At 54.6% G+C, this 115343-nt stretch carries 91 protein-coding genes and 20 pseudogenes (1 of these 111 running past the window's edge); 51 read left to right on the top strand and 60 right to left on the bottom strand.

Going from position 1 to position 115343, the window contains the following annotated elements; all coding sequences use genetic code 11:
* Positions 1-794 precede the first annotated feature (794 nt).
* Positions 795-4196 carry an Eco57I restriction-modification methylase domain-containing protein gene (locus tag EIK79_RS00270; protein ID WP_221621635.1) on the top strand — a complete coding sequence of 1134 codons (3402 nt, stop codon included), beginning with the start codon at positions 795-797 and terminating at the stop codon, positions 4194-4196.
* Positions 4197-4487: 291 nt separating this feature from the next.
* On the opposite strand, the gene EIK79_RS00275 is transcribed toward EIK79_RS00270, so the two are convergent.
* The 8 genes from EIK79_RS00275 to EIK79_RS00310 all read right to left on the bottom strand — a co-directional run bounded on the left by EIK79_RS00275 (position 4488) and on the right by EIK79_RS00310 (position 16511).
* Positions 4488-5714 carry an orc1/cdc6 family replication initiation protein gene (locus EIK79_RS00275; protein WP_124953166.1) on the bottom strand — a complete coding sequence of 409 codons (1227 nt, stop codon included), beginning with the start codon at positions 5712-5714 and terminating at the stop codon, positions 4488-4490.
* Positions 5715-6144: 430 nt separating this feature from the next.
* On the bottom strand, positions 6145-9528 hold the full coding sequence (locus EIK79_RS00280; protein WP_124953167.1) for a DUF5817 domain-containing protein: 3384 nt from the start codon (positions 9526-9528) through the stop codon (positions 6145-6147).
* 567 nt (positions 9529-10095) lie between these two features.
* Positions 10096-10320, bottom strand: coding sequence for a hypothetical protein (locus tag EIK79_RS00285; RefSeq protein WP_124953168.1), 225 nt, complete (start codon positions 10318-10320; stop codon positions 10096-10098).
* A gap of 294 nt (positions 10321-10614) precedes the next feature.
* Complete coding sequence (locus EIK79_RS00290; protein ID WP_233737801.1) at positions 10615-10899, bottom strand: DUF5615 family PIN-like protein; 285 nt, start codon at positions 10897-10899, stop codon at positions 10615-10617.
* A 400-nt stretch (positions 10900-11299) separates the two neighbouring features.
* Positions 11300-13012: a SulP family inorganic anion transporter gene (locus EIK79_RS00295; RefSeq protein ID WP_124953169.1), complete on the bottom strand. Its 1713-nt coding sequence runs from the start codon at positions 13010-13012 to the stop codon at positions 11300-11302.
* A 1320-nt stretch (positions 13013-14332) separates the two neighbouring features.
* A complete protein-coding gene (locus tag EIK79_RS00300; protein WP_124953170.1) occupies positions 14333-14788 on the bottom strand; it encodes a hypothetical protein in 456 nt (151 codons plus the stop codon).
* Positions 14785-15564 (bottom strand): ABC transporter permease subunit, encoded by a 780-nt coding sequence (locus EIK79_RS00305; RefSeq protein ID WP_124953171.1) that lies wholly within the window; start codon positions 15562-15564, stop codon positions 14785-14787. The genes EIK79_RS00300 and EIK79_RS00305 overlap by 4 nt, the downstream gene beginning before the upstream one ends.
* A complete protein-coding gene (locus EIK79_RS00310; protein ID WP_124953172.1) occupies positions 15561-16511 on the bottom strand; it encodes an ABC transporter ATP-binding protein in 951 nt (316 codons plus the stop codon). The genes EIK79_RS00305 and EIK79_RS00310 overlap by 4 nt, the downstream gene beginning before the upstream one ends.
* A 267-nt stretch (positions 16512-16778) precedes the next feature.
* On the opposite strand from EIK79_RS00310, the gene EIK79_RS00315 reads away from it, so the two are divergent.
* Positions 16779-16967, top strand: coding sequence for a hypothetical protein (locus tag EIK79_RS00315; RefSeq protein ID WP_124953173.1), 189 nt, complete (start codon positions 16779-16781; stop codon positions 16965-16967).
* 103 nt (positions 16968-17070) lie between these two features.
* On the opposite strand, the gene EIK79_RS00320 is transcribed toward EIK79_RS00315, so the two are convergent.
* Together EIK79_RS00320 and EIK79_RS18575 are read right to left on the bottom strand one after the other, a co-directional pair.
* Entirely contained in the window at positions 17071-17349 is a 279-nt protein-coding gene (locus tag EIK79_RS00320; RefSeq protein ID WP_233737807.1) for a serine integrase family protein, read from the bottom strand.
* Positions 17318-17461, bottom strand: a complete 144-nt coding sequence (locus EIK79_RS18575) for a hypothetical protein (RefSeq protein WP_233737809.1) — start codon at positions 17459-17461, stop codon at positions 17318-17320. The genes EIK79_RS00320 and EIK79_RS18575 overlap by 32 nt, the downstream gene beginning before the upstream one ends.
* Positions 17462-18058: 597 nt before the next feature.
* Here EIK79_RS18575 and EIK79_RS00325 point away from each other — a divergent pair.
* On the top strand, positions 18059-20098 hold the full coding sequence (locus EIK79_RS00325) for a cation:proton antiporter (protein ID WP_124953174.1): 2040 nt from the start codon (positions 18059-18061) through the stop codon (positions 20096-20098).
* 1034 nt (positions 20099-21132) lie between these two features.
* Here EIK79_RS00325 and EIK79_RS00330 read toward each other — a convergent pair.
* Complete coding sequence (locus EIK79_RS00330) at positions 21133-21381, bottom strand: hypothetical protein (RefSeq protein ID WP_124953175.1); 249 nt, start codon at positions 21379-21381, stop codon at positions 21133-21135.
* An 830-nt stretch (positions 21382-22211) separates the two neighbouring features.
* Between EIK79_RS00330 and EIK79_RS00335 the strand changes: the two genes are divergently transcribed.
* From EIK79_RS00335 to EIK79_RS18580, 3 genes and pseudogenes are all read left to right on the top strand, one after another.
* The gene (locus EIK79_RS00335; protein WP_124953176.1) at positions 22212-22403 is read left to right on the top strand and encodes a hypothetical protein; all 192 of its coding nucleotides are present in this window, start codon (positions 22212-22214) and stop codon (positions 22401-22403) included.
* Positions 22400-23248 (top strand): BKACE family enzyme, encoded by an 849-nt coding sequence (locus tag EIK79_RS00340; protein WP_124953177.1) that lies wholly within the window; start codon positions 22400-22402, stop codon positions 23246-23248. The genes EIK79_RS00335 and EIK79_RS00340 overlap by 4 nt, the downstream gene beginning before the upstream one ends.
* Positions 23249-23262: 14 nt before the next feature.
* Positions 23263-23449 (top strand): annotated as a pseudogene (locus EIK79_RS18580) (thioredoxin reductase); the annotation flags it as partial.
* 30 nt (positions 23450-23479) lie between these two features.
* Here the strand turns inward: EIK79_RS18580 and EIK79_RS00345 are convergent.
* Positions 23480-23821, bottom strand: coding sequence for a winged helix-turn-helix transcriptional regulator (locus EIK79_RS00345; protein WP_124953178.1), 342 nt, complete (start codon positions 23819-23821; stop codon positions 23480-23482).
* 142 nt (positions 23822-23963) lie between these two features.
* Between EIK79_RS00345 and EIK79_RS00350 the strand changes: the two genes are divergently transcribed.
* The 5 genes from EIK79_RS00350 (at position 23964) to EIK79_RS00370 (ending at position 34190) form a co-directional block, all read left to right on the top strand.
* Entirely contained in the window at positions 23964-24602 is a 639-nt protein-coding gene (locus EIK79_RS00350) for an alpha/beta hydrolase (RefSeq protein ID WP_124953179.1), read from the top strand.
* 1305 nt (positions 24603-25907) lie between these two features.
* Positions 25908-27755: a glucosamine inositolphosphorylceramide transferase family protein gene (locus EIK79_RS00355; protein ID WP_124953180.1), complete on the top strand. Its 1848-nt coding sequence runs from the start codon at positions 25908-25910 to the stop codon at positions 27753-27755.
* Between the two features lie 397 nt (positions 27756-28152).
* Complete coding sequence (locus tag EIK79_RS00360; RefSeq protein ID WP_124953181.1) at positions 28153-30762, top strand: succinylglutamate desuccinylase/aspartoacylase domain-containing protein; 2610 nt, start codon at positions 28153-28155, stop codon at positions 30760-30762.
* 612 nt (positions 30763-31374) lie between these two features.
* The gene (locus tag EIK79_RS00365; protein ID WP_124953182.1) at positions 31375-32994 is read left to right on the top strand and encodes a hypothetical protein; all 1620 of its coding nucleotides are present in this window, start codon (positions 31375-31377) and stop codon (positions 32992-32994) included.
* On the top strand, positions 32991-34190 hold the full coding sequence (locus tag EIK79_RS00370) for a hypothetical protein (RefSeq protein ID WP_124953183.1): 1200 nt from the start codon (positions 32991-32993) through the stop codon (positions 34188-34190). Before EIK79_RS00365 ends, EIK79_RS00370 begins: the two co-directional genes overlap by 4 nt.
* A gap of 1456 nt (positions 34191-35646) precedes the next feature.
* Here the strand turns inward: EIK79_RS00370 and EIK79_RS00375 are convergent.
* The 3 genes and pseudogenes from EIK79_RS00375 to EIK79_RS00385 all read right to left on the bottom strand — a co-directional run bounded on the left by EIK79_RS00375 (position 35647) and on the right by EIK79_RS00385 (position 39314).
* The gene (locus tag EIK79_RS00375) at positions 35647-37323 is read right to left on the bottom strand and encodes a transposase (RefSeq protein ID WP_124953184.1); all 1677 of its coding nucleotides are present in this window, start codon (positions 37321-37323) and stop codon (positions 35647-35649) included.
* Positions 37324-37405: 82 nt separating this feature from the next.
* On the bottom strand, positions 37406-38308 hold the full coding sequence (locus tag EIK79_RS00380; protein WP_124953185.1) for a cation diffusion facilitator family transporter: 903 nt from the start codon (positions 38306-38308) through the stop codon (positions 37406-37408).
* Positions 38266-39314 (bottom strand): annotated as a pseudogene (locus tag EIK79_RS00385) (IS630 family transposase). The gene EIK79_RS00380 and the pseudogene EIK79_RS00385 overlap by 43 nt, the downstream one beginning before the upstream one ends.
* A 59-nt stretch (positions 39315-39373) precedes the next feature.
* On the opposite strand from EIK79_RS00385, the gene EIK79_RS00390 reads away from it, so the two are divergent.
* Positions 39374-40942 carry a transposase gene (locus tag EIK79_RS00390; RefSeq protein WP_124953186.1) on the top strand — a complete coding sequence of 523 codons (1569 nt, stop codon included), beginning with the start codon at positions 39374-39376 and terminating at the stop codon, positions 40940-40942.
* A 383-nt stretch (positions 40943-41325) separates the two neighbouring features.
* On the opposite strand, the pseudogene EIK79_RS00395 reads toward EIK79_RS00390, so the two are convergent.
* Positions 41326-41547, bottom strand: a pseudogene (locus tag EIK79_RS00395) (recombinase family protein); the annotation flags it as partial.
* Between the two features lie 267 nt (positions 41548-41814).
* Here EIK79_RS00395 and EIK79_RS00400 point away from each other — a divergent pair.
* The 4 genes and pseudogenes from EIK79_RS00400 to EIK79_RS00425 all read left to right on the top strand — a co-directional run.
* On the top strand, positions 41815-42372 hold the full coding sequence (locus tag EIK79_RS00400; RefSeq protein ID WP_124953187.1) for an HD domain-containing protein: 558 nt from the start codon (positions 41815-41817) through the stop codon (positions 42370-42372).
* Positions 42373-42675: 303 nt separating this feature from the next.
* Positions 42676-43482: a hypothetical protein gene (locus tag EIK79_RS18585; RefSeq protein ID WP_233737812.1), complete on the top strand. Its 807-nt coding sequence runs from the start codon at positions 42676-42678 to the stop codon at positions 43480-43482.
* 128 nt (positions 43483-43610) lie between these two features.
* Positions 43611-44441 (top strand): annotated as a pseudogene (locus EIK79_RS00420) (type IV toxin-antitoxin system AbiEi family antitoxin domain-containing protein).
* Between the two features lie 5 nt (positions 44442-44446).
* A pseudogene (locus EIK79_RS00425) lies at positions 44447-44692 on the top strand (nucleotidyl transferase AbiEii/AbiGii toxin family protein); the annotation flags it as partial.
* 289 nt (positions 44693-44981) lie between these two features.
* Here EIK79_RS00425 and EIK79_RS00430 read toward each other — a convergent pair.
* From EIK79_RS00430 to EIK79_RS17815, 4 genes are all read right to left on the bottom strand, one after another.
* A complete protein-coding gene (locus EIK79_RS00430) occupies positions 44982-45860 on the bottom strand; it encodes a class I SAM-dependent methyltransferase (RefSeq protein WP_124953188.1) in 879 nt (292 codons plus the stop codon).
* 7 nt (positions 45861-45867) lie between these two features.
* Positions 45868-46239, bottom strand: coding sequence for a hypothetical protein (locus EIK79_RS00435; RefSeq protein WP_124953189.1), 372 nt, complete (start codon positions 46237-46239; stop codon positions 45868-45870).
* Positions 46240-46301: 62 nt separating this feature from the next.
* Positions 46302-46562: a DUF411 domain-containing protein gene (locus EIK79_RS18590; protein ID WP_233737813.1), complete on the bottom strand. Its 261-nt coding sequence runs from the start codon at positions 46560-46562 to the stop codon at positions 46302-46304.
* A gap of 96 nt (positions 46563-46658) precedes the next feature.
* Positions 46659-47150: an alpha/beta fold hydrolase gene (locus tag EIK79_RS17815; protein ID WP_233737814.1), complete on the bottom strand. Its 492-nt coding sequence runs from the start codon at positions 47148-47150 to the stop codon at positions 46659-46661.
* 294 nt (positions 47151-47444) lie between these two features.
* Between EIK79_RS17815 and EIK79_RS00445 the strand changes: the two genes are divergently transcribed.
* Positions 47445-48017: a hypothetical protein gene (locus tag EIK79_RS00445; RefSeq protein ID WP_148094116.1), complete on the top strand. Its 573-nt coding sequence runs from the start codon at positions 47445-47447 to the stop codon at positions 48015-48017.
* A 115-nt stretch (positions 48018-48132) separates the two neighbouring features.
* Positions 48133-48695 (top strand): annotated as a pseudogene (locus EIK79_RS19140) (DUF2891 family protein).
* Between the two features lie 374 nt (positions 48696-49069).
* On the opposite strand, the pseudogene EIK79_RS00455 reads toward EIK79_RS19140, so the two are convergent.
* Positions 49070-49209, bottom strand: a pseudogene (locus EIK79_RS00455) (AsnC family protein); the annotation flags it as partial.
* Between the two features lie 132 nt (positions 49210-49341).
* Between EIK79_RS00455 and EIK79_RS00460 the strand changes: the two are divergent.
* Together EIK79_RS00460 and EIK79_RS00465 are read left to right on the top strand one after the other, a co-directional pair.
* Positions 49342-49539, top strand: a complete 198-nt coding sequence (locus tag EIK79_RS00460) for a heavy-metal-associated domain-containing protein (protein WP_124953191.1) — start codon at positions 49342-49344, stop codon at positions 49537-49539.
* Positions 49540-49625: 86 nt separating this feature from the next.
* The gene (locus tag EIK79_RS00465) at positions 49626-51875 is read left to right on the top strand and encodes a heavy metal translocating P-type ATPase (RefSeq protein ID WP_124953192.1); all 2250 of its coding nucleotides are present in this window, start codon (positions 49626-49628) and stop codon (positions 51873-51875) included.
* 933 nt (positions 51876-52808) lie between these two features.
* Here EIK79_RS00465 and EIK79_RS18595 read toward each other — a convergent pair.
* The 7 genes and pseudogenes from EIK79_RS18595 to EIK79_RS19150 all read right to left on the bottom strand — a co-directional run.
* Positions 52809-53024 carry a Rossmann-fold NAD(P)-binding domain-containing protein gene (locus EIK79_RS18595; protein WP_233737815.1) on the bottom strand — a complete coding sequence of 72 codons (216 nt, stop codon included), beginning with the start codon at positions 53022-53024 and terminating at the stop codon, positions 52809-52811.
* Between the two features lie 95 nt (positions 53025-53119).
* Complete coding sequence (locus tag EIK79_RS18600; RefSeq protein ID WP_233737816.1) at positions 53120-53431, bottom strand: NAD(P)H-binding protein; 312 nt, start codon at positions 53429-53431, stop codon at positions 53120-53122.
* A gap of 11 nt (positions 53432-53442) precedes the next feature.
* Positions 53443-54531 (bottom strand): SDR family oxidoreductase, encoded by a 1089-nt coding sequence (locus EIK79_RS00475; RefSeq protein WP_221621637.1) that lies wholly within the window; start codon positions 54529-54531, stop codon positions 53443-53445.
* Between the two features lie 32 nt (positions 54532-54563).
* The gene (locus tag EIK79_RS00480; protein ID WP_221621638.1) at positions 54564-55946 is read right to left on the bottom strand and encodes a vitamin K epoxide reductase family protein; all 1383 of its coding nucleotides are present in this window, start codon (positions 55944-55946) and stop codon (positions 54564-54566) included.
* On the bottom strand, positions 55943-57865 hold the full coding sequence (locus EIK79_RS00485; protein WP_124953194.1) for a glycoside hydrolase family 15 protein: 1923 nt from the start codon (positions 57863-57865) through the stop codon (positions 55943-55945). The genes EIK79_RS00480 and EIK79_RS00485 overlap by 4 nt, the downstream gene beginning before the upstream one ends.
* A gap of 112 nt (positions 57866-57977) precedes the next feature.
* Positions 57978-58331: a four-helix bundle copper-binding protein gene (locus EIK79_RS18605; RefSeq protein ID WP_124953195.1), complete on the bottom strand. Its 354-nt coding sequence runs from the start codon at positions 58329-58331 to the stop codon at positions 57978-57980.
* A gap of 568 nt (positions 58332-58899) precedes the next feature.
* A pseudogene (locus tag EIK79_RS19150) lies at positions 58900-59049 on the bottom strand (permease); the annotation flags it as partial.
* A 169-nt stretch (positions 59050-59218) separates the two neighbouring features.
* On the opposite strand from EIK79_RS19150, the gene EIK79_RS00505 reads away from it, so the two are divergent.
* From EIK79_RS00505 to EIK79_RS00515, 3 genes and pseudogenes are all read left to right on the top strand, one after another.
* Positions 59219-59488 carry a DUF302 domain-containing protein gene (locus EIK79_RS00505; RefSeq protein ID WP_124953196.1) on the top strand — a complete coding sequence of 90 codons (270 nt, stop codon included), beginning with the start codon at positions 59219-59221 and terminating at the stop codon, positions 59486-59488.
* Positions 59485-60915, top strand: coding sequence for a multicopper oxidase family protein (locus EIK79_RS00510; protein ID WP_124953197.1), 1431 nt, complete (start codon positions 59485-59487; stop codon positions 60913-60915). The genes EIK79_RS00505 and EIK79_RS00510 overlap by 4 nt, the downstream gene beginning before the upstream one ends.
* Before the next feature lie 189 nt (positions 60916-61104).
* Positions 61105-61596, top strand: a pseudogene (locus EIK79_RS00515) (recombinase family protein); the annotation flags it as partial.
* A gap of 787 nt (positions 61597-62383) precedes the next feature.
* Here EIK79_RS00515 and EIK79_RS00520 read toward each other — a convergent pair.
* Positions 62384-63184: a hypothetical protein gene (locus EIK79_RS00520; protein ID WP_124953198.1), complete on the bottom strand. Its 801-nt coding sequence runs from the start codon at positions 63182-63184 to the stop codon at positions 62384-62386.
* A 1197-nt stretch (positions 63185-64381) separates the two neighbouring features.
* On the opposite strand from EIK79_RS00520, the gene EIK79_RS00525 reads away from it, so the two are divergent.
* Together EIK79_RS00525 and EIK79_RS00530 are read left to right on the top strand one after the other, a co-directional pair.
* Entirely contained in the window at positions 64382-64756 is a 375-nt protein-coding gene (locus tag EIK79_RS00525; RefSeq protein WP_233737817.1) for a helix-turn-helix domain-containing protein, read from the top strand.
* Positions 64757-64973: 217 nt separating this feature from the next.
* Positions 64974-65420 (top strand): class I SAM-dependent methyltransferase, encoded by a 447-nt coding sequence (locus tag EIK79_RS00530; RefSeq protein WP_124953199.1) that lies wholly within the window; start codon positions 64974-64976, stop codon positions 65418-65420.
* A gap of 398 nt (positions 65421-65818) precedes the next feature.
* On the opposite strand, the gene EIK79_RS00540 is transcribed toward EIK79_RS00530, so the two are convergent.
* Complete coding sequence (locus tag EIK79_RS00540) at positions 65819-66169, bottom strand: DUF411 domain-containing protein (protein ID WP_185715454.1); 351 nt, start codon at positions 66167-66169, stop codon at positions 65819-65821.
* A 2282-nt stretch (positions 66170-68451) separates the two neighbouring features.
* On the opposite strand from EIK79_RS00540, the gene EIK79_RS00550 reads away from it, so the two are divergent.
* Entirely contained in the window at positions 68452-69777 is a 1326-nt protein-coding gene (locus EIK79_RS00550) for a permease (protein ID WP_124953203.1), read from the top strand.
* A gap of 194 nt (positions 69778-69971) precedes the next feature.
* Here EIK79_RS00550 and EIK79_RS00555 read toward each other — a convergent pair whose 3' ends face one another.
* Positions 69972-70169 carry a heavy-metal-associated domain-containing protein gene (locus EIK79_RS00555; protein WP_124953204.1) on the bottom strand — a complete coding sequence of 66 codons (198 nt, stop codon included), beginning with the start codon at positions 70167-70169 and terminating at the stop codon, positions 69972-69974.
* Between the two features lie 128 nt (positions 70170-70297).
* Between EIK79_RS00555 and EIK79_RS00560 the strand changes: the two genes are divergently transcribed.
* Both EIK79_RS00560 and EIK79_RS00565 read left to right on the top strand, forming a co-directional pair.
* A complete protein-coding gene (locus tag EIK79_RS00560) occupies positions 70298-70894 on the top strand; it encodes an AsnC family transcriptional regulator (protein ID WP_124953205.1) in 597 nt (198 codons plus the stop codon).
* Between the two features lie 102 nt (positions 70895-70996).
* On the top strand, positions 70997-73627 hold the full coding sequence (locus EIK79_RS00565; protein WP_124953206.1) for a heavy metal translocating P-type ATPase: 2631 nt from the start codon (positions 70997-70999) through the stop codon (positions 73625-73627).
* Positions 73628-73888: 261 nt separating this feature from the next.
* Here the strand turns inward: EIK79_RS00565 and EIK79_RS00570 are convergent, their stop codons facing one another.
* On the bottom strand, positions 73889-74644 hold the full coding sequence (locus tag EIK79_RS00570; RefSeq protein ID WP_124953207.1) for a DUF4396 domain-containing protein: 756 nt from the start codon (positions 74642-74644) through the stop codon (positions 73889-73891).
* A gap of 24 nt (positions 74645-74668) precedes the next feature.
* The gene (locus tag EIK79_RS00575; protein WP_124953208.1) at positions 74669-74974 is read right to left on the bottom strand and encodes a hypothetical protein; all 306 of its coding nucleotides are present in this window, start codon (positions 74972-74974) and stop codon (positions 74669-74671) included.
* 94 nt (positions 74975-75068) lie between these two features.
* Here EIK79_RS00575 and EIK79_RS18610 point away from each other — a divergent pair.
* The 3 genes and pseudogenes from EIK79_RS18610 to EIK79_RS00590 all read left to right on the top strand — a co-directional run bounded on the left by EIK79_RS18610 (position 75069) and on the right by EIK79_RS00590 (position 76432).
* Positions 75069-75422 (top strand): annotated as a pseudogene (locus EIK79_RS18610) (four-helix bundle copper-binding protein).
* Positions 75423-75908: 486 nt separating this feature from the next.
* Entirely contained in the window at positions 75909-76163 is a 255-nt protein-coding gene (locus EIK79_RS00585) for an ArsR family transcriptional regulator (RefSeq protein WP_233737818.1), read from the top strand.
* Positions 76163-76432, top strand: a complete 270-nt coding sequence (locus EIK79_RS00590; protein WP_124953210.1) for a DUF7521 family protein — start codon at positions 76163-76165, stop codon at positions 76430-76432. Before EIK79_RS00585 ends, EIK79_RS00590 begins: the two co-directional genes overlap by 1 nt.
* A gap of 60 nt (positions 76433-76492) precedes the next feature.
* On the opposite strand, the gene EIK79_RS00595 is transcribed toward EIK79_RS00590, so the two are convergent.
* From EIK79_RS00595 to EIK79_RS00615, 8 genes are all read right to left on the bottom strand, one after another.
* The gene (locus tag EIK79_RS00595) at positions 76493-76846 is read right to left on the bottom strand and encodes a DUF7475 family protein (RefSeq protein ID WP_124953211.1); all 354 of its coding nucleotides are present in this window, start codon (positions 76844-76846) and stop codon (positions 76493-76495) included.
* Between the two features lie 2 nt (positions 76847-76848).
* Positions 76849-77760: a cupredoxin domain-containing protein gene (locus EIK79_RS00600; RefSeq protein WP_124953212.1), complete on the bottom strand. Its 912-nt coding sequence runs from the start codon at positions 77758-77760 to the stop codon at positions 76849-76851.
* 168 nt (positions 77761-77928) lie between these two features.
* Positions 77929-78063: a hypothetical protein gene (locus tag EIK79_RS18875; RefSeq protein WP_267900506.1), complete on the bottom strand. Its 135-nt coding sequence runs from the start codon at positions 78061-78063 to the stop codon at positions 77929-77931.
* Positions 78064-78151: 88 nt separating this feature from the next.
* Positions 78152-78397 (bottom strand): hypothetical protein, encoded by a 246-nt coding sequence (locus EIK79_RS00605; protein ID WP_124953213.1) that lies wholly within the window; start codon positions 78395-78397, stop codon positions 78152-78154.
* A complete protein-coding gene (locus EIK79_RS17735) occupies positions 78394-78612 on the bottom strand; it encodes a hypothetical protein (protein ID WP_185715457.1) in 219 nt (72 codons plus the stop codon). The genes EIK79_RS00605 and EIK79_RS17735 overlap by 4 nt, the downstream gene beginning before the upstream one ends.
* Complete coding sequence (locus EIK79_RS17830) at positions 78612-78785, bottom strand: hypothetical protein (protein ID WP_185715458.1); 174 nt, start codon at positions 78783-78785, stop codon at positions 78612-78614. The genes EIK79_RS17735 and EIK79_RS17830 overlap by 1 nt, the downstream gene beginning before the upstream one ends.
* A 242-nt stretch (positions 78786-79027) precedes the next feature.
* A complete protein-coding gene (locus EIK79_RS00610; protein ID WP_124953214.1) occupies positions 79028-80431 on the bottom strand; it encodes a permease in 1404 nt (467 codons plus the stop codon).
* A gap of 107 nt (positions 80432-80538) precedes the next feature.
* A complete protein-coding gene (locus EIK79_RS00615) occupies positions 80539-81198 on the bottom strand; it encodes an amino acid permease (protein ID WP_124953215.1) in 660 nt (219 codons plus the stop codon).
* Position 81199: 1 nt separating this feature from the next.
* On the opposite strand from EIK79_RS00615, the gene EIK79_RS00620 reads away from it, so the two are divergent.
* A complete protein-coding gene (locus EIK79_RS00620; protein ID WP_221621639.1) occupies positions 81200-81493 on the top strand; it encodes a hypothetical protein in 294 nt (97 codons plus the stop codon).
* Positions 81494-82325: 832 nt separating this feature from the next.
* Entirely contained in the window at positions 82326-82619 is a 294-nt protein-coding gene (locus tag EIK79_RS00625) for a transposase (RefSeq protein WP_233737821.1), read from the top strand.
* Positions 82620-83005: 386 nt separating this feature from the next.
* On the opposite strand, the gene EIK79_RS00630 is transcribed toward EIK79_RS00625, so the two are convergent.
* From EIK79_RS00630 to EIK79_RS00640, 3 genes and pseudogenes are all read right to left on the bottom strand, one after another.
* Positions 83006-83977, bottom strand: coding sequence for a sulfite exporter TauE/SafE family protein (locus EIK79_RS00630; RefSeq protein WP_221621640.1), 972 nt, complete (start codon positions 83975-83977; stop codon positions 83006-83008).
* A 580-nt stretch (positions 83978-84557) separates the two neighbouring features.
* Positions 84558-84704: pseudogene (locus EIK79_RS19155) on the bottom strand (class I SAM-dependent methyltransferase); the annotation flags it as partial.
* Between the two features lie 925 nt (positions 84705-85629).
* Positions 85630-86595: a hypothetical protein gene (locus EIK79_RS00640; protein WP_124953219.1), complete on the bottom strand. Its 966-nt coding sequence runs from the start codon at positions 86593-86595 to the stop codon at positions 85630-85632.
* Positions 86596-87499: 904 nt separating this feature from the next.
* On the opposite strand from EIK79_RS00640, the gene EIK79_RS00645 reads away from it, so the two are divergent.
* Positions 87500-87694: a hypothetical protein gene (locus EIK79_RS00645; protein WP_124953220.1), complete on the top strand. Its 195-nt coding sequence runs from the start codon at positions 87500-87502 to the stop codon at positions 87692-87694.
* Between the two features lie 2 nt (positions 87695-87696).
* On the opposite strand, the gene EIK79_RS00650 is transcribed toward EIK79_RS00645, so the two are convergent.
* On the bottom strand, positions 87697-87909 hold the full coding sequence (locus tag EIK79_RS00650) for a hypothetical protein (RefSeq protein WP_124953221.1): 213 nt from the start codon (positions 87907-87909) through the stop codon (positions 87697-87699).
* A gap of 78 nt (positions 87910-87987) precedes the next feature.
* The gene (locus EIK79_RS00655; RefSeq protein WP_233737823.1) at positions 87988-89112 is read right to left on the bottom strand and encodes an MFS transporter; all 1125 of its coding nucleotides are present in this window, start codon (positions 89110-89112) and stop codon (positions 87988-87990) included.
* 249 nt (positions 89113-89361) lie between these two features.
* On the opposite strand from EIK79_RS00655, the pseudogene EIK79_RS19395 reads away from it, so the two are divergent.
* The 8 genes and pseudogenes from EIK79_RS19395 to EIK79_RS18630 form a co-directional block, all read left to right on the top strand.
* Positions 89362-89901: pseudogene (locus tag EIK79_RS19395) on the top strand (DUF7351 domain-containing protein); the annotation flags it as partial.
* Positions 89807-90436, top strand: coding sequence for a helix-turn-helix domain-containing protein (locus EIK79_RS00660; protein WP_449405133.1), 630 nt, complete (start codon positions 89807-89809; stop codon positions 90434-90436). The pseudogene EIK79_RS19395 and the gene EIK79_RS00660, both read left to right, overlap by 95 nt.
* Positions 90437-90533: 97 nt before the next feature.
* Positions 90534-91298, top strand: a complete 765-nt coding sequence (locus EIK79_RS00665; protein ID WP_124953224.1) for an SDR family oxidoreductase — start codon at positions 90534-90536, stop codon at positions 91296-91298.
* A 126-nt stretch (positions 91299-91424) separates the two neighbouring features.
* On the top strand, positions 91425-92375 hold the full coding sequence (locus tag EIK79_RS00670) for an NADP-dependent oxidoreductase (RefSeq protein WP_124953225.1): 951 nt from the start codon (positions 91425-91427) through the stop codon (positions 92373-92375).
* A 437-nt stretch (positions 92376-92812) separates the two neighbouring features.
* Positions 92813-93070, top strand: a pseudogene (locus EIK79_RS19160) (SDR family NAD(P)-dependent oxidoreductase); the annotation flags it as partial.
* An 82-nt stretch (positions 93071-93152) separates the two neighbouring features.
* Positions 93153-93320 (top strand): SDR family oxidoreductase, encoded by a 168-nt coding sequence (locus EIK79_RS18620; RefSeq protein ID WP_233737825.1) that lies wholly within the window; start codon positions 93153-93155, stop codon positions 93318-93320.
* A 50-nt stretch (positions 93321-93370) separates the two neighbouring features.
* Positions 93371-93535: pseudogene (locus EIK79_RS18625) on the top strand (cyclophilin-like fold protein); the annotation flags it as partial.
* Positions 93536-93538: 3 nt separating this feature from the next.
* Positions 93539-93688: pseudogene (locus EIK79_RS18630) on the top strand (IMP dehydrogenase); the annotation flags it as partial.
* On the opposite strand, the gene EIK79_RS19165 reads toward EIK79_RS18630, so the two are convergent.
* Together EIK79_RS19165 and EIK79_RS18370 are read right to left on the bottom strand one after the other, a co-directional pair.
* Entirely contained in the window at positions 93661-93903 is a 243-nt protein-coding gene (locus tag EIK79_RS19165; protein WP_368276510.1) for a hypothetical protein, read from the bottom strand. The pseudogene EIK79_RS18630 and the gene EIK79_RS19165 sit on opposite strands and share 28 nt — an antisense overlap.
* Entirely contained in the window at positions 93794-94138 is a 345-nt protein-coding gene (locus EIK79_RS18370; RefSeq protein WP_124953226.1) for an SDR family NAD(P)-dependent oxidoreductase, read from the bottom strand. The genes EIK79_RS19165 and EIK79_RS18370 overlap by 110 nt, the downstream gene beginning before the upstream one ends.
* Before the next feature lie 457 nt (positions 94139-94595).
* On the opposite strand from EIK79_RS18370, the gene EIK79_RS00700 reads away from it, so the two are divergent.
* The 4 genes and pseudogenes from EIK79_RS00700 to EIK79_RS00715 all read left to right on the top strand — a co-directional run bounded on the left by EIK79_RS00700 (position 94596) and on the right by EIK79_RS00715 (position 98340).
* The gene (locus EIK79_RS00700; protein ID WP_124953227.1) at positions 94596-94997 is read left to right on the top strand and encodes a (R)-mandelonitrile lyase; all 402 of its coding nucleotides are present in this window, start codon (positions 94596-94598) and stop codon (positions 94995-94997) included.
* Positions 94998-95656: 659 nt separating this feature from the next.
* A pseudogene (locus EIK79_RS00705) lies at positions 95657-96021 on the top strand (Fe-Mn family superoxide dismutase).
* Positions 96022-96178: 157 nt separating this feature from the next.
* Positions 96179-97270 (top strand): VPS10 domain-containing protein, encoded by a 1092-nt coding sequence (locus EIK79_RS00710; protein WP_221621642.1) that lies wholly within the window; start codon positions 96179-96181, stop codon positions 97268-97270.
* 74 nt (positions 97271-97344) lie between these two features.
* A complete protein-coding gene (locus EIK79_RS00715; protein ID WP_124953228.1) occupies positions 97345-98340 on the top strand; it encodes a WD40/YVTN/BNR-like repeat-containing protein in 996 nt (331 codons plus the stop codon).
* Positions 98341-98876: 536 nt separating this feature from the next.
* On the opposite strand, the gene EIK79_RS00720 is transcribed toward EIK79_RS00715, so the two are convergent.
* Both EIK79_RS00720 and EIK79_RS00725 read right to left on the bottom strand, forming a co-directional pair.
* Positions 98877-99389, bottom strand: coding sequence for an MBL fold metallo-hydrolase (locus EIK79_RS00720; RefSeq protein WP_124953229.1), 513 nt, complete (start codon positions 99387-99389; stop codon positions 98877-98879).
* Between the two features lie 196 nt (positions 99390-99585).
* Positions 99586-99906, bottom strand: a complete 321-nt coding sequence (locus EIK79_RS00725; protein WP_233737828.1) for a cupin domain-containing protein — start codon at positions 99904-99906, stop codon at positions 99586-99588.
* 331 nt (positions 99907-100237) lie between these two features.
* On the opposite strand from EIK79_RS00725, the gene EIK79_RS00730 reads away from it, so the two are divergent.
* A complete protein-coding gene (locus EIK79_RS00730; protein WP_124953230.1) occupies positions 100238-101914 on the top strand; it encodes a glycoside hydrolase family 2 protein in 1677 nt (558 codons plus the stop codon).
* A gap of 98 nt (positions 101915-102012) precedes the next feature.
* Here the strand turns inward: EIK79_RS00730 and EIK79_RS00735 are convergent, their stop codons facing one another.
* From EIK79_RS00735 to EIK79_RS00765, 8 genes and pseudogenes are all read right to left on the bottom strand, one after another.
* Positions 102013-102420, bottom strand: coding sequence for a hypothetical protein (locus EIK79_RS00735; protein WP_185715460.1), 408 nt, complete (start codon positions 102418-102420; stop codon positions 102013-102015).
* On the bottom strand, positions 102389-102583 hold the full coding sequence (locus tag EIK79_RS00740) for a hypothetical protein (protein ID WP_124953231.1): 195 nt from the start codon (positions 102581-102583) through the stop codon (positions 102389-102391). Before EIK79_RS00740 ends, EIK79_RS00735 begins: the two co-directional genes overlap by 32 nt.
* A 618-nt stretch (positions 102584-103201) precedes the next feature.
* Positions 103202-103408 (bottom strand): hypothetical protein, encoded by a 207-nt coding sequence (locus EIK79_RS00745; RefSeq protein WP_124953232.1) that lies wholly within the window; start codon positions 103406-103408, stop codon positions 103202-103204.
* Positions 103409-105292: 1884 nt separating this feature from the next.
* Entirely contained in the window at positions 105293-107740 is a 2448-nt protein-coding gene (locus EIK79_RS00750) for a glycoside hydrolase family 3 protein (RefSeq protein ID WP_124953233.1), read from the bottom strand.
* 848 nt (positions 107741-108588) lie between these two features.
* Positions 108589-108695, bottom strand: a pseudogene (locus EIK79_RS19355) (IS6 family transposase); the annotation flags it as partial.
* Positions 108696-108827: 132 nt separating this feature from the next.
* On the bottom strand, positions 108828-109685 hold the full coding sequence (cysC, locus tag EIK79_RS00760; protein ID WP_185715462.1) for an adenylyl-sulfate kinase: 858 nt from the start codon (positions 109683-109685) through the stop codon (positions 108828-108830).
* Positions 109685-109810, bottom strand: coding sequence for a hypothetical protein (locus EIK79_RS18885; protein ID WP_267900508.1), 126 nt, complete (start codon positions 109808-109810; stop codon positions 109685-109687). The genes cysC and EIK79_RS18885 overlap by 1 nt, the downstream gene beginning before the upstream one ends.
* Before the next feature lie 405 nt (positions 109811-110215).
* Complete coding sequence (locus EIK79_RS00765; protein WP_368276499.1) at positions 110216-111196, bottom strand: hypothetical protein; 981 nt, start codon at positions 111194-111196, stop codon at positions 110216-110218.
* A 471-nt stretch (positions 111197-111667) separates the two neighbouring features.
* Between EIK79_RS00765 and EIK79_RS00770 the strand changes: the two genes are divergently transcribed.
* Both EIK79_RS00770 and EIK79_RS00775 read left to right on the top strand, forming a co-directional pair.
* Positions 111668-112423: a YqcI/YcgG family protein gene (locus EIK79_RS00770; protein ID WP_124953235.1), complete on the top strand. Its 756-nt coding sequence runs from the start codon at positions 111668-111670 to the stop codon at positions 112421-112423.
* Positions 112424-112590: 167 nt separating this feature from the next.
* Positions 112591-113184, top strand: a complete 594-nt coding sequence (locus EIK79_RS00775; RefSeq protein ID WP_124953236.1) for a hypothetical protein — start codon at positions 112591-112593, stop codon at positions 113182-113184.
* A 58-nt stretch (positions 113185-113242) separates the two neighbouring features.
* Here the strand turns inward: EIK79_RS00775 and EIK79_RS00780 are convergent.
* A pseudogene (locus EIK79_RS00780) lies at positions 113243-113317 on the bottom strand (recombinase family protein); the annotation flags it as partial.
* A complete protein-coding gene (locus tag EIK79_RS17850) occupies positions 113318-113530 on the bottom strand; it encodes a hypothetical protein (RefSeq protein WP_185715466.1) in 213 nt (70 codons plus the stop codon).
* A gap of 724 nt (positions 113531-114254) precedes the next feature.
* Here EIK79_RS17850 and EIK79_RS00790 point away from each other — a divergent pair.
* Positions 114255-114491: pseudogene (locus tag EIK79_RS00790) on the top strand (transposase); the annotation flags it as partial.
* A 463-nt stretch (positions 114492-114954) separates the two neighbouring features.
* Positions 114955-115343 (top strand): annotated as a pseudogene (locus EIK79_RS00795) (RNA-guided endonuclease InsQ/TnpB family protein) (it continues 1021 nt past the right edge of the window).

A 115343-nucleotide genomic window follows, 5' to 3' on the forward strand; every position in this document is an offset into this window, starting at 1 on the left:
GTTACAGCAGGACCCTAGACGGGTTGAAGGAGTCATCGGCTAGTCGATCGACTCCACGAAGACGGGTTACAGCAGGACCCTAGACGGGTTGAAGGTCCGTCTGGCTGGCAAACAATTGATGTCTATGATCCGGTTACAGCAGGACCCTAGACGGGTTGAAGGGCAAACTCGACTGCATAGGACAGCCCGACTCATCGTGGTTACAGCAGGACCCTAGACGGGTTGAAGCCGACAGAACAACACCACCCGCCGGACGGTGTCTCGGGAGTTACAGCAGGCCAATTAGGCCGTGCTGCCTCACAGCTAGTTGATTAGGTAGAGGAGGTAATAGGCATCGTTTCTAATCATGAAATGAAAAGAACACTTTCAGCAGCCCGTGAGCGACTGGAAGCGGACATGTACACGGTTCCTCAACGAAACACCTTGGAAGACAGCTTATCGTCGATTCAAGCGGAGGACTACAGTTGGATGTCGAACCCAGACAACGAGATCCAAAACTCACCAGAATGGCAAACAATTATTCAAATGTCGAAAAAGGGATGAACAAGTCCGGAGAAAGTGAAGTAAAGGCAGTACCAAATACCAAAATAATGACTAATACTACGAACTACCCAAGGATGTTGGACGCTATGCAGCAGAGAAATGAAACCGACGGTTATGGCTATGAGTACTTGGTCAACGCTGGGTACTTTGAAGATCCTACGTCGGACACAGTAACATACGACTCGGACCGCGAGATCAAGTATCGATTTAGTATCGAAGGGTCCGTGCGGATTGCGTACTTCGAATTCCCGATGGCAGATGTGCCACAGGACACGCCGAAGAAGATTACTCAGGAGTTGAAGCGGAGAACCCGTTTGCAGTACTTCTGGTTCTTCGACCCAGAAACCCACCGGGTTCACGTATTCCGTGCGTCCCGTGGGAATTTCCAGTTCATCTATAACCCCAATATTCACACAGGTACGACAGAGGAAAGCAAGCTCGATAAACTGGAACAAGTCTCCAAAGACATCAACGCCCTCTTTGACTACAAAGATGTCGTTGATCGCTTTTACCGGGAACTATGGGACCACCGCTCTGATCTCGCGAGTGCCCTTACCACTGAGAGCGGATACACGCTCAGCAAGCGAGAAGAGCTCCTATCTGCTCAGCGAATTATCGATCGCCTGACTTTCCTCTATTTCCTCGTTGAACGTGGTGTCGTTATCCCGGTGAATGACGCCAAGGAGATGGTACCGGGCAAAACGGATCACGTGTTCAATACGCTCGTGAACGAGCACGATGACTTCTGGATGCTTCTTCAAACCGTCTTTTTCGACCGGCTAAACTCCCGAGACGCCGATGACGTCAAATTCACCGGGGCTTACTGGCTCCACATCCCATACCTGAACGGAGGACTCTTCCAGTCGGCGGATCTCACTACGACGGACGGAACTATCGTCTCCGAGGACGAGGAACTCGTCGTTGAGGACTTTGACTGGGAAGCACTAATCAGCGAACTTAACGAGTACAACTGGCTTCTAGACGGCCTGGAGAGAACAGACGAAGACGAAGTAGACACTGTCGGAAACCTCACCCCGACCGTCTTGGGGTACATCTACGAAAAGTTCGTCATTTCGGTGAGTAAAGTCGGCGACGACATCCGGCTTAGTGATTTAGATGCTTCCGAACGAAACGACCTGCTTTCCGAAGGCAACAGTGAGGTCGGTGCGTACTACACTGGCGAAGACATAACCGATTTCAAGGCTCGCCGTGCATTGTGGGAAGGCCTACTGGAGAAGATCGACGAAGAGGAAGCTCCCATAGCCCTAAGTCCCGATGATCTGTACAAGCCTGGTGAGGATCAAATTGAAGCTATCGAATCCGATCAGAAAGGAGGATTTGATGTCCTTTACGAGGAGTACGAAGCATCTTCGGAAGTCTTGGAGTACCTTGATTCGAAGCTACAGGAGTTGAGAATCTGTGACCCTGCAGTCGGGAGCGGTTCATTCGCCCTTGCAGTAGCGAACACACTGTTCGAATGGCGATCGATGTGCCGGCCAGACACCGATGAGTACGTACTCCGTCGGCAGATCATCGCCCAGAACATCTTTGGTGTAGATATTCTGGAAGGAGCAACAGAAATCTGTAAACTGCGGCTGTGGCTGTGGCTGATCAGCGCAACCCCAGTAGATACGACCGAAGGTGCTCCTGTAGACGAACGTGATGAGATCCCGCCTCTACCGGACATCACGTTCAATATCCGAACTGGAAACAGCCTCCTCGGGTTTACCGAAACCGCTGTTGCGACTGGTCAGCAGCACACTTTGGGTTTTTCGACGATGAAGGACCAATTGCGACAGTATGGGGAGGATGTTCATGACTACAGAGAATCCACCGACTCCAAGAAAGAGGCGAAGCGTGAACTCGAACATCGGAACGACGATCTGAAAGAGGACCTCAACGAGTGGTACGCAAAAACTCAAAGCGATTCGAACAACAATCGTCTCACGATTGCTGATCACGTCGATAACGTTAGTGCAGCGTGGGAGAGTCTGACTGCGACTCCGCAATCCTCGACAACGCTCAGCGTCAAAATCTCGGACGGAATACCCGAATCGGTTGATGAGTATTTAGAAAATCAAGGATTTACCACCTACAAATACAAGGCACGGCTGGACCAGCCAACACTCGATAAGCACGGTGTCGAGAAGATCTTCGATCGGATCCGAGAACACTTCTCGGATCCTGACGATTGGAGTGTCCTCATCGAACGAGAGTACGCCGGACAGGACTTCCGAGAAGACAAACTCAACGCATGCCATTGGCCACTGGAATTCCCACTCGTGTTCATGAAAAACGGTGGGTTCGATGTCGTCATCAGCAACCCTCCTTACGGGGCGTCCCTCAGTCCGGAAGAAGAGCCGTTGTTGAAAAGCGAGAGTAACTATGAGTGTCAAGGGACAAATGACTCTTGTGAGTGGTTCTATGAGCGGGCACTTGATCTTGTTCACGACCAAGGAGTCGTCTCTTACATCGTCAATAAGAGCATAGCCTTCTACAGCTCGTGGGCCGACATCCGGGAACGGCTGCTAGCTGAAACCGAATTCAAGCACATCCTCGACGTTGGACTGGGATTCGTCGGGGTAAATCTCGAAACCATCGCGATGATCAACACTCTCAGTAATGACGGTCAATCAACTGTTCCGACAGTCCACCGAAGCAAGGATCTTCGGAGTACAACTGCAAACCAACCAACACATCTTGGTTGGGTTGACCAAGCGGTCATGATGGACTCGAAGACCATCATTTTCCGACCAATAGCTGACGATCAGAGCGATGTCTTAGAATGCCTCCGCTCTCATGACCGCCGTCTTGGTGACGTGATGTCTACTGAGAGTACAACGAGGCAGTTGTACATCCCAGACAGCAAAAAGAAAAGGCTTGACGACGGGGATGACCAGTACATCAACAAGAACCCGTGGGTGCAAGAATTCTATCTGAAAGAAATATGTCATAAAGACCTCAGTGACTACCGCGACTCCGTTGCCGAATACGCAGTTCCCCGCGTGATGCTGAAAGTGCTCCGGGGGACCCGACTCCGAGCGTGGATTGACGCAGCTGGTGAAGTCGTGGGTACAGAGAAGCTCGTTAATGTGCCACTCGAAGAGAGTAGTCCAGAAGAGATCGCGTTCGTGTACGCGGCGCTGAACCATCCCTGTGTGTCCTACTACCTCCAGAAAGCGATTTTCTCCGAAACAACAGAAAGTGCACGAGTGATGGACGGGCAGTACTCGAAGCCGATCCCCATCCCAGAGGTTTCCTCGACTATCGAAACACCGGTAGCACAGCTTGCATGGGCGCTCACGCTGGCCAAGCAGATGAACCACGACTCCAACCGAGACCTGTCGGATCAGGTATCGACCCTCCAGTCCGGTCTGAATGCAATCCTCAGTGCCCTGTATTTAGATGTACAACCAGAGACGGTCAGCCGATGGTGCGCAACTGTGGGCAAAGAAAGAAAAGAGACCGCATCGGTTCAGGAGTTGTTCAGTGAGTTCTACACCGAGCGGTTCGCTACTCGGAACGGAAGTCCGGAACGGTACTGGGACGACATTGAGGCAGTAGTGGACGCAGCCACGGAGACAGTCTCACAGTGGGATGTTCAACAAATCTCGGACTCACACGAGATGGAGGTTGTTACAGGAGTCCTATAGTCCTATACCTGTTATTGAGATATCCTTAAGTCTCACATTCGTCGTGTATATTCATAGACGGAGAAACAGGAGCTTCACATGCAAGAGTGGTGTGTAGCCAGAATCAGCTGGATAGTTTGACGGCGCCGCTTGGAGAGAAACCCTTGTCTACTATAGACATGAAGGCCTCACATCTATAATACACACCACTGTTACAAGTGAAGCTGCTCAGGGTACACACCACCGTTGCAAGTGAAGCTACGTCTTCACCCTGTTATCAATACCTTCACTTGCAACGGTGGTGTGTGGCCATCAAGAAACGTCATTCTTCACAGCGAGTCTCTCGATTCGCTGAATTGCTTCATCTACACGAAGAACATCAGCCATAGCATCAATTGCACTGGTAAACGGCACGTTCAGTTCGTAGCTATAGTAGTTTCCCCGTGATCCACTCCGATTTTCAGATGCTGAGAGAATTCCGAGCATACGTAGTTCGGAAAGGTGATTGTGCATCGATCGCTGCGCAAGTGAGTCGGTTCCTGCCCGTTCACAGAGATCTGTGTAGTCGTCATACAGCTCACGGGACCGGCATGGAGTTTCGTCTTTTGCTGCTTTCGAGACGACTGCCAACAAGGCGAGGCGGCCGTGCGTTGTGAGTTCCCGCATTCCCTCTTCAATGCGTTCTTGTTCTAACTTCGCTCGCGCCCGTTCGACGTGAGATTCTTCGATCTGGTCAGCGTTGTTATTCTCAGCGAGCTCTCCCGCTAAGCGCAGAAGATCGAGCGCCTGTCGAGCACTTCCACTATCTCTCGCAGCAAGTGCAGAACAATACTTCAATACTCCTTGACCCACAGCACCTTCTGCGATAGCAATGTCAGCACGTGTTTGCAGAATACTTTCCAATTCAGTGGCGTCATACGGTGAAAACTGAAGTTCTCGCTCACACAGGGTATCCTGTGCCCGTGGATCCAACTGCTCTCGAAATTTAAAGTCGTTACTAATACCGATCATGCCGACCTTTGTTTGATCGAGGTAATCGTTTGCTCGTGCTCGTGGAAGTTCGTAGAGTAAGTCATCTCGGCTCCCGATCGAGTCGATTTCGTCGAGGACAACAAGAATAGTTCCACCAAGAGTCTCAAGCTCGCGGTAGAGCTTTTTGAAAACGGTTTGCTGGGGATATCCAGTAGAACTGATTTCCCCGCCTGTCGGCCGCAGTTTATTGACAAGCTCGACAGCAACCTGGTAGGAGGAATTGAGCGATTTGCAGTTGACCGAGATAACGGACAAATCAACATCGTCGTATTCTTTGACATCTCTTTGAAGAAGGGTAAGAAGATACTCTGTGACAGCAGTTTTTCCGACACCAGGGTGACCGTAGATAAAAATATTGTTCGGTTCCCATCCGTCCATCACGGGTTGGAGAGCAGTCATATATTCCTCGATTTCAGCATCTCGTTCTTCGATCTGTTCAGGATGATAGGATTCACCAAGAACATCTTTATTTCGAAAGATGTTTTGCTTCCGTGTGAAGCGGGGCATGCCTCAGTCATCTTATCCATCCCTTATAAAACCACCCATACATCTGTTTCAAGTGAACCAACAGTCACACACCACTGTTGCAAGTGAAGCCGCATCTAGGTAAGGGACGAGTAGGGCTGTAAATTCCATAATTAATATTAAGAATAATACAGAAAGTGTCAATGCTTTAGTTGAAACGGTGGTGTGTTACCCTACTAGCTTACTGTAGTAGTGTTCACTTGCAACAGTGGTGTGTGACTGTTGGTTCACTAAAACCCTAGTGAAGAATATTTAATATAATATAAAAATACTATAATAAAATATAAATCAAAATGATGTGTAGAACACACTCCATCGTCCCCAATTTACGTATAGACCTCAACGTTGCTTTGTCGCTGTACCAATATAAGATAGTAAAATAGTTATCGATAAATTAACTAAATATATCGGGTCATACCAGAAGTTGTGACTGGGTCGTCTCTGGCTCGGTGCCAAGTTGAGTTATGAGTTCATACGGTCCATCGATCCACTCACCCGGTCCCCGAAGTGAAACCCTTCCCTCGTAGCCGAACAGCCAGTCGATCGTGTCGATCCACGGCCGGAGCCACGGCCACCGCTCGACGGCTGGCTGGAGATCCGGCGGCCAGCCCATGAGTCCCTCATTTATTGCCGCCTCACCAAAGGCGTCATCGAGGAGGTCGCGTGCGTCCAACAGGTCATACACGACATCTCGAGTGTTGTGCGTCGACTCTCCCCCCTCACCGTCAGGAAGGTGTAACGGTTTCAGCGCGTCTGAATCCCCACGCTCGTCACGGAACGGCAGTGTCAACCGGTAATATGTTGCTTTTCCGACGCCCCGGTCATCGATGGCTACTAGGCCGATCGCTGCCAGATCATCCCGGTGATTCCGAATCGATTGCGTCGAAACGCTCGCTCGCTCGGCTAATTCACCGGTTGTGAGCGGGGCACTCGCCGTCAAGAGTGTATGCACGATCTTCGACCGAGCACTCTTCCGCCCGGCATCATCACCATCCATGTCGAGATTCGGAAGCACCGTCGCCGGATCAAGTGTACTCAACGCGAATCGCACCTCATCCAGAGTGATCTCCCGATCGAAATCACGGGCTGTCGCTAACCCAGCTAATGCCTCAGCAGTGTTGAACACACTGTCGGTGAACGCCGCCAACAACGCCGCTGCCGACCGAGTCAGCCGGAGATCTTTCAGCTCACACATCCGGGTCGCAGCCGCCTCGACAGTTGCTTTGCGGGTCGCCTGGCCGATCTGTAACTCCACGAGAAACGGCGTGTAGTTTTGCGCTTCGTCTTGTAGTTCGAGCTCGCCAGCTGCTTCCAGATCGGTTAAATCAGCGGCCATTCGATCGATGCCCGGGCCTCGGAGGACCCAGTTGCCAAAGCACTCCCCGGTCGGATCGACACCGTCGACGTTCGGACAGCCAAGCGAGTCTGCCCGGAGGTCATCGTCTTCCTCGTAGAGGATGCGATGAGCGGGATACCCACCGTATCGGCTGACGATAGCGATGTGTTTCGCCAGCGTTTGGTGATAGATGTGCCGACGCTTGTGCTCACTGTAGCGGTAGTCCGGAAACGTCCACTCTTGGGTCACCTCCCACCCCAGTAGTTCGTAAATCCGCATCACGGTCCCAGCAAAACCATGAGCACGCTGGCACACCGACCGAGCGAGTGAGCCATCGAAACCTTCCTCAGTCTGGATCTGGGGCACGTCCTCGATGATCCCGACATACTCCTCGGTGAGTTCTTCACGGTAATCAGTGCCGTTGGCACTTCGATCTGGGAGACAGCCCAGTTGGTGGATGTTCCGTAACGCTGCCGTCGAGACACCAGTGTCGAGCAGTTTCCCAAGCTCCTCGCCGTCCGCACCATCAAGATCGGCAGCGGTGAGGATCGTATTCCGAAGCAGCGGGCTCAGTAAGCCAGCACAAACCCGCGTCATTGTATACGCAGCCACCGGCGACGGTTGGAGGGAGACCACGACCTCTTTCCGATTCTCATCGTATCCAACCCAGCAGTCACGGGGCTGTTCACGGGTGGGGGCCGGCTCATCAGCCAAGGCAATGTCAGGACCAGCATCTTCACCGGTACAAGACGCGACAATCGCGTGTTGCTGGGCCGGCGGCAACCAGAAACACCGCGACGTGGGAGCTGAACCGTCCATAGCGGTCGCGGGGGCGGTGCCGGCAGCGGTGCTGTCAGCGGAGGCAGCCGATCCGGGGTCCCCCTTCCGTGCTCGCGCTGAACACACGGTCTTGTTGGGGGGTTTTGGGGGGTCAGTCACATCGGCTTCAGTCGCGTTTTCGGAAGTCGGCTCTGCGTCCGGAACCGTCGCATACTCGTCCAAGCGGGCTTGTGCCAGCCGTTCTTTGGCGCGGAGAGCGAGCAGTTCCTCGCCCGCTGGGAGGAGTTGGACGAACGCATCAGCGTTCAGTTGGTCGACACTCACGAGCTTCAATTCACGCAGGCGATCGACTCGTTTTTGCATCCCATTGGCTGTAACGTCGAACGTCGGATCATCCCGGAGCGCCGCGAACTGGCGGCGATTCGACGGAGTCGCCGCGAGCGCATCGAGGACGTCATAGTAGGCGTGCTCGACCCCAAGCTCATCGAGCGCACATGCTGCTACCTCCTCCGGTGTGCCTGGTAACTGATTCGTATTGAGATGGTACGAATCTGGGGCGTCAGTCAGACAGCGTTCTGGCAGTTCCTCATTGTGCTGCGTAGCGAGCTTTTTCGGGAGGATCCGTCCGGCGCACTCGATTCGGATATCGAACGCCATACTCAGATCTGTCAGGAACCGTAGGAAGGTCTCGCGTTGGTTGCGCTGGTAGTCCGCGAAAAACGCGTGTGAGAGGCGGATCGTCACCTGTGGAACAACGTCACACGCTACAAACAACGCGACTGCGCCAGTGATGATGTCCGCACGGGTCGTCTGGCCGATCGCTGTCATCCCACCGAGCTGGCGCGTGAGTCGAACGATCGCCGTCCACTTCTCCTCTGTCGGCTTGTGTTTGAGCGCGTCGAGAAGGTACTCAGCGTAGGCAGGGTGCTCTGCGGTAGCGGGGGCCGTCACACCGGCTTGGGTGAGTGTCGCCCACGCCTCGCGGTAGGTAGCTCCACGAAGCGTGTCGAGCGCGTCACGAAGTCGAGCGACGAGATCACCCGTCTGCCACAGCTGTTTCCACAGCTTCGTCGGCGCGATCGGTGGACCGTCGAGCCGAACATCAGTCGTTTCAGGCAACGTTTCCGGCGTCGTAAGTGTGATCCCTGTCCCGGCTGGCAGGCTCGGATCTGCCTGTTCGGTAAATGGCGTCAGATCGGTGTCGGTGCTCGGTGTCTCGGCCGTCGAGACGCTCTCGTTGACCCAGTCGTTGAGTTCCTGCTCTCGCCGGTCGAGATATGCCTTGGCTTGCTCCTCGTACAGCGATTCTTGGCGATCGAGGTAGTCCTCGGCTGCCGTCTTGAACCGTGTGTCCTGTTCGTTGAGGTATGCCTCGGCGCGCTCTTGGGCGATGTGATCGTAGCGCGCAAGATACTCGTTGGCTTGCTCTTCGAGTACCGCATAGTCGTCCACCGCTTCATAGCGATCTTCGTACCCCGCCTGCTGTGCGAGCAGTCGTGAGCGAACCTCACAGACGACATCTCTATCGTTGTGCTGAAAGCGCGGCCGGAGCTTTTCAACAGTGTGGGTGGTGCTACACAGCGGGCAGTGGGCCGTCTCTCGGTGGTGGCGGTCTCCGATGATCCACAGCGATTCACAGACCGAACAGCCAACGATCGCAAAGCGGGCCGGAGTGGTCATAGGTGTCCTCCGACCGAACTCGGCGGTACATGGATTATCCGTGAGGTCTGATCGACCGGGGACAGTTCTGCTGGCTCCGGCTTGTCACCAGGGACCGAGCTGTCCGTGCTCTCGGCCCTTTCTGGAGCATCGCCCGCCATGCTGCCCATTACCATTCCTCGCCAGCGGTCGCTACTTGCACGGTGACTATGTGCCGTGTGGTCATCTATCACTGCGCCGGTCGTTAGATGGGCATTCCTTGTTACTGTGGTCATATACCGCGCTGCTGGCGCGCCGACCCACTCTCAGAGCCACTCAGACGGTTAATAACTGGGTTGTAACATGAGTGACAGCGATAGATGTCACTGACTAAACCCAAGCCCTTAAGCCGTCGGAGCAAGAAACCACAGGTACAGCGTTTGGACCACCGAGGGTATTGGGTGTGCCACCACCCTTCGAACCTCGGCGGCCTTTCCTGCGGCCCCTTGACGATGAGTTCCTTCTGTGTGTTTCCGCCTAGCTTTCCTATCCGGAGGGTTATAAAACACAGGGACCGTCCGCTGTGCGTCTGACGATTTTTCCAACCGGTCATTGTGTGTCGTTGACAGGCCAGATCGAATTATTCTGATAACTGCTCCACAGGTTGACAGCATCACCCATGTCGAGAGGACTTCCTTCTGTTGAGACGAACACGATGCTCTCTGGGGTGAAGATGTTGAGTCGCACGTGCCCGGCTCGAACATCTTCACGCCACCGGCCTTCAGCAAAGCCAGCGGCTCGGCAGGCATCGAGGACATCTTCGGGGTCGGTCATACACATCCTCCGCCATCCGTGGAATGGTCAGCTACTGCCGCCTTGAACTCTTCGGGAGATAGTTCCTTGAGGGTCGTCGCAAGCTGCGATCCGCTCCCGCCGGTCGTGATCGTCTCATCGCCGTAACACCCGTGATATAGTCCGGTTTTCCAACAATCTCCGACACGAGAGCGCGTACGGACAGCTGAAAGCAGGTGTTCAGAGCACGATGATGCTCGTCGTGCGTGCCGCGCTCGCCATAGTATCATACCTAAACTTTATGAATAAAAATAACCATCTCGGTGAGGTCCGCGTTCATGTTGGCGACACAGCGCACAGCGGTGGCGATCTCGCCGGATCAGGCGTTGCACCGCAGGCGAAGATACCGGGATTATCGGTCAGATCCAGACCGGGATCAGTGCCACGAAAGTCGGAATCCTCACTGAGACCAACACGGTTCCCCTCACGGGTATAATCAAGAATAGTATCGTCCTCCGATCCAAGGTCGACCGCGCTGCCGACAGCCGTCACGTCGTATCCCTCCCCACGCAAGGCCGTGACGAACGCGGGCGGGATGTGTTCGTCAGCAACGAGTCTCACGTCTGTTTCTGTGTTGTCTCGCGCTGTTCGCACTCTCGGGGCTACGAAAGACGCGCAGCTCTCCGGGGGGTATGGTTTGTCGCTGTCTGATTTCACGGATCTCGTCGGGGTGGTCGTAGTAATGAAATCTCACCCATACAGATGCAATCGTACTGTCCATCTTTCACCGCCTCACGCAGGTTCTGTAGCCCTTCCCGGTCGCCGTCGGAGCCAGATCCCCGCTCAGAGTAGATGTCGATGTCGTCGATCCCTGCGTCTTCGAGCCGTTCCCGGTTACAGCAGGACCCTAGACGGGTTGAAGGAGTGGCGCGAATCGTTAGGTGCGAGGTCTCAAGTGGATCCAGCAGCAGATCAACTACTCAGTGAAGTAATTGAAATGGCGAAGCAAGTTACTCACTTGTTACTCTGTCCTATTTTCGTTTTGCCATCCCTCGATGACCGTTATTACACGCTCGTTGAGGGCTGTCTCGCAGAGCGGATGATCGGGACGTGCTGCAGTGAGAACATCTCGAACAGTACCGTCTGCTTCGGCGAGTCGGAAATCGATATCGCGCATTGCGAGGTCCTCATAGAGGGTCAACAACATATCAGCGGCAGTCAAATCTACCGTTGGCGACGATCGGAGGTCGAAGACGACGAGATCGATAGGTGACGGATGATCGTTGATTTTGGCGATGAGATCGCTTCGTACAGTTGGCACATTGGCAAAGAACAGTTCAGCATTGACGCGATAAACGAGAACACCTGAGATCCTGCTATTCGACGGACGGCGTGACAGATCACTAAACGCATCAGAATCAGGAACCCGTCCCAATTCAGCCGTGTGTGGATATGTGGCGCGTCCGACAACCGCGAGCAGCGATACGAGAACACCGATGAAGAGACCATAGAGGATACCGAAGACGAGAACACCGCCGAGTGCAGCGATGGCCGTAGTAAATTCGAGTATGTCGACGCGATAGAGACGCTGAAGTGCCGACACGTCGATGAGATCAGTTACTGCGACGATTACAATGGCTGCTAATATTGTTTTGGGGAGATTCGTAAACACCTCCGTCAGAAACACCAGCACCACAACAAGAATGACTGCGACGATACCATTTGTGAGTGGAGTTCTTGCGCCGACAGCATCGTTTAACGCCGACCGAGACATACTCCCACCAACGGTGAACCCCTGCCCGAGACCTGCGGCGATGTTCATCACGCCAGTTGCCAGCAACTCTTGATTTGCGTCCGCTCGATAGCGATTTCGCTGTGCAAACGTTTCGACAGCCCCCATTCCTTCGACGTATGACAGCAAGAATAGAGCGAGTGCAACGGGGAGCAATCGTAGTACGAGGGACGGAGCGAGCGGTGGAACTACTGGTGATGGAAGTCCACTCGGAATCGGACCGACAACACCGACACCGCGGCTTCCGAGGTTCACCATAGGAACAAAAACAATGGAAAGTAGGACAACGACGATCGCGGTAGGAACACGGGGAAGATATCGTTTTCCGAGCAAGAGGAGGACAATCCCACCAACACCAACGGCCGCCGTGAGAGGATGAATAGAGGTGAGATGGGTTAGTACAAACCAAAGGCGTTCATAGAACGGTCCAGTGGCTCCCGTGATGCCAACCAATGCTTCCAACTGTGTCGAGATAATGAACAACGCTGCGCCCGTCGAGAATCCGGTCAAAACCGATTCCGAGATAAAGTTCACGACGAAGCCGAGACGAAAGAGCCACGCCACGATTGCGATCCCACCGACGAGCAGCGTCGTCAGAGCGATGAGTGCGGCATAGCGAGATGGCGAAGCACTTGCTGTGATGCCGCCGATCTGTGTGGCGAGGAGGATTGCGAGTGCGGAGGTTGGACCGTAGATAACTTGCCTCGACGTTCCAACGAAGAGATAGGTAGAGACGGCGAAGAAACTCGCGTAGAGACCGGTTTCGGCAGGGAGCCCGGCGAGCGATGCGTATGCCATCCCTTCTGGGATGATTACAGCAGCGACTGTGATTCCGGCAAGCAAATCTGGCCGTAACCATGAACGGTCGTATCGTCGTATCCAATTGCTAATTGGGAGATAGGTACTGGTTGATTCGTTCTGGTGTGAGGGTTTGGGTCCCATTGCGAGGCGGTATCAGTATATTCACGCCGACACCTTGCAAGCAGTAGTTAGATCCCTTCAGTCCATACGGTCTGTGAAATCGGATCTTTTGGATAATTCAATAGATCACCGTAATTTTCAAACGAGTGTATAGAGAGCGCCAGCGAGTATACCCGCTATCGTGGTAACACCCCCGTTGCCACCTAGTACATAACTTGTAAGAGAACTTCCAAGGATAAACGCAAGAATAAGCGAGAGAACGTACCTCTCCCTATGTTTGTTCAAAAGCACGTTAATTTGTCTCCCGCAGTGAGTAAGTCGACGCTGCCACATTATCCGGTTAGCGTTACCGCTCGTCACAGCTAAAGATTTTGCTAGTATGAAGCGAATGTCGGTTTCTTCGCGTGGTAGATATGAGACGGGTTTTGTCGTATTCCAAACCAACCATCCAGATATCTCGAGACACGGCACTACTAGCAGTCCATCCGACGAGATTGAGCAGATACACACGGTCACGCGGTTCGTTCGGTGGTATCGTCGCCGGCAAGAGATCGAGAACGGCTACAAGAAAGTCAAGAGGTTCATGGCCGACATCACCTCGGAACGATTCGGGCTCCGGTTTTTCTATTTCGCGTTCGCGTGCCTGTTGTACTCTAAACAAATCTATCTATTCTGGACTACCAATCCGAATATCGAATCGCAAGTCGGTATCAACAAAGTAGTGAATATTTCTGGGACCCAAAGATGGAAAATAACTGAATGTTATATAGATAGTGGCACAGTCGTTACAAGTCAACGTACAATCTCTAGTGAGGAGCTTCTAAATCAGAGACAAATCACGCCAAGGGGTGTCCTCGACTGTAACGTCAATTGGGGATGTGTGTTGTCGACTGCTGGTGCCTACGCGGGGACTATGCAAGTGGTAGATGGCTTGTCCCTGCGTGCGCTAGCTGTGTTGGCACGATTCTGGGTTCTGCTGGGCTCACCATCTCGTGTGACGGGGAGCTTTTCGAAGGTGGATGTTCACTGACGAACACTCGTTGTCCCATTCTTCGACAAGATTATCAGCTACACTTTCTGAAGGGCCTTCGATTTTTTCATGGACATCTGCCGAGACTACCTTTGCTGCTTTCCGTGAAATTCTCAGCACAACGCTCCCACGACGTGAACATTGGACTTCTCGTCTGGCCTGCAAATCTTCTCTACTCAACGTTTTTATTCGTTACGGTTTCTAATGTCATTTTTATATTTCACATCCACTCACGAATTGGTAAGTGGAGTGCTGCCAGATTGAACCTCTCGACTAAGTGTCTAATTCAGGAAAATGATAGATATATCTTATTAACTACTATCTTCAAGGATGAGAAATCCAGCAAGTGTTCCGAGACCGATTGCACCGAGGAGCGGTCCCAATCGAAGCATGACCGTCCCAAAGGATGGCGCTGGTACATCCCAAGTTAAATAAACACCATATATTTTTCCATTTTTCCGAACGTATCTCTCGTTCGTCTCTGCCGTCTCCGAGACGAGTGTCGCCCACGACGTTGGAGCATCATCTATCGGGACAGCAGCACTATTGGGCCCGTTGTTGTTCGCCTTGTCGAATAGCTGCTGGGCGTCCGTCGAGAGATTCCGATACGCTACCGTTGGTGTCTCCTCATTCAGGTTACCGTCCGGTTGGTGATAGACACTTGTCTCAAGCTGTGGTCCATAATCAGGAACCGGTGAGATAAGTCCGATCGTGAACAGTGGGACGGCGATAACCACCGCGAGCACAGCGAGGTGACGCCGGTTCATGCCAGATCACTCCGTTCGAACAGCAGATACGCAAGACCGAGTGGGATGAGCAACCACCCAGCCACAATGACTCCCCCGAACCATGGTTCCAGATAGAATGGTGCTGCATTCCCGAGTTCGAGCGTCTGTGCATCCAGATAGAAGTATTTCGGGTTGAACCGGGTGATAAGGCGAAACCAGTTCGGGATCCCCGCATCGGGAGGAAGCATGAACGACTCGATAACATTGCGAACCATATCCCACGCGAACGCGAACACGATCGCCAGTACGATCGCGCCCCACATCGCCACTGTCGTAGAGCGGCTCGCTGCTGAAAGCGCGAGCGCGACTGCGACGAACACCACGCCAGGCACCAGCAATCGTCCAATCAGGCCGACATACGCCGTCACTGAGGGTGACGCGGCCAGCATGACGTAGTGAGGACTCACCACGACGAAACCGATGACCACTGTGACGACGACAACAGCTACTCGGCCGAGGAATTTCCCAAGAACCACGTCGCGCCGGGTATGGGGCGCTCCAAGCAGGAACTTCAGACTCCCTGATTCGCGCTCCCCAGCGATCGATTTGTAGCCCAATAACGTGCCAATCACGACGACAGCGTTGGCCGTCGACTGGTACAGGTCGAATGCCGTGGTTGTTGTCAACGGTGTCATCGTGAACTCGTAGTAGGTGTAGAACGCCAGAAACGCTGTGAATATCCCCACAACAGCTACCAAGGTAAGCGACCGGATCGCGTCTTGGAAGTCCTTTTTTGCGACCAGCAGGATACTCATTGGGTAAGCACCTCACCGGGCCGATCGTGATCGGATGTATCAGTCTCATCGTCCGTGTACGTGAGAAACAGCTCTTCGAGTGAGGTTTCCGTCAGCTCGAAATCCTCGACCGTCGCTCCTGCTGTTTCCAGTTCCCGGAGCACCGTCATTTTCGCAGCATCAGCACACTGTACCGTCACCGTCGTGTCGGTTGCACTCACTGAAGAGACGTCGGCCAGCGCGCGGACGGCTGCGAGTGCTGCGTCTGGTAGCTGCTCGACTGCAGCTGTGAGGGTCGTTTCGGCTTCGATTGCGTTCCGAAGCCCGTCGACGGTGTCCTCGGCAACGAGTGACCCGTTCTGGAGAATTCCGACCTCGTCACAGACAGCTTCGACCTGTCCGAGAATGTGACTCGAAAAGAACACCGTCGCACCCCGATCTGCTTCAGCGCGAACGATTTCGCGCATTTCGTGGGCGCCTTCCGGATCGAGTCCTGTCGAGGGTTCATCAAGAATCAACAGGTCGGGCTGGCCGACGAGGGCAGTCCCCAGAATGAGTCGCTGGGTCATCCCTCGCGAATAGCCCCCGACCTGTCGGTCGATCGCGTCACCGATGCCAACACGCTCAGCGATCGCCTCCGGATCGTCGGCTGCGCCGGTCGAGTCAATCATGAACTCCAAATGGTGGCGGCCAGTGAGCCGATCGTACAGATCAAATCCTTGGGGAAGCACCCCCGTGCGTTCGCGCACCGCAAGGGTCTCCTCTTGTGCATCGTGGCCGAGCACGGAAATCTGGCCCTCTGTCGGTCGAATATAATCGAGCAAACAGTTGATGACAGTCGACTTGCCCGCACCGTTCGGCCCTAAAAAACCAAAGATGGACCCTTCCTCTACAACGAGATCAAGATCAGCAACAGCAGTCACGTCGCCGTACTGCTTCGTCACTCCTCTCAGTTCAATTGCAGTCATCCATCCAGTTGTCCTGATGGCACTCTATTAAAAGGTCAGGACTGTTTTCGCCATATCTCGTCAGTATATGGCTGTACACCGCTAATTTAGCCCTCTCTGAGCGGTGTGAATTGATGGTATACCGTGGCAGCCCGCTGAGCTCCCCAATTCGGGCCTGTGAATCGAGATATACCCATCGGTATACTGCGAGTGTAGGGGGGTATACTGTGATATACCATACTCCAGTACGTCGATGCAGATATATTCTGTCGTGAATAGAGTTGCTGTATGGATGAGAGACCGGTGTCGCTGCTCACGAAAACCCAGCGACAACGGCTTCAAAACGAGTTCGCGGATGTTGACACCGATGCGAAACAGCGTGATCAGCGGTTGATCCGACAGCGAGTCCAAGCCGGAGTACTCGATTTTCGGCTGCTCGCCACCTATCCCGATAGGCAGTACTCTCTCACTCGGTGAACACGCTCTCCAGTCGAAAACTCTGTGAGTGACGAGCAACGGATCCACGGATGGCCTCGGTCTCGACCGCCCCTCCGACCGTGCAACAGCCTCAAAGAAAGAGCTACTGGGCAGTGTATCGCTTGCTGTTCTCCGCGATCGTCCGCACCGTCGAGCGTGCAATCCTAAGCAACCGGGCGAGTTGCCGCTTGCTTGCCTCTTTATCGAGCACCACGACCGCTTTCTCGTAGTTGTCGTTCAGTGTAAGATACCCTTCGGATCCAACATCGAAGCCAAACGGTGGCCGACCGTGCCATTTGCCCTGCTCGCGCGCTGCAGTAATCTCTTCGCGGACGTTCTCACGTTTGATCTCAGCCTCCAACTCGGCAAACGTCGTAGCCACCGTCAAGAACGCGCGTGTGTAGGTATACAGAGTCGTTGGGATCGAGCGCAATCCTCATGTCGAGGATGTGCAGCCCGACGCCGTGCTCGTCAACGATCCGCTCGACCGTCACGGAGAAATCCCGTACTGACCTCCGAGGCGATCGGTAGCGTACTCGCTGGTGACCTGGCGCTGGCGAGAAACTATACCTTCCCACCATGTGAATAAGTCGTGTTACAGGACTCTCCGACATCCACTGAGGGATCATTGCATCAGATATTCTGTACAGAGACGCTCGATAGCTGTGCAACGTGTCAAGCGGTTTCTCAGAATCCTTTGATCTGTTCGCCACGATTATCAGGGGAAAGTAGTGTGAATTCCTCGCGGACTGACGGCGAGGGATGTCCGCGTACATCGTCCTCTCTGTAATTACTCGCACACCGGCTGTCAACAAGTCCGCTAGAACTCTGTACTTATCGAGAAGAATTCACGCCCCTCTATCGCTAAAAAATATAACTATATAACATGAAATTTTGGCCGTCATCCCTAAACTCATAGAGATCGAAAACAATCGATAAATGCTTACCAGCCGGACGACGAATCACGACGCAACGATGCTTGAATCCGTTTCTGGGTCGCCAATGGTGAAATCGTCTGCACGATATTAGCGGCTCGCCCTCACAATTTAACAACAGAATAAGATAATATATTTATAATCTAATTATCATATATGTCATTTAGTTTTCCTATAGAAAATCCGATCCTCATCTTCGGGCTTGCGATGCTGATCTTTCTCACGGCTCCGCTCCTCTTAGAGCGGTACAGACTTCCCGGGATCATCGGGATCATCGTGGCTGGGGCCGCGCTCGGCCCGAACGGTTTTGGGATCCTCCAGCGCGGTGAGACGTTCACCCTATTGGGTGAAGTCGGGCTGGTATACCTAATGTTCGTTGCTGGACTGGAGATCAACCTGAACCAGTTCATCGAGTATAAGGATCGGAGCCTCGTTTTCGGATTGCTCTCGTTCATCATCCCACAGACAGCCGGAACACTCGCCGGGAGCTACGTGCTGGACCTGACGTTAGAAGCGGCGCTGTTGTTCGCCGCGATCTTCTCCTCGCACACGCTCTTGGCGTACCCGGTGGTCAACCGCCTCGGGATCGCCAAAAACGAGGCGATAACGTCGACGATCGGGGGAACGATCCTGACCGATACGCTGGCGCTGCTGGTGCTCGCAATCGTGATAGCCTCCGTCGGTGGTACGCTCGATGCGACGTTCTGGCTCCGGTTGACCGTTGGACTCGCGGCCTTTTTCGTCGGTGTATGGCTGATCGTGCCTCGGGTAGGGCGGTGGTTCTTCCGATCGGTTGACCAAGAGAGCTACTTCGAGTTCCTCTTCGTGATGACTATCTTGTTCACCAGTGCGTTCCTCGCGGAAGCGATTGGGGTCAAACACATCATCGGTGCCTTCCTCGCTGGACTCGCGCTGAATCAGCTCATCCCCGAAACCGGAATCTTAATGAACCGCATCGAGTTCGTCGGCAACGCCCTATTCATCCCCTTTTTCCTCCTCTCGGTCGGAATGCTCGTGGACGTCTGGGTTCTCCTCGAAGGGATTGAAACGATCCTCATCGCGGGGTCACTGCTCGTACTCGTCGTGGTGACGAAATCGGCCGCCGCTTGGATGACCGGCCGGATCTACCGATACGACAACACCGAAATCCTCGGCATGTTTGGTCTCTCGGTCGGCCAAGCCGCTGCTGCGCTCGCTATCGTACTCATCGGGTTCGATGCTGGGGTCCCCGGGTTCGACCGGAACATGATCAACGGCGTTGTCGTCATGATCTTGGTGGTAAGCCTTATCAGTCCCATGCTCGTCGAACGGGCTGGTCAGGGGATCCGGCGGGCTAGCGAGCAAGAACCGTACGATCCTGTTGGTGCGGCCCAGCGAATCATCATCCCGTTTTCGAAGCGATCACAGCACAAAGAAGCACTGCTCGACTTCGCACTCCTCCTCAGGGGTACCCAATCCGACGAACCGTTGTATACGCTGTCGGTCGTTCCCCCCGGCGAGGAAGTCGATGCCGAAGTGGCGGAGGTCGAGGAGACACTCGAAGTTACGGAGGAGTACGCCTCAGGGGCCGAGGTGCCGGTCGAATCGAGGGTTCAGGTGGATCACAATCCCGCATCGGGGATCATCCGTGCCGTTCTCGAAAACCGGATCACGACGCTCGTAATCGGGTGGGACGGCGCAGAATCTCGCCAACGAAGTATCTTCGGCTCGATCATCGATCAGGTGCTCCACCGGACCGACCAGGTCGTCTTCGTCTCTCACGTCCGAGAGCCGGTGAGCACGACACGACGGTTGGTCGTGATTCTGCCACCGGGAATCGACCACAACGATGGATTCTACGAGGCCGTCCACCAGATCAAGGTGCTTTCCGAACACACTGGCGCGTCGATTCGCGGACTTGTTGTCGAGGGCAATGCCGATCAGTTCGAACGGCTCTTCACGCTGGTCGAACTGGACGTGCCCCTGCAGTTCGAGCGGATCGACGGCTGGAAACCGCTATTAGAGATTCTCAGTGACGCTATTCGCCCAAACGATCTGCTCGTTTGCGTGAGTGCCCGTCGAGGGACGATCGGCTGGCACGAGGAACTACAGACACTCCCGAAGAACATCTCGACACTGATCGAGGGAAACTTCGTCATCGTGTATCCCGCAACCGTGGATCGGACCGACGATCGGCAGTTCCTTCGATTCACATGAATGATGAATCGGGCCGACACACTTGTGATCGTTCCACGTCTGTCCTTCGGTTGTCGTATATTCATCGCCCAGATAATCGTGCTCTTCGGCGGTCAGAGCGGATGTTGACATCCTTCCCAACATAGTCGTGAGATGACTCCGACATCATATCGTAACACCGATGATATTGTAGTCTTTATGAAGGTATGGAGGATTTACCATTAGAGGTAAGAGAGATAACGTCTCTTTGAATACGTACGGGGGGCTATTCCTTCCCACGCTGTCGATTGCGATCGACACTACCGAGCACCGCATGGTGACATCCGACAGCGACGGGTTCGGAACTGGCTCAGGATATAGATCGCACGCACTTTGAGATACGACGATACGATGCAGCTCCAACCGTTCAGGTCCTGTTCTGTCGCGAGTTGGGGAAGTCGGCTGCAGAATCAAAGGCTCTCACTGATGCTGTTTTCATGGCTAGCCGTATCACTGCTTCGTCAGCCTCTATGAGGCTTAAATATAGTCGTCCAGCGGTTTTTGGCCATGCATGTTTGCGTCTATCATTCGGGCTTGTTTGGCATCAGTAGAATCCATGATCTAACCTTTGTCACGGGAGATAGCTATTGTTCAACACCTACTGTCGCCCACGTCTGTAGCAACGCTTGACGACCTGTTTAGCATATGGCGTGAACTCCGTCACAAAGGTGGCCTGCTCCTCCTGAGAACGCGTGCGGAGCTCACAGGTAAGTCTGAAACCACAGTCCATGAACCCTCCCCACACCGGCGAACAGATGATCGAATCCTCGGCTCTCCGTCTACATTCGGTTTGAGCGCATCAACTGGATCTTCAGTGGCACTACTGTTCGGTCCCTCAGCGTGGAATTCGTTCATCGTCTCGAATTCATGTCGTACTACATTGATAACAGCAGTGTCTATTTCCGATGGCGTCACCGTAGCCTTGCTGCTGTGCAGCGCCAATTGTTGACCAAGTTTGATAAAGTGGTGACCGATGAGTTTCATGAGCCGCTGGACCACCCGAGTCAACTCACCTTCTAACTGTCGTTACGTTTCCCCTCACGATAGCCAATTACCCCTGCCTCTGCCGCCGTTTTGAAGATTCTCACGGCAGCGACGAGGACTCTGATCAGAAGAATTCCTGCACCAATCCAAATCAGAATCCCTGAAGGCTCAATTTCCCCGAGAAAGGGGATTTCAGGAGTAATTCCCCCGAGAAGAATGAGAACCAAACTAATCCAGAACGCTTCATTTCGTTGGGAGAGGGCTATGAGCGTTGCCATCATATTATTGGATACGTTATTGTAAGAATAAGAATTTTCCTCTGGTGAACGTGCACGTTGTCCGCAGCAGCCGATATGAGAAGTATGTATCATCGGACATCTGAATAAGGAACTACGAACTCCGCAACCTACAGCTGACAGCCCATTAGACGGTCGGACGCGTTCAACCCACTCGTGCCGAAGTACTGGCAGTAGGACGCGATTCCACAGGCCCAATTGTCGTCTTCGATGTATACGAGAAGACGATGGTCGCTCACTTCTCCACGATTCTCTTCACAGCAGAAGCAATACAGTGATGGTGATTCACTTTCTGTGTATACACAGCTGTGTAAGGTCTCAGCAATCGTCACAGTCGTTGCTCCTCACAGTATTCAACCGGATCGGCATGCCTTTGCGATCTGATTACTACCCACCGATAGCGTCCTTGAACCAACTTTACGATTAAGACAGTTCTGATTGTGAGGCTGGTTGAGTAGTTCTCTGTTGGCATACAACGCATGAGTGCCTTCGCTGTTCTATTGACGAATGGGTGTCCCGAACATCGTCGTCGATCGTGCCTTGCGGTCGGGTCGTCCACGTATCGTTTCCCCTTTCGTGGTAGGCGTGGCCAGGGCTGTGCTGGAGACAACACATTACAGGCCAAGGAGGCCTCCATCGAGAAGTTGATCGACCCAGTACTCAACCGAGCCGGGGTGGATGGGAGACGCCGTGTTCTGGGTCTGTCCCGCGTCGAATATGGTTTCCCGGACGCTGGCGTGATCACGTGACGCGGGGGTAACTCCCGGACGAGGATACCGCCAAACCGTTATTCAGCTCCTCCGAAAAGGACACTCATGACCTGTCCGTATCTGGAGTACCGGGGCGAGTCGGGCGGAAAGCAATTCGATCACGAACGGGCGTACTGTAGCGCCGCTGAGCGGTTCGTTCAGCCAATGCGAGCAGACATCTGCAACGACCGCTACGACCTCAACCACGAGGAACACTGCGAGATCTACCGTGAGCACACCGGAGAGGTAGAATCGTGAGCTACGAGGACTACCTCGCCGGCGACCCGCTGATCGTCACGGCTGCACTGACCGGTGGTGTCCACGGAAAGGAGGCGAATCCGAATCTCCCGGAGATGCCAGAAGAGATCGGCCGAGCTGCCGCGGCAGTGGAGAAAGCTGGAGCCGCCGTAGTTCACCTCCACGCGCGCCAACCCAACGGTGAGCGCAGCTTCGCTGCTGAACGGTTTCAGGAGATCGACGACGCCGTGCGCCAGCACGCCGCCGACGTGATTATCCAGCACTCGACAGGAGGGACGGGCGCCCCCGATGAGGACCGACACCTCCCCCTGCGCACTGATCCACCGCCGGAAATGGCGTCATTGGACATGGGTCCACTCAACCGGTACGACCGCTTGACCAGCGAGAACACGCGTGGCATGGTTGATGCACTCCATGAGGAGATGCGTGACAACGGGATCAAACCGGAAATGGAAGTGTTCAACGACGGTCACCTCAACGAGGTTCACGGCCTCCTAAAGCGGCGTGAGCTCGCCCACCCGGTGTACGCCACACTCATTTTCGGTGGCGGTACACTCACGCGGCCTCGACCGCGAAACCTGCTGAACGCCATTTCCAATCTCCCTGACGGTACGCTTTTCAACACACTCGCGTTCGGCCGTCATCAGCTACCGCTGACAACGATGGGTATCTTGCTAGGTGGACACATCCGTGTCGGCCTAGAGGACAACGTCTACTATCGCAAAGGAGAGCTTGCGGTGAGCAACGCGCAGTTGGTCGAACGAGTCGTTCGCATAGCCAGCGAACTCGGGCGGGAGGTTGCGACTCCTGATCAAGCACGTGACATCCTCAATCTCCAGTCCTGATAGCGATTCATCGAGACCTCGTTGACGTTAACGTGACAGTGGAGATGCGTATTGAAAACACCTACGCGACGGGGACGACGGTGCGCACCAAGGAACAACAGGCCGCATCTCCACCATGACGGCCAGCTGCTGCGCTCAACATCCTCACCAAGAAGGAGGGTGAGCACTTCCACGATTTCGACCCCTGCGGACGCTGAGTGACCGCAGGTCACTCCGGCAGGTGGCTTCGAATTATAGGTGCTTGTCAGCCCAGTTTTCGAGTTCGTTAAATACGGGACACAACGACGCCCCGCTCTCGGTGAGCGAGTAGTAGGTGGCGATCGGTTTATCCTCGACACGTCGATTCACGAGCCCTGCCTCTTCGAGATCGTCGAGTACGCGCGAAAGCGTTCGAGAGCTGGCATCCGTCGATCGCTTGAGTTCGTTAAAGCGCTTCTCCTCCGCGTCGACGAGATCGTGGAGGACGAGAAGACGCCACTCAGAACCAATCTCGTTTACGGCTTCGACGACCGAACACGCGTTCGGGTTCTGGTCCTCGGAGGATCGCTCAGTCTGTGAGTCTATCGATGACATCGGTGTTATCTACTATCATCTATGTTGCCGAGGATACATATAAGTTCCGTATCGAAGTAAGTAACGTAATGAAATCAGATATCCAAGAAAAATCGAAGACGACTTCCCGAAATAAATGCTTCCAGCACCATTGTGAGCTAAGATGACCGGTCCACACCAAGATCAGCCCCTCGTGACGGCAGGCGCTCCCCTCGACGCGGCTGAGGCTGCGCTCGTCCTCGTCCACAGACGAGGAGCGACCGCCCAGAGTATCGTCCAGATGGCCGACGAGTTCCATAAGCATGGGGTCGCGTATCTCGCGCCTCAGGCAGCTCGGTACACATGGTATCCGAACGCGTTCACCGCACCAGTCGAATCGAACGAACCCGGTCGATCCTCGGGATTACAAGCCATCGACGACGCCGTGACCGAGGCCAATGACGCAGGGATCCCGACCGAGCGGGTTATGATCTTGGGGTTCTCTCAGGGTGCGTGTCTGGCCAGCGAGTACGTCGCGCGCAATCCCCGACGGTATGGCGGGCTTGCGGTGCTCAGCGGTGGTCTCATCGGTGAATCCGTCGATCCCAGCGACTACGAGGGCGACCTCGACGGGACGCCTGTATTCCTCGGGTGTAGCGATGTCGATCCACACATTCCCGAGGAACGGGTCAACGAGTCGACAGAGATATTCGAGCAGTCGAACGCCGACACGACCAAGCGCCTCTACGAGGGCATGGGGCACGGCATCAACCAAGACGAGATCGACTACGTCTCAGGGATGGTCGCCAGTCTCGTGGAGTAAGAAGACCACTATCTGCCTTGATCTGGTATCCCGCTGTCCTTCAGGAAAAAATCCACTCGCTGCTGCATCCTCTGTCATCGCATCTATACCCTCGGGTTTGTAGATAGAGATAGGAACGTGGATATCGGACTTATCTAACACAGCGTTCGAGACAACTGACTACAGCAGATCTCGGAAAATCGGATGACCTCTTCCGACCCTAACTCAGTGATATCCGAATCCGTAAGCTCAAAACCTTCAGCAATATTATTTTTCAAGGAGGGAATATTACATTCTTTCGGGCGATTGTCGTTCATGCAGGCCGACAAGTACAGTTTCCAGTAGCCGGGTCAGCCACTCAACGGCCGTACTCTCGTCCAAGAGGTGACCGATACAGTCTCGTTCTTCATTTGACTTTAATTGGTATGGTAAATCGAAGGACTGTAGCGGGATTGATGAATTGTTCTAGTCAGATGGCCCTGCATCCGTTCTAGATTAACTTGGGAACAGTCGAAGAACGCTAGCCGTTAGCGGCGTGGGAACTAATGCAGAGGTGAATGGAGCCCCCACCGGATTCGGTGACGGAAAAGTGACTGACTAAGACGTTCCCAAATACCCCGTTGCGCGAGATTAGCGCGCTCACTCGGTATCGCCGTACGAGCGCGGTCCTGTTTTCGTGAGCTCCGAGAAACTTCTCTGGAAATTAGAGGTGAGCTATTGGCACATATAGGTGCCTGGCCGGAGGTGGAAATTTTCGAGAATCTTATTGGGATGGAATTTCATGACTCTAACCCAGCAGATATTGAAATCACTCCCGACTCTCCAGATTCGACATAGATTCTGAATATATTTGTTATATTTATAATATTATACAAGAAGTGATGTCAGATATAGATTAAAAGAATTCTGTTGAATCACTAGACGGCAGCGGGATAGGTCGCTACATCAGAGGAACTGAAGCGGGGGACTGCAAGAGTCCAGGACGCAAATCCCCGTTCCATTGGTGACGTTGTGTCTGTTGCTCAAAGCGTTACTGGCGATTCACCACGACTCTCACTTGGGCGGGGTAATCACACTCCCAGCCTTCCTCCTTCTTCATCACGCCAATCGAAAATCAAAGAAATATGCACTCATAATCACTTGATCTTCAATCGATAATGATATACAGTGTAGATAGACTAAAAACGGCAGTTTAATATAATGTTACTACGAATACCAATTCTAAGAATGAAATTAGATTATCATGATGGACTGTGTTTTGGTAGCTGTCAACTGGGGCTATGGTCGAATGGCCACTTGTTAACAGTTAAATATTAATTTAATATAATGACTGATCAATTCACTCAATCGTCTATTGGGAGACGCTCCATCCTCAAAACCATCGGAACGACAGGTATACTAGCTGGAGTCGGTGGAGTTGAGGCAAGCACGAGTTCTACTAGCACCCAGCGCACTGATTCGTTGAGTGCAGTCAATGCTTCGGCACGGTCACTCACGGTCGATGATCCGTGGCAGACCTACGAACTCACAGGCCAGTACAGTTCGCCGGTCGTTATCGCCATGCCGCTGTCGTACACTGGTCCAGATCCATGCCACATCCGGCTACAGAACGTTTCCAGTGAACACTTCGACGCTCGTGTCGAAGAGTGGCGGTATCTAAACGGCGTTCATTACGAAGAAACTGTTGGCAGTTTAGCAATAGAGCCCGGAGAGTACAGCCTTGACGGTGGGAGCGCTGTCGAGGTGGGGCGTACTGTTGCCAATCACACGTGGTCGACGGTGTCGTTCGATCAGACGTTTGCGACACCACCACTCGTGTTCTGTCAGGCCGAAACCGTCCAAGGGCCCCAGCCAATGATCACCCGCGTCTCTGACGTTTCGACCGACGGATTTGCCGTGAGAGTGCAGGAAGAAGAAGCAATCGGGGGCTATCACCGCACCGAGTCGCTCGGTTACGTCGCTATCGAACCCGGTAGTGGCACTCTCAACGGGATGACGTTCGAGGCAGGACGGATGGATCTCGAAGAGCAGTGGCGCCAGTTGTCCTTCGACAACACGTACACGAACCCTGTCTTCCTCGCCGGGATGCAGTCGTTCAATGGCCCGAATACTGCCAGTCTCCGCCACCGAAATCTCTCGACGACCGGTGTTGAGGTGATCGTCCAAGAAGAGCAGAGTCAGGACGATGAGATAAGCCACGTGACCGAGCAGGTGGGCTATCTGGTGCTTGAAGCGACCCCCGATGCGGAGTCACCGCACCAGGGTGAGACGATCCCGACCATTCCACACGCGCCGAGCGGAGTGACCCCTCCGACGGGACGCAACTTCCGGCCGTCGGCTGCAACGCCCGTGTTGCGTGGAAGCGATGTGACCGACTATGGTGCGGTGGACTACGTGGCTGACCCGTTCCTGTTCGTTGAGGACGGCACGTGGCACATGTTCTTCGAAATCCTCAACGCGAGTCGGGATGATGACGCGCCGATCGGCCACGCCACCAGCCAGGACGGGATAGACTGGACGTACGATCAGGTCGTGATGGCAAACCGGTACCACCAGTCGTTCCCGTTGACGTGGAAACACCGCGGGAGCTACTACATGACGATCTCGTATGGCAAGCGCGTAGAGCTGTACAAGTCTCGTCAATTCCCAACCAGTTGGCGCTACATCGGCAACGCGATCGACGTCGATTATTACTGTCACGATCCGACGTTCATTCGATACAATGGGCGGTGGTGGCTATTCACCGACCGTGGCAGTCGGAACGTAATGGTGTATCATTCCACAGATCTCGAACGCGAGGGGTGGACGCCACACGAGCAGAATCCTGTCGTTACTGATCGATTGCAGGCAGGCCGACAGGGTGGCCGACCGATCGTCGTTGACGGTCAGTTGTTCCTCTACTTCCAGGACTGCGTCGACAACTACGGCGACGCCATCCGGTGTTATGAGGTGACCGAACTGTCCCCGTCTACGTACGCCGATCAAGAGGTTGCTGGCTCACCTGTGCTCCACGAATTCGGTACCGGGTGGGCGAACAACGGGATGCACACGTTCGATCCGTGGTGGCGCGGCCCGGAGAAGGGCTGGCGCTGTGCGGTTGATGGCGTCCGTGCACAGGAATCGACCGAGGATCTGTGGACAATCGGTATTGTCGATATCCCTCCCACTGGATAGTCTCATCGAGTAGTTCGGGACGCCATACGCGGGGATCATTCGTATACTGGTGACCAACGTCGATGTCTTCCGCTTCGATAGGCCGAAGTATCGCTCTCGTTGGCGACAGTGGACGTAGCAGCCGTCTCCATCTCGCTCAGTGAGTGAAAACGCTGCTGGGGGAGTGAGGATGGGGTCATTCAATACGCGATGTCCTAACTGCTGATTGGTCTGTCGTAGTATTAATGTATATTATATAGTATGAAAACAACATACTGATATAGAATAGTTTCAAAAATGTTGTAGTACATGAGTGTAGGATGCTGTGATACGTGTGGGATCAAAGAGCGCCATCGGTCTCATTCTAGCTTGGATATTTCATTACCCCCAGCGTCTCTCGATACAGGGGTCTTATAGCATGTCGGAGTGGACGCAGCCGTATCCGATCGAGCGACGGTCGATTATCAAGGCTATCGCGGGGAGCGTCGCTACCGGGCTCGGTGCAGGTGAGGCACGCGCCGACTCCACGGGAACACAGCGCACTCGCACGTTGATGGACGGCACCGACCAGGAGACGGCTCTCTACATCAACGACTCCGGGATCGACGGCATGACAACGTTCGTCATCGGAGGAATGCACGGCAATGAGGAGGCGGGCTACCTCGCGGGCGGTGACATCAAAAACTGGGTCCCGTCGGCTGGCACTCTGCTCGTGCTTCCCCGGGCAAACATCGTCGGGGTCAGGGATGGGACGAGAGGCGGACCAACCGGCGATCTGAACCGGCAGTTTCCGCTCGAAGAGCACCCGACCACCGACCTGGCGCGAGAGATATGGAACAGCATCACCGAGTACGATCCGGATCTCCTCATCGATCTGCACGAGTCGGTGGGACGGTACATCGACGGTAGACTCGGCCAGTCGATCGGCTACTCTCCGCTCCGCAACCTCCGCGGTGCAGCTCAGGTGTCGATCGACGCCATCAACGAATCGATCGATACCCAGAAGAACCACTTCCACCCGCGCTTTCTGCCGAGTCCCGCAGAACCCCCCGACGGCGTGCTCGTCCAACGGACAGCCTTCGAGTTAGGAATTCCGACGTACATCATCGAAACCTATGATGGTCTCACCCTCTCTGCGCGCGTGCGATGGCAGAAGTCCCTCGTCAAGCGGCTGCTGGACCTTCGAGGGGCTGAATACGATGCTGACGATCCACGCCACGTGCTTGCTATTGAGGGGTCAGGTACCTTGACGAGTTACACTATCGACGTGAGTGGGTCGATCGAAGCGACGGACACTATCGACACCAACGACACAGTCACAGAGACCCACACCGACGGTACCGTGAGTACCAGCATCGACTACTACCACTACACTGGCCGGATTACCGCCTTCAATATGACTGACGGCACGTTTGACGACATTACGGTGTACATCGACGGGGTGGAGAAAACCATTACCGAACTCACGCCAGAGGCCACGAGTGAGTTGCGGATCACCGGGACAGGTCCCGAGGTAGCGTACCAACTTAGTGTCGACGAACCGTTCACCGCGACGGCCTCGATGGAGGACAACGATCGTGTCTTCGGGGACCGGGCCTACGGCGTCGTCACAACCGGGACGGACATCTACGAGTACACCCGCGCCGTCGATCGTTTCGACGTGACGGCGGGTGATGCCGACGACCTCACCCTCGAAGTCGACGGCGACCCAGTAACAGTCGACGACCTCGATGAGAACCCGACGCACGATCTCTGGATTATTGGCACTGGCTCCGACGTGCGCTATCGGGTTGCAGTGAGTGGGACCGTCTCCGGCACCGATTCACTCGAATCACACGACGAAGTCACGGATTACACTGTCTCCGGGAAGGTGGGCAGCCTGAACGACCACGTCCGATTCACCGGAGACATCCTTTCGTTCGAACTCATTGAGGGGAGTGCTGACGATGTCGAGATTCTAGTCGATGGGAACGAACAGACGGTTTCGGACCTGAATCCATCCGACGTGCACGAACTGCGCGTATCCGGAACCGGCCCTCGAACGGAGTATACCGTCGGGGTGACTGATATCGTGTACCCGACAGCGACGAACGAGGAGTCCGACCGTATTGGGATCGACCGTATCGAGGGAATTGTTCGTGATAAGGATGACACTTACCTGTTCCGAGGGGAGGTGACCTCGTTCAGAGTCGAAGAGGGATCGGTCAGCGATATCGATGTCTTCATCGACGGACAGCAACAGTCACTCGACGCGTTACATCCCAGCCAGTCCGAGGTACGAACACTCACTGTCGATGATCCAGGGCAGACCTACGATCTCGCGGGGGACTACCAGGCCCCGGTCGTCATCGCCAACCCACCATCCTCCAACGGCGATCAACCGTGCCACGTGCGGTTGCGGAACGTCTCCCGTCAGAGCTTCGATGCCCGCATCGAGGAGTGGCTCTACATGAACGATGTCCATTACGATGAGACGGTCGGCAGTCTAGCCATGGAAACTGGGAGGCACGAACTGGATGATGGGCGCAGTGCTTCCGCCGGACGGGCCACTGTCGACACTGACTGGCGGAGCGTCTCGTTCGAGCAACCATTCGAAACGACACCAGTTGTGCTCTGCCAGACGGAAACCGAACAAGGCTGGCACCCCATCGTCACGCGAGTGAGAAACGTCTCGCCGGAGGGGTTCGACGTGAGAATTCAGGAAGAAGAGGCCCACGGAACACACTACACGGAGGCACTCGGCTATATCGCCCTCGAATCAGGTGTAGGCACGCTAGACGGGACGGCGTTTGAGGCGGGACACACAATGTTGGACCACACGTGGAATCGCCTCGCCTTCGATCGAGAGTATTCGAATCCCGTCTTCCTGGCGGGAATACAGTCTTTTGCCGGGTACAATACGTGTAATCTCCGCCATCGGAACCTGTCGGAGACGGGTGTTGAAGTGACGGTCGAAGAAGAACAAAGCAGTGACGAAGAGCAAACGCATGTGAACGAGAAGGTGGCGTATCTCGTACTCGAAGAGTAATTCACCATTGATCAGGCCGGTGAAGATTGGCAAACGTGACCGTGTTTCCTCACCGCCTCGACGTTGATGAGATCACACTTCCAGAGCTCTCTGAACTTCGCCACGAACTGGAGCTGTTCGAATACGTTAATCAGTTGGCGTGCGATCGAAGTATTCGCCGTGACGGATGGGACATCCACCAGATTGGCGTACATCTTCGTCCTAGTGATCGTCGGCTGTCTAAGGTATGACTGCGGCTACCGAGAATCACTCACAACTATAGAAGAACACCTGCGCTATTGATCAGCTGTTACTCCCTACTGAATACTGTATCTGTCAGTCGTTCCTAGCCGTATCCTTGGGAAGATTGATTTATCAATTTCTGATCAGGACAGGTAGTATGATCGGCACATTCTGTACAGTCACTATCGCTATTGTGTGTCTTCATTTCTGTAACAACATTCAATGTTCTTTGTGTAATATACTTAACAGTATCATGCATAGATTGCCTCAAAGACATATAGAAAACAAAACTATTATAATAGTGGACAAAATAATTGGATTTGGTGTTGTCAATTGCAACCAACAGATAAGGAAAAGGAAACTAAACAAGACACACATTGCAATGATAGTGTGAATCGCCGTTCGTATCTGAAGTTGATCGGTGGAGCAGCTGTTGCGGGAATTGGCGGTGTACCAGCCGTGCGTGGTGCTGATGGATTGCATCGAACACTCACGATCGAAGGGCCGGGAGCAAGCACAAATTACGAATTCACGGTTGAGGGAGATTTGGCCAAAAGTACAGCATTCGGTGGCACGATCCATGGTCATGACGAGATTTCGGGGAGTACAGCGTCAGGCCACGTCGGTGGGGGACGTGACAGCTACACGTTCAGCGGGGAGATCACGTCGTGGTCCGGCGACTACGACGCGCTGACACTCTATCTGAACGGAGAGGAGCTCAAAAATCTCATCACCATCAAAGGGCGCCCGGACCAGTCGGTCTCCTACCGATTGCGTGTGGATGGAGAGGTGTTGAAAAGCACCGAGTTCGCCGGCTCGATCAACGACTCCGATGAGATCTCCGGCCGAACCAAAGACTACGGGCTCGATACGAGTATCCGTACTGAGGACGATCTCCGTGGGGAGACCGTCGTGGAAGGGTCGGTGAGCGGCGGTACGGATAGCTTTCTGTATTCTGGCGATGTTAGCGACCTCACTACCGATGCCGAGCTCGAGGTGTACATCAACAGTGAGTTAGTGAAATACGAGGAGTTCGAGCGCGATACGATCACGATCGACGGCTGTGGCTGTGAGATCGCCCGTGAGTATTCCTTTACCGTCGAAACCGATGTCGCCAAAACCGACGCCTACAACGCCTCGATCAACAGTGGCGATACGATCGACGGCAGCGAGGTAACTGGCTCCGTGGTGAGCGGGCGCGACAGCTATGTTTACACCGGCGAAATCCAAGCCATCGACATCCCGTCCAGCATCCAAGTGCTCAAAAACGGGACAGAGGTTACCCCCGGTTCGTTACTCGGTGAGAAGAGGTTCCAATCAAGGAAGCTTCCGCACACGCTGACGATTAGTATCGATAGACAAGAGCGGGTGGACTACGGCTTTAGCGTCACTGGTGATCTTGCGACCGGCCCGCTCGGCAATTCAAGCAGTGGTGATCGGGCTGCCAACGGCTACGGCCGCGGTTACGGTGCCAACACCGGTGCGGACGAGTATCTATACTCTGGCGAGCTAGCGAGCCTCAGCGACTTCACTTGTCTCCAACTGGACGTCGACCATGACTATCAGCAGCTCATCGTTCGGGATCTCACCAACAGTGCGAATCCGCCGTATGGCTACGAGATTACGGTCAGCGGGGCACTCTCGAAAGCAGACTCGAACAACAACGCAACGATCGATGGAGGAACTGTCTCTGGGAAGGTGGCTGGAAAGACAGATGTTTTCGACTTTACTGGAGAATTGATTGAGGTTATTTTCCCGACCTCGATCAAGGTCAAATTCGAAAGGGACATCAATCAAGCGATTGGTTACAAAAGCTATTCCTTAAGATGTCAATATGGAAGCTATCATTACGAAGTGGATATAGATGCATGTACTGAGACGATCGAACGCGGTCACTTCGTATTCAGTGACGGCACGAGGATTCCAGTAGCAGCAGAGTTCGTTTCTGAAAACAAAGTTCGATATACCATCGATGGAGAGGAATTCAAACTTGGAGGTGGATGGCCATGAGTACTAACACAGGAAAAGAAACGAAGGGTGTTGGAGGTGGCGGAGACAGTTCAGTCAAGTCAGCCTCAGCAGCTGTACTGGTGTTTGTTGGCGGAAAAGATGAGAACGTTGACGACCGGAACAGCGTATTTCCAGATACTTCTCCACCAGTGCTAGGTATGGAGTTGCCTATCGACGACACGATGTTCTACGGCGATGGAATTGGAGAACTCCCAGAGACGTTGACAGAAGCGGTCGCCGCAGAGAAGAATGTTGATGGTCTTGACGGAACATACAACAAATTTAGGTTCAAGAATTCAGTCCAAATATACTACGATACAACGGAAGAAGGGGAAATTAAAAATGGCACGGTCAGAATAACTGTGAATTCCCAAAAAGATGGGGATACAGTGGAAGTTGCTGACAACACAAGCGAATCCATAAGAAGCAGCTTCACATCACCGCAAGATCTGTTCTTACCAAACAGCCCAGAACAACCATCCTATACAATACTAGCTGACGATTGGAAAGACTCGGACATATTCGATCTTCTATTTGGTAGTCAAAAGAAGCGCGCGGCTCCATATCCCCGACATATGGATGCAGAGAAGGATAAATTCCAGTCCCCAAATAGTGGTTTAGTTGAGGGAATTCGCGTTGCTACTATCTGGGGATCTGCAAATCCGTACACTAAAAAGATGACAAATCCTTCAGAGATACCGTTCCTTGACGGAGAGGTCCCTGATAACCCTATCATCTATAACTGGATAGAGCTAACGCTACTGACTGACGGAACGACATATGTACGAGTTCCAGACGCAAGCGTATTCCCAAAGCATGTTGGCTATCTTCGAAGCCCTCTATCAAATGGTAGAAGCACGAAGCGCACCACAAGCGGTCTTCGGTACATCCTTGATGAGACTGTAACGACAGCCGATGATACATACGATGCCGCTATCCGTGAAGATTCCAATAACGTCTGGGATCGATTCAAACAGGAAACTGAACAGAGCTATGTTGTTCCATACAAGTCAATAAACAGTATATATCGCTGGTCGTATGACTCAGTCGATTCACCGCTTTATGATCATCCAGTGATGGCATATGGCGAAGCTGATGACGGAAGCGAACTCGGTCGGGAAGAAGTTCTTGACAAACTTCCAGATAACCCACTGTTCCCAATGCCGAACGATTTCCTTGTTGATACTAGACCCTGAAGATCTGTAGAGGAGGACATATTCAGATCGTTGTAGTACAAAGATTACGATCGGATTTTCTGAACAGACCAGTAGAGTATAAGTGAACTCCAGGTACCTAGAACTGCAGCGATAGCTGTAGCTACCATAATGAGCCCAAAGAGAATGCTTGGGCTTAGTTTTCCCAACTTCACCACTTCCCCAACAATTGGCACTGACGACAATGGAGAGGCGAGTTTCGCAAGATGAACTATACCGATTTCCGTAAGAATCGCCAAAGGCGGGAAAACGAATAGTCCTACTAATGCTTGTAGGAGGATAGCCTTTCGAGATAGTGGCTGTCGAAATTTTAACTCTACTATTGGAATGATGAGTATTGGATAGACTATAATGATGAAGATAGATGGAATGATAATAGGTGCAGGTAGACGTATCCCATAGTTTTCAATGATTGGTATATATACAACACCCAGGATGGCACTAATAGTTAGGTTCATCATAGAAAATAGAATTAGTGTTACTATGACCTGGATAATGGGGTGCCACTGGGTAGCAAACGTCCTATTTTTCATTAGGAGTAGTTTGTGCTGAGGGATCATGTAACTTTATACAGATAGATTCCCTCACCATTGATCTGTGGCATTTCATCACTCTATCGATAAATAAGAACGTCCCATGTTCCTATCGGTCAACGGTACCAGTTAGACATATAGCTGCCGTGTGCCAACATCGCCAGCCCACTGTTCATGAATCCATCAGCAAAGCGTGGGACAACGGTACAGCGACACTAAATGATAGTCTCGGCTGAGCCGTTGGAATTACCGAACGCACTGAAATACCGCGGATTGCTATCGACCACCTGAATGAAGCCGGGCCCATCCTTGCGCTTGCGGATCGTTGAGCGGGGATGTACGCCAATCCGGTGAGTGTCCATCCGTCGCGTGAGCACTTCAATTGCACACTAGCTGATGAACTCGTAGTCGGCCCGACTTGCCACGTTGATTCATCGCCAAACCAGAACGCTTCAGCGACGTCGCACTGACGCTCGTCCGGCGTATCGACACCAGAGTGAGCGACGATCTCGAAGCAAGAGCTGGCGACGTTACGCATTTTCGAAATACTACCTTGGCGAGGGTAGTGTTCAGTTTGATGAGCTGCACCAGTTGATGAGGCGGATATGGGGGCTGATCGCGCGGCTTTGATTGGTATCGTTGAACGTGTTGCTGGCAAGCAGTTGGTTCTCTGTAGTCTTTTGGGTCGTTAATTTGTGAAACAACTCCTTGTAGGGGAAGTTGAGACTACACCGGGTTTAGCGAGGCTGTGATGCGTGATTTCAGCCGAATTAGTGAACAGAAACTGCTTCAGACCGAGTTCAAACGACCATTCTTATCTGACCTCCAACTGTTTCAGGAGATTTCCGCGACTGCTACCAGTGTTGCCACTCAAAGCTTCGGCGCTCCCTCGGACTGAGTAGCCTTTAGCCGATTCCTGTTTCCTCCTTCAACAGCGTCAGCGTGTTGTCGGCCGTCACGATTGGCGAGTACTCGTACTCACCGGTCAACTCGACCTGTACGAGCAGGTCCACCGCTCGCCAGATCGAATACAGCAGACAGGCGAACGCGAAGTAGAAGAACCGCAGCCCGAAATTCTTGGAAGTCGTCGCCGCCATGAAGCGTTTGATCGACCTGTACCCACTCTCGATTTCCCACCTGTAGCCATACTCACTGAGGAAGCCACTGCCGCGGTTGGACATGAACACCGAGTACTGCCGATGATCGTCGTGCTCTGAGTCCTCTTTCCGGCGATAGATCAGCGTCGTCTCGTGCCATTTGTTCTTGCCGAGGTGGAGCTTCCGGTCGGTCTCGTAGCGGTCCTGACCCCGTTGGAGCAACCGTTTGGCCTGGGCTTTCTCACTGGTCTGCATCCGCTTCGGAACGACGTAGAAAAGCCCACGCTGGCTGATCATCTCCAGAAGGTGCTGGCTATCGAACTCCCGGTCCATCAGCACGTTATCGACGTGAACGAGGTCCTCAGCAGAGTTGAGCAAATCCTCGACGATCTCCTTGCATGACTCTCCTTTCCGTACCGGACGGGCATCAAGGACGAGCGGGACGGCGTTCCCGACCAACTGGACTGTCGCCCACTGGTAGGCGTACTCGTCGGTCTGTTCTTTCGTCCCGATGATCTCGTCCTCGTGGCCCGTCCTATCGCCCGTGAAGGGGTCGGCTTCAGTGATGTCGATAGCGACGATGCCTGCGCGGAAGAATTCCTCTGTCTCTGCGACCTCGTCGATGAGTTGCCGGATCGCCTGTCGGTACATCTCGCGAATCTGCTCGATAGAGAGGTCGCGGATGTGGTCGCGATGAGCGTGTCCGAGTGGTGTTCGCTTCCGTGTTGACTCGTGGATGAAGCTGCGAGCGCCATCGTTGGCGGCCAAGTTCTCACGAAGGCCGAGATAGGTCTGTAAGCCCCAGTAGGCATTCTCGTGAATCTCACAGTTCTCATCCTGGTCGAGCGAGAACGCGGGAAAGACGACACGACTGACATGATCAGTGATCGTCTTAGCATTGTCGAGGATGGCTCGGTTATCCGGCTTCGATTCGTCTACGTCGTTACCCCGAAGCGGAAGGCTCTGTTCTGGTTCGCGCGGGACAGCGACATCCGCGTTTTGTGCTTTGACGAGGATCGTTCGAGCAGCTTTCTCGACTGTCTCACGCAGGTCTCTCGTGAAACGCTTGTTCCAGCTACGCCACAGTGTCGATTGGTCAGGAACGGTCTCCAACCCCAAGCACTCACGAAGCGCGGGGTGGCTCTCGAGGTACTCGATGAGTGCTGTCTCGTGCACCCACCCGTGGAGCTCTTTCAGCAAGAACACCCGGAAGAGGGTGTCTATTTTGTAGCGTGTCGAACCCCCGTAGCGGTCATGGGCTTCGAATCGGAAGTAGGTCAGCGGAAGTTCGCAGACGAACTGCTCAACCGAGTCGTGACTCGGATGGGTGAACCAGACTCCCGAGACGACTCGAACGTCCGATTCTAATCCACCAAGTGAGGTGCAATCGTACAGCGGTGTTGAATTATATATGGGCCATTCGATATGCGACTGGTATGCAATCTGGCGAAAGACACTACGCTTGGATTCACACGTTGTAGTCACTACGAGATTGTGGCCGTGACACGCGCAAGAGTCCGTCTAACTGCACAACAGAAGGACTCTAGTTTGCAGTATCGGGAATAGTTCATGCAGGCGAGGTTACTGAATCATCAGCTTCTTTCCATTCACCGAGTCCAGCGGGATCAAGATGGACGTGGACGTCTGAAACTGATTCGACCTCGCGGACGCGTTGGCGAAGATCTGATTCGAGATCGTGTGCCTCAACCACAGTTAGATCTTGGTCTACTTCAGCATGGAACTCAACCTCGACCATGTGCCCGGAGTAGTACGCGACGAAATCGTGAATCCCGTGAACGGCAGAGTGCTCTCGAATCTGCTGTTTGATTGCTTCCTGTTCTGATGCGGGAGGTGCACTATCGGCAAGGTACTGAATATTCTCACGAGAGATGTCTACTCCTTGGTGGATGACGAGCAGACTCACAATGCCGCCCGCAATCGGGTCGAAAATAGGGTAGCCGACGGCCATACCCAGGACGCCCACAAGGGCTGCACCTGTGGTATAGAGATCATTGAGGCTGTCGGCGGCAAGCGCTCGGAGACTCGGTAGCTGGAGTTCTTGATTCTTGTATTGCGTATACCAGTAACAGAGATACATATCACCGAGTGCGAACAGGAGTCCGAGTACGAGCCAAATACTGTACTCGGCAGAGACACCAGTAAGAATCGAGTGAGCTGCATCGTACAACAGTTTGAGTCCGAGAAGAACGAGAACCCCACCAACGAAGAGCGCAGAGAGCGGTTCGAACCGATTGTGTCCGTGTGGATGTGAGTCATTAGCATCATCGAAGGCGGATCGGCCCCAGATCAAGACGACACCGCTTGCGAGAAGGTCAGCGACGGAGTGCGCTGCGTCAGCGGTGAGTGCGAGGCTCCCGGTGAGCAGTCCGAGTGTGCCCTCGACACCGATTTTGAGGGCATTTATACTCAGAGACAGAGATATTGATAGACTCCTGGTGGACTGATTGATTCAAGCGCTGTCCAGACTGCTGATCGGATCTCAGCACAACTGCCGAAGTAGCGGTTTCCTAAGGCAAGTTTGAGCCGCCGCCAGTACTCTTCGGTTGGGTTCAGATCCGGCGATCCAGTCGGAAAATACACCAACTCGATCGGTTCATCGGCGACGAAGTCCTTCACCGCCGCAGCGGTGAAGTACGTCGCCTGATCCAACAGGACGACCAGCTTCTCGCCGAACTCCGCTTGGAGATACTCCAGAAAGCGGATCGTCACCTCACCGGTGAACGATCCGCCACACTCCAGCACCGTCGTTTCCCCGTACTCAGTGATTGCTCCCAGCAGATTGACGCCCTCGCGAGAGGCCGACACGCCCACGGTCGGCCTCTCGCCAACCGGATACCATGCCGCATAGAGATCCGCTCCAACCGCTTTCCGCGTCTGGTCGATCGTGACGACCGTGGCGTCCTCGTCACGGCGGCCTCCTTTTTTTCGACTGTCTCTTCGAACTCTTCGCGTTCGTCTTCATCGGCAGAGGCCGGCTCCGGCCGGGGTCTCTGCGGCGAGACCCCGGCCTTGTGCATGAGTCGGCGAGTGTGACGGCGGGAGAAGGCGATGTCGAACGCCTCAATGAGGTAGTACTGAGCGAGAGCTATACTCCACGCTGGGTCGTCGTATCCAACGTCTTCAGGAGGTTCATGGAGTACAGCCCGAAACGCCTCGAACTGTTCGTCGCTGAGTTGGGACGGTCGTCCGGGGCGAGGTTTGTCGTAGAGCGCGGCGTCGAAGCCGCGCTCTTCGAAGCGGTTCAACCAGTTGTAGACGGTCTGGCGGTCCCATCCGTATTTGGCTTCAATATCGGCCGGCGAGAGACCTTCCAGATACTCGCGAGCAGCAGTGAGCCGTTTGATCGCCTTCGATCTGTCTCGTCCGCGAGTTGCTCGCGGACTCGACGTTTCGTGAGGCCAGGAATCTTGTTCCCTTCCTTGGCCATATCGGCGACTAGTTCGCTGGCGTATCAAAACTTCCGGCCTACAGTATAGTCAAAATCAGATATGCCAAGTACAGATACAGAGTTACCATGTATTCTGTAGATGCTTGGGATCCGATACTTAATGAAGCATGCGACCGACTTGAAACGGCTCCAACGCTCGTCGACTTTGTGCGAGGGGTGAACGTTGCTCGACTGCTCCGCAACACAGACGATAAGCGCTTTGAGGCGTTTACGTACGACGCTGTGCCAACCGTTCATGCCTTGTTCTGCCGCGAGCTCGTTGGGCTCTCATGGAACGGCCTCTACGAGTTTCTCTCCACCGAGGACCGAGCAGTTCGCCTTGGGTTCGATCCCACGAAATTCGGTCCCTACAATACGGCCCCAACCCGCCAAACACTCACGAAGCTCTGGGATCATGACCTCTCAGATGACGCCAAGCGAGCACTCCTCTCACTAAGCGAGCGACTCGTCGATGCCGCCTACGAGAACGATGACGCTCTCGATCTGCGCCCACCACGGCATGTCGACGAGACGAAGTCAGATCTCCGGGAACGACACGTCGGTGAGTTCTCCGATGAGCAGATTCGGAGACACGTCCGGCACGCTCGGAACACTATCCTCGGAGCATTCGACTCCGGGCGCGCAGCGAATACGACGTATCCCGATAGCCGATTCGATGAACTCCAGGCACTGATGGCGCTGGGTGGCTGTGGCACGCCACAGGGCCAATCACGAATGGAGAATTTCTTCGGCGACGGCTACACACCCCATGGCGATACCCACCTTCGAACGGTCAAGAACTATTCCAAGAAACAGATTCAAGCGGGCTTCGAGCAGTCGATCGAGAATCTCCTTGATACGGTGAATCACCTCCAGATCCTCCAACCGCCCGTCACTGTGGCCATCGACATTACGACGTGGCCCTACTACGCTGAGGATGAGCTTCCCAGAGAGGTCAGCGGGACCGATGACTCGGGAGAAAGGGCCTACAAATTCGCCACCCTGTCACTGGTGGGCAAAAGCATGCCCATCGTCCTGGCGGTCGAGCCGGTGATAGAAAGCTCAGCGTGGGACGAGAATCTCCCCCATCAGTACCACCGAACGGTCCGACGGCTCATACGACGCGCCCAAGCGTTCGTGGCGATTGATCTCGTCCTCGCAGACCGTGGGTTCGAATCATTGCAGGTCTACCAAACCCTGAACAACCTGGGTGTCACTTATCTGTTTCCCAAGACCGAACGGGAGCCCGAAGCAGCGTACATCGAGCAGATGGAACAGGAGGACGAAGACGTCGCTGTCGAACAGGTGACGGTGAAAGCGAGAAATGGGAGCCATGACTGTCGAGGACTCTTCGTCCCGAATGAAAACGGAGACATAGGTGTTCATCACGAACGAGCGGATCAACGACCCCGAACACGCACAGCAGTGGGTAAAGTGCTACGCGGCTCGCTGGTGGATCGAAGCCGAATACCGCTCGATCAAACAGGAGTTCCTCGCAAAAACATCTCCGAAGGATCATACGCTGCGGTTCTACTATTTCGTGTTTGCCATTCTGATGTACAACGTCTGGCGGCTCACCGATGTCCTCCTGAAAGCGTCGGTCTTACGGAAACTGACGACCACTCCACTAGTCCTTACTGCTGGGGAACTCGCTGACTGGGTTACCATTCACCTCCAGTTGGGCCCTGGCTAGGCGGCCACTCTCCCAGTCGGGAAAGAGGTAGATGGAGCGACAGCTTTCTCTAACTATCTCCAATATGGAGATTGACACCGGAAACTGTTTGGGTACTAACTCAATTCCTGATGCATCTATTCTGACTGCTTTATCTCTACGATTGAAAAGAGAACAAAAGTTGCTGAGGTCCTTGTCGCGTTTACACTCCGAAGTTGGGGTACCTCAACTTCGGAGGGTGGATTTCTGTAAACTCCTTTGTATCGATGCGATCGATGTGAAATTTGTACGATTATGCCACGAGAAGACTTCTATCAGTATGCTACCCGATCAACAGTACTATGACGAGAATTCCTGAGTAATCAATCTACTCGATGGTCCAGTCAGCAAGTGCTGCAAGCGGCTTCTCGCCAGCTTTGACCTTCGCACGTTCGATCTGCCACTGATCGTTATCGAACGAGACATCATAGTTCGCTTGGGTTCGATCGAGGATGCTCCGCATCTTCGAGGGCGGGATCTCGAAGAAGTCAGCCGTTGCTCGTTTCTCACGGCCCTTCCGGACTTCACGAATGAAATTCTGCGCCCGGACGGGTACAGGACGACTGGATCGCCTTCGCAGCCGCACTACTCATGTCGCTCAAGACGGAGTACCGCTGATGATTTACGGAAGGACAAACGCTTCGAGACGAGGTTGAAGATGACATTGCACAGCTCAACAACGCCCAATTAGGTCGATTGGATCGGTTGTAAAGCATTAGTCACTGCTTGGAAACTACTCGCTTTGTCCTTGCCTCTCACAATCCTACCGGAATCTTGGTTTCGGACTCAATATAATGGGTCCGGCCGTTTCGTCGGTATGGATCACCATCATGAAGCTGTCGAACAGGCTTTTCCTGAACTGGCAACAATCGAGAGTGATGATCTTCGTACAGGTGTCCGCGAGGCGTGGGCTATTGCGATGGCTGACAACGATATCGACGATTTAGAAACTGTCGCGTGGTTCCCGCCAGTCCAACGAGGCCTCGGTTTAGCGGATGAGCTACTGGTTCCGCACATTCGAGACGTGACCCAAGGAGCAATCACATTTGCAGAAATCCTCCAAGAGCGACGCTCCATTGACCTCTCTGTCGATACTCTCGTGGCAGGTGCGTTGGTTCATGATGTGAGCAAACTCTATGAGTTCGACGGCATGGAACCGACCAGTGTTGGAGATTTGCTCGGCCACCCTTACTACGGAGTGTACGTCGTCGCGGCAGTTGGGCTGCCGGTTGAACTCGCACATATCGTGTTGTCACACACTCACCGAACGAGTGTTGAGCCGGCAACACTCGAAGCTGCGATCATCCGACAAGTCGACAATGCAGCGGCTACTGCCATCCGTTCGCAAGCCGTCACCGATCTCAGAAAGGTGTAGACTGGCCAACGACACGAAACTATTGCTGTTTACCCTTCAACGCTGCTCGCTTCGAAAAGCTCGTCATGTTGATAACAGATCGCTTGTGACTGTCTTGTCTGATGAGGACCATATCGTCACTGACCTCCCTATCGAATCTCAACCGTCTGCTGTCAATTCTGATGGGTTCGCCGTTTTCTGATGAGCTCGACGAGGCTAAATCCATGAAGGAGGTCACAGAGATCGCTGGACAGTTTATCGTCGAACAGTAACTCCACTCAAGCCGTTCTACAGTTGAGTATCAAGCAGTCATGCAACCGTGACATGTATCATGAGGCCATGCAGCGCTTGCTTGCGTCAGATGAAGATCTTATCCGGATCGGTCGGGTGTTGATGGATCGGGAGTTCGACAGGCAGCACGTCCTCGAAGCGATCAGCGAGCGTGGGCACGATTATCTCGTGCCGGAGCGCAAACGGACCAGCAAGAAGGCAGTTGCCAGCCGCATGGAACAGCACAATGTCAAGACAGCGGTGAACGAGCGCGGACTGCATCTCGGCAACAATGAATGGCACGACACCATACTGCTGCATCTGCCGAAACGGAACTTTAACGGAGACATCGAAGAGGGGCACGAACGCTACGTCGTCTTCATGTCGTCGGAGCCTATCCATGGGTTGGTCGGCGCGCACATCGGCCTCTACAATGACCGCCAAGAGATCGAAGCTGGGTACAAACAGGTCGAGCGCTTCATGGCGAAAACGAGGACATCATTCCCGAGCAGTCCTTCAGCATCGGTTTCCTGCAGGGTTTTCTCTGCAAGCGGGGCCGTTCGTACGCCGGTCGTCGAGGCGAAAGCCCGGCCGAACCAAGCCGATCTCGCGGTCACGCTGATTCACGAGTACGCTCACGCACTGCTCCATTTCGATGTCGACGACGAGGCCGAACGGTCGAAACGTGAGGTCGAAGCAGAAGCCGTCGCGTACATCGTCGGTCGGTTCCTCGGCTTGGATACGAGCGGGTTGGCGTTCTATCTCGCCGCGTGGCAGGACGACGATCCCGGGATGATTCAGGATCGTCTGGGCCGGATCAGTTCGACCGCTCAGGAGATCATCGACGTCGTCGACAACTAGGTCGGATTCCCCCAACTTAACCAACAACCGGAGCCTCCGCTCCACCGCTGTTGGATAACTCATTCAGCACTAGCCGTCCAGCACAGGCGAAACCAATCCATTTCACATTCTATGTAGAAAACGCAGGTATGAGTGCCATAGACAAGACACAACGTAAGCGGACAGGGCTTTCAACCCGGGAGAGTCGCCTGTTATCGCGATTGGCTTCGGAGGACCGCCAGATCATCGCGATCGACGACACCGAAACGACACTAAACGTCGTCCCGAACGCGGCCTGAGAGATCGCCTCACGACTGGCCGAGAAGGGCTGACTCGACCGACTCCTCCCCAGACGGTATCTCATCATCCCGTTGGCCGCTGGCGAGAACGCTGTGTACACAGCGCACGAATACCTCATTGCCGCGCACGTCGCCAACCCGATGTACATCGGCTACTACAGCGCGCTCAGCCATCACGGGTTGACTGAGCAAGTCCCCCGAACGGTCTACGTCGTCACGCCGACCCGGGCCCAGAACCGCGACATTCACGGCGTGCCGTATCGCGTCACGACGGTCACCGAGCGGAAGTTCTTCGGCTACGAGCCAACCTCTATCGAGGGAACGACGGTCCACGTCAGCGACTTGGAGAAGACGCTCGTCGACTGTGCCGACCACCCCGAATTCTGTGGCGGGATACAGGAACTCGCGACCGCGATGGTCGCCGCCGATGAGCAGGGCTGCTCGTGGCCGACGGTCGGGGAGTCTCTCGAGCGCCTCGACAACGGTGCCGCAACCAAGCGCATCGTCTACCTCGCCGACCAGATCGGCATCGACCTCCCGACCCGCGAGACCCTTGTCGACTCGTTCACGAGCGGCTACTCCCTGCTCGATCCAACGCGTCCCGAGACAGGACCCACCACCAGTGAATATCGCCTCCGAATCAACATCGAGCCAGACACGCTCGGGCCGACGGAGTCCTGATCGCAATGCTCAGCCGGAATCGACTTCGCGTCCTCGCCCGAGAGCTGGGCGTCCGGCAGGGATACGCCGAAAAGGATTATGTCAATTTGTGGCTCCTCTGGGGCATTTACGCGAGCGACTACGGCGACAATCTGCTGTTCAAGGGCGGCACTGCGCTCAGTAAGCTGTACTTCCCACGATCGTGGCGGTTCTCCGAGGACCTCGATTTCAGTGTTGAGGGGCAGTATCAGGGGTCGAGCCGCGCTCTCCGAGGTGGCCCGGGTACTGAAGCTAGGAGGCGAGTTCCGGTTTCTCGAACACGTCCACGGCGAGGGTGCGATCGGAGTCGTCCACGACGTACTCGTACCAGCGTGACACACCGTCGCCGGTGGTTGTCACCTGAACCGCCAAACAGACGAGTTGTTTCGAGACGACGATCGATTCGAACTCGTAGATTATACACGGCTGAAGGACATCACGCAGGTCGTTCCAATCGTCCGTGGGACGCTCAAACTCCGACGTGAGGGTTTGATGCTTTCTCGTTTCGTGTGAGCAGCGAAATCAGAGCGCCTCCGTTTTCGCAACGAGGATGACGTGCTGTAGGAACGGCAACGCGCGGTGCGCGGCCTTCACCTGCTCGGTAATCGTTGGATCGAGGTCATACGCTCCTAACAGTCGTTCGAGGAGCGATCGGATAGGACTCCTGAGTAGCTGAAGGTACAGCGAGGTCCACTTCCGGAACCGCCCGACGCTGTGTCCCGTGATGTTCTCGACCGTCTCTAGTTCGAGATTCGAATTATCGAGAGCCGCCTTGTACTGCTCGACGGTCCCAATCGACGGCATATCCCACGCGTCTGCAAACGAGTCGACGACCCTTCGTTCCGTCTCGCTCACGTCGGACTGCATCACAAGATCGGAGAGGACGAAGACCCCCTTGGGTTCGAGAACATCCGCGACTCTAGCGAAGACGCTGTTCCGGTCGGGGAGATAGACGAGGGCGTCGATGGCTGTGCACGCGGTGAACGAATCTGCCCTGAAAGGGAATTGCGTGGCGTCGCCGACAACGAACTCGGTCGCGACGTGCTTTCCGTGTGCGTTCTCGGTTGCCCGCTCGATGTTGTACGGAACGAGATCCAATCCGGTAACCCGGAAGCCGAACCGATCGGCGAGGTAGAGCGCTGGACCACCCCGACCACAGCCAATATCGAGAAGTCGCATTCCGTTCGTTGCGGGTAGGTACGACGCGACCCTCGAGCCGACTTCCGTGACGAGCCGGCGCTGACTCGCTCCAAAGACGTGTGGTTGATACCACTCCGAGTAGCCGAGATTGAGAAACTCGTCGGTCTCGAGCAGGAGGTCGAACGCCCGCCAGATGTCGGCTCGTTCGCCGCGGTAGGAGAACTGATCGATGATCCGCTCGCGGAGGGGGTTCTGATCCATAGAAGACCTACTCGAGTTCGGAGACCTCCGAATAGCAGTACTCGGATTCGTCGCAGTACGCAAGGTCGGCACACCCGCGGGGGCGTTGGTAGTTAATTCCCTTGTGTCGTCGGAGATACGTTACGTAGCCGTCGTCAACGCGGTCCAAGATGTCGTGACAGATCCACATTTCCCCGAACCAAGTGACGCCTAGATTCCGGTATGGGCACAAAAAGATCGTCCGTTCGACTGAATCGACCTGCGGCATCTCGACGATCCGGACGCCGACGAGGCGGTACGCGACACGAAGTCGCTTGACGATCGATTCCGGTGTATTTGCGCCGACGAAGAGAACATACGCGATTGCGTATCCGAGGTCGTGGAGGAGTCGTCTAATCATCGTTCAGACCGTCGTCTGCCGTCCCAAAGAATCTTGACCAGTTGCTCACTCGAGTCAGGATCCTATATTTCGGCATACACGTCACCCGTCTTCCCGCCACTGAGTGCGTAGACGATGAACGAGTCGGACTTCATCCCGCCCATTCTCAGCGACACGGCCGGCATCCCGGGCAGCGCGATGCCGTCGATAGCCGACTCTTCCTCAAGCATCGTCGCGATGACCTCGGCCGGAACGTGTCCTTCGACGATGTACTCGTCGAGAACGAGCGTGTGACAGCTTTGTAGTTCCGAGGGAATGTTGTGTCGCTGCTTGAGGGCAGTCACGTCCTCGGCCTCGGTTTCTCGGAGCGTCGTGTCGAGATACTCCCGCAGGTACGACGCGTACAGACTGCAACAGTTACAGCCCGGCGAGCTGAATTGCTAGGCGTTCGTTACTGATAGCGTCTCTTCGTGGAAGCCGACGTTGTAGGCTAACTGCCGAATGAGCGCGTTGTTCGCGAGTATCTTATAGCGTCGGAGTGGGAGAAATATCCGCAAGAGCGGTTTCTCCCACGCAGGAGTGAGGTCATGGTTGCCCCCAGCGTGTAACACGAGCCCAGCCGTCGGATGGCGCTTCGCGTACTCGATAGCGAGGGCGATACCGTAACTGTGGCCGTGGATGATCGGATTTGTGATGCCGAGTTCATCAAGGAGATTCACGAGGTCGACCACGTGCCCAGAGAGGGACTGCTCTTGCCGCGTCGTCGAGTATCCGTTGCTGGCGAGCGCATACGTGGCCAACTCGTGGTTCCCCTCAAACGTATCTAGTTGTAGATACGGGTTCAAAAGCGACCCGAGACCACCGTGGACGAACACGATCGCCGGGGCCGGCCCGGAGAGGTGAAGTGTCTCCAATTCGACTGATTCCGGCACCGGAACGGGTGTCGGTTCAGGGAACGTTTTGCGAACGTCGTCTCTCCGTCCTCACGCGTCTCGAAAAAGTGCTGGTAGATGCTGGCGAGGCGAGTCAGCTAGCGATATTCCCTCTATGTTATCAACTATTATATTTATACATACCAATTACCACTATTTATCGAAATAATTATCATTGCTCAAATCCCAAATACAATTGCTGATTAGTTACCCATGATAAACGATTCCGGGAATTCTCCTAACGGTAACGTAGCACAGCCCCCCACGCTGGAAACAACCGAGTCTGACAGTTCGATGACCCAGCCATTGAGCCGGCGGCGATTTGTGAAGACAGTGTCGGCTGGAGTGCTCGGCGTGAGTGGGGTGGCTGTGAGCACTGACACTGCGCGCGCAGCGACCAATGTTGTACGCGTTGAAGGACAGACTGACGGCGAATGGCACAACTACGAACTTGTGTTCGCTGGCAAGGTTTGGGAAGATTCTTCCTCGAACGACGTGGAAAACGGTGATAGTGTTGATTATGACGACGGATACGTCTCTGGCTCTGTCTTTGGAGCGAGGAACTTCGATTCGTATGCCCACACGGGATATTTAATCTATGTGAAAGTTGACGGACACATCCGGTTTCACAGCACCGATCCCACCGCCAACGGTTTTATGTCGGTAACTGGTCTGACTGGGTGGTCAGACTATGATATCGATTCGAATGGGCTTATCACGCCGGATGGCAATCTTGAGCAAGGGCAGGACGGCGCGACCTACGGGGGCGCATACGGTTCGGTCTTCGAGGGAGGGGAGGATTACTACTCTCGCGAAGGCGATATCATTGGCATCGAAATCAACGGGCACGCAGAGATGAGTCTGTAGCGCTGTAGCCGCGGATTACCGCTGTCGGGTGTAATTGGTGGCCCAACCAGCATTGAGTCTCGGTTCACCACGGAAAACGTCAGCCAAGAGGTCGCGTATTTCGACGGAGCACGAGATGTTCGAGAAGCCATACAGCTGGGCATGTCTCCTGCATCTCGCATCGGAACTCCACCTCTGGGACGACGAGCGTGCCGACGAGTGGAAATCGATTCTTCAGCCTCTCGAATCCAGGATACGAGAACTCGTCACCTCCGAATTTCTGCCACAGGACCGCCCGTTCAGGGTCGCCACGCACCACAACTCCGCTTTTGCGTTGCACTGTATTCTTGACTACGCCGAACAATAGGCCAGTCGGAGCTTGAGTCAGCTGTTATCGACACGGCCAGACGGTTCTACGGGGATGATAGGGACTATCTGGTCGAGTACAAGCCAATCGGGTGGGATTTCATCTCACCGGCACTGACCGAGGCAGACTTGATGCAGTGGGTGCTCAACCCCGATGAATTGTGGATGTGGACCAATGCGTTTTTCCCAGATATGACTACTTTACCGTACGACTCGCGCTTCTTCGTCCCGCTCAAGTGGATACAAGCTCTAAGGGGATGTTGCACTTCATCTGGTAGGGTTGAACGTGTCGAAGGCGTGATTACTGGCAGGACTCGCCTCTGCCCTCAATGACTACCCATTCGTTGATATCTTCGAAAAGTGCTGAGACACACGCTGAACGCGGTATCGTGCAGGCGTTTACTGATGACTACGCAGGAACGCATTGGCTGACTTCACATGAACTATATTGTTGACAAAATCGAAGATGGCATTGCGCCTGAGTGACAGACCTACGCTCTGTGTCTATCGTTCTGTACTCTCTCTAAATGGCGACCCACAAGAGACCGATGCACGCTGTGTATTTATCACGTCTTCGTGAACTATCCTCAGTTTTGGCAGGGTTAAAACAGTATATTAACATATCTATTTATTATATAATATTAGTACTACAGAAATGAAATAAAGGCACGCAACAGTTCCGTCCTCCGAGATCGTGGCCACCCCTCCATCTTCAGCAGTCTCGCTACCCGATCCGACACGGCCGGTGCCGAGAGACCGACGGCACCAGTGATGTCACTGCACGGGCGACGAGCGTTCGACATCAGGAGTAGGAGGTCTCGAGATCGGTTTCGTCGAGGTCGCGCATAGTGGTACAAACGGCGGCGAATGACTAAACCATCCCGGCGGGATACGCTTAGCTTCTAAACTTTGGGATGTCTACGACCCACTAGTTCAAAGGGAGAATCCGCATAAGAAAGGGGAGCGTATGTATTCATGGATGTCAACTACCATCACCGTCGAGGGAATGACCTGTGGCCACTGCAAGCAGACAGTCGAAGAAGCGCTACGGGAGGTAAGCGGTGTGACCGACGCGACTGCCGATCGAGAGGCCGAACAGGCGAACGTCGATGGAGCCGCTGACACCACAGCACTCGTTCAGGCCGTCGAGGACGCTGGATACACGGCCCACGCCTGAAGCCCTGTAGCCGCAAGTTACACCTGACTCCCTGTCCCTTACATCCATCACTATCCGACGCATACGTTCAGAGACAACGATGAGCTATGGACGACCACGAACACTCAAACGATGGCGACCACTTCCATCGCTCCGAACCCGACGTGAGTGACGAACCGAACGAGATAGCCGACGATCGGGATGTCGACCGAGTCGAACAGAGAATGCTTGAGGAGGAGGAAGCCGCGGAAGAAGCCGAACAGGAAATCCACGAGCGAACCGAGCACGAGATGGGTCACGGAACGGACGGTCACGAAGACGATCACGACGGCCACGGCGGAATGCACGAAGGCCACGAACAGATGTTCCGGCGGCGCTTCTTCGTCTCGACGCTCCTCTCGATTCCCGTCCTGCTCTACAGTCCGACTCTACAGGAGTGGCTGGGCTTCTTCGTCCCGGCGTTCCCCGGCAGCGAATGGATCAACCCCGTCTTCGCGGTCGTCGTCTTCGCATACGGTGGCGTTCCCTTCCTGCAGATGGCCGTCCCCGAAGTGCGGGACCGTTTACCGGGGATGATGACGTTGATCTCGATGGCCATCTCTGTCGCGTTCGTCTACAGTTTGGCCACCGTCGTCTTCCCCGCACAGTCGGCGTTCTTCTGGGAACTCGTGACGCTGATTGACATCATGCTGCTAGGTCACTGGGTCGAGATGCGGTCGGTTCGCCGGGCCTCTAGCGCCCTCGATGAACTGGCAAAACTGATGCCGGACACCGCAGAACGAATCACCGATGATGGTGAAACTGAAGAAGTTCCAGTGAGTGACCTTGAGGAGGGTGATCTCGTCCTAGTGCGGCCGGGTGCGAGCGTCCCGGCCGACGGCGTCGTTGAGGAGGGCGACTCCGACGTGAACGAGGCGATGATTACCGGCGAATCCAAACCCGTCTCGAAGGAGCCTGGTAACAAGGTCATCGGCGGGACGGTCAACGGTGACGGAAGTCTCCGCATTCGCGTCGGTGCGACGGGTGAGGAAACGACCCTTGCCGGCATCGTGCGACTCGTTGAGGAAGCCCAGCAGAGTAAGTCAAAGACGCAGGTGCTGGCCGACCGAGCGGCCGGCTGGCTGTTCTACGTCGCCGTCGCCGCGGCGGGCGTGACAGCGATCGCGTGGACGATAGCGATTTCGATCGACGCGACCGTCATCGAGCGCGTCGTCACGGTACTCGTTATTGCCTGCCCGCATGCGCTCGGACTCGCGATCCCACTGGTCGTCGCGATTAACACGTCACTCGCCGCTCGTAACGGAATGCTCGTTCGTGACCGGATTGCGATGGAGGAAGCACGGAATCTGGACGCTATCATCTTCGACAAAACAGGGACGCTCACCGAAGGCGAGCACGGTGTCGTCGATATGGCGACCGTCGACAGCGTCAACGAGGATGATGCGTTCGCGCTGGCGGCGGCCGTTGAGAGCGATTCCGAGCACATGATTGCGCGAGCCATCTGCGAAGCTGCCGATGAGCGAGATCTGACCTCTCTTGACACATCCGGGTTCGAGGCTATCAAAGGGAGGGGCGTCCGGGCGAGCGTCGACGGGGATGAAGTGTACGTCGGCGGCCCGAATATGCTGACCCAACTAGATAGCGAGGTTCCTGATTCTCTCCAGCGCTTTGCTGACGAAGCCAGCCAGAACGCACAGACTGTAGTGCATCTCGTTCGCGAGGGCGAGCTGATCGCCGCCTTCGCTATGGCTGATGTGATTCGCGAGGAGAGTTACCAGGTCGTCGACTCCCTCCACAAGCTCGGCATCGAAGTGGCAATGCTCACCGGCGACTCCCAAGACGTCGCCGACGCCGTCGCTGACGAACTGGGCATCGACACCGTGTTCGCTGAGGTCCTTCCCGAGGACAAGGACAAGAAAGTGCAGGAACTTCACGATCAGGGCAAGCTCGTTGGGATGGTTGGTGACGGCGTGAATGACGCGCCGGCGCTGACACGGGCCGACGTCGGCATCGCCATCGGGAGCGGCACCGACGTCGCGGTCCAGTCGGCCGACGTCATCCTCGTTCAGAACAACCCAATGGACGTGGTTCGACTCGTCAAACTGAGCAAGGCGAGCTACCGGAAGATGCAGGAGAATATCGTCTGGGCAGCCGGGTACAACGTCTTTGCGATTCCGCTGGCAGCAGGCGTGTTGGCTCCGATCGGGATTCTTCTGTCGCCAGCAGTCGGCGCACTGCTGATGTCGCTGAGTACGGTCATCGTCGCCATCAACGCGCAACTGCTCCGGCGAATAGACCTCTCCGTGCCGAGTCTCCCAGGCGCATCGGCTCCAGGGCAGGCGCGGTCAGCAGACTAACGATCAGGTCTCTTCTATTGGTCACACATGGCACCATCTCAGGTGGCAAGCTGCCATTTTTCGTGCCAGAGATCGGGGTTGCCTATGGGATCGAAACGCTTCGACTTCCCGATGCGGATCAAGAAACTCGTCAGAGAGGACGTGGATCTGCAATTTCGGACGCGACTATCTGGGAACTCACGGAGATCAGGCTCACGCCAGACGGATCCCTGTCGTCAACGGTGCGCTTACGGGGATCCTCGAATTGGATGACGTGGTGATCCACTTGGCCGGCGAGAGTGCTCACGTTTCGGCCCAATTCGACAACATTGCTAGTATCATTCGCTCTGAGTCCACCGAGCGGTAACCTGCAATGGTGTCACCGAACGGGCGTAATCGACTGCCCGGTTCATCTTCCCCCGTTGACAAAGGCGCCGTTTTCGGTCGCTGATTCGTTATTTTCTTGCTTTAATTATATGAACTAATGTTGGCGATACAACCGTCACTTGATGAACGAAACCGTCTTCTCAAGCATCAAGCGCACGTTCGGCACTACCGTGCTGGGCGACCCTAGTAGCTAGAATTCCGTGAAATGCTGCTCAAAGCGACTGTCTACAACCTTCGCATAGTTGTAATTATATTTAAAATAAAGTACTGTATACTGAAACTACAGGGCTGCCGGTACCTATCCTCATTGCTTTGGGAAGTCCAATCATCCGTTCAAATATGTCGATAAGGAGAGTAAATCTGCTTCGTTCATTCCGAATGCATCGATGTCATTGCTGTCAGCGACATTCGTCATGTCGAGGGCATGGGCCTGATTAATGCCAAACGGTATCGACGGGACTGGATCAACCGCGTACAAACTAATCTTTGCGAATGACTTCGGTACGGAGATTATTTTGACCGACTTCCCCTCCGCTTTGTAGAGCATTTGTGTCACCTCACCGAACGTCAGTACGTCCGGTCCACCGAGATTGTACGAGTTGCCACGTGGTCTTCATCTTCGAGCGCGTCTGCGGTGATCAACGCCATATCCTCGACCCAGATTGGCTCGAAAGTTGGATGCGTTCCACCAGCGGGAAGGACCGTCACATATGGTGTTGAATACTTCTTGATGAACGCGAACGTCTCGCTGCCCTCCCCGAAGATGAACGACGGGCGGAGCACCACCCAGTCTAGATTGGAGTACTCAACGACCGTATCGCCGGGTCACTGAGTGCGCCAGTAGGCGATAGGGCTGTGCATCTCTGCGCCCAGCGAACTCATCTCGACGTACCGATCGACGTCATGCTCGCTGCATGGGCACTGTTGACCGCGCCGCCGATGCAGACGGTGTCGTGAAACGTTCCGGGACGCGGTTCGTGTAGTGGCGGGAGCGCAGTGAGATTCACGCTGGCGTCCATTCCTTCGTAGGCACCCGTGATGGAGTCGTAGTCCGTCACGTCACCCGTCGTTGTTTCGACAGTGTCGGGAAGAACCCCAGGATCTGGCGACCGGGAAAGCGAGGTGACTTCGTGCCCACGGTCAACGAGTTCGGCACAAAGGTGACGACCGACGAAAGCGTCCCCACCCATCAGAAGTATCTTCATCCGTCACGCCCTTCAGTCGCCGGCGGTCTCCGATCGTGTCTCAACGCGGTTTCGTCGGCTGTCGAGCTATCATCGCAAGCCACGCCGGAGCGTCGTGCTCGCGCGATTACAGCCCCGACGAGAGTCACTAGCGCGAATCCAGCGGAGAGCAATTGTATGGGATGGGTAGACGCCCAGAGCTGATAGCTCCGACTCCGCGCACGTCCATCGAATGCACCGTGAGCGCCGTGGTCGGCGTCGTCGTCAGCTGGCTCCCGGAGGTTATGTTTCCTGTCGGGGTCTTCGGGTTTGTCGGTCATCTGCGAGTCCCACCCAGACCGCGCCAGCAGGTGATCAAGACGGCGAGGAATCACCCGATTTCCGAGTATTGCCTTCACGGTCGAGCGTCCAACCCATAGTTCATCGCGATCGTGGTGTGCTGCCCAAACGATGGCGTCGGCAGCAACTTCGGGCTGATAGATGGGCGGCACGGGCTGTGCCTTGTTCGGGAGCCGACTCTTCACCCACTCAAACTGCGGTGTGTTCAGCGCCGGCATCTGCACCATCGATAGCTGGACGTCACTGTCTTCATGGATGAGCTCGGTCCGGATTGACTCGGTGAAGCCCTGAATCGCGTGCTTCGACCCGCAGTATGCCGACTGAAGCGGAATACCGCGATACGCAAGGGCAGATCCGACCTGAATGATTGTCCCCTCGTCCCGGGGAAGCATACGGTCAAGGGCAGTCTGTGTGCCGTACACACAGCCGAGATAGGTAACCTCGGTGACGTGCCGGTACTCGTCAGCTTCCATCTCCCATGCTGGAGAGAACACCGATGTCATCGCGTTGTTCACCCAGATGTCGATCGCCCCGAACTCCTCTTCGATGGCATCTGCGGCCGCTTCGACTTGGTCTGCATCGGCAACGTCTGTCGGAATAACGAGCGCCTCTCCGCCGTTGGCTTCGACATCTTGGCGTGCGCCCTCCAGTCCAGCTTCGCCACGCGCGAGGAGCCCAACTTTAGCCCCGTGCTTGGCGAACGCTCGTGCTGTCGCGCGTCCGACACCAGCCGATGCACCTGTTATTACCACGACCTCGTGTTGCATTGTTGTATTCATTGTTGATATGATGTTATTGATTAGACTATGTACTGTGGCCACCAGTGGCCGTACTCGTCGCGGATCGTCCCTTGTGGGATACTGGCGAGTATCACTAGGACACCGATAGCGACGCCATTCGCCGCGGCGAGCGTCGGCGCACCAAATATCAATGGTGCGATTACTATCCACGTGCCAAGTGGGATATTGAGGAACCGGACGGCCCGCGCCGGTTCGCCTGTCGCGATCACAGTGAACGAGACGATGAGTGCGCCGACGAGGTGACTGCTATCCGCAAGCGGTCCCTGTGTCCCGAAAACGGCCGGCGAGAGCATCAGCCAGAAGCCAAGCGCCATCGTCCCGAGGAGATGCCACGGTATCGAGACGCCCCAGAACATGCCTGCAGGCCGATCGCGGTCCGACCGCGTCTCTCCGTTCAGGCCAGCGTCCTCCTCAGAGAGATTCCCCCCCATCCAGAACGCGTGCCAGAGACCGACGCCCTCACTCATCCGGCGCTTGAGGAGTTGCATCATCGCAACGACCTCGTCGACAGTGAGCGAGATCATCCAGAGCATTCCGAATGCCGACAGCAGACACAGGGTACACCACGTGCCCACGAGCAGTGGTTGAGAGATGACGAGAAGTACCTGAACAAATCCGAGCGGGATGACGACGATGCCGAAGAACGACACCATCCACGGCATCGTCCGCCAGCGGCTCTTGTCGCCCATGAAGCCCATCAGCCCCTCAATGGCGTACGCGACCGCGCCGAGGCCAGCGTCCGATACGGGAAACGCTTCCGAGACGCGCGAATTGAGAATCTGGGCTGTACCGGTCCCGAAGAACGGATCCCAGACGGCGTTAATGTGGCCGAGCTGGTAAGCAGCCATGTACCGCGAGACGAAAAAGCCGAAGAGGCCGAGTGCGATGAGTGGCGCGCGCTGGGCCGCTGTCGACGGGTTATACGACCAGCCCCCGGGAACGGTCGCACCGTCCATCTCCATGCGCATCATGATGATGACCGTGAAGGTGATCACCAGAACGCCGACGAGCGTGTCGTTCAGGTATCCGGCGGCCGTCGGCGCGTGAAAGACGAGTGGGGCCACCAGTAGCCAGAGTCCAACAAAGGCATTGGCGTACGACGCCCAGGGGTTCTCCTGCACGAGCGTTACGGTACTTAAACCGATGAGAACGAAACCGGTGATCACGTCGCTCCACGATAATAGCGTGCTCTCGTAGCCGAGCGTGAACGGACTGAACAACAGCCAGAGGCCCAGCGAGATGACGCCGTACTGTATCCACGGTTCCTTTAGCGGATGATTGAGCATCATCTCGCCCGGCTCTTGCATCTCACCGCCCGACAAGTTGTCTTGGTGGTCCTGTTCGTCCGCTTCCGACGATTGCGTGGAATTGTTTTCAGTCATTGGTTCTCACTCTCGGATTGGGATTGTGTCGCGTACTCGGGCGCTTCACTGCTCTCCAGGTCTTTCGTCACATCGTTCTCGGCGGATGTATACGCGTTCGCTTCGTCTAGGGAGAGCCCACTATTGGGGCCATCTGACAGAGCGAGTGCACCGTTAATGAGCCCAATGTGACTGAATGCCTGAGGAACGTTGCCAAGTTGGATGCCCTTTTCGGGGTCGATCTCTTCAGAAAGGAGACTGAGCGGACTCGCATGCTGTCTCGCGTCCTCGAATATGGCCTCCGCCTCGTTCACACGCCCGGACTGAGCCAGCGCGGAGACGAGCCAGAACGAACAGAGGAGGAACGCCCCCTCCTCACCCGGAAGTCCATCGTCGCCCTCGTAGCGCATGACCAGTCCATTATCGACAAGCAATCGGTCGAGGACTGCGTCGATCGTGGATTGGACACGACTGTCGTCAACTGGGAGGAAGCCAACGAGTGGAATCAGTAAACTTGTCGCGTCGAGTCTGTCGTCGTCACCAAACGCACTGACGAAGCTGTTGGCCGTTTCACTGTAGCCCTTCTTGAGGACGGTCTCCTTGATCTCGCGGCGGCACGTCTCCCAGCGATCAGTTGACGCGTCGAAGCCGGTCTTCGCGGCGATTTTGAGTCCGCGGTCCAAGGTGAGCCAGCACATCACCTTCGAGTGAACAAAGTGCCGACGGTCCGCTCGCGTCTCCCAGATTCCTGCGTCAGGTTCCTTCCACGTCTCACACACATAGTCGATGAGCGGTCGCATCGCCGCCCAATCATCCTCGTCGATGGATTCGCCGTAGCGCATCGTCTCGTAGATACCATGAATCAACTCGCCGTAGACGTCGACCTGGTGTTGGTCCGTCGCAGCGTTGCCGACACGGACCGGGACTGAGCCGCGATATCCCGAGAGGTGGTCGAGCGTTCGCTCCTCCGGGACGGGGTTGCCGTGTACGCCATAGACCGGGCTAACGTCGGACGGTGGTCCACGCGAGCAGTGGGCCAAACACAGGTCGAAGTAGTCTCTTGCCTCCGCGCTGTGTCCCAGTTCGCTGAGCGCCCGGACGGTGAACGCGGAGTCGCGGATCCAGTTATACCGATAGTCCCAGTTTCGCACGCCACCAATGTCCTCAGGAAGCGACGTCGTGGGTGCCGCACAGATTGCTCCCGTCTCGCGGTTGATAAGCAGTTTGAGAGTGAGGGCCGACCGCACGACACTCTTATGCCACGGCCCACCGACGGGACATGTTTGCGTGTCCGGACAGGTGTGAGCCCAGTCTTGCCAGTAGTCGACGACGTCGTCGAGAATTTCCCGATAGCGGTCCGGTTCCAGGGTCGGTGTGTGGTCGTACCCCAGGACGAGCCAGTGGGTGTCTCCCTCTTCGAGGGTGATCGTCGTCCCCGCGCTGTGTGTCGAGACGGACAGTGGGATCGAACTCGAGAGAAACATCTGTTCGTTGGCTCCCTGAGTGACGACTCCGTCCTGAGTCGGCTCGACGGTCGGCATCGTCTGGGCGTACTCGAAGCGAGGGGCGAAATCAACGTGGAGTTCGACTTGCCCGCGTACGCTCGTAACACGCCGGAATATCGTCTCCATCGGCGTTCGGCCGTCTCGAGCGAGCGACGGGACGGGCATGAAATCAGTGACCGTCGCTTGCCCCGAAGCCGTTCGAAACCGCGTCTCAAGAATGTTCGTCCGATCGACGTACTCCTGGAACGACTCGAACGACGCCGTTGGTTGAACAGTGAATCGTCCGCCTCGCTGATCGTCCAAAATAGCGGCAAATACGCTCGGAGAGTCAACTGACGGCAGACAACACCAGTCGATGGCACCGTCACGACCGACAAGCGCGACGGTCTCCTGATTTCCGATAATTCCGTAGTCCTCCAGAGGTGTGTAGCCCATCTATCAGTTGATGTCGTGTAGGCGTGGTTAGCCCTGTTTTCGTTCTCGGGGCTTCGCCGTCGGCGAGCGTAGACCCTGAGAAGGATCAGTTCGCCTCCGTGAACGACCCGCGTTATGCGACCATATTACGACAGCTCTCCACGCAATCTTCCAGAACATCGGCGCAGAGTTGGCAATGGTCGTCGTCGTGCCGTTCGCATTCCTCAGAACACTCCTCGCTCACACCCGCACACACTTCCGCCAGTTGGGTACTGTAGTTGGAATCACGAGCCATGAACCGAGCGTTCAGCGAGGCGACGTCTGCAACGTCGCGACAGAGGCGGGCACACTTTTCCATACCCTCGTCGCCGAGACACTCGTCGGCACACCACTCACATACCTCGACTGCCCGTACACAGTTCTCGATACATTCGCGTTCGTCGGTATCCAAGTGATCAATCTCGGACAGCGTCTCTGAGAGTTCCATTGTACCCTAATACTATCGGCGGGGTCACTTTACTGAATTGTGGCTACTACTGCAGGCATGGCTTTGGTGAAATCGGTGCTCAACGAAAACCAGCAGAAAAGCTATTCCATCGGCTTCCTCGATCGGATTGGGTCATGAATAACGTGCTTATAAGCAGATCCCCACCCTCAACGGCTTGCAAACCAAAATAATTGGTGTTCATAGTCGTGATTTGAAAAGTTAAGGTGGTGTTCAAGATTCTGCTGCAACTCGTCACTTGGATAGGTGCGATACGTCCGGCCCTGCTGTTCGCAGTACAGTAGGCTGTGCTTCTTGAGGGCGCTAACTGTCTGACTTACTTCGCTCTTCGAGGAGTCCGGACGATCTCACAGTCCGATCTGTGTGATTTCAGGTGAGGAAAGGACTGATTCGAGAATCTGGCGTTCATCGTCTGGCAGGAGATCAAGGAACGGGCCAGAGGCCGTTCTTCCGGCTTGATCGAACCTGTTCGAAGATATTCTCAGGGAGCGTCAGACGGACGAGCAGGGCCATGAGGCGATGGAGATGAGTCCACTCGGATCCGATCCTCCAGAACACGTGTCATCCACTCTTTCGAGACGCAGACTTGCACGAGACTCGTGATGATAAGTCTTGCAATAGTTGCCCACGCAGCTGTCCATAAGAACCCGATGCCGATCCGCAACGACTCAAGAACGCCGTTAACGAGGACAGATTGCATAGAAAACCCATGACTGCCGCTGGTTTACCAGCTTTTCTTACAAACCTTGACATACGAGAGAGCAGGACGGACAACCTGTTGTCCATCGGAACGTAGACTATCGATTGAATATTCGCTGCCAGCAATCACACGCACAACAGTCATTAGCACTTGAGAATTGTTCTCCAGTATGGGATACACACTGCAAAAACAGATCGACGGATCGTTCGACGATGTCGTCAAGCGGACGATGAGCGCTCTCGAAGACGGAAAATTCGGGGTTCTCTGTGATATCGACATGCAGGCAACGCTCGCAACGAAACTCGATACAGCGTTCAGGCAGTACCGAATCCTCGGTGCGCACAACCCACAGCAGGCATATGAAGGTCTCGAAACGGAACTCGACGCTACTGCTGGGGATGTCTCTGATCGGTTCGAACGAATTATTGATTCGTTGTGACTGAACAATCGTCACTCGCACGGCGCCGGTTCCTTCAGTTAGTGAGTGGGATCGGTGTCAGTGCGCTTGCAGGGTGTTCTCTGTTCGACGGTCCAGACAGCACCGATCCGACTGCAACGCCACGTCCGGCTCCATCTGGGCCAGCTGACGCGACAGCGACGTTGCGAGCTGCATCCAGAACGGTTCAGCTAAGCCAGAAGGAATCCACCGAGAACTGGCTCTATAACGGTGCATTTCCGGGGCCAGAGATTCGAGTAGCTGAAGGAAATGTCTTCGAAGCCACGGTGACGAACGAACTCCCAGAAGGAACAACGATTCACTGGCACGGCATCCCCGTGGCGAACGCGATGGACGGTGTTCCAAACGTCACACAGCAGCCGGTCGATCCCGGGCGTTCATTCACGTACACGTTCCGGGCCGAGCCACCGGGCACGTACTTTTTCCACAGTCACGTCGGCCTCCAACTCGATCGCGGGCTGCTCGCACCGCTGATAATCGAGGAGTCCGACCCCCACGTCGAGTACGACCGGGAGTACACGGTCGTCGTCGACGATTTCCTCGACAGAGCACCGCAGCCACTCTCCAGTGGCGGTTCTGGTGGCGGGCCAATGGGTGGCGGTGGTCCTGGGGGCAGGGGTGGTATGATGGGTGGGAGGCGACCTCCATATGCTGGTCTTCTTATCAACGGCCACCTGCCGGCCGATCCGCAGCGGTTCGACGTTCAGGAAGGAGAGCGTATCCGCTTCCGGTTCATCAATGCGAGCAGTGCGACACTCTTTCGGGTGCAACTAGGGGGACACCCGATGACCATCACGCATGCCGACGGTCGTCCGGTCGAACCGGTGACTGCTAATTCGTTCAGCTTCGGATCAGGTGAGCGATACGACGCGATCGTCGAGGCTACGAACCCAGGAACGTGGGAGATGCGTGCGACCGCCGTCGACGGGAACGAACCGCCAGCGAAAGCTATCATCGCGTACGATGGGAGTACGTCAGCCACTCCAACGGCTCCATCGAAGAGTGGAAGCCAGCTCTCGTACGATGACCTCGTTGCCGTCTCACCGCTCGACGGTATTGATGGTAATCCGGATCGAACGTTCGACCTGACGCTCTCGGCAGGTGGCCAGTCGGGCGAATGGTTGATCGATGGGCAAGCGTATCCCGACGCGGACTCACTCCACATTCGGGAAGGAGAGCACGTCCGGGTTAGCATGACGAACCGAAGCCCGGTCATCCATCCGATGCACCTCCATGGGCACTTCTTCCAAGTCAAGAACGCGGTCAAAGACACCGTCGTCGTCCCGGGACACATGGGACAGGTGACGTTTGATTTCGTCGCCGACAACCCCGGAAGCTGGCTGTTCCACTGTCATAACCTCTATCACCTCGAAGCGGGGATGGCCCGTGTTGTGCAGTACGTCAAATGAACTGGCTTGGGGCACGCTAGGCACTCGCCTTCTGTTTCTGTAAAAAGGAGGACCTGATCTCCATCAGTCGGCAGGTTGTGCCTCTCGCGGTGCGGATACGCATGAGAACTCCGGCAGATCGAGGTCGACTCGGCGGAGAAACTGAGCATTGATGGCGACGATGACTGTCGACAGCGACATCAAGAGTGCGCCGATCTTGCCGGCTTCGGCGAGAATCCCCGTGTAAAGGGTATCGATATCGATCTTGTGAATCAGCTGATTGGAATCGTCGGTGAGGACGACTGGATGGCCGAGATGATGTTGAATATGATGATGGTGTTTGCCGACGCTGAGCGCAAAATGATCCGTTCACGGGTCCAGGAGGGTATCGACGCCGTCGCCGACGGGAAGCGTGTTGGCCGACCACCGTTCGGCTACACCGTCGAGGACGGCTTTCTCCAGCAGATTCCCACTGAGTATGTTCGCGCCTAGACCTTCATCCGCGAAGTGCGCAAGGGTCGCGAGAAGCATGCGACCGCCGCGTTCTTCGAGATTCCCGATTCTGCAGTCCAGAGCATCCTCACACGGGCCGAAGCGAACTACGACATCCCATTCAACAGTGATCAGTGGTGGCTCGAACGCGCGAAGGTCAAAGCTGGCGAGAAGCCGCTTGTACCGCTTGCTAACCGAGCCACCGAGTAGATCACGCTGCCTAGAAATTCTCGTCATAGTAGTGTGGATCGAGTAGCATGCTGATAGAAGCCTTCTCGTGGCGCGATGGTACAAATTCCACTTCGATCACATCGAGACAAAGCCGTTTCCAGGAAATCATCCTCCGAAGTTGGGGGAACCTGACTTCGGAGTGTAAACGAAACATGGACGCCCTCGGTTTTAATTCATTATTATATATGAAAATATTCCTTCGCACAATCCGCATCGAGCATGTGACTGGAAATCTGTGTGGACCGCAGTACTGTCGTCGATATTCGTGGGTAGTGATGAGAGCAGTTGCTCCGTGCGACGCTCTCATCACGGTAGCACAGTGCGTTCAGCCAGCGTTGAGTTGAAGATGAATCGTAATCCAGTCAGCCAACTCGCCAGCTGTGAGGACTGGCGTATAGTCCGTGATCTCGTGCGAGCCCGTCTCGACCGAGATATTTGCGCGTTCAACCGCGACGTCTTCACCATCCTGCCCATCCGGTCGATACGTTCCAATTCAGGAGAACGCTCGATCTTCGGCAGGAGGTACCGAACGCCAAGATTATCCAACGTCTGGTAGACGTGCATTGATTCAAACCCACGGTCAGCGAGGACGAGATCGATCGTCACGAATTCCTGCGCGTGCCGAACCAGCCGTCTAACGGTTCGATGATATCGGTGGGGTGGATTGTCGTCCCACTCGGAGCTTTCAATGACCGGAGCATATGCCAAGACGATGGGCATACTCTTGCCAACCAGCGAGAGCGTGGCAAACTTGTACGCCATCTCGTCAGATCGTTTCGTTCCACTCACTTCGGATGGGAGATCGCTCTCGGCATGGTAGGGCCATGTCGTGATATCGATCGCGGCCGTGACTGGGGGCTGGAGGATCTGGAACTGGTTCACTGCTCCAGGAGATTCTCGATCGACTGGTCGAAGCCAGCTTGAATCGTCGCTTCCGAGTACTGTTGGATCGCTCGGAGATGCGTATCACCGTGTGTGGGGTGTATTCATTCCCGAAGAAGTTCGCCATTCGGGACTGGCCCTGAGGTGTTCCACATTCGAACAGCGACATCAGCGCTTGGAGTTCGTCAAACCGGCTGTCGGGATAGATCACGTTCGCTGCTCGGCCAGAGTCGAACGCACCGAACATCGTGTCGCGGGCGAGGCGAATTGTCTGTCGGATCTGATCGTCTGAGAAGTCGCCGACCTGCCGCTCCCGGAGATCCGAATCGTTCTCCTCGACGTGCCGCGGTTGTCGAAAATCAAGCGCATTGTCGTTTTCGTGAGCGATATCGACGAGTCGCTCACTCACCGCGAGAATAGCTCGTTTCGCGTCATCCGAGAGTTCCGTCTCCCATGCAGCGGTGAGTATTTGGCGGATCGGTGCTGTGTTGTACGGGCAAAACTTTGCGGGATCGAAGCCCAATCGGATGGCTCGTCCATCAGTTGAGAGATACTCATACAGACCATTCCAGGAGAGCCCAGCGAGTTCGCAGCAGAACAGCGCACGAACGATTGGAGCTGCGTCGTACGTGAGGACCGCGAAGCGCTCGTTGTCTGCATCGTGGAGAATCAGATTAATATTCATGTGCTGAACGAAGTCAACAAGTGTTGGAGATGTGTTAATTCGTTCATATACGCCATCAAGCAACGGCACAAGAGGGGCCACATCGCTCATTGTGGAATTCGTTGATAATATAAAACATCCAATTCTGGACTAGGCAACACGGTATATGGATTAAAAAGTTATTATACTAATCGATCCATCATGATCATATTTATGATATCAAACCATTTGTTAGCGCTATTAAATGCGGCCAGATTGTAGAACGAGAAGTCTATCCATCCGTGTCAGCAATAGGATACACACTGTCACACAACTCTGTGCTGAAGCGTGTCCTAGGGGTGCTGTATGGGTGCGTTAGCGATTCAAGAGTGGAAGTGTCTATGAATGGCGTTCCAAGCCTGTCTTTCACTACGGCACTTTCGTAGCGTGTTCGTAGTGATAAGTTCGACATCGATTTATTTATATAGTATCTGATGGGTGTGCTGTGTCCCGCCCTTTGGTATGCTCCATGCCTTGATAGCTGGCGTTGGTCTTAAACGTCGTAAACAGAGGAATACTTCGGTGTCCATCGTACACGAGGCACTGTGATGTTCCAGCACTACTACAATCATTGCCACTACCTAAATACAATTGGTTCTGTTCATAGTATCTCCATCTAGTCCCCTTGTCTTGTTCCTGAACAATCATGTTGATGGCGGTATGATCACTATACTTAGTAAAAGCGTGTGAATGTTCATCGTCGCGCTTGTCGAATGTGAGATCTACTATCCTCATACTCATTCCTCCACCAGTTCGATGCTAATCGATTCGCATATCCTGAACAGCGTATCTCCTCAATGTCGAACTGCTCGATATTGAGATTCCGTACGGAACCCTGACTGTTTTGTGGGATAGTTGTGTCCGGAACGATCATGATACTGGCAACTGAGCTAGAACGATCACATGTTCTCGCTTCGTCTATATGTCTGAGGGCGCTTTTGAGATCAGTGGCTATTGTCTGACGCTCGTAGAATGGGCCAGTGCCCGCTCTATACAACTTAGTACTAGCAACACTCCGTCATCAGTAATGAAGTATCTCTGTATGACCGTTCCGCACGACATCGTTGCTTTCGGTGGGGCAGTTACTGACGACCATCTCCTCAATGTACAACTACTACCCGACGGAACACTGCTGAGTTAGCGCTCGTACGCGCATCATCCGATGAGAGTTTGACCATAATGGAGACCAGCACAGACCAGTTCGCGTATGAACAGGGTGAGGCACAGGATGATCTGTATCATATCCATCAACATTATCGTCCGTCCAAACAGACACAGGAACTCCTTCAGCTCTTCAACGACTATCGGTTGATGATCAGATTCCCTGTTATCGTCGATGAAATGAGTGGTATCACGATCGAGAGTATCGGTCGCGAATCGGGGCTCCAACACGGGTTCAACGCACTTCCTGAAGAGGTTCGTCGTCGGGCCTCGATAAAGCGAGTGGAGGAGTATTCGCCAGTGGCTCTAGGCATAGTTTCAACACTTACTGAGCGGCAGCGTGAAGTCCTCACCGCGGCAGTTGATGCAGGATACTACGACGTTCCTCGTTGAGGAACTGCAGACGATGTCTCTGACGCTGTTGGATGCGCAGCAAGCACAGCTTGCGAACACCTCCGAAAAATCGAGGCCCGAATTCTCTCTACCCTCGCTGAAGGTGACTTGAATCCTCACCATTGGAAGTGACACCGAAGATTCCAAGGCACGCTGTTATTAACTGGCAGAGATACCTTGCGCCAGCGTTATCCACGTCACTTGGGTACGCTATCGTATGACAACTAAATACACGACCAAGGAGATCAAACGCAAGTACAACGACTTCGCCAGCACATACAACACGATGGAGCGTGTACAGGAGTTGTTAGGTCTCCGGAAACTCAGACAGCGGCTGCTGCAGCGAGCGTCGGGTGAGGTGCTGGAGGTTGCCTGTGGCACGGATGCGAATTTTCCCTATTATCTGCAGGGGTGTGCAGTTACTGCTGTTAACCTGAGCCCGGCGATGGTGGAGATCGCCGAACAACGCACTAAGACAGTGGCGTCGGATATTAATATTCAACTCATGGATGCGGAACTGCTTGCGTTTCCCGAGAAGAGTTTCGACAGTCGTTTCGACACTGACGCCCTGTACGTTCCCCGACCCTATCGCCGCGCTCGAAGAGATGAACCGAGTCTGTCGGAAAGATGGCCGAATACTCTTATTAGAACACGGGCGGAGTAGCAATCGGTTGGTTGGTCGTTTCCAGGATATTCGGGAAGACGCGCATGCGAAACGACTCGGCTGTCATTGGAATCGAGAGCCACTCGAACTCGTCGAGCAGGCCGGGGTGCATCCGATCGTTACTTGACGAACACTTCTCGGAATCTTCCACGAGATCGAGGCGAACTGATCTATAACACTCCTCCTGGTGCAACCGAATCGAGCTCCAATTAGTTCTCAGCCTCAAGCATATCTTGAATCGACAGTAACGTCTGCACGAACCTCTCGCTGTTTACTAAGCCTTAGTCGTAGAGGAGAGTGACGAGAGCGTGTGGTCGATTGATCCGACCGATCAGCCGATTCAATACAACCATCACAATGTCCGTCCATGCGTAGATCAATCCAACAGTACCGTATCATCAAACTCGGATAAATATTTTTGATTTGCCACTATCAATGAAGGAAACTACTGTAAACTTCTCCTGCTTTGTTCCACCCATCCCTACCGAGCCTGCTGGCATTCCAGGAAGTGCGATCCCTTTGATGTCTGGCTGTTCCGTCGCAAGCTTGTTGAGTGCTTCGAATGGTACATGCCCCTCGATCACATATTGTTCTGTGAGGATTGTGTGGCACGAGTGGAGCTTCTGTGGAATTCCTTTCTGCTTTTTAATCTGTAACAAATCTCTGACTGATTTGATGTTGAGAGTTATATCACGTTGAGTCAGAGCATCTGCGTAGTATTGGCAGCAGGTACACGATGGAGTCTTCATCAACGTACTCGTTTCGAGTAGTGGTTTCGCCTCCGTTAAGGAGGGAGACCCTGAATTAGATGCACAGCCAGCAAGGGCTCCAATTGCAGAAATCGATGCGAGTTGGCAAAATCGACGACGAGGCATTGTTGTGCCACGGGATGAGTTAGTCTCAGCTTTCCTTACGGAGTTGTCCATAGCTTGCCGAACGTGCCCCTCCGTTATTGGCGTTTTTATAACTAATATTTCATATGTATGTCATAATGGTATTGAGTCGTATATCTTGATGTTAGTTGATGTGACATTCACGGGAATCACTGGACAACCCGAGGAAGATGAGAAACATTCCAAGCCCGGCGAGTTGGAGCACAGTCCTCTGAAACGGAACTAAGGAATGATGCTTGTTATTCGAAGAGAACGAAGAGACCGGATTCACAACTCTCCCAAGACAAATTCGAACAACGGCAAGAAGAACTCCGCCAATCAGAGTAAAGTCTACCACCCTATGGTAGCACGTTTCGCCACGAGTACTTCGTGGGAGACCAGCTACAAAGATGGCCATTGCACGTCTCCACTATGGTCGCGTGGCAGTGAATCCAGATCATCATGAGGAATAGGGTTTTTATAAGTCCTACTTTCGAAACGAAAACTCTGATATCATCAGTATCAGCAGTTCTTCTGCTGGAATTGGACGCTTTTCTGAGCCTCTATCACTATTCGTAATACGATAGTAAGCAAATTTCATTTGGATCGTGCTCTTTCAAGGGATTACAGCCATACATCTGTAACGACCAAAGCCAGCGACAGATATACGGCTGATATTGCAGAGAGCGTAGCTGCCTACAGTAGGGTTCTACGCAGAATACAATAGACTTCCTCCCATTTATTAATCCAGTAACCCTCACAACACCGATGGATAATTCACCTGATATCCTTCACTGATATGGATCTGTGACCAGTTGAGTCATATTTTGGCTAGCAAATCATCTTCTCAGTGGCGTGAGATCGGGATCGTCTCACTGTCCACAGTAACTGTAAGTCTAAGATCAACAACCTGGCTGTCACTCCCGCTAAGACTAGAGCCCACAAGTTCAATTTTTGGTGGACTCTGCATCAAGAACCAGCTCGTTGAGTTGGTTCATGTGAGTGAGAAGGAACACATGTTAGAGCCAGCGTTTCATCACCACGGCCTCCAAGTGAAACATGATAATCATAGTTTCATTTTACCGTTGAACGTGGTACGGAACTGTAGCACTAAGCAGGGTCCTCCGTATGTCACATCAAATTACTGATAGAGAATTATCTAACCATGGATTCTAAGTATCCGTCGTCTGTTGGAACCAGTTGCTCTGAGCACTGCTAGCGACTTTCAGGTCGTAGTCGTTTGTTTTACCGTTGTATACGTCGATAAGCATCATAAAGCGCCGGAATGCCAAGCGGAAATGCCAAGATACCCCATATGGCCAATCCGCACGTCGTCCACGGCGAGTCTCGGTAGGCAAGAGCGACCGCTCCAATACCGACGATCACAACAGCGTATGCCAGATCATTCCAAAATGGGATATATGACGAACAGTACGCCCAGCACACTAGCGTATACGAGGGTGCGTTCCAGGTTGCAGGGTAGAGCTTCGGCCAGAAAAACCGGCAGTATGTCGTGAACACCATCATGGTTGCTACCGGAACTCCCGTAAGCCACCAACTCGCCGCACATCGAGAGACAGGCCCGTATCGCTGATATGCATATAACAGCAGGAGTGGGAGGGTAAAGACAATCATCCACAATCCGACTGAGTATGTAACTGGCCAGTGTTCGATCCGCGGTTGTGTGTACGACACTCGAAACGATGCTGGCAACGTTGCCCATGGAAACGATGGATCCGGAATAGGGTTAGTCAGGAATGCAATTCCCATCAACACACATCCTGTGAACAGTGCATAAAGACCGTATTCAGAGACACGAGCGATCGGCTGTGGAAGCGGACTGCTGCTGGAATCGAATCGTGCAAAAGAGTGTCGCACGAGTGAAGAGACACTGCTCTTGGGCATACCGTTAGTACAGTGTTTTCACCTATTGCGCTTTTTCTTTGAGAACCAAAATAGGAGCGAGAACGCACTCCCGAACTGAATTTCCCTCGAAGCGCTGTTTCTGAACAGTAAGAGACGGTATCTTCAGAGAAACATACGCAGAAGTGTGACGGACAGCACTTTCGATCACTAATCAACGCGGCGATCAAACGTCCGATCTCCTAGTCACAACCTCAATAAGGATTGGAGGCGTATGTTTCATCCACGGAGGGACTATGGACCGGAAAGAATACGCATTCTTGGTGGTCGTCGCTCTTACAACAATTGGCATCGGCGCAGTGACGACATCGAAACCTCTGGCGCAATTCTTTGTCGAGAGTACCGTTTCAGCCGCCCAGACGACGGTCACGATGGCGTGGATCACGTGGTGGGCGCTTGTCGTCGGCTTCGCTATCGCTGGTGGCGTCGAAGCGTGGACATCAAGCGAAGCGATTTCGGAGTTCTTTGAGGGACACGGCCCGCGTGACATTGGTTATGCGTCCCTGTTTGGATTCGTTTCATCCTCGTGTTCCTATAGCGCTATCGCCACAGCGAAAAACCTCTTCAAGAAAGGTGGCTCCGCAGCGGCAACGCTCGGAGCGTTCATGTTCGCGTCGACAAATCTCGTTATCGAAATCGGTGCAGTCATCTGGATCCTGCTCGGCTGGCAATTCCTCCTCGCCGACTTTGTCGGTGGGTTCATCCTCATTGTGTTGATGGCGCTTGGCTTTGCGTACGTCGTGCCAACTGATCTCATCGAGACGGCCCGACAGAACGTCAACGACGAGAATGAAGGGACCGTTCAGGATCCCGTCTGTGGAATGGACATCGATCCCGAGGAGACGGAGCACTCACTCGAATACAGCGGGCAGACGTATCACTTCTGCTCGCAGAGTTGTCTGGAGAGCTTCGATCCGGAGGAAGCGAACACGAGTATCTATGAGCAAGCCACCTCACTGTCCGGTTGGCAAGCACTCGCTGACAAGCAATGGAAGGAGTGGGGAATGCTCTGGGACGAAATCACCATCGGATTCATCTTCGCCGGTCTCATTGCCGGTTTTATCCCCGAACAGGTGTGGACCTCGGTATTCTCGGGTCCAACGTTTGGTCTGCCCGTGTACGTCATTTGGACGGCTGCTCTCGGTGCAGTCATTGGCGTGATCACATTCGTGTGTTCGGTCGGGAACGTCCCGTTTGCAGCTATCCTGTGGGCGAACGGCCTTCCATTCGGAAGTGTTCTCGCGTACATCTACGCCGACCTCATCGTTCCGCCGATCGTGCAGGGCTACCGCGAGTACTATGGTGATACGTTCGCTGCTGTCCTCTCGGGGATGATTTTCATTGTGGCTGTCCTCACGGGGGTTATCATCCACTTCCTGTTCTTTGGTATCGGCTTGATTCCGCCACGATCATCCGCCATAATCACGGAAATGTCCATCGAACTCGACTACAAGGCCGTGTTGAACATCCTCGCAACGATTGTGTTCGGTGTGCTCTACTATCTCCACCGAACCGAACCAGTGATGGAGGGACACGGTAAAGACGTAGAACCGGCAGACTAAATTCCTGCCTTGAGGCTTCGAGATCCACACTCTATACTTCGCAAACCGTACTTGGCTGACGGTTTCTCTCGTTTTCGTTCGATGTAAGCATTGGTAGAGAAGGTCAACTAACGGTGGAGAAATTCTCTAATGTTCTCTCAATAGCATTTTCTCAATCGATCTCGAGGATCTCTGTCCGTAATAGCTGATCAGGACTATGTGCGGGCGGTATAGCCCGCGTCTTCAACCGCTTGAACGAGGACAGCAATATCGGGTTCTCCCTCAACTGTGGCGGTTTCCGTCTCCCGGTCTGCGTGAGCGTCCGAGACTTCGGCGACGCCACGGAGGGCATCTTCGACGGTTTGTTCGCAGTGGCCACAGCTCATTCCGTTGACGGTAATGGTCATCGTCATACAAGTGATACTACACCTGCCTGTTTTATGTTGGTTTTCACTTCGGTTCTACGGGTGAATAACCGTCAATATGATTCCAAAGCAAATATCCGCAAACACATTTATTCGCCACCCACATTGGACTCTGTATGCGCGATCTCGACGAAACTGACCTCGAAATCCTTGAATTGCTAATGAGCGATGCACGTCGTCCATGGCGTGAGATCGCCGAGATAGTTGATCTCTCCGCACCAGCTGTTTCGGATCGGGTTTCCCGACTTCAGGAAGTGGGTATCATCCAACGGTTTACGCTCGATGTCGATCGATCACAGCTCCATGAGGGTGTTCCCGTTCTCCTGACACTCGAACTAGAATCGGACGAGCGAGGTGATGTTCGTGAGACGCTCCTTGCAGCTGATGCAGTTGAGTATATCTTTACGACCGCAGCAAACGACCTCCTCTGTTATGCACGTGTTGTCGACGGCGATGTCCCGACGTGGCTTTCAGGAACACTCGATATGACAAGCGTGGCCAACTATGATGTGACGCTCCTGACGGGGGTTGAGTGGACGCCCAGCATCGATGGAACTGAGTTCGCGCTAATGTGTGCAGAGTGCGGAAACACGGTGACGAGCGAGGGGATTGCTACTCGAATCGGCGATAACCTCTATCAGTTCTGTTGTCCATCGTGTGAAGCTCGCTTCGAAGCACAATACGAACGGCTGAATGAGGGTGCAACGAGTTAAACGGATTGTCTGGTTTGACTTTTGAATCATAAGTTCATCCGTCCCATAGCCGAGATATCGTAAGGAAAAAGCCATTGAAGAAGGATCCCGTAGATACGAGTGATGCAACCACGAACGGCACAGCTCGATATTCAGGGCATGAGTTGTGCGAACTGTTCCCAGACGATAACGCAGACCGTCGAATCTCTCGATGGGGTGAATGAAGCGAACATTAATTTTGCAACCGATGAAGGGAGGATCGAATACGATCCTGAAGAAACATCGCTCGCAGAGATCTACACAGCGATCGGGGACGCTGGATACAACGCGTTGCGTGCCACGGTGTCGATCGGAATTACCGATATGACGTGTTCGAACTGCGCGGAGACGAACGAAACAGCACTCACGGACGTTTCGGGGGTTATCTCGGCGGAGGTCAACTACGCGATAGACGAGGCAACCGTTGAGTACAACCCTGCGGAGGTTACACGCGAGCAGTTGTACAATGCGATTGAGACCGCTGGCTATTCGCCTGTGCGCGATGAAGGCGGTGATGACTCCGAACAGGACCGTCGTGACGCTGCACGGACTGAGGAGATTCGCCGGCAGCTGCGACTCACCGTGTTCGGTGCGGCACTCTCGCTTCCACTGCTCGCGTTCCTCGTCGAAAAATTCCTGCTCGGTGGCGGGGCGCTTCCGGAGACCATCTTTGGGATGGAGTTTGGCTGGGTTGAATTCCTGCTCGCAACCCCCGTGCAGGTGGTGCTCGGTTGGCCGTTCTACAAAAATTCCTACAAAGCGCTGGTCAAAAACCGGACGGCGAATATGGACGTGTTGATTGCGCTCGGCTCGTCCACCGCCTACCTCTACTCGGTCGCGGTTCTGTTGGGGTTGATCGCAGGCGGGATGTACTTCGACACCGCTGCGTTGATCCTCGTGTTCATCACGCTCGGGAACTATCTCGAAGCCCGTTCGAAAGGACAGGCCAGTGAGGCGCTTCAACAACTCCTCGAAATGGAGGCCGATACGGCGACCATTGTCGACGAAGACGGCACCGAACAGGAAATTCCACTCGACGAGGTTACAGTCGGTGACCGGATGAAAATTCGTCCGGGAGAGAAGATTCCTACGGATGGTGTAGTGGTTGACGGACAGAGTGCGGTCGACGAGTCAATGGTTACGGGGGAATCAGTCCCGGTCGAGAAGAGCGAGGGCGATGAGGTCGTCGGCGCGACAGTTAACCAGAACGGGGTGTTGATCGCTGAAGCGACGAAGGTTGGCGAGGACACCGCCCTCCAGCAGATCGTCCAGACGGTGAAAGAAGCACAGAGCCGCCAACCCGAGATTCAAAACCTCGCCGACCGTATCTCGGCGTACTTCGTCCCGCTAGTGATCGTGAACGCGCTATTGTGGGGACTCGTCTGGTATCTATTCCCCGAAGCACTCGCCGGATTCGTCGGCGCACTCCCGCTGTGGGGACTCGTCGAAGGTGGACCAGCAGTCGCTGGCGGCACTGTCTCAGTCTTCGAATTCGCAGTCGTCGTCTTCGCAAGCGCGGTACTGATCGCCTGTCCGTGTGCGTTGGGACTCGCAACGCCGGCGGCGACGATGGTTGGCACCTCAATCGGGGCAAAAAATGGCGTCCTCTTCAAGGGTGGCGATATCCTCGAACGGGCGAAGGATGTCGATACGGTCGTGTTCGACAAGACCGGCACGCTCACTGAAGGCGAAATGGAACTAACCGATGTCGTTCCCCTCAACGGAACTCGCACCGCTACTGACGGCGGTGGCTCGAAGACGGCGACCGACGGCGGCGCACAGGCGCTCAAAGAGCAGTCCGGAGGAGATAAGGAGCGGGAATTCGACGAGAAGACCGTCCTCCGGATCGCGGCGAGTGCCGAATCTGGGAGCGAGCATCCACTCGCGCAGGCGATCGTTGATGGTGCCACCGAGCGTGGGATTGATGTGACCGATCCCACTCACTTCGAGAACGTCCCAGGACACGGAGTCCGCGCAACGGTCGACGACGGCGAAGTATTCGTCGGTAACCGCAAACTCATGCGCGACAACGACATTGATCCCGCGTCCGCCGAAGATGAGCTGGAACGACTAGAGAACGAGGGAAAGACCGCGATGCTCGTCGCGTTCGAAGGGGAACTGATCGGTCTCGTGGCCGACGCTGACACGGTAAAAGAGAGCGCTAAAGAAGCCGTGGCGGCGCTGCACGGGCGTGGCGTCGAGGTTCATATGATCACCGGCGACAACGAGCGCACGGCGCGCGCAGTTGCCGAGCAAGTCGGGATCGATCCCGAGAATGTCCGTGCAGAAGTCCTCCCCGAGGACAAGGCCGATGGTGTTGACGATATACAGTCAGAAGGCAGGAGAGCGATGATGGTTGGTGACGGCGTCAATGACGCGCCCGCACTCGCGACGGCGTATGTGGGCACAGCGATCGGTTCGGGGACCGACGTCGCGATCGAAGCCGCAGACGTCACCCTGATGCGTGACGATCCACTCGATGTCGTGAAAGCCATTCGTATCTCTGATGGCACGCTCCAGAAGATCACACAGAACCTCTTCTGGGCACTTGGATACAATACAGCGATGATTCCCCTAGCGTCGTTGGGATTGCTCCAGCCAGTGCTCGCGGCAGCGGCAATGGCATTTTCGAGCGTATCGGTGCTCACCAACAGTCTCCTCTTCCGTCGGTACACACCCGATCACGACTACGAACTGCTTGGATTCCTCCGATAACAGCAGTGAGATATTTTCGATCATAACTGCACTCACACAGCAACTAGTTCAGACGTACGTGGATGGATGAGCGAACAGCAAGCCGACTCTCTCAAAACGTCTGAAATCGAAGACGAGATTGGAAGAATCCCTATATCGGTCAGCTCTGAACTTCGATAGTCTCAGGATGTACTGACCGAGATTTCGCTCGAATAATGGCTCGATTGAGACGGGCACGTTCATGCAATATGCGAGTTTTGTTAGAAGAGCTGTAGCCCGCCTTCAACCCATCTCCTTCGGATTCATCATCCCCTCTTTCACTCCAAGGGTGATCAGCCCGGCGTTGACCGGATAGGCGACAATGAACCCAATAGACAGCGAAAACGCCAGCGCCATCCAGAACAGTATACTTCCCATCCCGACAGTCGCTGCCAGCAGCAGGTCCGTACCGATCGCCGCGATCTCCATGATCGTGATGCTCGGTGTCTCGCTGAGGAGCGCGTCTTTGGCGGCCTCTCGGAAGCTTTCGCCTTCTTGCATGAGCGGGCCGATGTTGAGCGCATAGCCAAAGAGGTACGCAAAGCCGAAGGTGATCAGCACTACCCAGAGCGTACTGAGCGCAAGGATTCCCTGTGCGAGCGTGATACCGACGATCTCGCCCGCACCACACCCTGAGTAACAGTGCGAATCCGAACGGAACCCGCGTCGCCAGAACGAATCACGGCTGATCTGTGTCCGGCCTGAATACCAGTAGATTGCGAGTCCGAACGGTCCGGAGTACAGTACGGTGAGCGTCCAGACGAACTTCATCATCGAGGGGAGTACTTGATTACGCTTTCTGATGTCCCACCAGAGGACGCTCACCGACAAAAGCACCAACAGTATCCAGAGTCCAAAAACGATCGGATTCGACAGAATCGGTCTGAGGACTGCCCTGACCGGCGCGAAAGCGTGTTCGAGTTGCAACCCGATGTCAATCAGCCATCTCGGCACGACTGGACTTTGGAACACGTTTATGAGCAGGTATTGGAGTAGCATTGGTCTGAATCGAGTATTCGTCTGTTATGTACTGGAGTAGTGATGATGGTGCGCCACCGGAATGAGGTCCAGCGGGTAGCTGAGTCCACATCTGAAATGTACGGTTGTCAGCACCGACGTCACCAACGTTCCCGTTGTAGCTAGGAAGGCGGAGGTAATGGCATCGACGAGTACGTCGTTCCGGAGCAAGATACTGCTGCTCCCGACAACGAACAAGAGTGCTACCAGCCAGAGACCGAGCCAGCCGTTGATGCTCACGAAGTCCGTGATGAGCGTACCCTCCGTTCTTCCTCCTCCTTCAGGGACGCTCTCTGTGCTGAGTGAACCCATCAGTGTTTTCACTAGACCTGACCGATTGTTGTGTGTCTCCCTTGCGAGTTCAAGCGCAATAATATTGCAAAACCCGAATGATTTTGAAGGTGTAATGGCGCTTGAAGAGATCGATCATCTGACCAGTGAGATGGACCGATGTATAGACAGCTGTCTTGAAGCTGCCCAAGCCTGTGAATAGTGTGCCGATCAGTGCGCCGGGGAAGGCGAGGAGATGACCCGCTGTCTCCGACTCTGTCGGGATGTCGTCGATCTTGCGACGCAGTGTGCACGCTTCTGTTCGCGTGAATCGGCGTTTCACACGCGGACCGCTGAACTGTGTGCTGATGCGTCCGAAGAGTGCGCCGACGAGTGCGCCCAGCACGACATGAATCACTGTCAGGTCTGCGAGGAGTACCTCCGAGAATGTGCTAACGCCTGTCGAGATATGGTCTCGGCTATGGGTTGAACCTCGATAGCTTCCCCAGATGCGACCCAGACAATATCTCTCGATCGCTGTTTGTGTGTGAGTTTGATGGCCGATCGAGACGGAATCGATTACATAGCCGAACCAATCATATATTTTCGTGGGTAGTTTTTAAGTCATATAGTCCCGGCAGGGAAGAAAGATAACAACTACGTCTTCGTTCGATAACGCATAAGTACCAACCCCTGTTATCGTCTCGCCGACTGTGGGATATGAGGAACAGAACGGCCGCATCAGTGTACCACGTAATTATTGCTAGTATCCACTATCAAAGAGACGACGACACACTAAATACACTATGGAGCAGGTATTAATGAGTGAGGTTGCACGTACGGCCATATGCCGGAGAATTTATAGGAAATCGTGAGTGGAGATGGGTCCTCGAACGGAGCGTTGCTCACTCTCCTTGGTGATACGCACGTACAAACCATTTTGTGTACCACAAACCGCCAACCAATGTCTGCCAGTATGCTAACCGAAACATGCGATGCGTCTCGGGCGACGATTTATCGCCGTGTCGACGACCTGCTTGATCATGATCTGCTCACCGAACAACTCAAGATCGATGAGAATGGTAATCATTACACAGTGTACGAGGCAAACCTCGATCACATTGATATTACCCTTGATGGTGGTGACTTTGAGGTCCATGTGACGCGGCATGAGGACGCTGCTGATCGGATCACACGCATCTGGGGCGAAATGCGGGGAGAGGATCGGTAATGCACGTGGGACTCATCATCGCGAAGGTCGTCGTCATCATCCTCGGCGGACTTATCGCCGCGCAGGGGTATCGGGGCTACAGACGCAATAACCGAGCTGAATTGCTCTACGTAGCGTGTGGTTTTACACTCATCAGTATTGGATCGATTCTAGAGGGCGTATTGTACGACATCATGAACTGGCCGCTTTTTACAGCCGGAATGATTCAATCGATCATCGTCGCATTTGGACTGCTCGTCATCCTTTATTCGCTCTTCGCACAGTTTTAAGGGTGGTTCAAGTTGTTGACAACGCTCACCATCTGCGACCGGTCACATATCTCACGTGGATCAAGAGCGATCCGTGATGAGGAGATAGCCACAGAGCAGGATGAATAGGATTTGCACAAATTTGTCCACAAGCCCGAACCGTATGAACGGTTGACCCATCTCAACCCAGAGGAGCAGTTGTATAATCGTGTACGGGATAGCCAACCCATAGAGCCAGCGCCGCTTGACACCAGCTAGAAAGAGTCCACTGCCTGCGAGAAACCCAACACCAGCGAGAATGAGCTTTGGTCCGCCAAACCCAAGCCCGAGATAGAGATGAATGAACCCGGTGATCACAGCAAGCACGATAGCGAACGTGTGACCAAGATTGAGTGTGTCGATGGAAGGAACTGAGCGATCAATAACCTGTGACATCGTTACTCGCCCCCGTGACCGTGCCCGCCTTCTTCCGTCCCATGGCCCTGTTCACTACTATTTTCTGTTTTAGTAGTTGTTTTCGTTTCATGTCCATGGTTGCTGCTAGTATCTGTTTCCGTTCTATTGCCATGTTCGGCACCTCCATCTGTTCCAGATCCATGACCATGTTCGTCATCATTACCATCCGTCCCAGACGTGAGTGCCGTTCTCGTTCGTTTGTTGAGTTCCTCGAGTTTTGCGCTTGCTTTCGATGTCGGCAGGTTCACTGGTGGTGTGAGTCCCGGTTGATCCCTGATGGAGGGATTCCCGACGACGATACTTCCGATCATCCCCAACCCCTCATGCGGAGGGCAGTAGTAATCATAAACCCCTTCGATGTCGAATGTGTGTGAGAAGGACTCGTCGCCCGTAAGTGGGCCACTGCTCCAGGAGGATGCCTCGTTGGGAATGCGGCGTTGCCGATCGTTGCGTGGATGGTAGGCCGCAACGCCATGTCGACCGGATTTGTTTACCCATGTGACGGTCCCACCAACGGCGATGTGGACGATATGCGGCTCGAAGTGGTTTCGATTCTCCATCACAAATGAGACGGGATCTGCCTGCCCAGTAAACGCCTCTGTTATTCCTCCTGTTGTCAGCATCTGGACGGTCGCGTTTTTCGTTGCACGACTAATACCGCCGCCGTGACCGTGACCATCACCATTCTTCTCGGAGTGCTGAGCCCCGGTCGTGTCGTGATCGTTCGAGGATATGTTACCGCCACTTGATGCCGATTCATGGTGCGAATCTCCAGAATTGTGTGTGTTTGACCCTGTGTCTAGCGAGGACAGACAGCCCGCCATGGCAACTGTCGTGCCGGAAGTGGCGAGTGAGATGACCTGTCGGCGTGTGAATCGTCGCGATTCGTTCATTGATGTGTGTCGATCAACCAGCGACCGATAGTAATAACTGAGGGCGTGTTCTCAGGCAGTGAGACCGCCCTGTATAGGCCAAGTTACACCGGAGAATACAGAGAAGCAGATTACCTGTTCTGGAGTATGTCTAATACCCACAAAATAATGAGTATGTGACGTGGTTCTTTAGGCAGTGACACCGAGTTTCTCGAGTTCGTCAGCGGAATACTCAGAACGGAGTTCTTCGATGCTGTGCTCCTCGCGGATCTCCATTCGCTCTTCAGTGGTCAGGTCACCGATGGAGCGGAAGTGATGACACATAGCATCTCGTTACAGAGTAGCAGTACACAAAAGTGCTGTTAGTACAGAGCTCCAAATGGCGTATTACTCCAAAGGTTGTAGTCTCACGTTAGTGCTCGTTCTCAGGCGCTCGTGTCGTGTGGATGTAGACCCACATGATATCTCCCTCCTGAAGCTCGTACAACTGCGGATTGACGTTGTTCCACCGTTGTCTCGTAAGGATGGTCGTCGCGTCACTCGTCTCTCGGAATGTCCCACCATACGCGTTGTTCGCCGTGTGCGTGATCACCGAGGTACCCCCACGTCCACGATACGTAATCCCTGGAAGCGTATTGAGTGCTTCAACGAGCGTCACCGGCTCTCCGCTGCTATACCACGTATATGGGGGGCTATCAGTGCGAATATTAAAGCGATTCGTTCCAATGCGGCTATCTCCGTTTGAAGCGAACGTGAGCCGTTGGTTGTTGATTGCGACGATGAGTTTGCCGGATCGGCAGCTATCGACGACTCGACGCCACCGACCAGCCCGCGATAGAGGAGATAGCCGATACCGACGAGCACGACGAGCATCATTCCACTTCTCCAAATTGGGGAGAAACCACCTGCCATCCCATTGCCCCCCACCAACCCATCATTCCCATCATCGGAGCGATGAATATCATCAGTATCGGAATCAGAACGATCGCACCGATGACGATCAACAAAACCCTCAAAAAGCCATCAGAGACGCGCTCGGTGGCCATGCTAACTCAATATTCCTATTGGACGATGAGAGTGACAAAACCCGTTGCGGAAGTACTTATGGTTCGAAATTCGAATTTGAACCAGTTAGGTTCGAGAAATATCCAATCGACTGTCTTATGACTAATACTCGACGCGTTGCTTCGAGCAGAGTGATACTGTATAACGGTCACTCACAGCACTGTCGTCCGCGCCGTACTGTGCATAGTGGAGCGTACCACAACCACACCGTCGATGACTTTTCTCATTGGTGATCGTGGTTCTGGGTGGTGTCTGTCTCGGTGATTCGGGTGGGGACATGGGCGAACTCGGATGGGTCGTTCTCGAACGTCTGCTTGCAGGTCCTCGAACAGAAGTAATACGTTTCGCCGTCGTGGGTGACGCTCGGATCGTCGTCGTCCGTTCGCATTCCACACACAGGATCACGGAACTGACCCGGCGCGCCGAGTCCACGACGATACACAAAATAGAGAAATCCCGAGAGGGCAAACGCGATCACGTTGAGGTAGAACGTGTAGTTGAGTTCGAAATACGTCTGCTCGGTCGCCGTCTGACCCCCTGCAAGGTTTGGAACGATACCAAGCGCAGCAAACAGTTGCTCCATGAGCAATCCCGTGAAGGCCATCGTCACGAAGAACACACTGAGGATGTAGAGCATCACTTTCCAGCCGTAGTACTTGCGATAAACGTTCAAAACAGGAATCGTGATGAGATCACCGTAGACGAATGCAATGACGCCCGCGAATCCGATACCGCCGTTCCAGAGTGCGACGGCGAATGGGACGTTCCCGATACTGCCGACGAAGCTGATGACCGCAATCGTCACGCCCATGATCGCGTTCTCGGCGCTCACGAACAACCCCTCCCCTTGGAGAAACAGCGCGTTCCAGACCCGCTGTGGCACGAACACGATGACGAACCCAGAGATCAGGAATCCCGCGACGATGTCGCTCCAGATCATCGTCCATTCTTTGCGATACTGATTCCCGAGTTTGTACCAGCCACCCCACGACATCAGTTCCTCTCTCCAGGTACCAGTACTGGCTACCGCTTGCTGATAGGTTTCCATACATCCAGCAGAACAGAACTTCAGCGTCTCACCGCCGTCAGTCACGAGCGAATACTCGTCGGATCCCTCCATGCCACAGGTCGGATCTTCGGTGACACCCTGCTCCTGATCCTCCTGATTGAGCTCGTTTCGAACCTGCTCGAAGAGATTCTCTGGAAGCGTCAGGTGAACGATCAACGCCATCACCGCGATGAGGATGAGTCCACCGAGGAGTTCGGCAACGAGAAACTCCCAGCCCAAGAGGATCAGAATCATCAGCCCGAGTTCGACGATGAGATTCGTCGAGGCAAACATGAACGCAAGGACGTTCACCGTGTGTGCCCCTTTCTTGAACAGGCCTTTGCCGATTGCTACAGCACCGAAGCTACAGCCACTACTCGCGGCACCGAACAGTGTTGCCTTCGTGAGTCCACTCGGATCCGCATCCCCCAGAACCCGTGCCATCCGCTCTTTCGAGACGTAGACCTGGACGAAGCTTGTGATGATGAGTCCTGCAATAATCGCCCACGCAGCTGTCCACAGGAACCCGATGCCGATCCGCAACGACTCGAGAACCCCGTTGACGAGGGCAGATTGCATAGAGAACCTATGACGGCCGTCGGTTTACCAGTTTTTCTTACAAACCAGGGATAGTGGCTAGGCTTGAAAGTCACTCTGGTATGCCCCAGAGTACTTTTCAGACCTGATTACCGGTTTTGTATCCGGAATGGGGATTCGATTAGCCGCCGCTCGGAGTAAAGTATCTCTAGAATGATCGGTGCAAGGAAGATTCCGCCAACGTAATAGAGCATCGACGGCTGGGTTAGGAGGTAGTACCAAAGGATTAATAGGACGGCTAAGACGGTGCCACCGAGACCGATCCCGGGTATCCACGGCGAACGGTCGGTGTCAGGGTCGCGGAGGCAAATGTAGTTTACCGCCCCGAAGATGAGGGCGAATGCGATCGACGCGAACAACGTGATTACCTTGAGTGTTCCAAGTGCGGTAAAGACACCCGTAAGACTAGCGATGACCACCAAGCTCCACGTGGGGATCCCTTTCTTGTTCCGAAACGAAAACAACTGTGGCAGCGCGCCATCGCTCGCTACCTTGTGTGCGAGTCGGGCCGTGCCGAACAGCGTCGCGTTGATCGCTGAAGTGGTCGAAAACAGCGCAGCAAGAGAGACGAGAACAAACGCTCCCTGCTGTATCCGTGGGTCGGCAAAGAGCATCCTCGCCGCGACGGCGAGGACGGTCTCCTTGGACTGAAGTATCTGTTCGGGTGATAATACCGTCGTCGTCACGAACGCGACGAGGACGTAGATCACCGTCGAGATGGCGATCGAGAGGTAGATACCCGTCTCCATGGTGGCGATACCCCCTCCCCCCCTCAATGTCGGTGTACTCGTAAGGGAGCAGTTGGAACCCCTCGAAGGAGACGAAGATGGTCCCGATGCTCACGATCGGTGTGAGCAGTCCCGTAGAGAAGACGCCCCCGACGAACGGACGGGCACTGTCGCCGACGAAGATAGCCCAGAGGCCGACAAGCCCGAACGCAAAGAGGATGGCCACTTTGATGTATACGAGGATGTCCTGAGACTCGCCGCTCTCGCGTACACCCATGAGATTAATTCCTGTAAAGACGACGATGCCGATCGATAGTGCTCCTCGCAGCCACGTGTCGGTCGTACCCACGAGGAGTTCCGCTGCGAACGACCAATGCGAAGACGTACATCGCCATGGTGCCGACGTAGCCCACAATCAAGATCCACCCGATGAGTCCCCCGACCCCCATGGCGATCACCTCTCGGAGAGCGAGTTGTTCTGACATAGTGGATGAGGATGGTCCCGATTCGCTCTTACGTAACCGTCAGTTCACTCCGCCAGCGTATGGCGAATATATCTAAAACCCAATCAATATTTGGCGGAATACTTCGAAACCTAATCGACCGCGGTATCTTAGAGCTTCGGACTCGACTCAGGAATCCGCGTGCTCTCACGTTCGGTCGCCGCTAAGCGTCGATAACGCCAGTGAGCTGGGAGTTGAGACCAGCTCCTGCCATTGCCTCGTAGACCGTCGTGTTATCGATCCTGTCCTGTCTATTGTGAGATAACGCTTGACACCGTTGCGCTCGCTCATTGTCCGGGATTCGATGTGGAGCGTCTCAGTGATACCAGAGGACGAAACAGTGCTGCATCAGGATCGATTGTGAGACTGCATACCCTGCCCGACCTCAAACGCGAGTGTAGTGGATTACTCTGTATATACTGTCGGCTGTTTCTCAAACCGCTGTCGACACTCTTCACTACAGAAATAGTATATTTTACTACGTGCTGGACAGTGGTGACTGCGTCACCATGTGAAAGTTCCATTCCACAGTCCGGATCAGTCGGCATCCAAGCGATTTGTTCGATCCCCAGCCGAATGGTCATTTCGGAGTGGTGTAAATATGTGTCTTTTAGGAAACGATGAGTGAATTCAATGATGACCTAGATGGTTCGCTTTTCTTTTCGTCTCTTCCGGATCCTTGGCAACCTCGTCCAGAAAGGCATCCAGCAATGGGCGTACCCAATGTTCGTCGAACTCGTGGCGTACAAGGTCGAATCCACGGAACTGTCCGTGAACACGGTGAACTCTGCATATACGAGCCAGCGGTGTAGTCACTGCGGGTTTACCCACGAGAATAACCGGGATGAGAAGGTGTTCGAGTGCGTGGTGGGGACGAGGCGAACACGGACTACACTGCGGTCGCCGGACAACATCCGGCGAGCAACCGGAACTCACTGAGCTCCGGTGACAGCGAAGAATATCGCCAACCGATACTGCAGGTATATCCATCGCGGGCAGACGTCTCGCGGGGGATGGGCCACCAGTCAACTGACAAGTCTCAGGGGTCGACCCCGAGGCGGTTGACACGCAACAATAGGAATCACGCTCAATTGGCTATGTGATTCTGGCAACGGATGCTCTTATTGGAAGTACACTGGTGGTTTTCGTCGACGTCACTTACACACTGGTTGGATTAGGCGCGTTCTCGTTTTCTTCGTCCTATTAATCCGTTCATCGGACGACAATATTCGATGAGAAGCTGGCAATCGCCAAGCCACTCTTTAGCAGACTCTTCACCGACCTAGCCAACCACACGACCTAGTCGAAGACGATCATGTGCACAGTCATCCAGTTGAATCGCGGTAGATGGTTCGTCCTCCCCGGTAGACGACGAGCGCAGCCACGACGATCGCGGTTCCGAAGAGAAGCGTGATACTGAGGTCGTGGAGAACCCGAATCCCGTAGATATGGCTGATCGTCTTGCTTGCTACTGCGATGCTGTCAAGGAGTAGTACCATCGCGAAGTAACCCATCAGTGCGCGCTCGTCGACAACGTCAGTGAGGCGCGAGCCAACGTAGGATCCGAGGACGCTTCCACCGAGCAGCGGGAACACGACCGTGAAATGGACGGCCCCTTGTTGGAAATAGCGAACGGATCCGAACGCGCTCGACCCAGCGATCTGGAAGATATCGGTGCCGACCGCGATTGATTTCGAGATACCGATACCGTAGATGAGGCTCGGAACCATCAGAAATCCACCACCCACCCCGAGGAAGCCGGAGAGCGTTCCGATACCGACACCGACGACAAGGACAAGCCAGACGGAGACGCGCATGTCCGAACGTAGACTGATTCGAGGGGGCAATCGACCGAGAGCGTAGCGTTTGAACACGGGAGGAGCGCGTCGTTCGATGGAATCGGTGAATCTGTCCCTATGAACTCGGCGGAGGATGAGTACGCCACCTGCTGCCAGCAGTACGACGTAGGCGATGCTGATGACAACATCCGCGAGCCCTTTCCCAGCGAGCCAGAAGAGAACCCGCCTACCGGCCTCAATACCAACTGCCATACTGACAATAAGGAGAATTCCGAGGGCGTAATCGATGTGTCCGGCAGACTGGTGGGTGATCGCCGCGGCGATGGATGTTCCGAAGACGAACACGAGACCAGAGCCCACAGCAGCTTCGGCAGGATGACCGAGCACGAGGAGCGCAGGGGTGACAAAAAAGCTCCCACCCAACCCGAAGAAGCCAAAGAGAATGCCCACCAAGAACCCGAACCCAACAAAGAACAGTGCCGCTGATTCTACGAGCATCATCTTTCTTGAACTATTTCTCGTTCGATTCGACAGAGGATTCCCAACCAGGTTTCGTATGCACGTGGAAGATTACGACAGAACGATAAAGAGCATCCCACCATCGTTGCTCAGAGTACGATGTGCATGTGCAAAAGTCTGCGGCGTTCTCGATTCTCCGGCGATAGATACGCTCTAGATTGTCTGGCGAATGAGGACGTTCTATCGACGTACGAAACGAGAGAGGAGTGACGTTTTCTCGTGTCCTTTGAGCGTCCCACGGACGATCGAGACACCCCGAAGTGGCAGTTTTCAAATTTCTATCATGTATGCATTATTGATGAACTGCCGTCTTGCGATTCGTATCGATTGAACTGGCTCCATATGCGATACTGTGAGCAGCTACAACAGTCGATCAACGCCGATCGGCTCTCACAGATTCCTGCATCAACGATCTCCGCCAGAAGAGCGTCAAATTTCATGTGGCAGATACGTTCAAATCGGTCGTCCATGCAGAACCCTTCGTCTATTTCGCGATTCAGATGACATCCACCAGCTAAGGTGTGTCGTGCCAGCGCGAGTACGTCGTATGCGACATCAACTATTCCGTCTCCCTAGACGTGTTCGAAGAAGCGGAATTCGTCCATAGTTTCGCCACCTGAGCCACTTCGGAAAGTACAGTTTCAACATCAGGAGTTGTACGGAGTACGAGAGACACGATCACCACATCGAACGAATTGTCCGCAAACGGAAGACTTCTGCGCTGGCATCCTCAACCTCTATTTCGATCAGGAGAGAGCATACACAGTCAACGTAACACATCGGGAGTCAAAGCAAAGTCGCGTCGTCGCTGGCACGTCAAGCATCCGGTGGAAAAGGTGTCGTATTCGAGTCCGTGGTGTTCCCCGGATACGACACTATCCAGTAGACAAGGGTCGGTCACGTACTCCCAGATTTCCTCGGATGTAGTATCGATGGCGATCTTGGCTTTGCCAGTTACGTCACCCGTTCAGCCGAACATCCCCCACCTACGAACAGGCTGAGGCGAGACAGAGGCATGTCAAACAGCTCATTCTAGCTCGTGATTCGATTGCATGAACACTCGTTCTATTTGCAGAATTCCACCCTCTGAAATAGGGATTCCCCCTGACTTCGCAGTATAAACGTACATAGTTTGTCTACGACATTTATTCCATTGTGATTTTTGAAATTAATGCTTCCAGCTGCACATTGCATTCTCTGTCTCTTTCCCAAAATCACGCAGTAGACGACCAGATACCATACTCAATCGTGTTAGTGTTTCGGTGCTCATACCGTCTATCAAGTGTCCTCTCCATAATTGGAAAACTACGCCCTTACGTCCTCAGCTACTTCACCACATAACTACGGCTGTAGAACAGCAAAGAAGACTCTATCTCATCCGTTTTAAAAAAGCACAACTTTATACGCTGGCAACCTTAGTAATAATACTCATGCACTCTGAGACTGCGCCTGTAAAGTCGGAGGATCGCGATAGCGTCGCAGCAAAGGACGCCTCTGACCTTCGTAAACTAATTCAAGAGCAGTGGTCTATAACGCTCTGTGATGAGGTTGCAGTCCGCGAGTTCAGTCGTTCTCTTTCGACTCTTCCGGACTAAGTCCCTGTATTGTTCGCTATCGTTCCTTATGATATATTATTTCTCATTAATAGCAGGCGTTTCACTAGCTTCATCAAAAGAATAATCTGTTGCGATACGATCTAGAAACGCTCGTTTCCCGTCATCAGTTATGTTTCGAAGGTGAGTCGCGTCACTTCGCTCAAGAAGATGATCAACGAACGGCTGAGTCGCGTTTCGATGTTGCTGGGTGTAATACTGAAAAGCATCCGGACGCTGAAGGTTTTCTAGTTCACTATTAAGATTAATAATGATTCCTTCTTTCCGTTGAACTGCATCGACTCCCAGCGAATGAGCATATCTGAGAAGCCCAGCCTTGCGGCGAAGTGTCAAATGACGTTTTGATGAGAGAATATAGTCTTCAGCCCAGTCATGCCATTCATCATCTACACCTGTCTTCGGAAGCTCGATATCCTCATCGAAGGTCCGGAGATACCTTCCGAGGATGCTAATTCCCGATCGATGGTTAGTGTTCGGCATGGGATGCTGACAAATAAACTCCGAAAGGAGTTGTGTGGCTACCTCTGGCACAGGCTGACGCCATTGCACGTTTCGAACAACCTCCGCGAGAGATTCTAAATCGAATTTCTTGTACAACCTCATCGATTCATCTGGAATGTCGTCGGTGATGCTCAGGAAAATTGTATCCACAAGTAAGACAAAATTTATTTCTCGGTCTTCGAAAATACCATTAAGATACTCATTAATTTCCTCATCAGAATTTGACCATTCATCAGGAGTTCCTGATTGTGAACTTGTATATATTGTGTGTACCTTTTGTCCGTCTACTTGGAACTGCCACTGACTACAATTCTTGATATCATTTTGTTCTCTGAATTCTTCTGTCTTAGACAGAAATCGCTCGTAATCGTCAGTGATGAACCTGAGAGACCGATGAAATGCTTTCGGTTCATGATACGGAATGAGCACTAAGTCGTCCTCTGTCTGGTCACCCCAATCAGTTTGATCTGTCCACTCCGACATACCGTATTGTAGATCATAAAATGATATAAATAGTGTGTCTGAATCTCAAGAAAAAGATCTAGAGTGGAATGTATATATGAAGAAGATAAAGCTCTTTATCATCTCTGTGCATGTTCAGGGTCGTCGATCAGTTTGTTCCTGATGAGCGACTGTATATCACCGGTTTGACCGGGAACGAACAGTACCCGACAGTCGTGGTGTCCACCTCTGGCTCTAACTATTATCCGTTCGACAGCCACATATTGTCTTCCTATTCCATCCGCTCGATGTACGCTGTTTCGGGCTCTCGATCGATCTTGGGAAGGAGATAGGTGACGCCCAGGTTGTCCAGCGTTTGGTAGACCTGCAACGATTCGAACCCACGGTCTGCGAGGACGAGATCGATCGATGCGAATTCTTAGGTTCAGCGCACGAGCCGTCGGACCGTTCGATGATACTCGTGGGGGAAATTCTCATTCCACGCTGAGCTCTCAATCACCGGCTCAACGGCGAGGACGATCGGCATGCTCTTCCCAACGAGCGATAACATAGCGAATTTGTAGGCTATTTCTCGCGATTTATCGGTCCCACTGACCTCACTCGGCGGAGCATCCTCAGCATGGTAGGGTCAGGTCGTGATATCGATCGCCACAGTCACCGGCGGTTAGAGGATCTGGAGATGATTCACTGCCGCCAGGAGATTCTCGATCGACTGCTCAAACCCCGCGTGAATCTGCTCTTGGGAATATTACTTGACTGTCCGGGTACTTCCCGTTGCCCGCACGTCTTGAGTTGAACGATCCGAACACCGTATTCCCAGCAAGCCGGACGTGCTTCCGAATCTGGTCATTTGAGAACTTGCCGACGTGCCGTTCGAGGAGGTCGGAGTCGTTATCCTCGACGTAACGCGGTTGGCGGAGATCGAGTGCGTCGTCGTTCTCAGAGCGGCCTCAACGAGGCGCTCGCTTACTGGGAGAATACGTCGTTTCGTGGCGTCGGAGAGGTTTCGTCCCACACCGCTGTGAGCGTCTGCCGCGTTGGGGCCGTGTTGTACTTTTCGAACTTCGTCGCGTCGAAACCGAGTCGGCTCGCGCGTGTCTCGGTCGAGAGGTGCTCGTAGAGCTATTTCCAAGAGAGTCTGCCGAGTTCGCGGCAGAGTAGTGCTCGAGCTATCGGCTCAGGATCGTACTCTCGGCCCTCGAAGTACTCATAGTCCTTATTCTGAAGGATTCGAGTGAGCTCTGGGATGTGTACGAGAGTAACGAGTGTCGGCGCTGTCTCCAGCTGTTCGTCTGCCTTGTTGAGGAGTGATTCTGAGACTGTCGTCTCCCTCATTGTAACGACTCTCGCAGCATTGAATCATCCAGATTTATGCGGACAAGCACAAGTAGACGGGTAAGATACTGACTGATTTCACCGGAGAGGAAGACTCATTGCTGTCTGTGATTCAAACGGATCTACCAGTGCCCGTATCAGGAGAACAGTGAAGGTCGCGAACATCCCGAGAACGGCCAGTGCTGTCATCGGTGTGGTTACCTCCGCGAGGGCTCCTCCAGTCGATCGTGCCAAGACAAAAATGAGTGCCTGTATCATCGAAACACCGCTCAAGGCTGTTGCTCGCCCCTGAGAGTCGAGTCGGTTATTCAGATACGTACTGCCGAGGGTATCGCTGACAGTGTTGGCGCTCCGGGAGACGAAGAATACGAGTACTGCAACGACGGGAAGCGTACTCGCAAGCAGGAGAACACCTGCGAGTCCCGCCGCTCCAAGCGTAAACCAGGCTCCGATACCGAGTCGCTCCGCAATTGGAGCTGCGAGTGCCGATCCCACGGCAGCGGCGATCATCAGTCCCGCATACAACGGCCCGAGAAGCGTCGGCGTGAATCCGACTGAGAGTGCGACTGGTTGTACGAAGACCTCAATCGTCTCTGGCACAGCCAAGACGACCGCCGAGATGACGACGAATATCCGTAGTTGACTTGTCGTGAGTACTGTCGTGAGCGCATCGACAGCTTCTGATGGCGAGAACCCCTCTGCCGAGGTATGAGCGTCTGGTTCGGGAAGCGTCAGAACGACCAAGCCGCCCAGCGTGGTCATGGCGGCCGCAGCAGCGAACGGCAAGACCGCCCAGGACTCGTACAGGAGACCGCCACACAGGGCAGTAACGGCAGCCGCTACGTAGAATACTGACGTACTCTGGCCTCGAACGTTCGTGTACCTCGATGTGGCCTCAGCATCGACGAGCGTGTCGTAGAGCCACGCATCGGTACTACCGGAGCGGAAAGTTGCGGCTACGCCCCAAAACGACCAGCATAAAATGAATCCAGCGAGGGAATCGGCGAGAGCAAACCCGACGTGTGTCACCGAGACAAGTGCTGCGCCAAGGGCCAGTCCGTTCCGTCTACCGAGACGGTCACCGATGTACCCTGTCGGAATTTCACCGACCAGCGTGCCGAGAAAGAACGTCCCCGCTGCGAGGCCAACACCCGCGAGGTCCAGCCCTTGCGCGAGTGCGTGGACTGTAAGAATCGGATACACGAATCCCTCGGAGGTCAGTAGTCGATAGATATAGAATCGATAAAGGAATGATCTGAGAGATGTCACTCAACTACGCCTCATACTCGTTATTCGATACGCTACTCTCTTCGTTATCGGCCGTTCGAGGTCGCCTACGGTCATTCAAAGACAGACGGCACTACTCATGGACCGTAGTTAATAGTTCGTAGAAAATTGTTCCAATTGGGTAATTAACACGACCGAGCGGGCCATTTCGATACACTTTGTCGGGCGTGTGACGGGCCGCTGCGACTGATCTACAAAAATCAAGTGTTCGTCGCACGGTGTCCGTCGTGCGAGGAGTCAGTGCTGAGTTCACCGTTCTTGCCTGCCGGGATGGTTGATCGGTCGAACGATGAACTCTTGTCTGCCTTCGATACATGGTCACGGAAACTGGTTGACCTGCTTCAGAGCGGTGTTTGCCCGTGGTGTAGGAGTACCGTTTCTCATGAGTTTGAGCTACGCGATGCGTCCGAGGAAGTTCGTATCACCCATCGGTGTGACCGCTGTCGGGGATTATCACACCACCGAGGGAGGACCCCCGGAACTATCCCGAACCCCCTCATTACGACCACGATCCCTTATCGAATCCAGACCGTTAATTGTACACAGATCCAACGTCTGACCTGTGACGGTCACCACAGAGTTCCTCATCAGTTCACTATCGCTTCCACTCGTGAGTCTCGCGAAGTCGCTCGAGTCGAATCAATTCGAGTGCGTACACGGACTCTGTCTCGAACACGATTCTCGCGTGTTCGTCATCTATCTTGAGCCGATGGAGGATCGCTCTGAAGACGATCTCTTGGCGTTCGACGAAGTGGTTGAGGCGACAGCACTCGGACGATCGAGTGGGAAAGACGTGTTTCAGATCACTATCGAACTGGAGGATATCGTCTCGGAAGCGTTCGCACCGGAACGGTTCACTGCGACCCAGATGGAACCGACAGTCGTCACACCAGAGGGCTGGTACGAGAAGAAACTCTTCCAGAACTACAATGCGTTCAATGGGATGCGAACTCGATGTGAGGAGTATGGCATCGAGGTTGAACTGGTTTCCATCTCTCAGAATCAATCTGGAGACGATGAGTCATCTCAATATGGGCTGACTGACCGGCAACATGAGGCGCTCACCCTGGCGATCGGTCGAGGATACTACGAAAGCCCGCGTCAGGTCAGTACCGAAGAACTGGCCGAAGAAATGGGTATCTCGCAACCGTCTATGTCGAGTCTCCTCCGCCGCGGTGAGCGTCAACTCCTTACCTCGGCACTGGGCTCACAGCCCCAGATCGACAGCCTCTCTCGATAGTCTCGAATTGTTTCGTACTCCGTACGAACTGCCCAGTTTATAAGCGTGCTTTCAGTATAGCACAACGGCGAAGGGCACAACGGTTTTACCAAAACCGATGTCAACAGATTTCGGTTCGGAACTGGACGGACAGGTCGCGATCGTCACCGGCGCTTCGTCCGGGATCGGCAGTGCGACCGCTGAATCACTCGCTTCGCGAGGGGCGAGCGTCGTGATCGCCGCACGGCGGGAAGACGAACTCGAAGCACTCGAAGCCAGCATCGAGAACACCGACGGGGAGGCGCTCGTCGTGCCGACGGACATCACGAACGACGACGACATCGACGACCTCGTCGACGCGACGCTGGACGAGTACGGCCGCATCGACATCCTCGTGAACAACGCCGGCGTCATGCCGCTCGCCCACATCGCGCAGGCGGACCGCGAAACGCTCCAGACGACCGTCGACGTGAATCTCACTGGGCTCATCACGCTCACGCACGCTATCGTTCCAACGATGATAGAACAGGGAAGCGGCCACATCGTCAACCTCTCCTCGGTCGTCGGTCGATTCCTCCAGGCGAACAGCTCGCATTACAACGCGGCGAAAGCTGGTGTCAAGATGTTCGGTGACTCGCTCCGCCTCGACATCGCCGAGGAGGGCATCCACGTCGCCACGATTGAGCCGGGCGCGGTCGACACCGAACTCCTCGATCACATCCCCGACGACGAGATTCAGGAAGGCGTTAAGGAGTACGTCGGATCGATGGATGCGCTCGCACCCGAAGACATCGCGCGAACGATCACGTTCGTCGTCACGCAACCGGAGCGCGTCGATATCAACGAGGTCCTGATTCGCCCGCTCGACCAGGTCCAGCCGTAGCCCGGCTTTCGACGACGCGTTCGCTGTCCCGGCTCCTCGTACAGCGCTCACCACGCTCTCATTTAAACATGCTATCGAGTTAGCACTATTTCTTTAGTCTCTCGCCTCCGACGTAATCTATAGTCTATGAAAGCAGTACGCATTCACGAGTACGGGGGTCCAGAAGTCCTTCGGTACGAAGACGTAGAGAGGCCCGAACCGGCGGCCGGTGAGGTGCGCTTAGACGTTCGCGCGGCCGGTGTGAATCCGGTCGATTGGATGACCCGGAAAGGGATGATGGAGCAACGAGAACTCCCGTGGACGGTCGGGTGGGACGTCGCTGGCGTCGTCGAAGAGTCCGCCCCCGATGTGAGCGAGTTGGAGGTCGGCGATGCGGTGTACGGCCTCGTCGGATTTCCCGACGGTGGCGGTGCGTACGCGGAGACCATGGTGGCCCGCGAAGAGGAACTCATGCGGACGCCGGCATCGCTCTCCTTCGAGGAGGCGGCCGGCGTCCCGATGACGGCGCTCACCGCGTGGCAAGCGTTGGACGCTCTCGAGTTGGAAGAGGACGACCGTGTTCTCGTGCACGCTGCAGCCGGCGGTGTCGGTCACTTCGCCGTTCAGTTTGCAAAGCAGCGCGGTCTCCACGTCATCGGCACCGCCTCGGGTTCCAACGAGAAGTTCCTGCGAGAACTCGGTGTCGACGAGTTCGTCAACTACCGCGAGGAGCGTTTCGAGGAAGTTCTCGACCCGGTTGACGGGGTTATCGACGGTGTCGGCGGCGAGACGTTCGACCGGTCGCTCGAAATCATCACGGACGGCGGAATCATCGATAAGCTCCCGAGTCCACCCACTCCTAGGCAGGAAGAGCTAGCGGAACAGCACGACGTGCGGGCGATAATGACGGACGTTCGCTGGGACCGAGAGTGGTTCGCGAACATCACCGACCTGCTTGAAGACGACGCCGTCTCGGTGACGCTCGACACGGTCTTGCCGCTCTCCGAAGCGCGAGAGGCCCATCGGCTGAGCGAAGAAAAACACGCTCGCGGGAAGCTAATCCTCTCGACGACGGCCGAATCGGACTCGTCGAACTGAGTCGGCCGACGGCGTGGGATGTCTCTTCGACTCGACCTCTCGATTCTCACTCTGCCTCGCCGCGCGACGTGATTCGTGGGCTGAGTGACCTGGCCTTGACGAGGGAGTGTCTCGATGTCGGGAACTCGGCACCGAACTCAGTGTGTTTAAACACACTTTCCGGATAGCACCGTTCCCAAGCCTGCACCCGCCCTACGTTCAGTCGATGTCAATAGACACCGAATCCGGCCTGCTGGACGGAAAGACGGCCATCGTCACGGGCGCAAGCAGGGAATCGGCAAAGCCATCAGTGAGCTCTTCGCCGAGGAAGGTGCCTCCGTAGTCCTCACCGCTCGCGGCGAAGGAGCGCTGAACGAAACGGTGGACGGAATCACGCGCGATCGGGGTCGTCAGAGCGGGTCTTCGACAGGGCGATTGAAGAGTTCGGCCACGTCGATATCCTCGTCAACAACGCTGGCTACGGCGAGATGGTACCGATAGAGGACACTACTGACGAGCATTTCGAGGGAACCATGTCCCTCAACCTCTTCGCCGCCTTCCGTCACTTCCGCGAGGCCGTGCAGCACTTTTAGGAACGAGGTGAGGGAGCGATCGTGAACGTATCGTCAGTGAACGCCGCCAAGCCCGTCATGGGCGTCTCTTGCACCACGAGCAAGGGTGCCCTCAACACGATGACGAGGAACATCGCCATGCGATTCGCCGGGACTGGAATCCGCTGCAACGCGATCGCGCCGGGAGTGACTGAAACCCTCCACCGAGGACTGACGGAGCGGAGATATGGAGGGCGGCAACGAGATAATGGACATCGCCGAGAAGTACGTCAATCTGGACGTCCCGGACACGAAGCCGCTCGATCAGGCGTACGCCGCGCTGTACCTGACGAGCGATATGTTTTCGGCGGTCACGGGGCAGATCCTCCAAATCGATAACGGCGGATGGCTCTGACGACGACCGGTGCGAACAGCCAATAGCGAAGCCACGGAAGTATGGCCACTATGGCGCTTCGATTGACCATCGGGGACACAGTCCTCACGGGCAGCCTCGTAGATAATGCCACGAGCCATGATTTCCGCGCTCTGCTGCCGCTTACCGTGACGCTCCGCGATTACGAGGAGACCGAGAAGGTCTGCGACCTCCCACGTCGATTGTCCACGGACGACGCCTCCGCCGGTCCTGCCCCCGTCCGGAACTACGCCGAGGAGCTGATGGATGACGTGCTCCAGAGAACGCTTGACCCCTCGCCGATTTTCACGAAGACCGCCAACCTCAACGGCGTCCCCGAGGGCTACGAGGCGATTGACTCGTCGGGCGCAGCCAACTTCTCGAAATCACTGACGGTGAAAGCATCTTCCGCAAGGTCCATGACGTCGTCGACGAGTCTTGCAAGGAGAGCCAGATGTCCTCCAGCGGACACTCCCCTAGTCGCTATCCAGATCGCATCGTAGCCGTACTCCTCGGCATGCGCCTGAAGACAGCGGATCGACGCCTTTACATCGACGAAATGGGCGGGAAAGTATCCACGCGGTATCGGAGTCGGCGAGGTCGAGATTGTGCACCGTCGGCGACGCCCCTGAGAATTCTGTTTCTGTCTCTTTTTTGTGTTCTCGCCACGCCATGATGGTGTGTGCACCCTCTTTGGCGAGGGCCTTCGTTACCTCGAAGCCGAGCCCGCTGTTCGCGCCCGTTACTACGACCGTCCCAATACCGTGGGACGTATTAGGTACGTTGTCGACTGAATTGGTCGGACCTCTTTGTTCAGACATTGTCTATGTATACGCGTAGAGATGACGTACAACCTATGCTGACCCATTAGCCCATTTATATGGTGTGACGTTGGTAATTTCAGTATCGACCCGTCTTAACCACACATACGATACGCGATTCTGGCACGGTGTCGAATCCCAGTTACCGATCATCCCACACGTTTTAGAGCCGAAAACGCGACAGTAACAGTCCCTCGTTCAATATTTCGATAGTTGTCTTTGCAATACCTATACCATCCGCTCTGTGTGTCCTTGACCGTGTGACGGGTGACGCCGTCGCTCCACTCGTTGCACTGGGTGTCGTCACGGTCTTCGGGGACTGGTCTCTTCTACCGGGGCACCTCACCAGTCCGCGAGTGGTCAGACCTGACTCCGAGACAACCTGTACTTAAAGATGCTTATCAGATAGCACCAACTCCAAGGCGAAGAGCGCCGTACCTAAGATTGGGTATCATATATGGAGATCACGACTGATCACTCGCGACCGTCCGCCGAAGGGCCCGACGAGTACTTTACCGGTGACGTTCGCATTGACCCGCTGTTCAACCCAGAAGGCGATGCGCGCGCTGCTGCGGCGAGCGTGACGTTCGAGCCCGGCGCGCGCACCGCGTGGCACACTCACCCGCTCGGCCAGCGACTGGTCGTGACGAGCGGCTGTGGGTTCGTCCAACGTGAGGACGGCCCGATCGAAGAGGTCCGCGCGGGCGACGTTGTCTGGTTCCCGCCGAGCGAGAAACACTGGCACGGCGCGATGCCGGATAAAGCCATGTCCCACATTGCCATCCAAGAAGAACTCGACGGAGAGGCTGTCACGTGGCTGGAGCAGGTTTCCGACGACGAGTATCCCGAAAACGAGTAACTGGACGGTAATAGAAGCGACGAAATCACCACCCAACTACTTAGCCCCTCGATGCACTCGTCCTCGAAGAGACCTATAAAAACGAATCATAATGAGATCGTGGGCAAGAGACGAACTTCAGAAGATCGCTGCAGCTGATGACCTGCACATCGCAGTCTTCGGGGCGGCGGGGCGAACTGGATGGTGAGTGGTCCGGCATGCACTCAACAACGGCTATCGCGTGACGGCGGTCGTACGGACATCTTCAAAACTGGACACAAATCACGACCGCCTTACTGTCGAGCAAGGCGACGACGAACTACGATTCTTTTGCTGATGTACTGCAGGGAGCAGAAGTAGTTATCTCCGTGATGGTACTCGTTACGGAACTCTACTTCTTCCGAAGAATCTGGAAAGACGACGTTGTCAATAATGCTTCTGATGGCACTCAACATGATGCTACGACTAGCGAGGAACGTCAAGCTGTCGCGAATGGCGGCGTCGAGGATCGATGACTGCTCCTCCTGTCTTCGCTCGGTGGTCGTCTTCCGTATAGTTCGGGTTTCCTTCGCTGGTAAAGGGAACACACTGGTTCAGAATCATATTCATCAGTCTACTTGATTTCATTTCAGCAAGGATTCAAGTTGGTTTGCCACTTGGAAAGCAACGGGACGAAACCAATGTCCGACCACGAACAACCACCGTTGCCGTACGACTACGACGCACTCGAACTACATATCGGTGAACGGGTCCTGACATGGTATCGCGATACCAATCATCAGGGTTACGTCAACGGCTGGCATAGTGCTGAAGAGACGCTCGCGGAGAGTCACGAGGAGGGAGACTACTCCTCGACGAGGTCGATAAGCATGATCAGGGAGCCCTCTGTGGGAGCCACCTCGTCCTTGCACTCGACATGTGGGAACACTCCTATTACCGCAACTACGGTCCAGATCGCGGCGACTTCATCGATGCCTTCTTGGAGGTCGTCGACTGGGTGGAGCCCTCTGATCGCTACGGACAAGCTGTCAAACTGTTCGAATAGTGAGTCTACTAACCATCTCAGTTATGTATCGCTCGTACATTATCCATTCGAAGGAGAGAATTTCACTTTCTCGGCCTTGCTCTCCTCAATGCAACCGCAGATTCGACGGGGTCGAGCAAAGTAAATCAGACCCTGTAACTGAAACTACTCCAATCATATGACAACCCGAATTTACGCCGCATTGGACTACGCATTGCTCGTCATCGATGACCGAGATGGGAGCTGGGACGTCAACCAATATTTCGATGGCAACGAACGGCCGTACGCTGTTGCCGTTGATCCATTCGCTCCCGAGCGCGCGTACCTTGGGACATTCAACGATGGACTGTGGCGAACAGTAGATGGTGGTGATTCTTGGTCACAGATCGGCTCCGATTTCTCGTCGTCGCGCGTTACGGCGGTCGCCGTCGCTGCAGAAGATCGACCACAGGAGTACGGAACGGTCTATGCAGGAACAGAACCAAGTGCGGTATACCGGTCAGATGACGGTGGCGACACATGGAGTACGTGTCACGGTCTCACAGATCTTGATTCAGCGACCGAATGGTCGTTCCCTGGCCGTCCCGACACCCACCACGTCCGCTGGATCGAACCGGATCCAAGCGATCCTGAGCGGCTCTACGTGAGTATCGAAGCTGGAGCAGTTGTAACGACCAGCGACCGTGGTGAGACCTGGACCGATCGCGTCCCTGACTCGCCGTCCGACGCTCATACCCTCGCAACTCACCCAGATGCACCGAATCGGGTATATGCCGCTGCGGGAGATGGTTTGGTAGAGGAGTGGGCGTGCCATGAATACGCGGAGAGTACCGATGGAAATGAATCATGGAGCTCCCTCTCTGAAGGCCTCGACCATCACTACGGGTGGGCCGTTGCAGTCGATCCTGGCGACCCGGAAACACGGGTACTAACAACCTCGACGAGTGCGGGTCGAGCGCACGACATCGAAGACGAAGCGGTTCGTACCCATGATGAACCCAACGACCCATACTCAGTCGTCTACCGACGACAGAGCGACGAACCCTGGCAGCAATGCACGGAGGGACTCCCAGAACCGAGTGGAACCTTCGTGCCGGTTCTCGCAACGATCAATAACGAACCAGGACGATTCTACGTATTGACGAACCGTGGTCTCTACCAGTCGATAGACGCTGGTGAAACGTGGAAGGAGATGAATCTAGCATGGGACGAAGAGTACCATGATCAACAACCTCGATCGATCGCCGGTATAGATGTTAAAGATGACTAATCGAACAGAATCGCATCGTTCCGCTGACCACCTTCACAGTGAACTACGTTATGTCCACCGAATGATATGATAGTATGACCGTACTAATTGGTGCCTCTGACGGCGTATACCGAGCTAGTGATGTTCCGTTCGAGATCGTCGAGCAGGTTCTCGACACGGGCTTTGTCACAGGGATAGCGACGTTTGACGCCGTGGACGGAACATTCGCGGCGACGACAACGGGACTGTATCACTCGACTGACACGGGCGACTCGTGGGACGATCTCAGTGTCCCAACTGAATCAGTGTGGTCAGTGCATGCAACAGAAGTAGGACTGTACGCAGGGACAGCGCCCGCTCACCTCTATCGATCTACCGACGGTGGGCGAACGTGGACCGACGTCAAGTCGCTGCAGGAACAGCCCTCACATTCGAAGTGGACTGCACCTGGTAGTATCCCACCTCGACTCCGAACCCTTGGAACACATCCAGAAGCTCCAGAACGGCTCGTTGTCGGCATCGAGGCCGGCAAACTTCACGTAACCGAAGACGGTGGCAAGACGTGGATTGAGCGTGATGATCCGGTTCCAGACGATATCCACCACGTCAACGTCCGGGCTCCCAACGAGTTTATCGTCTCCACCGGCTATCTCGGCGTCGACGGAGAGCAACCCGGTGGCCTCTATCGGACGACAGATGCAGGTGAAACATGGGCGCGGCTCGATACGGGCGACCGCGCGTACTTCCGGGAAGCAATCGATCATGACGGGCGACTCTACGTCTCGGCTGCACGTGATGCACCGCCCTGGTGGGCTGGTGGAGCGGATGCGGTGCTGTACGAATCGAACGACGATGAGACGCTAACAGCGGTGAGCTATCCTAGCGGTCCTGCGGAAGTGATCGATGCGTGGGCCGTGATCGATGGACACGTGATCGCAGGCACAGTGTTCAGATCGCAGGAGTCCACCAGACCAATCGATGTGAGTACGGCCGCTGGGTCTAGCGGTAGCGTCTTACAACGAACAAAGGACGGTGAGTGGCGGCAGGTCGGGAACGTCCCCGCCGGAATTCACTCAATCGCATCAATGTAGTGTTCAGGGTGGTCTAGATAGTGTTGGTTTGCTCGGCTGGCTACACAGCGGACGCAGGTAACCGTGAAAGCGGCGGACGCCACTACACAGGAGATCGTGCCTGACGACAGATTGGCGACTCGCTACCCTAGGAATGCTTCGTAATGAGCAACGTCGCTCCCTCAGCATCTCTGGCCGACGATTCACGCAAGCGTCTCGAAACAGCACCAACACTCGTTGACTTCGTTCGACAGATAAATGTTGATGTGGTGCTCTGAGGCACAGACTACGAGCGCTTCGAAGGACTTGAGTACGATGCTGCGCGACAGTGCGCGCGCTGTTCTGTCGCGAACTCGCTGGGCTTTCGTGGAATGGTCTTTATGAGTTTCTCTCGACCGAAGCACGAGCCATTCGATTGGGCTTCGATCCTTCGAATTCGGGAAATTCAATACAGCCCTGACGCGCCAAACGATCACAATCTCGTGGGATGCAGAACTCTCGGATAGTGCAAAACGAACCATTCTCGCAATAAGTGAGCGTCTCGTCACTGCTGCCTATCAGAATGCGGCGGCTCTCGGGTCGTCCGAGTAGACGGCGGGCAGATGATGGAAGTAGCCGGTCGGCAGTCCACGGTGGTCAGCTCCGAAGACGGTGTCGCCCATAATCGCGACTCCGGCGTCTTCGTCAATCAGGGCGTGATTATGCTTAGTGTGACCGGGCACGTGTACCGCAGTGAACCGGCCGATCTGGTCGCCGTACAGGTGATCTGGGGTGTGGTCGGTCTCCAGTGAGGTCTTTTCCGGAACCCACGTCTCCGGATCGTAGCGCTCGACCACCGCGTCGAACCCGCCGACGTGGTCGCCGTGGTCGTGAGTGATGATGACTCGCTCCGGTTCCACACCGACGTCGACGATCCCATCAAGCACTGCCTCCGTCGTGTCCTGCAATCCCGTGTCCACCAGCGTGGGCGTCGCCTTCGTCGAGAAGAAGACGCGATATCGTTTGTCTCTCGGTTCCTCTCTGGTCGTGATGTCGTAGACATCGTCGACGACCTCGGTCGGTGCCGGCATCTTGTCAGGTCTGGGTCAGGGATCAAATTGAACGTGACCCTTTCAGGATAGCGTGTTCAAGTATCCCACCGGTCCGCCATTGAGGACCAGACTGTCTCACAACGGCTTCACGTCTCGACGTCTCGGGGCGTGACCTCGACCGTCGTCGAGCGCGCCCGTTCACCGATCATCTGCTCTTGTTGGATGGCGATGTGGGTCATCGCGTTGTCTGGCGTCGCGCCGTGCCAGTGTTTCTCGTCCGGCGGGAACCAGACAACGTCGCCCGCCGAATCTGCTCTATCTTTCCGCCCTCACGTTGCGCGAGGCCACAACCACTTGTCACGACCAGCAGCTGGCCGAGCGGGTGGGTGTGCCACACGGTGGGAGCACCCGGTTCGAACGTGACGCTCGCCGCCACACGTGCGTCGTCTTGCGGGTCGAACAGCGGGTCGATCCGGGCGTCACGGTGAAGTACTCGTTGGGTCTGTCGACGGCGGGTTGCGAACAGCCACTGGGGATCTCCGTGGGTTGTACCCACGCTTCAATCGAACCTTGGGTGTCTTGATTTCGATGCCATCCCGAAATGTTTTAATTAGATAATCGACACGATGGCCTTCGGACAGGTACCAGACGACCTTGACCGGCGGTATGGGTCGGTGGCCGACGTATTTCTGGAGCGGGCCACAGACAGGGTTTATCAACTCGTCCAGCCTCCGGTCGGTGTGCCAGACTGATGTCTGAGAAGTGTCTCCTGACTGTCTACATCCGGACGTACGCCGGGAAGAGGCGCGTCACCGCACTGGAGTACGCTAGCCGGACCATGGGCGATGTCAGCACACTCAAGTGCTCAGTTTCTCTACCGGAGACACATGCACCGAACATTCGAGCCGACGCCCTCCCGACGACGGCAGTATCTCGACGGCCGGTGGCAGTTCGTCACCGATCCGGAGGATGAGGGACGAGAAGAGGAATACTGGGAGTCCTTCCCGGCTACCGACGAGCGAATGACCGTGCCATGCGGGTGGAACGCCCGGCCGGACTACGTCGATTACGAGGGACCGGCGTGGTACCGGACGACGTTCGAACTCCTCAAGCGGCGCAACGTCCGCCTAACGTTCCTTGCGGTCGCCCACGATGCGAGCGTCTATCTCGACGGCGAACACCTCGTCGGCCACTACGGAGGGCACACACAGTTCGAGGCAGTCTGTCAGGGTCTCGCCGCAGGCGAACACGAACTAGTCGTCCGCGTCGACAACGAGCGTGACGAAATCAGCCTCCCACGGCCCGGCGCGGACTGGCTCTCCTACGGTGGCATTACCCGTGAGGTGTTCGTCGAGGAGCTCCCGGACGTATTCGTCGACGACCTGAACCTCTCCTACAAACTCGACGGCGACTGCGCGACGGTCGACGCCGAGGTCGCGCTCAGAAATCTCGGCGATGACGCCGAACGCGAAGTCACACTCACGATCGACGGCACCGAGACGACGGACGTGGTCGAACTCGTGGCCAGCGAGCCGATAGTCGATCGCTCGGTCGCTCTCTCGGTCGAATTCGGTGGCGTCGAACAGTGGTCTCGGGAGGAACCGCGGCTGTACACCGCGACCGTCACCGTCGGTGACGACGAGTACCGCGACCGCATCGGGTTCCGAACGCTGTCGGTCGACGGTACCGACATCCTGCTGAACGGCTCGCCTGTCGAGTTGGCAGGGGTCAACAGACACGAAGACCACCCCGAGTGGGGACACGCCCAGCCGCTCCGTCTGATGACCCACGACCTTGACCTGATCCAGCGGGCGGGCTTCGACACCGTGCGGGCCAGCCACTACCCGAACCACCCTCGCTTTCTCGACCTGTGCGACGAGGAGGGAATCTTCGTCATCGAGGAAATCCCCTACTGGCAGTTCGATGCCGAGCGGTTCGCACGCGACCCGGTTCTCGACCGCGGGCTCGACATGCTCGAAGAGATGGTCACCGAGCACCGCCATCACCCGTCGGTGTTTGCCTGGAGTATCCACAACGAGTGTGCGACCCAAGAAGAGGGATTGCGCGAACCGACCGAACGGCTCGTCGATCGGACGCGCGAACTTGACGACTCACGACTTGTCACCTACGCCTCCAACCGCGACTTCGAGGGCTACACCGACGAGTGCGTCGACCTCGTGGACTTCATCGGCATCAACGCCTACTGGGACTGGTACTTCGATGGGAAGACGTGGCCGGAGTTCCTCGAGGACGTCCGAAACCAGTACGGCGAGACGCCAGCGATTGTCTCGGAATTCGGCGCGGGTGCGGTCCCCGGCGAACGGACGGTTGAAGCCCAGAAATGGAGCGAGCCGTTCCAGCGAGAGTACCTCCAGAACGCCGTCGAAACGTTCCGGGAGTCCGAATTCGTCTCCGGATTCACCGTCTGGCAGTACTGTGACATTCGCGTACCACGACGGAAGGCGATGCACCGCCCGCGGACGCAGAATAACAAGGGGATTGTCGACGAGTACCGGCGACCGAAGGAGGCTTACTGGACGCTCCGAGACGTCCTTCCAGAGTAAAATACATGAGTGTCGAAGGGGACTCGCCGAACTCGGGATCGCGACGACGTTTCGCCGAGTGAACGCCCCCCGAGACCTTCGTTGTACGTCACATTCTCCTAGGAACTCGGCGTGAAAATAGGGCCCCGATGATGCCCACTGGTCAAAAAACCGCGATTTCGTTCGTCAGTGTGTCGCCAGAGATTGTACAGCAGGGCTGCAAACACAAATCTGAACGACCGAACACAGTAGTTTTTCGAGGACGCCTTGGGGAGAAACGCTGTCACCGATTTGTACCGATGTCCGATGTCCCAGCGGCGACTGTAGCTGGTAGTAACGTGCGTGATCTCGCCGGAAGCGACGTGATTATGGTTGGTCACGAATACGGCGAAGTTGCCCTCAGCGTTCTTGTCAGTCGCTGACACGTATAGGAACTCACCGGTGTGGTGGCGTTCGCCAGCAATGGCGAACGGAACGTTATGGTTGACTGCGGCGTCAACGCTGTCTATACTCTGAGTCGTCTGCATCCTCGTCGGCTTCGTCTTCATTCAGGTCGAGGGGAACCAGTGCGTTAGGGACAACGTCGTGGTCGTGGTCCTTGAGAGCGATGCTCTTTGCAGCGGCGTCAAGCGTGCTCTTGGTCTGTTCACTGAACTGCTCCCGGACGTAGGAGATGTTTCTCGATCGCATTATTGTTCCTGTCGGCTAGCCGGCTACCTGCGTTGTGGGTGCCCAGGGAGCAGCAACATCAGCCTCTTCTCTAGAAAATTTTAGTGTAATAGAATAGAAATAATATATCATATTACTGATGACAGGGTCGCTGTGTGCTTCATTTCTTCCAAAAGAAGATGTTGTTATGATAATATCTATCCACGCACAAACCTCAGCAAAATCCGATCTTCAGGTGCAGGATTTGCTATAGTGTCATACGATTTATGTCCATCATGCATAATTGATAGTATGAACCGTTGGTTATCCAGACTACAGCTGTCTGGAAATACACAATACATGTATGCAAGGTGTCTGTATCCCGCTCCCAACCGAATATGACCGACTCAGATTACCCCCAACCACAGCACACCGGCTTCTTCTGAGAGAAACCAGAGAGACAGGATCATGAGTAACGAGACTAATATCATATCACACAGGTTTTCTGACTACAATGGTGATCCCCCTAGTGTCCATGTGATTGTTTCTAGATATTTGATCACAACGTGAGCTGAGGCGCTTGAACACGAGCTAGGGGCATCACGATCTCGTATCACACCGACCATCCTTTAGAACACTCATAGATTCGACAGGCGGCCATCATCGCGCATCTCCGGGCAGGGGCTGGATCCATCCACAGCTGAGTCCCAGCACACTCGCAATGAGTCCGAACCCACCGAGCACAAGCACATCGAACGCTGGCGAGTCATGCCCCTGAGTCGCCAGCGCGAGCGCACCGAACCCCAGACCGAGCAGCAACTCACGGGCTGCTGCCTGCGTAGTCGGGTAGAGATCGACATTGTGCATCCGTATCCACCTCCCTAGCCGCTGGATTGCTATCCTCAAGCACATTGAGACAGCCTGGACAGACCGCTCCAAGGCCATCGGGTTCGAGGGCCACCTCGAACGAGTGCTGGCACCGCGGGCACGTCCCTCGGCGACACGTACTCACAACGCTGGAGGTGGTGATCGGCTCAGCGCCCATCGACGCTCACCTCTGCTTGCTTGAGAGCGCCGATAAGCCGTTCCACCGTCGCGCCCAACGTCTGGGAACCGATTGGCGTAGACTTTCACTTCGCGGGCGATGCGTTGGCGTTGTCGTGCGGGAACGTCGGAGACTGACGCCTCACCGGCCACGATGCGTCGCGTCTACGGGGACAGTGACGAGGGAGCCACACCATCCCGGGGCGACTCCCGCTCTCTCACAGTTCGATCAATAGCGGCCTGAGCCACACCATATATATATATATATATAGGTTACACAATCATTCAGCTTAGGGTTGCGATAACTACCATTAAAGCTATCGGTCCAGGATATCGGAAAGAGCACCACTGTGACCGACCCCTCCGAACGCTTGGAGAGAGTCGGACTGGGTTACATCCCAAGTATATTTTCAAGAGGTTCTAGAAAAAAGAAATGGGTGTGTTTGTCCCATCGACAGTTCGAGACGAGTCGTTACAGACGGACCCTTGTCGGGTTAAAGCCTCGGTGCCACCGCTGGCCGTGATGATTCGTCCTTTTCACCGGCTTCGTCACCCTTGATTGTATGTTTCTGTACATTCACGCAATTCCGGCAGTTATCAGGCGGATAGGGATTTGGTCAATGGTATGTATGATCCCTCAATCCCAGCTTGACCCCACAAGGGACCGTCTATACCCATCCGATCTCGGGTGTGAGGCCGTTATTTGATAGTATCTGATGTGAGTGTACTGTCGACCTGCAATTCTGGGTGCCTCGGAACACTCCTCCTGACCGGAGAACCATCCATATTGGCTCTAAAACGCCGCTAGTTTTATTTCTCATATCTATTCTATCATTTTATAACAAAAAATTAAAGTATTTTATAATTCTATCCAACTTATTTATTCATAGTGGGAAGTGATGGACTCCCAAGTCGTCGAAGTGTACTTAAGAAAATCGGCTTTGCTGGGACAGTCTCGGTGATTGGGACCGTTCATGTCTGTATGCGGACCCAGCGGACACCACTGAGTCACACCGAACAAGCCGCGCTTGAGCGACTGTACGAAGACGACGAGCCGGTTGTAGACAGCTTTTCACGAGCTGGTGGCCGTCATCCGCCTGCACGTCTGGACGGTCGTCCTCGGAATGTAGATCCGTGTACCGTCTGTCATTGTTGAGAACTATGGTTGCAGATACGATATTTGGTCCAGTTCGGACGTGCTATCTCTCGAAGTTTGCAGGACCCGCCACAATTCTATTGCTTTTATGTGCGTGGGAAAACCTCTGTGCTGGCCGGTCGGTGATTCGTTTCCAGAACGTTCCTGCCGGCGTCCAAATCAGACCCCCACGCCGGGCAACGGTCTTTGGGCCCGTGTGTAACTGATAATCTCGAGTTCTTCGTGGGGCACCTCAGACAGGGGGATCTCGTACGGCATCTCGGTTGCGATTTCTGCTTTCACATCGTCGAGGTGTCGCTCTATCGTGTTCACAAATCGGACGCTGAGCAGGTTTTCGGAACGTTCGTCGTAGCAACCGACACACAGAGTGGTGATCGAAGACCAACGCTCGCAGAGTCCACCGGAACTGTGAAAGCACGACCATCTGCAGCTACTCAGGAAAAAGCCCGCGTCGAACAATGTTGTCGACCAGTAGATATAAAAACCGACGTTCCTCATAGAACGGTTGTCACACCAGCGACTCCGACTGCCGGGCGCAGTGCTGGTCGATCTCAATCTTCGTGGCTGCCTCTGTCTCGAGGTTTAGTGACGCTCCCTGTGTTTTCGATTGTGAGAGTCGTTGTTATCGAGTCACCGACCGAGAGTTCGTATGCACCTGCTTCGACGACCTTCTGTTTTGTTCCGGGCACATCTCCTGGGACGACTTCGATCGCCGCGAGATTCGCCTCGATTTCGACGGTCGTTGATGTGCCAGCGTCGAGAGACACCCGCTTGAACCCTATCAGTCGCCGCTTTGGTTGAAGCACGGAGCCATACGACTGGGTGTTGTACACCTCGACGATGTGGTCTCCCGCCATCTCGCCGGTGTTTGCGACATCGACGCTGACAGTGACCGTCGGCGTGTCCGTGGGATTCAAAACCGACTTCGGCGAGACCGATGCGTTCGAGTACTCGAACGTAGTGTACGACAGCCCGTGGCCGAACTCGTACAGCGGACCTTGATCGTCGAGTGGCGGGTACTGGTTGTAATGATTCGGGACTTTTCCGACACTAGCGGGCCAGTTGAACGCGAGCTTCCCCGATGGGTTGTATTTCCCGAGTAGCGTATCAGTGACGGCACGCCCAGTGTCGCTTCCGGGTTGACCGGCGAACAGCACCGCATCCAGCATGTCGAACGTTTGTGCAGTTCCCTGAGGGCTGCCAGCGAGGATGACACCGACGACCGGGGTGTCCGGTGCTTGCTTGGTGACTGCCTCGACGAGAGACCGCTGTGGCGGGGCGAGTTCGAACGTGTCGCGGTCCCCAAAGCCCTCGTTGTGTGGTCCCTCCCCGAGTACGACGACGACAGCATCAGCACGAGCCGCCTCGCTTTTGACCTTCGACTCTTGTTGGTCTGTAAATCCGAAGTTACCGTTTGGAGAGACGTCGTCGGTGTGTGGCTCGGCGTTTTGAAACGGCGCGGTCACGAAGCTCGTCGGAACGTGCGCAACCGAACCAAACGCCTCGTTCATCGTTTCGAGGATGGTGTTCTGACGCGGGCGCGGACCACCTTCGGTTGGATATCCACCCTGAACGCCCTGCCATCCCAGCGTCCAGCCACCGTGTTGCATCATGAACCGATTGCGCAACCCCGTGTTCGGATTGATTCCTGGTCCCGTCAACAGCACGCGGTTGCTGCCCGACAGCGGGAGCGCATCGTTCTCGTTTTTCAGCAGCACCATCGACTCTTTGGCGAGCTGTTCGGACTGCTCTTTGGCTCCCCCAAGCACGTCCGAGATCCGTGATTCCTCGACAGTTGGTGTCTGGAACAGACCAAGCTCTGCTTTGAGCTCGAGAATCCTCCTGACGGCCTCGTCGATGCGCTCTGTGGAAATTTCACCCTTCTCCACGAGGTCGGCAACAGTCTCGATGAACGTCACTGGCCCGTTCGAGGCGTCGCCGTTCCCGATCATGTACATATCTACCCCGGCGTTGATCCCTTCCTTGATCCCCTGGCGCAAACTGTCGGTGTAGTCGTGATTGACGATCAGTCGGTTGAAATCATTGTAATCCGAGATCACGACCCCTTCAAAGTCGTACTGCTCGCGCAGCACCTCCGTAAGCAACCACGAGGAGACGTGTGCGGGCTTGCCGTTTATCGCACCACTGTTGACCATCACCGTTTTTGGCTCTTCTTCGAGCGCCATTCGATGTGGCGGCAGCAAATTCGTTCGGAGGTCTCGCATCGACGTTTGGGCGTGCCCTCGATCATTGCCGCTTTCGGGGATGGAGTAGCCAGCAAAATGCTTATCCGTCGAACACAACCGGTCGTTGCTCTCGAGTCCGCGGACTCGTGCCCTCGTAATCGCTCCCAACAACATCGGGTCCTCTGTGATGCCCTCGAAAAAGCGCCCCCATCGTGGGTCGCGCTGGAGTTCGTTCGTCGGTGCGAACGTCCAGTGTGCACCCATTGCTGCTGTCGAATCCGCTGTGTGCCGTGCTGCATCTTCGAGCAAGTCGACATCCCGCGTCGAACCCATGTTAATGCGTTGTGGAAACACGGTTGCGTCTGCAAGCAGCCCGTTTCCGTGAACAGCATCCACCCCCCATAGGAACGGGATGGAACTACTCGAGTGGTTGAGATTGTACTCTTGTAGTGCGTTGATTCCCTGAACGACCTCTTTGGCGTCGAAGCTCGGTGGCTTTGACCCGCCCGAGAGGATCGAACCAAGCTCGAGCTTAGAAAAATACTCTCCAAGCGTCTCAACCCCGAACCGTTCCGGAACGCTGGCCTGTGGATCGAATGAACTGATCGCCACTTGGGTCATCTGAGCGGCTTTTTGTCGAACTGTGAGCTCTTCCAACTTCGATTCGATATCAACTCCGTCGTACGCCGTGGCGCCGGAGGAACCGCTTCCCAGTGCAGCGGCAGTCGCCGCCACGCCCGTTGTTTTCATGAATGTCCGTCTGGATACGTTCTGCATCCACGTCTCAATAACGTCCTCTGGATTCCTCACCATCGCATACCAGTCAATACAATATGTATTCATAAGAGTTTCTATTAGATATAAATCTGTGGACGAATAGTGGTATTTTGTATGTTTTTTAGATATATCCTTATACGTATACGAAGACGAGGATGGTTGCTATTCGTGTATGGAGAGAATGATCGACTTCGCTTCGTCGTGTGCTCTCCGAGGCGTCTTCCCGACCCATCAAAGGAAACAACCATTCCACTGCCAACAAACGGTGTGTCTTTGAGCTCGGACTCTGTACTGTGCGATTCGGGCGTCGGCTGCCGAACGGCGGTTACGTTACCCTTCAGTGGCTCGTACTCTCTGTCGGTTGCTCTGATTCGATTTCCAAACGACCGTCTTGACGAGCATCTCGGTGTCGTTCTCGTGAATCCATCAAAAACCGGATCATCGCTAGCTTCGGCTTTAAAGGCGAACGCGTGCAGCTTGAGTGATTGAATCGTACTCTCGTTTCAGGCGATCCGCCGGTAGTTTGCGGTCTATCGCCGTCCGTTTTTTGGGACCGCCAAACAGACTCATCACTGCTACTCAACGGGCGAGCTGTCTGTATCTCTCTCCCGGTGGAGTTGCGGGTCCTTCGTGGAGCGGCGTCTCGGGAACGTTGCAGCATGCGCTCGGAGTCTTCGAAGTCTGGTGCCCCCGGTAGTTTGTCCTGACGTGTTTGGATACGTATGCTTGATAGCGGGCGTGCTGAAATTGGTCGTCGAATGCGTCAGGTCAGTGAGTGCACCGATCGACACGGGTGTATCCTGATCGCACCGTTCCCCGTGATCCACTGGCGAGCAACACCCTGTCTAACACGTGCTTATGTAGTGAACGAACAGCGCAAGCTACTGGCGAACGCTCAGTCCACTTCCCACCCATGAATATGGAAGCGGTCGATGTGCATTGTGAAGGTGTGAAACCATTTCCCGATCAGGTTTTGGTCCGTATAATTAACCGACCGCTCAGTCTTCATCGAGTAATGGCGGTCTGGGTGCCCAATTTAACTGTGTTTCTCTTCAAACAGCGGAATGCAGACCATTGAGTCCGAGAAACGAGCGTGACACGTTTGACACAAGATAAAATTTATCTAATCGGATAAGTGCGCCCCAGCAAGGAGTTCATACTCTTCATACTCTTGTCGTATCTTCGTTCCACTTATTTCCGCTATCTTCTCAGGAACCGAGACAACCGAGTATCCTACCCTACGCCCAATAGCGACCGTATCGATGTCTGGAACGATCATCACTTTGACATTCTGATAACTGCTGTATACGTTTTTAATAAGTTCCTTTCGTTCCTGAGCAGTGAACGGGTTTTTCTCGCTGAGCTCGGTGTCGCGGATAGCAATGACGACCCCCTTTCTGTTGTCGGCAACGGAATCGATGATAGTACGATGACCATCATGGAATGGCTGCCACCGACCGAGGAACACGTGACTCGGTTCGGGTTTACGATTTAACTCCATATTAATTTCTTTGAGATTTTCCTTCTTTGAGTGCGTCGCAGTCTGTACTTCGAGCACATCTTCTTCTTGCTCGGGCACCTCGAAGGGCGCATCAATACCGGTAAAGTTCTTTATCTTTCCTTTCCGAGCTTGTTCATACATGCCTTTCACATCGCGCTCCTCACACACATCAATCGGTGCCTTGACGTGGACGAACGCAACATCGCTGACCTTCTCACGAATCATCTCTCGTTGCGATTCGTATGGTGTAATGAACGAGGCGACGACATCGAACCCTTGTTTGTTCAACACTTCAGCCATCCCAGCAGCACGTCTGAGATTCTCGGTACGGTCCGCTTTTAAGAATCCGAGGTCGGTGTTGAGCGTATCACGGAGAAAATCCCCGTCCAAGTGAATCGTCTTCGGACCAACTAATCCTTCAGCGAGGGTCGTCTTTCCGGAACATGGCAGCCCGAAGAGCCACGTGGTTTCTCCCACCATCAGCTTACCCTCCTTGTGAGCGAGGCGGGTCCATCCGCTCTCGCGCCGATTGCATCGACATTGGTCGTTTCGCTGTCGTACTGTCCAGCAAGTTTTGACTCTGCGTTCGTTGTATCGTTTGGCATGAGAGTTGTCTCATCTGTTATAATTGTGAAATTTATAGCTTGTTTTCCGGCGTCGCACGCTTCTAGAGTCTTGGTGTTCTCGATGTGGGTGTGACGGACCGTCGCACGACCGTCTGGGGTTGTCAGCGTACTCGAAACACACATTCGCACTGTACGCCACGTTCGAGTGCTGCGATTCCCTGAGAACGGTCTTGACGCCATGGTTCTTACGGAGTTCACGATACGCACTACTTTCCTCGTTGAACGCTCGATGTCTGCGGTCGAGACATTGGTATTCGTCAGGAGCAACTCCGAGAGATTCAGAAATCGTACAGAGGGACACAGTTTCGAGCGCTCCATGAGAATTACTAGCTTTAGGAACCTCACGATGGGAGTGTGTTTTATCGCGGTGGACTGTCGCTTCGCTCAGATCCATTCTGACTCCTCCGTGTATCCCAGTTCCGCAACGACTCCGTTATACGTCTCATCGGCTCGTTCAAGTGCACTTCTGATGAGATCCTCTCTGTTTCGCCAGCGAGCAGGTTTCGGTTCCTTCGTCGTCATCACCTTATTGGGATTCTCAACGTTCTCGGAAAGCAGCACTGACTCGCCGAGACCGGCAAACTCGATGATCTCCTCGATCGTAGAGTCGGTCTCGGTGATGACATCCTCAAACCGAATTCTACGGACATCTTCGAACACGTCGCGGTCAGTAAGGATGTGGCGGTGAGCCTGGGTCCACTGTGCCAGACAGATATCAATGAGTTTTCCTTCGTTAAACCAGTTCGGCGGAAGGTCGTAGCTCCACAGTGAGCCATCGTAACCTTCGAGATTGAGGGCCCCCACGTCGTACGTCTGGAATCCTCTGTTTAGACGCCATCCATCATAGAGCCCATTAATCGACGCTGCTGGGTTCCGCGTGAGGTGAACGACTCTGATGTCTGTCTCAGGAAATAGCTGATTGCGGATCCACGAGAGTCGGTATGCGTCAACGCTCGCTTTCAGAACGAGCGTTCGCTCGAAGTCGTCAGCCGTGAGGCTGCGCTTGTGGTCGTGCGAGGAAACGAACGGTCTATCCTCGATTGTTTCGGTTTCGAACGGGCTGTCTGCGTCCCCTCTTGTATACTCATCGTACTGTAACGTCGAGATCCCGAATCCCGTGAGTATCTCGTCGAGTGAAGCACCCTCAAGTAGTTCCTCGTGCACCTGCTCGTACGGAATATCTCGATGTGGGAACTGCAATGGAAGCCGGACAAGCGCGTTGTCCACACGATGCGTTCGGTCACCGGATCGCTCAGTTGCGCCGACATCAGCTAGAATATCTGTTAGAAGCTGTTCCCGGTTGAACGCCTCGAAGTCAGCAGGAACGATATCGGACTCGAACGCTGGGTAACAGATCCCATTCAAGGTGTACCATTGGCCGTGTTCGCCATCGGGACTACACGTTTTTTCATGATGTCGAAGAATATCAAAAAGGAGGCTACTGCCCCCTCTCGGAGCCGATGCGATAAGTAACACGCTATCGAAGTCATCAGCTCGATATTTCGACAGTGTCGATAGTTTGTCATCTGATATAATATTTTCTTTTATGTGTTCGTACTTTCGTCGAGCGGCATTTTGCAGGCCGGTTATCGCGGGTTCGCTGTTCATGTAACCCCCTACCTTGATGTTTATCGAGGGTGAGGAGCATAAGCGCAGGACTTTCTTACGCTGGCCGCTCTAACTACTACCCCCTCACAACGAATAGGTCCGTTACCATCGATGGAAGTGTAATCAAAGATAAATTTCCACGAATAAAAATTGCGTTCCTCGCTGAAAGCGAGACAGCAAGCGCATGCAGGCGAAATGCACTCTTAATCACTTCCCGTTAGTTATATAATGGGAACGCTCGATACAGACGAACTCTGGACGAAAAGCGAACTCGAAGACGCGATCGAGCGTGATGCATTGGCTGACTGGAAGGCACTACGGTATGAGACCTTCCACGACACGATGACCGATGAGAATACTCCCTATCCATGTTATTTCGCAGTCGAAGCTGAACGGAACGGATACTTCCGGTATACTTTTCTCGGCAGCCCAGATGACCCTAATGCCCGCTCACGACTCACGGATGCGCTCGTGGCCTATCTCGGTAATTACAGAACGATTGGCGATATTACTTCACTGGTTATTTTGTTTGAACCACCGGCAAGAGAACAATCTACAGAGACCTACAAGCGCCAGTTTTGGGAGTTGCTTGAAGACCTCTGGAATCGGGATCCTGAGCCGTGGCCTGAGACGGTTCCCACGGATCCCGACCATCCGATGTGGCGCTACTGTTTCGCTGGCGAACCCATGTTCTTGGTTGCTCGTGCGCCCTTCTATGAGGCGCGACACAGCCGATATACACCTCATGGTCTCGAAATCACGATTCAGCCTGCAGGCGTCTTTGAGGGGCTCTCTGGAATGTCCGATAAGGGCCAGCGCGCACGAAGTACTATCCGCGACCGGCTTGCTAACTATGATGAGATTCAAAGACATCCCGATGTGGGTGATTACTCTGACCCGCGACGGCATGAGTGGAAGCAATATCTTCTTCCAGAGACAAACGAAGAAAGCGTTGCTCGCTGTCCACTCCCAGAACGGTCATAGAAAGACTATGGAATGAGATCGATGCTGCACCTTTATTTAACAAGGCAGATTGTACAGTAGAAAACTCGCAGCCATCTTCAGTTATGATGGGTGTGGATCGGTTACTTCGACGCTGTTTCCTCTATTTACCGAAACAGGTTACTGTGATGAAAATAATATATGATATCATGGCGACGAAGCATCAGGAAGTACCCATTTGGGAACAGTACAAATTCATCATCAGTTCGGCTGGCTCTCGGTATGCAACCGTCGCGGCTGGGCTTATCTTAGGGGTGCCAGCCATCGCGTACCTCTCTGGTAGTGTCGCCGCCATGTTCTACGTTCATATCGGACTGGCCGCCTTCTGGTTTGGGATGGATTTTTTCTTCAGGTACGTCCTGGCTCCAGCGGTCGCTGCGTCTGGCCCCGACACGGCGGCAGCACTCATTCCCAACCTCTCGCCGCGGATTATGGTCGTCGGAGAGTCATTAACTGTCGGGACGATTGGGTCGGGACTTGGACTCGCCCATCGATTCGGCTACCTGGTCACCCCACCAGTGTGGGTCTGGGGAGCGCTCGGCATCGCTGCTGTGATGCTCGGTATCGCCTTTGGACCGCTTCATCACTATCAGTTGGAAATGCTCCGTGAGCTAGATTCCTCGGCCCCAAATGGCGAGCGAGTTGAGCGTCTCAATGAGACGGCAATGCGCTGGTTGATGGGGATGACGGGGTTGTTTCTCCTCATTACCCTCATGATGGTTGGATTACGGGGACTGATCTGATACCTAAGGTCGGTTCAGCGATTGGTGTTCCATGACGTCGCTCCGTCTGCGTTCTGTCGAACGATCGGCCAAGTCGGTCGAGTTCATGCGCGATCACCACGTCGTAGTCTTCGATGTGTTCGCGGAGCCGCTGCTACTTTTCCCGGTCGGCCTGCACGGTCTCCCAGAGCTGATCGTGTGCCTCCGGTGCTGGTGCAAGCGTTTGCCGGAAATCCTCAATGGTTTCGGCGTCTGCGATCATCGGCGCGGCGTCAACCGCCCACTTCGGCGTCTGTTTGGGAAGCTCCGGAGGCAACACATTCACATCCTCTGGATCGACCTCGTGCTCCCGACAGTAGTGTTTCATCGCGGCCAGTGAATTCCACCGCCTTATGGCGATTCAACACAGCCCTTTGCTCAGAGTCTGCAGTGTCTGATACCGTCTGGATCTCAGGATGGTAAACGTGCATCGCATAGACAGCGGGTTGGCTGTTCTTATCGAGCCAGAGAGTCGCGTGATCTGAGTGTGGTGGCTCATCCCCTTACTCGACGGTTTCGAGCTCTCGATCAACCCAATAACCGTGACACGAACACTTTTCCTTTCCCGTTGGTCGTTCGTGTCACTAACTTCTGATCGGTTGCTGCTGGCGTCGTGTTATCGATGATGTCTTGTCTATCTTGAGGGTACGTATTATAGTATTTATAACATGATGGTACTACATACGCTGCTCCAGCGATTATACAGCCAACACAAGCAACTTTACCCTTAATTCCTGTTAATTTACTTATTCTACAGACCCATCCGCAAACCCCCGCGCCGCCACCGGTGTTAACAAGACAATTCGTACACGCCCACGCACTACACTGAATAATGATAGATTGAGCCATCTAGTTCAAGCGCTTCGGTCGGCGTCTGATTCTCCAGCGCTTAATGGCTTCGGTGGTGGTTATAGTAGCACGACTTCTGGGGTTTAGCCTGGATTCGAGGCAATTTTCGGCGACGCTCTTCTGTAGGAGATTGTTGATGATGTTTAGCGGGGGCTGTTGAATCGAAGAGGGCAAGGGCACCGCGTGAGCGGTGGCCGACACGAGTGATTCCGCTCGATGTGTTTGGCTCGGAATCGATCGCAGCAGATCTGCTGGAACAGGCCCGCTGGCGTGACGGCGTTGAATGCTCCCGCTGCCGTTCTGACCGGACGGTCAAGAACGGCAGCTATGGGCCGTTTCAACGCTATCTCTGTAAGAATTGTGACCAAACGTTCAATGATAAGACCGGCACGATATTTGCTCACTCGAAGATCGCGCCCCGCAAGTGGTTGTTCTCGATCGAGAGGGACACCATCACCTTCGGTGTGTCTAGCCACCCTGCGTTTCCGCTGTATCAACGTGCGCTAACGTTTATGAACGCGTGATTGGCGAGTGCAAGGAGTGAAGAGACAGAGACTGGAATACTCACCCCGAACTGGCGGGTACAGTATCCTGATTTTAGCTGGATGCAGGCGCTAAGCCCCCGTCCTCAAGGAGCACCGCAGTCCGCGAAGCGGACAAGGAGCGCAGTAGGGCGGGGATACAGCGCCGTCATCATCTGTTCATACACGATACTACTGCTGGCCCACAGGCCCACGCAATCGAAACGCTTTTGTGCATAGAGTATATACTATGCATACGGTGAAACGGACCACAATCACGCTCCGAGAGGACCAACACGAGTGGATACAGGAACACCACCTGACTCTCTCATCGTTCATCCGCGAGCGACTTGACGAGTATATCGAGGAACACGAGTAGCGAATGTACTACGCCTACAAATACCGTCTCAAGCCGTCCGACGCCCACCGCGAGGAGTTGGACCGCCACCGCGATATTTGTCGGCAACTGTACAACCACACGCGCTACCGCCTCAACGAATACCGCGATGAACACGGCGAACTACCGTCCATGACCACCCTACGGTCGGAACTCCCCGACCTCAAGAAGTGGTGGGACGGCCTCTCGGACGTGTACTCGAAAGTTCTCCAAACCGTCGTGGAACGCCTATTCGACAATCTGAGTAGCCTTTCCGCACTCAAAGAAAACGGCTACAGCGTCGGACAACTCAAGTGGAAACCGCCACGCGAGTTTCGCAGTTTCACCTACAGTCAGTCTGGTCACCAGAAGCCGAAGGCTTCTGGTTGGCAGCC

The sequence above is a fragment of the Halocatena pleomorpha genome (assembly GCF_003862495.1).
Taxonomy (GTDB): Archaea; Halobacteriota; Halobacteria; order Halobacteriales; family Haloarculaceae; genus Halocatena; species Halocatena pleomorpha.

Excerpts from the sequence above, each read along its gene's own strand:
- EIK79_RS00270 (WP_221621635.1), top strand. The coding sequence starts at position 795 with ATGGCAGATGTGCCACAGGACACGCCGAAGAAGATTACTCAGGAGTTG.
- EIK79_RS00275 (WP_124953166.1), bottom strand. The coding sequence starts at position 5,714 with ATGCCCCGCTTCACACGGAAGCAAAACATCTTTCGAAATAAAGATGTT.
- EIK79_RS00280 (WP_124953167.1), bottom strand. The coding sequence starts at position 9,528 with ATGACCACTCCGGCCCGCTTTGCGATCGTTGGCTGTTCGGTCTGTGAA.
- EIK79_RS00285 (WP_124953168.1), bottom strand. The coding sequence starts at position 10,320 with ATGACCGACCCCGAAGATGTCCTCGATGCCTGCCGAGCCGCTGGCTTT.
- EIK79_RS00295 (WP_124953169.1), bottom strand. The coding sequence starts at position 13,012 with ATGGGACCCAAACCCTCACACCAGAACGAATCAACCAGTACCTATCTC.
- EIK79_RS00300 (WP_124953170.1), bottom strand. The coding sequence starts at position 14,788 with ATGAACCGGCGTCACCTCGCTGTGCTCGCGGTGGTTATCGCCGTCCCA.
- EIK79_RS00305 (WP_124953171.1), bottom strand. The coding sequence starts at position 15,564 with ATGAGTATCCTGCTGGTCGCAAAAAAGGACTTCCAAGACGCGATCCGG.
- EIK79_RS00310 (WP_124953172.1), bottom strand. The coding sequence starts at position 16,511 with ATGACTGCAATTGAACTGAGAGGAGTGACGAAGCAGTACGGCGACGTG.
- EIK79_RS00315 (WP_124953173.1), top strand. The coding sequence starts at position 16,779 with ATGGATGAGAGACCGGTGTCGCTGCTCACGAAAACCCAGCGACAACGG.
- EIK79_RS00325 (WP_124953174.1), top strand. The coding sequence starts at position 18,059 with ATGTCATTTAGTTTTCCTATAGAAAATCCGATCCTCATCTTCGGGCTT.
- EIK79_RS00330 (WP_124953175.1), bottom strand. The coding sequence starts at position 21,381 with ATGATGGCAACGCTCATAGCCCTCTCCCAACGAAATGAAGCGTTCTGG.
- EIK79_RS00335 (WP_124953176.1), top strand. The coding sequence starts at position 22,212 with ATGACCTGTCCGTATCTGGAGTACCGGGGCGAGTCGGGCGGAAAGCAA.
- EIK79_RS00345 (WP_124953178.1), bottom strand. The coding sequence starts at position 23,821 with ATGTCATCGATAGACTCACAGACTGAGCGATCCTCCGAGGACCAGAAC.
- EIK79_RS00350 (WP_124953179.1), top strand. The coding sequence starts at position 23,964 with ATGACCGGTCCACACCAAGATCAGCCCCTCGTGACGGCAGGCGCTCCC.
- EIK79_RS00355 (WP_124953180.1), top strand. The coding sequence starts at position 25,908 with ATGACTGATCAATTCACTCAATCGTCTATTGGGAGACGCTCCATCCTC.
- EIK79_RS00360 (WP_124953181.1), top strand. The coding sequence starts at position 28,153 with ATGTCGGAGTGGACGCAGCCGTATCCGATCGAGCGACGGTCGATTATC.
- EIK79_RS00370 (WP_124953183.1), top strand. The coding sequence starts at position 32,991 with ATGAGTACTAACACAGGAAAAGAAACGAAGGGTGTTGGAGGTGGCGGA.
- EIK79_RS00390 (WP_124953186.1), top strand. The coding sequence starts at position 39,374 with ATGTATTCTGTAGATGCTTGGGATCCGATACTTAATGAAGCATGCGAC.
- EIK79_RS00400 (WP_124953187.1), top strand. The coding sequence starts at position 41,815 with ATGGATCACCATCATGAAGCTGTCGAACAGGCTTTTCCTGAACTGGCA.
- EIK79_RS18585 (WP_233737812.1), top strand. The coding sequence starts at position 42,676 with ATGTATCATGAGGCCATGCAGCGCTTGCTTGCGTCAGATGAAGATCTT.
- EIK79_RS00430 (WP_124953188.1), bottom strand. The coding sequence starts at position 45,860 with ATGGATCAGAACCCCCTCCGCGAGCGGATCATCGATCAGTTCTCCTAC.
- EIK79_RS00435 (WP_124953189.1), bottom strand. The coding sequence starts at position 46,239 with ATGATTAGACGACTCCTCCACGACCTCGGATACGCAATCGCGTATGTT.
- EIK79_RS00445 (WP_148094116.1), top strand. The coding sequence starts at position 47,445 with ATGACCCAGCCATTGAGCCGGCGGCGATTTGTGAAGACAGTGTCGGCT.
- EIK79_RS00460 (WP_124953191.1), top strand. The coding sequence starts at position 49,342 with ATGTCAACTACCATCACCGTCGAGGGAATGACCTGTGGCCACTGCAAG.
- EIK79_RS00465 (WP_124953192.1), top strand. The coding sequence starts at position 49,626 with ATGGACGACCACGAACACTCAAACGATGGCGACCACTTCCATCGCTCC.
- EIK79_RS18600 (WP_233737816.1), bottom strand. The coding sequence starts at position 53,431 with ATGGGTGGGGACGCTTTCGTCGGTCGTCACCTTTGTGCCGAACTCGTT.
- EIK79_RS00475 (WP_221621637.1), bottom strand. The coding sequence starts at position 54,531 with ATGCAACACGAGGTCGTGGTAATAACAGGTGCATCGGCTGGTGTCGGA.
- EIK79_RS00480 (WP_221621638.1), bottom strand. The coding sequence starts at position 55,946 with ATGACTGAAAACAATTCCACGCAATCGTCGGAAGCGGACGAACAGGAC.
- EIK79_RS00485 (WP_124953194.1), bottom strand. The coding sequence starts at position 57,865 with ATGGGCTACACACCTCTGGAGGACTACGGAATTATCGGAAATCAGGAG.
- EIK79_RS18605 (WP_124953195.1), bottom strand. The coding sequence starts at position 58,331 with ATGGAACTCTCAGAGACGCTGTCCGAGATTGATCACTTGGATACCGAC.
- EIK79_RS00505 (WP_124953196.1), top strand. The coding sequence starts at position 59,219 with ATGGGATACACACTGCAAAAACAGATCGACGGATCGTTCGACGATGTC.
- EIK79_RS00520 (WP_124953198.1), bottom strand. The coding sequence starts at position 63,184 with ATGAATATTAATCTGATTCTCCACGATGCAGACAACGAGCGCTTCGCG.
- EIK79_RS00525 (WP_233737817.1), top strand. The coding sequence starts at position 64,382 with ATGGAGACCAGCACAGACCAGTTCGCGTATGAACAGGGTGAGGCACAG.
- EIK79_RS00530 (WP_124953199.1), top strand. The coding sequence starts at position 64,974 with ATGACAACTAAATACACGACCAAGGAGATCAAACGCAAGTACAACGAC.
- EIK79_RS00540 (WP_185715454.1), bottom strand. The coding sequence starts at position 66,169 with ATGAAGACTCCATCGTGTACCTGCTGCCAATACTACGCAGATGCTCTG.
- EIK79_RS00550 (WP_124953203.1), top strand. The coding sequence starts at position 68,452 with ATGGACCGGAAAGAATACGCATTCTTGGTGGTCGTCGCTCTTACAACA.
- EIK79_RS00555 (WP_124953204.1), bottom strand. The coding sequence starts at position 70,169 with ATGACGATGACCATTACCGTCAACGGAATGAGCTGTGGCCACTGCGAA.
- EIK79_RS00560 (WP_124953205.1), top strand. The coding sequence starts at position 70,298 with ATGCGCGATCTCGACGAAACTGACCTCGAAATCCTTGAATTGCTAATG.
- EIK79_RS00565 (WP_124953206.1), top strand. The coding sequence starts at position 70,997 with ATGCAACCACGAACGGCACAGCTCGATATTCAGGGCATGAGTTGTGCG.
- EIK79_RS00570 (WP_124953207.1), bottom strand. The coding sequence starts at position 74,644 with ATGCTACTCCAATACCTGCTCATAAACGTGTTCCAAAGTCCAGTCGTG.
- EIK79_RS00575 (WP_124953208.1), bottom strand. The coding sequence starts at position 74,974 with ATGGGTTCACTCAGCACAGAGAGCGTCCCTGAAGGAGGAGGAAGAACG.
- EIK79_RS00585 (WP_233737818.1), top strand. The coding sequence starts at position 75,909 with ATGCTAACCGAAACATGCGATGCGTCTCGGGCGACGATTTATCGCCGT.
- EIK79_RS00590 (WP_124953210.1), top strand. The coding sequence starts at position 76,163 with ATGCACGTGGGACTCATCATCGCGAAGGTCGTCGTCATCATCCTCGGC.
- EIK79_RS00595 (WP_124953211.1), bottom strand. The coding sequence starts at position 76,846 with ATGTCACAGGTTATTGATCGCTCAGTTCCTTCCATCGACACACTCAAT.
- EIK79_RS00600 (WP_124953212.1), bottom strand. The coding sequence starts at position 77,760 with ATGAACGAATCGCGACGATTCACACGCCGACAGGTCATCTCACTCGCC.
- EIK79_RS18875 (WP_267900506.1), bottom strand. The coding sequence starts at position 78,063 with ATGTGTCATCACTTCCGCTCCATCGGTGACCTGACCACTGAAGAGCGA.
- EIK79_RS17735 (WP_185715457.1), bottom strand. The coding sequence starts at position 78,612 with ATGCTCGTCGTGCTCGTCGGTATCGGCTATCTCCTCTATCGCGGGCTG.
- EIK79_RS17830 (WP_185715458.1), bottom strand. The coding sequence starts at position 78,785 with ATGGCCACCGAGCGCGTCTCTGATGGCTTTTTGAGGGTTTTGTTGATC.
- EIK79_RS00610 (WP_124953214.1), bottom strand. The coding sequence starts at position 80,431 with ATGCAATCTGCCCTCGTCAACGGGGTTCTCGAGTCGTTGCGGATCGGC.
- EIK79_RS00615 (WP_124953215.1), bottom strand. The coding sequence starts at position 81,198 with ATGGAGACGGGTATCTACCTCTCGATCGCCATCTCGACGGTGATCTAC.
- EIK79_RS00625 (WP_233737821.1), top strand. The coding sequence starts at position 82,326 with ATGGTTCGCTTTTCTTTTCGTCTCTTCCGGATCCTTGGCAACCTCGTC.
- EIK79_RS00630 (WP_221621640.1), bottom strand. The coding sequence starts at position 83,977 with ATGCTCGTAGAATCAGCGGCACTGTTCTTTGTTGGGTTCGGGTTCTTG.
- EIK79_RS00640 (WP_124953219.1), bottom strand. The coding sequence starts at position 86,595 with ATGTCGGAGTGGACAGATCAAACTGATTGGGGTGACCAGACAGAGGAC.
- EIK79_RS00650 (WP_124953221.1), bottom strand. The coding sequence starts at position 87,909 with ATGAGGGAGACGACAGTCTCAGAATCACTCCTCAACAAGGCAGACGAA.
- EIK79_RS00665 (WP_124953224.1), top strand. The coding sequence starts at position 90,534 with ATGTCAACAGATTTCGGTTCGGAACTGGACGGACAGGTCGCGATCGTC.
- EIK79_RS00670 (WP_124953225.1), top strand. The coding sequence starts at position 91,425 with ATGAAAGCAGTACGCATTCACGAGTACGGGGGTCCAGAAGTCCTTCGG.
- EIK79_RS18620 (WP_233737825.1), top strand. The coding sequence starts at position 93,153 with ATGGAGGGCGGCAACGAGATAATGGACATCGCCGAGAAGTACGTCAAT.
- EIK79_RS18370 (WP_124953226.1), bottom strand. The coding sequence starts at position 94,138 with ATGTCTGAACAAAGAGGTCCGACCAATTCAGTCGACAACGTACCTAAT.
- EIK79_RS00700 (WP_124953227.1), top strand. The coding sequence starts at position 94,596 with ATGGAGATCACGACTGATCACTCGCGACCGTCCGCCGAAGGGCCCGAC.
- EIK79_RS00710 (WP_221621642.1), top strand. The coding sequence starts at position 96,179 with ATGACAACCCGAATTTACGCCGCATTGGACTACGCATTGCTCGTCATC.
- EIK79_RS00715 (WP_124953228.1), top strand. The coding sequence starts at position 97,345 with ATGACCGTACTAATTGGTGCCTCTGACGGCGTATACCGAGCTAGTGAT.
- EIK79_RS00720 (WP_124953229.1), bottom strand. The coding sequence starts at position 99,389 with ATGCCGGCACCGACCGAGGTCGTCGACGATGTCTACGACATCACGACC.
- EIK79_RS00730 (WP_124953230.1), top strand. The coding sequence starts at position 100,238 with ATGCACCGAACATTCGAGCCGACGCCCTCCCGACGACGGCAGTATCTC.
- EIK79_RS00735 (WP_185715460.1), bottom strand. The coding sequence starts at position 102,420 with ATGCAGACGACTCAGAGTATAGACAGCGTTGACGCCGCAGTCAACCAT.
- EIK79_RS00740 (WP_124953231.1), bottom strand. The coding sequence starts at position 102,583 with ATGCGATCGAGAAACATCTCCTACGTCCGGGAGCAGTTCAGTGAACAG.
- EIK79_RS00745 (WP_124953232.1), bottom strand. The coding sequence starts at position 103,408 with ATGCACAATGTCGATCTCTACCCGACTACGCAGGCAGCAGCCCGTGAG.
- EIK79_RS00750 (WP_124953233.1), bottom strand. The coding sequence starts at position 107,740 with ATGGTGAGGAATCCAGAGGACGTTATTGAGACGTGGATGCAGAACGTA.
- cysC (WP_185715462.1), bottom strand. The coding sequence starts at position 109,685 with ATGGTGGGAGAAACCACGTGGCTCTTCGGGCTGCCATGTTCCGGAAAG.
- EIK79_RS18885 (WP_267900508.1), bottom strand. The coding sequence starts at position 109,810 with ATGCCAAACGATACAACGAACGCAGAGTCAAAACTTGCTGGACAGTAC.
- EIK79_RS00770 (WP_124953235.1), top strand. The coding sequence starts at position 111,668 with ATGGGAACGCTCGATACAGACGAACTCTGGACGAAAAGCGAACTCGAA.
- EIK79_RS00775 (WP_124953236.1), top strand. The coding sequence starts at position 112,591 with ATGGCGACGAAGCATCAGGAAGTACCCATTTGGGAACAGTACAAATTC.
- EIK79_RS17850 (WP_185715466.1), bottom strand. The coding sequence starts at position 113,530 with ATGAAACACTACTGTCGGGAGCACGAGGTCGATCCAGAGGATGTGAAT.